Raw genomic sequence first — 115,343 nt, 5'->3', positions numbered from 1 at the left:
TAGCAAGTGGGGGCAAATTGGCGCAATTGTTGGTTTGGTGGTAGGATTTTTGGGATTATTGCCAACTTTACCTTTTGGGGGACCACTGTTAGGAATTTTACTAGGGCCGCTTTTGGGAGCAATTATTGGTGAGTACCTGTACCGACGTGAATTTGGGTTGGCAGTTAAAGCAGGTATAGGAATTGTAGTTGGATCTTTGGTTGGAAATTTGATTCAAGGGTTGTTAGCGATCGCCGCAGTTGTAGTTTTTGTTGTAACAACCTGGCCACAGGTATTTGGCTCATAGCATTTGAAAAATCCGACAGATTTGAGAACAGCATTAATAGCTAGCAATTAGCTATTTGTTACAAACAATTCAATTTGATCGCAAAGACTATCCATAGTAAACAAATACAGTGGTTCCTCCCATTTCTTCTATGAGAGGAACCGTTTTACTAAATATTAGACCTCTTGCAAAAATATATTTTTGCACTCTTAGGGGAAAGGGAAAAGGTTAAAGGGAAAGGATTTTGAGTTTTTTTACCCTTTTCCCCCGCCCCTTATCCCCAGAGGGGGCCTCACCTTCCCCTTTACCCCGACTTTTGCAAGAAGTCTATTGGCAACTAGAAAGATAGATACACTGCATACTCTATTGATATAAAAATATGGTTTGTCAATATTCAGTATAAAAAAATACTTTCGCTTGCTACTACGTAAATAGTTTTTATTAAAGTCAGAGCTATTGCCAATAATTTAAACCCTAGAGAGTAAGAGATATACGAAGCGCAGATATGTAAGAAATTAAAATTTTATGAAGACTCTTTATTAGTTGAAGATGTGATGAAGACCACTCAGTAAATATTGCAGGTTCTAAGTCTATGTGATTTTATGGAGATAAGAAATACATCACGCAAGTTTTGCTTTCACTGACAGTATTTTAAATAGATTACTGATAGTAAAAGTCAAGCAATCAATTTCTCTGTTCCAGATTATTATTAGGACTCTCAAAGGCTCATGATTAATTTTAAATCTAAATTACTAAACGCTACTCTGGCTGCTAGTTTTGCAATCCCCTTAGCAACTGCTGGGATGTTTACATCTGCTGGTTCGGCTCAAGCTGTAACCCTGAACGGAAGTATTGGTCTTACTGGTACATCTGTCGTTCCTAATGATGGAATCAATCCACCTACTACTAGTATTAAATTTGTCGATGTTGATGGTATTGATACTGATGGTGATTTTGCAGCCTTCTCACCCAGCTTATCAGGCACAGGTATTACCATTAACACTCTAAATTTAACCAAGATAGCTAATATATCAGGCACAACAGCTACATATTCTACAGGCGTTTACACTCCGTTCATTAATTTCGGATCGCAAACCTTGGGTAGTACTACTGCACTTCTCACCTTTGATCTAGATGATTCTGTAGTTACCAGAACTCGGAAATCAGCTACCAACATTAATGACGTAATATTGGATGGGATTACGGGTAAATTTAATTTCAATGGAAAAACTATTGGAATTGGCAATTTGGGTGCTTCTCTTAATGGAAAAACAAGCGAGTACCACTTAACTCTCGAAGCAGTTAGCGTTCCTGAGCCAACCACAATGCTAGGTTTAGGTTTAGTTGGTGCTGGCATGATTGTGTCTCGCCGTCGCAAAAGTATCCTTCAATAGTCCTATCCTAAATATAAAAAAGTTACTTTTAATTTCTAAAAGTAACTTTAATTGATCTATTCGATCTGGCTGGAATGCAAAATTTACCAACCAGGTCGAATTTTTTCTGCTGCCAGACAAATCTATATTAAAGGTGAATTTTCTTAACCTTAGATAGACTTAAACTGACTGTAAAGAATTTTTGGCTTCACTTGCGATCGCATCTACTTCATCATTCGCCAGAATTTCTAATATAGATTTGGCTTCTGGATTACCTAAACGAGCCAAGGCTTGTACAAGTCTGTAACGAATTTGCCAATCTGGATTGGTAGCATAGGGAGCCAACAGAGGAACTGCTTGTACATCTCCCAAGTCACCCAAAGAACTAATAGCAGCAGTTTGGACTAATTCGTTTTCTGATGAAAGTGCCTCTTTGAGTAGTTCAAAGGCTCGCGGATCGCCCAACTCTCCTAATGTAGCAATAATACTGAATTGTATTAGCCATTCCCCAGTTGTATGATAAAGCTGCTGTAAATCTTCAAAAGCTTCACTTAATTTTAGAGCGCCTAAACAGTCTGCTGCTGCTGCTTGTACATCTACTTCGGAGTCATGAAGTAAGCGATCGCGCAAGATATCCAAGGATAATTGTAAATCTTGGGTTCCGAGTGTATCCATTTGACTCACTGCTGAGTAACGGACACGGGAATTACGATCGCCAATAGCACTTTGAATTAATTCAAAGCCAACCGCAGGTTCCAATTCGCGGATTTGATTTACTGCACGTAAGCGATCGCCTAAATCCTCAGAACTGAGCAATTGCTTAACAGACTCCGGAGTAATACTCATTTAGTTATCCTTGATTTTCAAATGTATAAAAAACAGCCATTAGTTAATACTCAAGGGTCAAAAAACTCTTGAGTATTAACTAATGACAACTGACTAATCTTGACTAGCAGCCATTGCCCGAATAATATCACCACGAGTGAGAATACCAATTACTTGACCTGTACTCTCAAGTACTGGCAAGCGGTGAACGCTGCGATCGTGCATGATTGTAGCTGCTTCTCTTAAAGTTTTATCAGGGGAAATAGCGATCGGGTTTTTACTCATCACCTCCCCGACGGTTTGCCCTAGAGCTTTGTGCAAATCACGGTCATACGTAGCAGGATTTTTTAAATAGATAACACTATCAAGAAACATAATGTACGCAGGTGGAGTAACACCAGTTTCTTGCCACATCAAATCGGTTTCCGAGATAATGCCCACCAATTTACCGAGATCGTCCACAACAGGTAGTCCGCTGATATGGCGTTCTGCGAGAATTTGGATAGCTTCCTTGAGTGGAGTTTCCTCCCGGACAACAATAGGATCGCGGCTCATCACATCGGCAACGGTTTTAGGCATTTATTTGCTGACACCTTAAATCAAAGTCCCTGCGCCTATTGTAGAAAATTGCGGGACTCAACCTGATGCAATTAATAGATTGTTACGGGATTAGTCATTGGTCATTGGGCATGGTTATTCTCATTGTCCCCTTGTCTCTCCCAGCTCGCTCTGCTTCTTTGCTAGTCCTCAGTCACTTTTAATGCAGCAATAATTTGGGTATTTGCTTTCGGAAAAGTAAAATGCTCCAGTTCTTCCAAACTTACCCAGCGAATTTCATCGGATTCTAAAGGTTGGGGGACACCTGTAAGATGGCGGCAATGATGTACTGTGAGGGTAACGCGCAAGTTTGTATAACTGTGGTCAATAGTAATCAGATGCTTTCCCACTTCAATTACTATTCCCAGTTCTTCGGAGATTTCCCGTTGAATACATTCTTGGATGGTTTCACCAGGCTCTATTTTACCGCCAGGAAATTCCCACAAACCACCCATTGCTCCTTCTGGACGACGGCGGTCAATTAAAATTTGCTTTTGGTCATTCCAAATTACTGCAACACCAATGATTTTATGGGGCGGGAAAGAACTGGTTTCACTCATAGTTTAATAGGGAGTAGGGAAATAATTCCTGAATTTTGATTCTTGACTAATAATAAAACTCGGCAGATTAGTTGTAACTCTGCCGAGTTTATATCTATTGCAAAGGTAAGCTAGCACTGTTCGTTTCTTCACAAACGTGCATTAATCATTTATAAATACCCCTCTAATATCGTGTCAAGTTAAAGACCTATTATTCAGACCGCAGAAGCTTAGAGACGAGGAATTTTTATGCTTTCCGTATAGGAGGTTGAGGAGTTATAACTAACTAGCCTGACATCATCTAATTGATTGAATTAATTACAGGACTTGACAGAGAAGCGAAATCAAAGACTTCGCGTTTCTCTGCGTTTAAATTTCATCCTGAATTCGTCACTATTTGGATATTTTCAAAAAACTTACAAAAAACTTAGCTGAGGTATAATCGGGAATTAGCGCCAAAGATTTCGCAGAGACTTATTTTCAATTTGCATCGCCGTAACTATGACTAGCTATTAGCCCAACAATATTGATTGAATTTCCCAAATTTTACATTTCTAGTCAATTTCGCTGTTGTCGGTTTCAGAGCCTTGTAGGGCCATTTCAAAATTCATTCTCTGTTCAGCGTTACGCAAGAAATAACCACTAATCATCGCAGAAGCAAGAAGCCTACCTAAATTTTCCCGATTTGTGGTTACAGTAACACCAAAGTGTTCTGAAGGTAGATTACCTAATAGTCCTGTAATATTTCGTTCCATCACCTGAAAGACTTCGGCAGACGTGGGTTTGGATAGCTGGGTAACTGTCTCTGGACTCAAAGATTTAACGTACTGCCATAGTAAATCGTTAGTTTCTGCTTCGCTATTAAAAAATTCTGAGACGCGATTGGATGGGTTACTCATTTTTTAGCTCCTTAACTACCACTACTAGCTGCGGTGCTTGTGATTTGAATATTAAATGTCTGTTTTGGATTTGACTTAGTTCTTTTGTCTTCCTGTCAACTAATGTAACAGCCTAGCGTAAGAGTGGAAGTAGGTGTAACCGTACCAAAGTCAGCGTATTTTCTCACCCCAATAAATAGGTGAGGAGTGGGGAGTTAATTACAAACTCATCACTCCTAACTTCTAACTTGCCAAATATTCATCCATGTTGGCTTTAGACTTGCGAAGTTTGCTTAAGGCTTCCCGTTCAATTTGTCGGACTCGTTCTCTACTGATATTCAATATTTCACCAATTCTAGCCAGAGTCAGGGCTTGCCCATCAGTTAAGCCAAAGCGCAGTGTGATTACTTCCCTCTGTTGTGGCGTTAGATCGCCCATCAGGCGATCTAAGTCATAAGATAGGGAAGATTGCATAACAAACTCTTCAGGAGAAGCGCCTGGATCTTCCAGCATTTCTCCAAGTTCGGTGTCGTAGTTATCACCCAACCGCAAATCCAAGGAAAGAGGCAAACGCGCCTTTTCTAAATACTCTCGTACTTGTTTGGGGGTCAATTCTAATTCTTGAGCTAGCTCCCCAGCGGTAGGAGCGCGTCCCAACTTTTGAGACAATTGACGCTGTGCCTTTTTAATCTTATTTAATTTTTCAGTGATATGGATCGGCAGCCGGATAGTACGAGCTTTTTCGGCTATTGCACGAGTAATCGCTTGCCGAATCCACCAATAGGCATAAGTAGAAAATCTGTACCCTTTGGTGGGGTCAAACTTTTCTACGCCCCGTTGCATACCAATACTACCTTCTTGGATCAAGTCCAGTAAATCGACGTTACGCTTGATGTATTTTTTAGCAACGGAGACTACCAGCCGCAAATTGGCTTCTACCATCTTGCGCTTGGCTATTTCACCATCTGCGATCGCTTCGTTCAGCTCTGCTGGTTCTAGATTTGTTGCTTTGGCCCACTCTTCTAGAGTCGGTTGACGATCTAGCTGGGTGGCAAGAGATTCCCTTGATTCGTGCAAAGCACAGGAACGTTGCACCTGTTTACCATAGAAAATCTCTTCCTCGTGGGTTAATAGTGGCACACGGCCAATCTCACGCAGGTAAGTCCGCACGAGGTCTGTGGCTGTCTGAGCGGTCTTCATGGCGCTACTCTTTGGTAATGATGGGGTTGGCGGTAGGGTCATTAAGGGATAGATGCTTTCTTTATTTATTAGGGTGCTACCCAGTCAGACTGGGAACCTGTACTATGGTTTGCAACTTACACGCCTGAGAAACTCGGCTGCTCATAAATAATCAAATTTAGGCTTCTTAACTGCTAAAACTACAGTTATTTCCTACTTTTCACAAGTATCTACAGTTAGATAAAAGGTTGCTTTTTAAACATTTTTTATGAAAGTCCTATTAACAATTGTAACATTTATGAGAAGATTTTGGCTAGATGGTGACATGAAATTTCCTGGCTTTTCCAGTTCATGTAACGTTGCCCTTTATCTTAAGGCTGACTAAAAGTCAATTTAAGAAATTATCTGGTTCAAACAATTTTCCTCATATTTGTTAAAGTATCTCAATGAGAACTATATTCATTCTCTTCTAACAATTGTTTAATTTTTTCTGGGAATTAGGCATTGGACATGGGGCATTGGACATGGGGCATTGGACATTAGTTATTAATTATTCTCCTCTGCTCCCCTGCTCCCCTGCCCCTCTGCTTCCCTACACCCTCGCAATAGGGCAGTACTCTTGAATGGTTTTTACATCCAAAGTCGTATTTTGTAAGGAATGGATGGCGGCGACGGTCGCTTTTGCACCGGCGATGGTAGTAATGATGGGAATTTTGTAAGCTAAGGCTGTGCGGCGGATTAACCTAGCATCAGTCTGGGCTTCTTCCCCGGAAGGTGTGTTGATAATAAGTTGAATCTTCTTGTTTTTGATTGCATCAAGGACGTGGGGACGACCTTCATGGAGTTTTAAGACTAATTCAATCTTTAGCCCCTGTTCCAGAAGAACTCGGCGTGTACCAAGGGTAGCCATCACTGTAAAGCCCAAATCGATAAATTCCTTCACCACAGCACTTGCAGCAGCTTTATCGCGATCGCTCATTGATACAAATACAGTTCCACTTAGTGGTAAACGCTCCCCAGCACCCATTTCCGCTTTGGCAAAGGCACGGCCAAAGTCGCTGTCAATCCCCATCACCTCACCAGTGGATCTCATTTCTGGGCCCAATATTGTATCAGTTCCTGGGAATTTATTAAAGGGTAATACAGCTTCTTTTACAGCAATGTGAGTTGGGATGACTTCTTCGGTGAAATGTAGCTCCTCTAGGGTTTTACCCGACATAATTAAGGATGCTAATTTCGCTAACTGTATGCCCGTAGCTTTAGATACAAAGGGTACTGTGCGGGAAGCACGGGGGTTAGCTTCTAGAATGTAAACTTGGGGAGAATAGCTGCTTGCACCGACAACGGCAAACTGAATATTCATCAACCCCACGACTGACAGCGCTTGTGCTAGCTGCACCGTCCAAGTGCGAATTTGATTGAGAACTGCTGGTGATAGGGAAATGGAAGGTAAAGAACAAGCGGAATCTCCTGAGTGAATCCCTGCTTGTTCGATGTGTTCCATGATGCCACCAATCACCACCCGTCCGGTACAATCGGCGATCGCATCGACATCGACTTCAATCGCGTTTTCCAAAAACTTATCAATTAAAATTGGATGTTCTGGTTCCACTAGTACCGCAAAGGTCATGTAGCGTTCCAACTCAGCATCGGAATAAACGATTTCCATTGCCCGTCCCCCCAACACATAGCTAGGACGCACCACCACCGGATAGCCAATGCGTTTAGCAACAATCAGCGCATCTTCGTAACTCCGCGCAATACCATTAGGCGGCTGGGCGATATTCAACTGTTGGAGAATCTTTTCAAACCGTTCCCGGTTTTCTGCCATATCGATGGAATCGGGTGATGTACCCCAAATTTTAGTCAGCAGTCCTGATGTGTCATTGTTAAGAAACTCTTGTAATGGGATAGCCAACTTGAGCGGTGTTTGTCCGCCAAACTGGATAATCACCCCAACTGGATTTTCAGTCTCAATGATGTTAAGAACATCTTCTTTTGTTAAAGGCTCAAAGTAAAGGCGATCGCTGGTATCGTAATCTGTCGAAACTGTCTCTGGGTTGGAGTTGACCATAATCGTCTCATACCCCGCTTTCTTCAAAGCATAAGCGGCGTGACAACAACAATAATCAAACTCAATTCCCTGTCCGATGCGGTTGGGACCACCACCCAAAATCAACACTTTTGGCTTGCTTGCTGGCAAAACCTCTGTTTCTTCTTCGTAGGTAGAGTAGTAGTAGGGGGTAAAGGCTTCAAACTCAGCGGCGCAGGTATCTACGGTTTTATAAACTGGGATGATTCCTAATGATTTGCGGTAGGCGCGAACTTCATCTTCGGTGGTTTTGGTTGCATAGGCAATTTGGCGATCGCTATATCCGTCCCGCTTCACTTCATAAAGTTGCTCTTTTGTCAATTGCTGCAAAGGTGTCCGCTTGAGGAATTTTTCGATATCTAGCAGTTGCTGAAATTTATCTAGGAACCACGGGTCAATACCAGTCAGTTCGTAAATTTCCTCAGCACTAATTCCTAGTTGCAAGGCATGGCGCACGGAGAAAATGCGATCGGGGTTAGGTGTCCGCAGTTGGGCGCGAATTTGTTCGCCACTGGGTAATTTTTCGGCTCCATCACAACCCCAACCAGCGCGACCGGTTTCAAGCGATCGCAGTGCCTTTTGAAAGGATTCGTTGAACGTCCGCCCAATTGCCATTGCTTCCCCGACAGACTTCATTTGGGTTGTCAGCACTGGGTCAGAACCGGGGAACTTTTCAAAGGCGAAGCGGGGGATTTTTGTCACCACATAGTCAATTGTCGGCTCAAATGACGCCGGAGTTTTCTTGGTGATATCATTTTTAATTTCATCCAAGGTGTAGCCCACAGCCAATTTTGCAGCCATTTTGGCGATGGGGAAACCCGTGGCTTTGGAAGACAAAGCTGAACTGCGGGAAACGCGCGGGTTCATCTCAATTACAACCACATCCCCATTCAGCGGATTGACAGCGAATTGAATATTAGAACCGCCAGTTTCCACACCGATCTCGCGGATGATTTTAATTGCCATATCCCGCAGCCTTTGATATTCTTTATCAGTGAGGGTTTGCGCAGGAGCGACGGTAATAGAGTCCCCTGTGTGAATGCCCATCGGGTCAAGGTTTTCGATGGAGCAGATAATCACCACATTATCTGCCAAGTCACGCATCACTTCGAGTTCATATTCTTTCCAGCCGAGTAAAGACTGGTCAATGAGAATTTGCGAAACGGGGCTGGCATCTATACCTACCTGTGCCATTTCTTCAAATTCTTCTTGGTTGTAAGCAATGCCGCCGCCACTTCCACCCATTGTGAAAGCTGGACGAATAATTAGGGGATAAGTACCAATTTGGCGAGCAACAGCTTTGGCTTCTTCTAAAGATTCAGCTGTATCGCTGGGGCACACAGCTACCCCAATTCTTGCCATTGCTTCACCAAACAGTTTTCGATCTTCGGCTTTTTCGATCGCTGGTAGTTTAGCGCCGATTAACTCAACACCATACTTTTCCAACACACCATTTTTGGCTAAAGCAACGGCAAGATTGAGAGCGGTTTGTCCTCCCATTGTTGGTAGTAGAGCATCGGGGCGTTCTTTTTCGATGACTTTTTCGACCAATTCCGGCGTTAGCGGCTCAATGTAAGTGCGATCGGCCGTTTCCGGGTCGGTCATAATTGTTGCAGGGTTGGAGTTGACCAAAACCACTTCATAGCCTTCTTCTCGGAGCGCTTTGCAGGCTTGAGTGCCAGAGTAGTCAAACTCACAGGCTTGTCCGATCACAATTGGACCAGAACCTAACAGTAGAATCTTCTGGAGGTCGTCACGGCGGGGCATAGTCGTTGCCTTGGAATACGAGAATAGAAATCCTGATCATTTTAAGGGTCTTTACCCCCTCTGGTGCTTTTTATTATTAAGTTTTCTAAGTTTGATGACAGGACGGGAGCGGGGAACGAGGAGCAGGGGGGCACACTTCGACTGCGCTCAGTGACCAGGGGGCAGGGGAAAATAACCAATGTCTAACGATTATTTTGTATTTTTAATTTTATTTAATTATGATCCTCAAATTTCTAAAGCTTTTGCGAATCTTTATTATTTAATCTGATAACTCTTGCGATAAATGATGATTTATTTTGGTATTTATCTGTCTGCTTATTTATACATAAATAGATTACTTAGATAAAAATTTATCTTAACTAGCTAATTGCTAAATATTTTCAACGTTAAATATTATATAAATATGTTTACTTAGATTAAAAATGGCAGAGAAATAGGGATACCATTCTCTGCCATTTTTTATAATATTTTAATAGTTGGTGCTGCCAACTTTTTCTTTCAGTCTAAGTAGACAAATCTAGATTATGAGACTTTTAGCTTTGAGCTGCTTGGACAAACCCTAAAGTTAAGCTGTCTTTGGCGAGGAAGTGAGATAAATGATACGCACGTTCCTCAGTTTTCAACAAAATCTTTTCGTATAGATAGCGTGTGCCCCGATCGCCTAAACTCTCTGCTTGAGCGGCTTGGCGACGAATTACGCCAATGATTGCTTGTTCGGCAGCTAGGTCATTTTCCACCATTTGGCGAGAGGAATATACGCCTTCAGATTCTTGCTCAAAACAGGTTAATTCTGCTAATTTGCTGAAGGTAGCTACTGGCACACCACCTAGTCCATCCAAACGTTCTCCAATTTCATGAACGTGGTCTTGTACTTGGTTGTAGCTTTCGTTAAAAAACTCATGCAGAGAATAAAATTCTGAGCCTTCAACTACAAAATGATGCTTTTGGTACTGCAAGTACAGTGCCTGGAAACTAGCTAATATAACGTTAAATCCTTCTGTAACTGGAGCAGTTACACTGCGATCCAGCAACACAGGATTGTCATATACATGACCAAAATTCCGTAACAGAGTTTGCGTTTCAGACATTGTTCTCCTCGTTATTTAGCAATTATAGATTTTAACTGCTTATTCTTTACATATTAACATTTTCACAATAAGAGCAAGCCAATTTGCCATCACAAGATTTTGTATTTTTGTTTACTAAAATTCTTAAGTTTATTGTTTGCTGGATTATGGCAAGCTCATCGAGTTGTGTATCTTTCTCATTACTATTGACATGAAGAGTTAAGTGTGCATACCTACCGAAGGGAGTGAGAGGAGATGGAGGATTAAATACCTCCTTGCCCTAATATTCCTTGTCATTCCCCGGATCTCTCTCATGGGACGATCGCAAGAATTTTATTTTTTTTGCAAAATTAATGAGAATTGTTTGCACTTAAGGTATGCTGGTTTTAAGAGGCTAGACTACTAAGATTTTCAAAAAGCAGGAAGTTAAATGGCCGTAGTTACTACAAGTTTGTTGCACTTTGAGGGCAATTCTCTTGAAATCGTATAGTTCAGAAATAGAAATAAATCACCTTGTAGAGGTGAATTGGGTAGACCGCTGGCAAGTCTATCAACGCTTAGAGGAGTTAGACATTCCCTGTAGTTGTGCGGCTAACCAGCCATTAAAAGTTGAAATTAGCAATCCGACTGCGGCTGTTCAACTTTGGAGTGTAGTACGGCGATTTACAGCCTCTCGTCAAGACCAGATTTGGACTCTTGAGTGTTGCTGGAAAAGTCGCTATCAACAGTTCTAATTTTTAGCTACTGCTGAGAATATCTCGCTTGACAGCTTGTACTAGTTAAAAGGAGGTTAAAAAATGGGTGCATCTCAGAACATGGAAGTATCAGAATTTTGCCTTGAGGGCAGATTTATAGATTTTGTTATTAAAGACGGCTATAAGCTGAAAGGTTTACTGCTAGGTACTCATGAAGGTGAATGCTACGTTAAACTTGCTAAACACTTACGGGCTGCTTTTGATTTGCGGCTACCAGCAGGTACTTGGCTACAAGTTGTTGGTTATAAAGAATACGATATAAAAAAAGACAAAGTTACACTGAAAGCTGAACGTGTGATGGCGGCGCGTTCTGAAACAGCAACAATTCAAACGATCGCAGCACCACAAGAACCTCCATCTATTGATAATGTCAAGGTAAAACCAGCTAAGACTAAGGCCACGATCTTGGTATGTCAAAAGTCTGATTGTATGAAACGCGGTGGTAAAGCAGTTTGTCAGGCGTTAGAGGCGGCTTTAAGCGATCGCGGTTTAGAAGACCAAGTTACAATCAAGGGCACTGGTTGTATGAAGAACTGTAAAGCTGGGCCGAATTTAGTAATGCCAGATAAAACCCGCCATAGCCGAATTCAAGCTGCACAGGTTCCAGCCTTGATGAATCAGCATTTTGGCGACAAAAATTTGTCAGCACAGCCTGAGAATTTAAGGGAAGTAGCGACATCTAATGGCAAACTTTGGGGAAGTAGTTCATAAAATCTTGACATTTGAATGAGAAAGCTTAATAATATCTTCTCAAGTGTGTTCCGTTAATACTCGGCCGTAAAGTCCGCTAGAAGTTTGCAATAAAATCAAAAAACTGGCTTTAATTAAAGGCCAGTTTTTTGAATGAAGAGGATTTTTATTAAGCAATTTTTAACTGGGATGCTCCCATAATTTGGAAAAATTCAATTTATTGGAGCATTGTCATGAGCAACCTCAGAGTCCAACTTCCTGACTCTGTGTACAAAAGTTTGCAGGAACTTGCCAAACAAGACGGCATTTCTATCGATCAGTTTGTGGCGACAGCAGTTGCGGAAAAAATCGCTGCACTCACAACTGAAATTTGTCTAGGGGAGTTAGCCAAGCGAGGCAGTCGAGAAAAATACGACGCAGTGTTAGCGAAAGTACCAGATATTGAACCGGAATCTTACGATCGCTTACCCACACCCTAACAACGTAGTGCAGGTTCTTCACTTTCAGGGGTAATTTTTGCCAAGCTTTTGCAAAAGTTGGGAATGAAGCGATCGCAATACACTTTGTCATGAGTTGGGCAAAGTTGTAAAAGCGTAAGCGTAGCCCGCCGCAGGCATCGCTTCATATTTCGATTGGAAATTACATGACCCCAGCTAGAGAAGACTGCAACAACTGTCGCATAGACGTAGCCTGCACATGGTTAGGGAAGATGGTTAAAAAGTCATTTAGGTCTTGGATTTCTATACGGATATGCTCTAAGGAAGCCCTCTGAGATAAAACATAGCGGTATAACTGCTCTGCTGGTTGATTATATTGAGCAGCCAAATAGTAAAGAGCTAAGTTAAAGGCATTACGCCAGTTTTGAGGATCTTTTTTGTAATGCTCTTTAGCAAGGTTGATGGCAAGTGCTAAATCAGCCCGTGCTTTGTCTGGTTGGTTAAGAGCTAGGTAGGTTAAAGCGCGATCGTACAAATACCAATCATCATCAGAATGTAAGTCAATAGCGCGATTGAAATCTGCAAGAGCTTCATTGTACCGTTTAAGCTGGAGGTAAGTTACACCGCGATGTGCGATCGCCCACTGTTCATTGGGGTCAAGTTCTATGGCACGGTCTAAATCTTTGAGGGCTTCCGTGTAGCACTTCATTAAACGGTAAGTTTCACCTCGGTGTGCTAGCGCCCACTGTTCATTAGGGTCAAGTTCTATAGCGCGGTCTAAATCTTTGAGGGCTTCCGGGTAACGCTCTATTAAACGGTAAGTCTCACCTCGATGTGCCAGCGCCCATTGGTAATTCGGATCGAGTTCTATGGCACGGTCTAAGTTTTTCAGTGCTTCCGCGTAGCATTTCATCAAACAGTAAGTGTCACCTCGAACTGCCAGCGCCCAATGGTCATTAGAATCAAGTTCTATGGCACGGTCTAAGTCTTGAAGCGCTTCTGGGTAACGCTTCGTATAACGGTAAATATTACCTCGATGTGCCAGCGCCCACTGATCGTTGGGGTCAAGTTCTATGGTGCAATCTAAGTCTTGCAATGCTTCGGTGTAACGCTTCATTAAACGGTAGCTTTCACCTCGCCAACCTAAAGCAATTGGTTGCCATTTTACCTGAATGCTGGAATCCTGTAGGATTGAGGTAAACATATCAATAGTAATTTGATATAGCTTTTCATCATAGGCTTTTAACCCATTAGTTAATTGCTCACCCCAACGCTGAACTTCGGCAGAATCCGTGTCTTTACCAGCCTGTATCATTGTTTCTGCCCAACGCTGGGCAAAAGCGGGTTGATTTTTGAGTGCAGCAAGAAATTCATTGAGAGCTACAGATAAATTCCTTTGTGGTGACTGACATAAATTGTGGTACAACACATTTAAAGTGTGACTTTGCCAGCTAGGATCGCACTGTTTTTTCTTTTCCTTTAATTGCAGATCGTTCCGCAGGGTGTTGTAGTAATTTGCCAACTTACTATGTATGTCAGCCCAACCTTGCGGCGATGAAAGGCGTTTGTGGCGTAACATTTGGGTTTTGACGACATCATGATAAGCCCAGCCATCGGTACGTTCATTGACAAAGGATGTTTCTTTTAGCCAAGTAAATAGCTCATCTGCTTCCTCTTCTCCTCTCAACTTAGCTATAACATCCTGGTTCAAGCACCGAGGAATGGCAGCATCGAGAGCAACTTGTCGTCGCTTGGGGTCATCAATCCATTTTAAAAAGCGTTCTACAGCACTACTACTAGGCTCAACTACTTGGTTAGGGTCATTGGGATGAGCATCTGCTAGCATTCCCACCAGCAGGGGAAACTTTCCAGAAAGGCGCAAAATCATTTCAATAATACGAGTGTTGTTAATGCCTTTCCGATTTAGATATTCTTGGGCTTCTTCTTCTGTAAACGGTTCTAGAGGGAAACGAACAAGTAAACCCTCATAAGGTGCCCAATAATTTTTATCTAATTCCTGCCGACCGGCGATTGTTATCAATATATTGAGAGACACTTCACCGTGACGACCCTCCAAGATTTCTCGTAGCCAGTTATCTAGGAATTCTCCAGTGCGTTCATAAGTATCAAGAAACAGAACAACAGTAGTTTTTTCAGCAATTTTAAAAATATCTTGCAAAAATAGCGGTGTTAAAACTTCTTCAGGTTCTTGAACTAAGCGTACCTGGTCTTTATTTGTTATTTTCTTTGCAACATAAGATGACCATTTTCCGGCTTGGGTAGCCAAAGCATCTTCATCTACAAAGTCAAATACAGCACCGGCAACTGGAACTCGACGTGCTAGACGCACACCAGTTTTTAAGACAGTTTTTCCCATAAAAGTCGAAAAGCCTTGAGGAGCTTCTGAATCGGTTTCTAATTCTTGGCGCTTTTGGCGATAAACTTTGTAGTGTTCTGTAAACTGCGTCAGTTTATGCCCTTGCTGTTCTAAATCCTCAGCTAGACGACCCATAACTTCTGGGATACTTTTTTCAGCTTCATCGATATAAGCCGAGATAATTTTTGTTTCATCAGCAATTTTGCGAAACTGCCGTAACAGGGTACTTTTACCAACCCCACCTTGACCCCAAACATTGAATAGAAAACGACGGCAATTGTCTTCCAGAGGTAATGCTAGATTTTGACGAAATAGGTTTACTTGGTCTTCACGACCCACAAAACCTGATTGCTGGCGTTGCTTAAGAATATCTCGTAGACTCTTGGGCTTGTTTTGCTGGTTCATTACGGTATTCAATTTTGAGGTGCTAATGTTTACAGGATAGCTAGTAAATATCTAAGGCGTATTACGGAATTTACTAACTTTTTTTAGGTAATTTTTGCAAATAACCTTGTTTAAAATCAACGTTGACCTTCTGAGGCTCAACGTTGACCTTTTGAGGCTCGATGTTGACCTTCTGAGGCTCAACGTTGACCTTTTGAGGCTCGATGTTGACCTTCTGAGGCTCAACGTTGACCTTCTGAGGCTCGATGTTGACCTTCTGAGGCTCGACGTTGACCTTCTGAGGCTCGACGTTGACCTTCTGAGGCTCGATGTTGACCTTCTGAGGCTCAATGTTGACCTTCTGAGGCTCGACGTTGACCTTCTGAGGCTCAAAAATGCCCTGGCGACTAGAAGTCGCGACTACACAGACAAAACCCGCACTTCTCTACGAGACGCTGCGCGTAGCTTGCTTCCACGTTCGCGCAGCGTGCCGTAGGCAAGTGGTACGACAAGCTTAGTGACCACCTGCGCAGGTTTCAAAAATCTTTGAATACAAAACGCGAAAAGGGCATAACATTGTTATGCCCCTAAAAATGACGTGTATTTTACCAAGTTGACAACTGATATAATTGCCTATTGCAAGTTTTAGCTAACTGGGACTTCGGATTGCTTTTTCTTAGAACGGCGGTTAAACCTGCGTCCCATCTCATCAATTACTGCATCTAAACCTGCGACATCACCGCTAGCTTTGGCATAGCTATAAACTGCTAATGCTGCTGCATACGCTTCACTAGCAGCAGCTATACAGGTATCATCCACCAATTCTTGCAGTTGCGTTAGAGACAACAGCACCGGATACAAGTCCTCATATATTTCCAAGTCCCGGCGCATTTCTTCTAAATCAAAGTAACGAGGCAAAAAGTTAGGGTTTTGTGTTGCCACTTGTAAGGCTTTGCTGACAAAAGCCCGACTTTTATCTCCCATCTTCAGCATTGTTCGCCGATCTTCAGGGGTCAAATCAACCAAAAATGGTAACTTTTCTCTAATTGTAGCGATGGCCTGCATGACTGCTTCTTTATCTGCTGGGGCGAGACTGGCACTGATACGATTTTCTGCCATTTTTAATACTCCTTTAGGGTACTTAGTCTCAGTATTCCCAAAGTTGTAGAAGCGATCGCATTCATCAGAGGGGAACACTCAAAAATACTTACAATTGTTAATTGTCAATTCTGCCCTTGAATTTATAATTTTTTAAAATAGTGTCTAAAAATATTCGCTCACCCGTCATGTGTTAATTTCAGGCTGACGTTTTGGTGTGCCATAGAGGTAATGATCGTGTTGACTTGCCCAATCTTCGGGTGCATCAACTGTCCCTGTTAAATCTTCTAATACATCCCACACATCAGCCACTTAGTTTCAGATGAGTTAATATCCTCAGAAACAATGGTAATCACATAGCGTTTATTCGGTTCTGAATCAGGTGGAATATCTGGACGCAAAACAGAACCATCAAATGTAACCGTTAAAATTTTGCTTATTGTTCTATTTCTCCTAACCGCTAATCACCGCGATCGCATCAATCTCTACCAACACATCTTTAGGTAAGCGCGATACCTGCACACAAGCCCGCGCTGGGGCTGTATTTTCCGGGAAATATTTAGCATATACGGCATTCACCGCCGCAAAATCATTCATATCAGCCAAAAATACAGTGGTCTTCACCACATCTTCAAAAGTCGCACCAGCTGCTGTGAGAATAGCTTCAAGGTTAGCTAATACCTGCTCAGTTTGCTTTTTGACATCATCAGTGTAGACGACATCACCAAGGCGGGGATCGATGGCAATTTGTCCAGCGATGAATACAAATTGACCTGAAGCTGCGATCGCTTGATTATAAGGGCCCACTGGTGCGGGTGCGTTATCAGTATTAATTACTTTACGGGTCATAGATATTACTTTCTCTAACGATGTTTCCTGTTTACCGATTTTCGCTTCAGCTGCGATCGGTTTGTAGACTTCTCCATCTGGCATTATCGCACCAGTTAGGTCTGCATCTTGAAGATTAGCTCCGTAAATGTTAGCTCCAGTTAGGTCAGCTTTTCTAAGATTTGCTCCGTTCAGATTTGCGTTCATCAAATCTACTTTTTGCAGTTCTGCTTTTTCTAAATTTGTCTTTTTGAGACAAGCTTTTCTGAAATTTACATTTATGAGCTTTGCTGCACCTAGATCAGCCTCAGCCAGATTCATATCAGACAAATCCTTTTGAGATAAAATAACACCCCTAATCTTGGCTCCTTGGAAATTGGCATCTTTGAGTTTCACAGTAGATAAATCTACCTGACTAAAATCAGAGCCAACTAAATTAGCTCGACTTAAATCAGCACTCTTCAAGCTGGATCTAACGACTTTTGTTTCATTCAATGATGCATCAGTCAAGTTTGCGGAGTCGAGTATGGTATCACTCAAGTCAGCATTATTTAGGTTGGCGTTACTAAAGTTAGCACTACTCAAATTCGCTTTACTCAAATTGGCATTATCCAAATTAGCATTAGTAAAATTGGCACTATTCATGACTGCTTCACTAAAGTTTGTATTCTTTAAGTTAGCGTTACTTAAGTTTCCACTACTTATATTTGCCTTACTTAAGTCAGCACCGCTCAAATCTGCCCAAGTTAAATTTAAACGAGAATTTTCCGCTAAACCACTCAAATTTGCACCTGTCAAAGATGCCCTAGTGAGGTTAGTGTTTTGAAGTAATCCCTTACTTAGATTGGCATCATTCAAATCTGCTCCCGTCAAATCCGCACCTGTCAGGTCTATCCCCTTCAGATTTACACCTTTGAGGTCTAGTCCTCTAAGATTTTCGTTATGAAACTTTCGTTGACCTTGTGCGTATTGTTTTAAAAGTTCCTCAGCATCCATAATGCACCTTTAAATACCACTGACACAGTATAATCACAAAAGCTTTGTGTCACAGGTATTGCTCTCTTTTCTTCCTTCGCGCCTTCGCGGTTCGTTCCTCTTACCCCAACCTCGGACGTATCCCATAATGCCGATATCGCCAGTAATCCCGCAAAATGCGATCGTGGTCAAAACATAAATTACCAGGCACGCGCCAATACTCAAAAATGCCTACACCCTTAGCATCATCCCCAGCCTGTGGTTCACCCTTAGCTGTCGCCAAAAACACAATACTAATCGTATGCTGACGCGGATCGCGATTTGGGTCAGAATATACCAGTAATTGTTCAACTAATTCCACCTGTAAACCCGTCTCTTCCTCAGCTTCTCGCCGCGCCGCCACTTCCACAGCTTCGCCATAATCTACAAAACCACCAGGAATAGCCCAACCTAAAGGTAGATTATGTCTTTCAATTAACACTATTGGCCGATGAGGTCGATCTACTAGTTCAATGATGATATCAACTGTCGGTGTAGGATTTCGGTAAGTCATAGTTATTTAGTCATTAGTCATTAGTCATTGGTCATTGGTCACTTGTACTGAGCGTAGCCGAAGTATTAGTCATTGGTTATTCCCAAAGGACAAATGACAAAAGACAAATGACAAACAAAATGAGTTTACTTGATTTCCCCTGCAAATACCGTTCAGTGATAAATTCGATGCGATTGCATCGTGTCTCGATCAGATAACTGCTCCCTCTCATAATTCAGGTTACTTATGCCTTTTCCTAGATCCAGTGGCATTTTGCTGCATCCTACCTCCTTTCCCAGTCGATTTGGCATTGGGGATTTAGGCTTAGAAGCCTATCGCTTCATTGATTTTCTTAAAGAGAGCCATCAACAATATTGGCAAGTTTTACCACTAGGCCCCACTGGATACGGCAATTCTCCGTATATGTGCTACTCGGCAATGGCAGGAAATCCTCTGCTAATTAGCCCAGAAAAACTCTTAGAAGAAGGTTTACTATCTGAAGAAGACTTTGCTAATTTACCAGGATTTCCGGTAGAAAAGGTAGATTTCGATCGGGTTGTACCGATTAAGACTGGGCTACTCAAAAAAGCCTGTGACAACTTTAGAACCAATGCTACGCCTATCCAGCAGAAAGAGTTTGCAGGTTTTTGCGACAGTAAAGCCTATTGGCTGGATAATTACGCCTTATTTATGGCGCTGAAAGATGCCAATGAGAATGCAAACTGGCACGCATGGAAACCAGAATTTGTCAAGCGCGATCCCCAAGCATTGGAGCAAGCACAGCATCGGCTCAATGGAGAAATTTATTATTACAAATTCGTCCAATTTGAGTTTTTCCGCCAGTGGTCTGACCTCAAAAGTTACGCTAATATGCGCGGCATTGATATTATTGGCGATATCCCCATTTACGTATCTCATGACAGCGCTGACGTGTGGGCGCATCCCGACATCTTTTGCTTAGACGAAGAGACAGGAGCTGCTGCCCAAATGGCAGGAGTTCCACCAGATTACTTTAGCGCCACCGGTCAATTGTGGGGAAACCCGGTTTATAACTGGGAGGAATTGCAAAAACAAGATTTTAAATGGTGGGTACAGCGCTTTGAGGCAATGCTGGATTATGTAGATATAATTCGCATTGACCACTTCCGGGGCTTTGAGGCTTATTGGTCTGTGCCCCAAGGTGAAGAAACTGCCATGAATGGTAAATGGGTGGAAGCGCCTGGAGATGCTTTTTTTGCAGCGATTAGGGAGAAGTTGGGCAAGCTACCCGTTTTGGCAGAAGATTTGGGAGTAATTACACCAGAGGTAGAAGCGCTCCGAGACAAGTATGAGTTTCCTGGGATGAAAGTTTTGCAGTTTGCCTTTGGTTCCGATCCTGCTAATCCATTCTTACCATTCAATTACCCGCGAAATGCTGTAGTTTATACTGGCACTCACGATAATGACACAACTGTAGGCTGGTTCAATTCAGCTAATGACAACGAAAAGCATAACTTATGGCTTTATTTAGGTTGTATTAGTCCTGAAGGCATCCAATGGGATTTAATTCGCCTAGCTTTGAGTTCTATAGCCAACCAAGCGATTATTCCTTTGCAAGATGTTTTGGGATTAGGAAATGAAGCGCGGATGAATTTTCCTAGTGTTGCAGAGGGTAACTGGGAGTGGCGCTATCAAGCAGGAGCGTTAACAGACGAATTACGCGATCGCTTAAAAGTTCTTACCAAACTCAATGGACGCGCCCCAGAAGCACAATAAGCTAGTTGTTGAGCAGGGAAGCAGGGGGAGATGGGTAAAAGAAGGCAGACAAGGAAGACAAGGGAGAGGGAAGAGTAAATGCTTCCTTTTCCTCCTTTTCTCCTTGTCCCCCTTATCCTTCTCATCTCCCACAATCTTTTTGTTCTCTATGAGACGCTGCGCGTAGCTTGCTTCTCTGTAAGAGTACAATTTTGAATTTTGTTAGCGCAGCGTTAGCGAGTCCGCGTTCGCGCAGCGTCTCGTAGAGAGCGTCATTTTGAATTGATTTCTCCTTCATCTCAAAACTTAGGCTTGGCAGCAATCCTAACTTCTTCCTCTTTCCCTGGTTCTCCCATTTCCTTAGCTTTCTCTTGATTGACGCTCACCAACACACCACCAGCATTATCAGTTTTCACTGTCAGTTGCTCTTGGGCTTTCCAAACTCGGTGAGTTCCCTCTGGCAGGATACCCTCAAACTCGGTTTTGCCATCGGCTACTACACGAATCCAAGATGAGGCTTTCAAAGTCACACCAACCTGTACAACTTGTCCCTTTTGAACACCACTTAGGGTATCGCTGACAGGTTGTACCTGCGTTGACTCTTTTAGTTGAGCTAGTTCTGGTTTGACAACAGATTTTTGTTTTGGATATTGCTGGTTTGGGCTATTACTTGCTTGTAGTAACGCGTTATTTAATAACTGAGATAACCCATTTACAGAACATACTATTAGCAATATGTAAAGAAAGTAAAGATGAATTGGACGTAGTTGAGCCAAGGGTGAATTACTCCCCCTACTCAGAGGGCTAACTTGTGCAGAACTGATTGGAAAAGTGCCAGAAAATTCTACTCCATTCAAGCCTAGTGCATCGGCAAATTGTCTGATTAAACCCTGAATATAGACTGGTTCTGGTAGATCGTTTAAATTACCTTCTTCGATCGCCTGCAATAATCGTCGGGGAATCCGAGTCAATGCAACCACTTGCTCTAGAGATAAACCCTGTTCTTGACGTAATGCCCAAAGTTGAGCGCCTAACTCTGCCAACTTTTCGGCTCGTTGTTGCTCTAATGAAAGTGATGGCTGGTGCTTATTCTTCTTTCTTAGCCATTTCATGCCTACTGACACTCCTTAACTCCACTGAATCAATAATTAGGTTGCGTTATCTGATCTTGCAAAAAGTGAATCTCACGATCTTTGAGGGAACGATATTTACCCTCTGATAAAAAGGGTTCCTTTGGAGTTTGTAATTGAATTGGGCCGATAGCAGTCCGATGCAGCTTGATTACTGGGTATCCTAACTGTTGAGCTATACGGCGAATTTGGCGATTTCTTCCCTCCTGCAACACTATTTCTAAAACGCTTTCCTCGGTACGACGTTCGATTACGCGTACCTTAGCGACCCTGGTTTTTCTACCCTCCAACATCACACCTTGACGCCACGTCTGTAGTACTGTTTCTGGAGGATGTCCTTTGACCAAAACATGATATGTCTTGGAAATACTGTGACGTGGATGGGTTAGCCCAAATGTCAGTTCTCCGTCATTAGTCAGGATTAATGCTCCTGTCGAGTCTGCATCTAGACGGCCAACTGGGTGAATACCTGAACCCTCCCGTAATTCTTTCGGTAGTAGATCCAGGACTGTTGGTCTGCGATGAGGGTCGTAGCAAGTAGAAACCACTCCCGCTGGTTTGTGCAGCAATAGATATATTAAAGCCGGACGCTGCTTTTCGGATACAGGCTGACCATCTATTGCGATCGCATCTTTTTCGGGATCGACTTTTTGACCTAAATGTGCCAATACCCCATTAATCCGCACCCGTGACTGCCTAATCATTTCTTCGGCTTCACGACGTGAGGCGATACCCCATTGAGCAAGAATTTTTTGTAACCGTACCTCCATGTGGAAATTGCTTATTTACTGTTATCAATTAAATGATATTTGCATTTTGTAGCGAGTAGGCATAAATGTTACATTTAAAGCTTATTTAATTTCGGTTCGGTTGTTGAGCAAATACCCCTAAACAGATTGGTTAAATGCCAGAGCAAAATCCCCAAACAACAAGTGGAAATAAAATCCGCATAATTACGCAGGTACTCACAACAGCAGTCAAGCTCTGGTTGAGAGCGCAGGTCAGCCAAATATCGGAATTAGAAGTGGAGATTAAAGCTAGCGATCGCCAACTTTTCTCTGGACGCATTCCTTCGGTATCTGTTTTTGCAACTCATGCAGTTTATCAAGGTCTCCTAATTACACAAATTCAATTAATAGCAGAAAATATTCGGGTAAATATCGGTTCAGTACTCAAGGGAAAACCTCTAAGGCTGTTAGAAATAGTACCAGTGGTTGGTGATTTGATCGTAGACGAGAAGGATCTGAATGCTTCTCTCTCATCAGACTTATTATCGACTGCTTTGAGCGATCTCTTGGTTAAGGTTTTACCAAAAGATTATCCTCAGTCACAACCAATCAAGTGGCAAGAAATTCTCCTTGGGAACAACCAAATTATACTGCGAGGTTTGAGAGTAACCAATAGCGAAACAACGCCTTTAGAAATTTGTCTAGGTTTACAATTACTCAGTGGACATGAGTTGCAACTGGTACATATCCCAATCAAGCGCGATCGGGAAGATATATTAAAGGACAATTATGAGTACAATCTGGATCTTGGCTCAGATGTTGATATCGAAGAATTAACGCTGATCCCAGGAAAGCTAGTATGTCGTGGGCGGATTAACGTTAACCCTTGACGATCGCAAATTAAAAAATATTAATAGCCTATTTTAAATAATGTGGCGTCTATTGCGGAGCAGGGGAGCAGGGGAGCACAGGAGCAGGGGAGAATAACCAATGCCCAATGCCCAATGCCCCATGCCCAATGCCCAATGCCCAACTCACCTATTTAGCAAGTAGTGGCAAAAGTAATGTCACAAAATAGTAAACCAAAGGTGCAGTAAAAATATAACTATCGGTACGGTCTAAAATACCACCATGACCGGGGATTAACTGCCCAGAATCTTTAACTCCAGCATCTCGCTTGAGCATAGATTCTGTGAGATCCCCTAAAAGACTAGCAATACCAATCAGCAAACCTAATGCTAAACCTGTGAAGGGGGATTTGGGCAAGTGAAGATAATAGGCTCCTGCTATGGCTACGGCAACACTTGAAGTAATACCAAAGACAGCACCTTCAACAGTTTTTTTCGGGCTAATGTCAGACAAACGGGTTTTTCCAAAGAATTTGCCAATGGTGTAAGCACCGATATCAGCTGCCCAAATACACAAAAAAGTCAGTAGTGTGGCTGTAAAACCTTGTGCTAAAGAAGCGGAATTTGCCTTTTCCCAGAAATCTGTCCAGGTTGTGGGCCAGTAACCTCCGAAAGGGAGATTACTAAAAGCAGCGCTATCAATTGCTCGTAACCGCACCCAGTAACTTGGTAAATAACCGACGTAAAATAGCCCCATAATAGAAGCGGAAACATCAGCGATCGTGGCAAATTTGGGTTGAAACAGCAGGTAAAAACAAATAAGTGTGCCAGCTATTGGCATCACAGCATCAGCTAAACTGCCATCAAGGGTACAAATCACTAGCAATACTTGGCTGACAGCCATAGTGGTTTTAGCTGCTGGAGCGATGCCTCTGGCTCGCACCAAATTAAAATATTCCTGTTGACCCAAAAAGATGATGACCGCAAAGATGATGGTAAAGTACCAACCCCCCAAAAGGGTTGCGGAAAGAGCAAGAGCGATCGCAACAATTCCACTTATAATCCGAGACCAAGGCATAGAAGTATTTTGGATTTTGGATTTTGGATTTTGGATTAGAGATTAGGTATTCGAGATTAGGGATTGGTAATTGTGGCTTGGTTTCTGATGACATATCACCTAAATCCCCAATCTAAAATCTAAAATCGTTCGACTGAGCGACTTGCCTTGAGCGAAGTCGAAAGGAGCCGAAGTCTAAAATCTAAAATCTTTTTGATTTAGTCTAGTTTCTCACCACTGAGGATAAAAATGGGATCGACGGCGGTAAAGGTTTGAGAAAAGCCGCGTGTCTCTAGGCGGTTAACCGCAGATTGGACGACTTCGATATTTCTAGCCCTTAATAGGGAAAAGCTTTGGGAAATAGCATACAGACTTTCTAGATTAGCAGCTGTGGCTACAACCCGACCGGATGGAGGCAAATAATGCCAAGCTGCTTGCAGAATTTCTTGAATGGGGCGACCTCCCTCGATACAAACACGGTGAGGGGTAATTTTGAGGTCATGTAAACACTCTGGGGCGCTGCCTTCAACAACTTCGACATTTTTCACATCAAAGCGATCGCAGTTACGCTTGATCAGATTAGCTACTTCTTCATCCCTTTCGATAGCGATAATCTGTCCGCCTGGACACAATAGCCCCACCTCTACCGGAATTGTACCCGTTCCTGCACCAATATCCCACAACACGGAATCTGATTTGAGCCGCAGTTGGGCAATCAATAGCAGTCGAACTTCTCGCTGGCTCAGGGGAATTCCTGGCAAATGCTCAAATAAGTCATCGGGAATACCTGGGGTAATATAAGGCCAAAGTTGGGAGGGCATAGAATTACGCAATTATACTAAAGATATCGATTTGCCAAATTGAAAAGCTATCAGCTATAAAACTTTTCAACCGTAGCATTACAAGAAAACATAATGATTGGTGAAATATTAGGCGATCGCTACGAAGTTCAGCAGCTATTAGGAAAAAAAGCAGGGCGGCGGACGCTATTAGCTCGTGATTTGCAAACTCAAAAATTAGTTGTCATTAAATTACTCTCTTTTAGTAGTGACTTTGAGTGGGATTCACTCAAGTTGTTTGAGCGAGAAGCCGAAACTTTAAAAAACCTAGCACATCCCTCAATTCCTGGCTATTTAAACTATTTTGAGGTAAATTTACCAACCATCAAAGGATTTGCTCTAGTACAAAGTTATATCCCTGCACAAACTTTAGAGCAATGTTTACAAACTGGGCGGACTTTTACGGAAGCTGAAGTCAAACAGATAGCCAAAGCAATTTTAGAGATTCTCGTTTACCTACATGAACTACACCCGCCTGTAATTCACCGTGATATTAAGCCTAGCAATATTTTATTGGGGGAGCGCTCTGGCAATAGTGTCGGTCAAGTGTATTTGGTAGATTTTGGCTCAGTGCAGACAGTCCTGGCTAGCGAAATCGGCACAAGAACTGTGGTAGGAACCTATGGCTATATGCCACCAGAGCAATTTGGCGGACGCACTGTTGCAGCATCAGACCTTTACAGTTTAGGTGCAACTTTAATTTACTTGGTGACGGGTACTCACCCAGCCGATTTGCCCCAAAAGGATTTTCGTATTCAGTTTGAACAACTAGCTAATCTCAGTCCCAGCTTTAGCAATTGGTTAAAGTGGATGATTGAACCTAGTTTAGAACGGCGTTTGAGTTCTGCTGAACAAGCGATGTCTACGACGGGCTCCGCCTACGCAGCTTTAGAGAAACCACAACCGACAAACTTGCCTACTTTAGTTGTTGGCAAACCAGATGGGAGTAAGATTCAATTAACCAAAAATGGAGATTCTCTAGAAATTATCGTTCCACCATCTGGTTTCGATCCATCAATAATATTTACAGGTTTATTTGCGATCGTTTGGAATTCATTTATCTTATTTTGGACAATTGGCGCACTCTCAGCACCTTTTCCTATCAACATCCCCTTTGCGTTGTTTTCACTTCCATTTTGGGGTGCTGGCTTTATGATGGTGTATAAATTTTTCTTTCATTTATTTGGACGCATCTGCTTACGCCTGAATCCCGAACAAATTGCCCTAACCTGGGAGTTGTTTGCTTGGAAATTTTATCGTCCTCGTGCATCGCCAAGACAAAGTATTAATAAATTAGTTTACATTCCCAAACATTTTACGAAAGATTCTGAAGGCACGAGAATTGCCGTTCCCGCACAATTGGATATTTGGGTAGGAGTAAAAAAATATCAACTTGGTGGTAGTGATGGTGCAATTAAATCTGAAGCGGAACTGGAATGGCTAGCTCAGGAATTAAGCGATTGGTTGGGTTTGCCAATTACCAATCCAATGAGAAGTTAGTTGAGCTAGCGATCGCTTACATTGAAAAGCCATAAGAAAAGGGACAGTATTAGGAATCGCCAAGTAACCACTTAAGAAGTCCTTACAAGATATAACTTTTAAGCTATCCCCGGTTTTCTGTAACTGTCCCTAAGAATTTGTTTTCAGTAGCCAGTTCTACTTTAAATTTATCATTCAGCAGCATTCTCAATGTTTCCCAGGCTCCATCAGTTAGTTTCACCCTGAAACTATTGATAACTACTCTTATCATGAGAATTGCTGGTATATACATTTGAGGTTGTTTTCTGGCTACTTTTAGTCTAAATCTTACTAACTAATTTTTGTAGCAAGGGTGGGAGTGGATGATTCTCAAACTGGGAATACTGGGAATCAATTCGGCGAGCTTTTTGAACCATCCGTTCAAAAAACAGATTGACTAATTTTAATTCCCGAAAAATCTTTTGCGGATCTTCAAGATGAGTTGTCGGTAGTTGCTGTCCCATTTTTTTGAGGGCTAGACCCACAGGAATTTTAATTTCATCCTGGAGTTTAAGAAAACGGGTAAATATGGGTGCAAAAGCGGACAATACAGAACCAGCACCTCCTCTAGCTTGTCCCCAACCGATGTAGTAAATTCCTTTGTAATCTTCAAGAAATGACCCTCCATAACATTTCACTGTTGCTCCTTTCACCCGTTGCAGTTCTGGAGCTAAAAATGGATAGGCAAGATGAAAACCAGTTGCACAAACAATTAAATCAAAGTTTTCTCGGCTACCATCCGCAAATTCAACTTCTCCGCCATCTAAATGTCGTACCTCTGGTTTATAGGTAATGCGACCGTGTTTAATATAGTAAGGCACCTCATTATTTAAGGTTGGGTGCTTATCAAAAATTCGATATTTGGGTTTGGGTAGACCATAATCTTTGTGCTTACCGAAAGTCAGCAGAATGATTAAATAAGTCATCAACCGCTGAAACCATTGTGGCATCCACCATTCAGTTAAATCGGAAATTGGAACACCTACAAAGGTTTTGGGAATAAACCACACAGATTCACGCATACTCAACACAGATTTAGCTCCCACCCTAGCTGCTTCTGCGGCTATATCACAAGCTGAATTCCCTCCACCAATCACCAGAACTCTCTTACCACGTAGTTGCTGGGAATTTTTATAATCTTTGGAGTGAATTATTTCCCCATCAAATTCTCCTGAGAATTTGGGAAAACGTTTGCACCAGTGATGACCATTACAAATAATAATCCCTTTGTAAATTCGCTGTTCCCCATTATCAAAGGTAACTTCCCAGAGATTATCCTCAACAGGCCGCACGTAGCTAACTTGACGATTTAATTCAATATTTTTACGTAACTCAAAATGGTCAGCAAAGGAGTTTAAGTAATCCCGTATATTTTGAGCGCTGGGAAAATCCGGATAATTATCCGGCATAGGGAAATGGGTAAATTGGGTAATCTTCCGTGATGAAATAATGTGTGCAGTTTCATACACACCATGATGCCAATTTCCACCAATGTCATCGCTAGCATCAACTTGGTCGTAGGCAATACTCGCGCTCTTGAGCGCTTCAGCCATACTTAATCCGACAAAACCAGCCCCAAGAATTAAATGCTTGTGAGTAGTGTCCAACATCATTCTTAATTTTACTTGACTATTTTTTAAACTTTTGGAAGATACCGAGCTAACCCACTCCCCTGCTTAGGGAATATCTGGTGAGGATATAAAAAGCTTGTACAACATCAGGGAATACGTACAAATTTATTGACAGCAATACCTCTAATTGCTGCCGGCATTACCTGTGTATGGTCTGTTGTCATATATTTCGGAACACCCTGGCTTCTCTTGTCTAGAGATTCATATCGTTCCGATTGCAGAATTGGAACATGACTAAAAAATTGATAAACATCGGGAAGCTTGATGTTATATTCCTTAACTTCATTGTTGTGTTTATTTCTGCCAACTTATTATTAGCTTCAAATGTTAAGTGAACTGACGCTGCCTAACTGTAGCAGTGAATACGGTATTTTAATTTAGAAAAAAATGCTTAAAATATCTCTAGAAAATATCAATTAATACAAATAGAATCAATTATTTGAATGGATAATTTTGAGTAATTTAAGATAAGCTTTATTTAATGGATTACGCGCCTGACAAGTTTGGGAGCTGGTGACTACTACTGCAAAGCGGAATTAAAAATTAAAAAAAGTAAACAATATTTACGTTATATTAATTTTTAATAGGTGTTTTATTTATTCCGTACTGTACTGTAAGAATCATATTTGATTTTTGAAAAAACTCCGTACATCCCAAGAATGAAAAATCAAAGTAGTGTGTCGAATAAACCACTCAAACAGTAATGGCTAATGTGAAAATAAAAGAATTAAGTCAAAAAAATGCTGAACCCATGTTTTAGTTTGTAACCAAAATATAAAACTCCTATTTGATTTTTGAAAAACTTCCTATAACTCGAAAAGGCTGACTCCTTACTCCCTGCCTATCGCGCTTGCGCACCACGCAAAGAAGTTCAGAAATAATCGGATTGTTATAGTATGTTATCCTATGGGGTCGAGCGCTTATCAGTGGCGAACTCATCAGATTTGAGCCATCAATGTTTATATTTAATTACAGATGCCTTAGAGGAAATTTATATGTTTGGACTGGGATGGCCAGAAATAGCTGTAATTACCATAGTCGCTGTTCTAATTTTTGGGCCAAAAAAAATTCCTGAACTGGGAACCGCACTAGGCAAAACCTTACGAGGTTTTAAGGAGGAGATGAAAACTCCCAGTGACGAAACCAATCAGGAAGAAGAAAAACAATAATAAAAGTAGTCAGAATACAAGAGTCAGCGCACTGACTCCTCCTGACTACAGCAAGGTATTAACAACAGAAGAAGGTGCGATCCCATTTTGGGAATCGATGACAGTTGTGCCGGGATTTTGTTGGTGTGTTTCTTCCTTTGCTAAACCACGCAGCTTAATTAACTTAATAGCCCTAGTAACACTTTCTGGCAAAATTACCACCAGGCTGTTATCAGGAGCCATGTCTAAGCCTTTATTGATCGCTTGGGTTTCATCCAGAATTGATTCATAGCGGCTATCAGGCTTAACTTCAGTGATGCCTTGAATAATCAACTGGGCAGCTGATCCCCGTAGTCTTCCCCGTGTATCATCATCTTCTTTGATGATGATGTAATCAAAAATTTGTGCTGCTAATTTACCCAAAGTAACAAAGTCTTCGTCGCGGCGATCGCCTGGCCCGCCAATTACGCCAATCCGTTGTCCTGTAGTCCAGTTCCGCACAAAGGAACCTACAGCTTCATAACTGGCTGCGTTGTGGGCATAGTCCACCAAAGCGTGGTAGTTGCCTAAATTAAATAGATTCATTCGTCCTGGTGTTTGGCTAACTGAAGCCCGGAAGGTCTTCAAACCAGCACGAATCTGCTCAATTGTGACGTTTTGCACAAACGCTGCCAAACTTGCTGCTAAAGCGTTGGCAATCATAAACGGCGCACGTCCGCCCATTGTTAAAGGTATATTTTCGGCTCTTTCTATGCGGTGTGTCCAATCACCTTTAACAATTGACAAATAGCCATTTTCATATACTGCCGCTACTCCGCCTTTTTGGATGTGCTTCCGCACTAATTCCGAATCGGGGTTCATGGTGAAGTAAGCAATATTAGCTTTAGTTTTTTCTGACATGGCGGCGACGCGGCGATCGTCGGCGTTAAGCACCGCATAGCCATCAGGGAATACAGCTTCCGCTACTACGCTCTTGAGATTAGCTAACTGCTCAATGGTATCTATATCGCCTATTCCTAAGTGGTCGGACGCTACATTTAATACTACCCCTACATTTGCAGCTTCAAAGCCCAATCCAGAGCGGAGAATGCCACCACGAGCTGTTTCTAGTACTGCTACTTCTACTGTGGGATCTTGGAGGATGACGTGGGCACTTTGGGGGCCTGTATTATCGCCAGATTCTACTAAGTAATCACCGATGTATGTTCCATCAGTTGTAGTATAACCTACTACTTTTCCAGTCTGTTTATAAATATGCGCTAGTAGTCGAGTAGTGGTGGTTTTGCCATTAGTACCCGTGATGCTGAGGATGGGAATTTGGCTAGATTGCTCGTTAGGAAACAACATATCCATCACTGCACCAGCGACGTTGCGGGGAATACCCACGCTTGGGGCAACGTGCATCCGAAAACCGGGAGCGGCGTTAACTTCAACAATCACGCCATCCACTTCCCGCAGAGGACGGCTAATATCTGTGGTGACGATATCGAGTCCAGCGATATCCAAACCGATAATCTTAACTACTCGTTGTGCCAACCAAAGATTTTCTGGGTGAATTTCATCGGTACGGTCAACGGCACTACCACCTGTACTCAAGTTGGCTGTTGCCCTGAGATAACAAATAGTGCCCTTGGGTGGCACGCTATTTAGGGTGTAACCTTGCCTTTCTAGCAACTGGTAGCTAGTGCGGTCTAGTTCAATTTTGGTCAGGACGTTATCATGTCCTTCACCGCGATTCGGGTCAAGGTTTGTTTCCTCAATCAGTTCGGCAATCGTGGATCTACCGTTGCCAATGACATGAGCCGGGACACGTTCAGCTACTGCTACTACTTTGCCATTTACCACTAGTACCCTGTGGTCACGCCCAACGTAATATCTTTCGACAATAATTGACCGGGAAACTTGTCTGGCAGCTTCATATCCGGCTTCAGCTTCTTCCCAAGTTCTAATATCAATGGTGATCCCACGTCCATGATTGCCATCTAGGGGCTTGATGACGATGGGATAGCCGCCAACGAATTCAATTGCTTGTTCTAAATCGTCTAAAAAGTTGATTACTGTACCTCTGGGTACTGGCGCACCAGCAGCAGCGAGGATACGTTTAGTGGCTTCTTTATCGCAAGCTAGTTCTACGCCCAGAATGCTGGTGTTGTCTGTCATTGTCGCCTGCATCCGCTTCTGGTTCACGCCATAACCTAGCTGAATCAAAAAGCGGGCTTCCAGCGCCATCCAGGGAATACCTCTTTTTTCTGCTTCTTTGACGATCGCTTCGGTGGAAGGGCCTAAGGAAGCATCACGGGTGAAGTCTTTTAGGTCTTGGATATCTTGCTCTAGCTCTGCCTTGGGATAACGGCCTCGATCGACGATACTCTGGCACAGCCGTACTGCGGCTCGTCCAGCATAGCGTCCCGCTTCCTCATTCAGGTATTCAATTACTACTTGGTAAATTCCGGGTGTGGCAGTTTCGCGGGTGCGACCAAAGCCGACATGCATACCAGCTAATTCTTGGAGTTCTAAGGCTACGTGTTCCACTATGTGGCCAATCATAGTGCCTTCTTTGACTCGCATCAGAAAACCACCACGACAGCCAGGCGAACAATAGTGGCCTTCCAGACTTGGCAGCGCCTCAACTAATCCTTCATAAAAGCCAGGGATTTCATTCGAGGGCGTCTCGCCAAGGGTTTCTAAATCGAGGCGCATGACGATCAGTTTGTGGCGTCGAATGCTCCAATAGTTTGGGCCGCGTAATGTCTGGATCTTGAGGATTCTCATGGGAATAGGTAGATGGAGATTCGGAACCAAAATTCTAGTTTCTTACTGGAATTGACCGCTAAACTGTTCGTTACAAACAGTTTTTTCTTTTTACATGGTATTCTTATCATTTTTCTACGGTAAGAAATAATAAATGTGCGGTCAACTCAGTGTAACCTCAGATACTCTATCCCGTCAGCTGGAGATTCGGTGTACAGCAGGCAATACAGTCCGCTGGTACAAGTGGAAGCGATCGCCGTAGCTGAGGATATGGAGACGTAAATTATGTACGGTTAACGGTTCATTAGCACCGACATGAGGTTCGTTGGTATGGGTCAGCTCAGTGGGATCGACAATCGTGACACTGCCTTTGCCCATCACTTGTAGCCAACCATCACGTTCAAACACTGCACAAGTATCTTCGTCAATGCCAATACCTAAGCGATCGGGATGAGCTGAGATCGCACTAATCAGTCGCCCCATACGATTACGGTTGTGAAAGTGTTGGTCAACGATTACTTCCGGAATAAATCCCAAACCCGTTGCCATATCCACTAGGGAACGATTGGGCGTCTCTCCACTACCGCCGCCAGCAATCATGTGATGCCCCATCACCGCCGCTCCTGCACTGGTGCCTGCTAACGTAAGTTGCCCCGCCCTCACCCGCTGGCGAATAATTTCCATTGCTGGTGTATCTGCCAATACGCCACAAAGACGCAGCTGGTCTCCTCCTGTCAAAAATACCCCACTACAGGCTTCTAAGGATGCTTTGATCTGGGAGGCTTCACACTGTTCTCGTTCGCGGATGTCTAAAATCTCTACCTTCTGGGCACCCATTTCTTCAAAAATGCGAATATACCGACCACCAATGATGGCAGGTTCGCGAGAGGCAGATGGAATAATTGTAATATAAGCCTTACTAGCACCGGCGCGTCCAAAAAAAGTTCGTAGGATTTCGCGCCCATGAACTTTATCTTCTGCACCTCCGATAACCAGAACGGCGGTTTTAGTTGCTTGGGGTGTCCTCATTTCTAGCGATTTAGCTTGTAATTGCGGCATTTTGGTTCTCCTGTCAACAACTTCAGGTGAATTTAACAAGGTTCAGTTGCCTGATAATTTTTGCGCTTTGCAACTTTCGAGAGGACACTTTTTGGAAGTTTGGAACTGGGGAAAGCCACTCTCCAAATTTTCGCTTAACGCACACGAAACCTCAGTCTAAACGTGTTTGTTCACATTCCTCAAAGCCAGCGCCTTGTTTTTCACCTGTCCACTTGTAGCAGGGCAAAATAGTCTTTAAGTGGCTATATTCCCCCTTTAGGGTTGGGGAAGAGCAGTTAAGACTACGCTTTTTTCTGAGGCTGGCTCGATGCATCCTGGAAGTTGTTAACTTGATATGATTATTAATTTAAATGTAGTTGTGACAACATTTAAACATAAATTAAGTAATTAGAAAAACTTTTGATCCCATCTAAAATCCAGGAGGTCTGGTAGTTTTAGATACTATTGATAAAGTTTAACTGAAGTTTAACCCGACCTTGGCTTGCTGGTGTTTGCTAGACATTCAAATTTAAGATTAGTGTCCTCGAATACGAATAACTGTGCGCTTTGATATAGTTACGCTTTTTCCTGACTGTTTTAACTCTGTTCTCAATTCTGGGCTGCTAGGTAAAGCCTTAGCCAAACAGATTGCCGAAGTGCATCTGATTAATCCACGGGACTTTACCACTGACAAGCACCGAAAAGTAGATGATGAACCCTACGGCGGTGGTGTTGGGATGCTAATGAAGCCAGAACCTATTTTTACCGCTGTGGAGTCGCTGCCGATTCTACCCCGAAGAGAAGTAATTTTGATGAGTCCCCAAGGTCAAACAATTAATCAACCTCTTTTGAAAGAATTGGTGACAAATTATGACCAGTTAGTAGTTATTTGTGGACATTACGAAGGAGTTGATGAGAGGGTGCTACATTTGGTAACTCGTGAAGTATCTTTGGGTGATTTTATTCTGACTGGTGGGGAAATTCCAGCAATGGCTTTGATTAATGGCGTTGTGCGGCTGCTCCCAGGAACCGTGGCCAAAACTGAGTCCCTCATAGCAGAAAGTTTTGAGGAAGGGTTATTGGACTATCCCCAATATACTCGCCCTGCGAATTTTCGCGGCTTGAAAGTGCCTGATGTCTTGCTCAGTGGGAATCATGCAGCGATCGCCCGATGGCGTTACGAACAACAAATTCAAAAAACCCGCGATCGCCGCCCCGATCTCTTGGATAAATTGCAGCAGGGAGAGCAGGGGAAGCAGGGAAGTAAGGGAGCAGGGAGAGAATAATAATTTTTAACTCCTGACAAATGACAACTGAACAAATGACTAAAATTCGTATTGGTAACGGCTACGATATTCATCAACTGGTGAGCGATCGCGCTTTGATTTTAGGTGGAATTCAAATTCCCCATGAACTGGGTTTGTTGGGGCACAGTGACGCCGATGTACTGACCCACGCGATTATGGATGCCATGCTTGGGGCATTATCTTTGGGGGATATTGGTCATTATTTTCCACCTAGCGATCCTCAATGGGCAGGAGCAGATAGTTTAATACTATTAACCCAAGTAAATCAACTGATTCGCGATCGAGGCTGGCAGGTGGTAAATATTGACTCGGTGATAGTAGCAGAACGTCCAAAATTAAAACCGCATATTCACAAGATGCGCGACAAACTAGCGGCTGTTTTAGAATTAGAACCAAATCAAATTGGCATCAAAGCTACTACTAACGAAAAATTAGGTCCTGTTGGACGTGAAGAAGGTATATGTGCTTATGTTGTTGTCTTGCTAGGTGCTTCAGAATAACTTTTTTTTAGCTTCTAATAAAGATATTCAAGACAGATTAGGATGGAAATAGATTAGTAATTATGAAGTTTTTTAAACAAATATTTTTGGCAATTAAACATTGTTTGCTGCCAATAATTGTTACCTCGGCAATAGCACTTATAGTTACTGCTTGCAACCCAGCCAACTTTAAAAGTCCATCTGCTCAAGTACCGCAATTGGTAAGTAGCATTCTCAGCGATCCTAAAACTTTTAACTACCCTTTAAGTCAAGAGTTTCCCAATGTTTTTCCTCTAATTTACGAGGGGTTAATTACCCAAAACCCAATCACTGCTAAAGTCGAGCCAGCATTAGCGGAATCTTGGCAAATTTCCGATGATAAATTAAAGATTGTTTTTACCCTACGCGAAGGGTTGAAATGGTCTGATGGTCAGCCATTAACAGTAGATGATGTGGTGTTTACCTACAATGATATTTACTTAAATGAAGCAATTCCTACTGATGTTAGAGACGCACTGCGGATTGGTGAAAGTCGGAAACTGCCCACTGTGCGAAAAGTCGATGAACGCCGGGTTGAGTTTAGCGTACCTGAACCCTTTAGACCTTTCCTACTGAGTACAGGTTCACCAATTTTGCCCGCTCACATATTGCAAGAATCGGTAAAAACTAAAGACCAAAATGGGAGTCCAACCTTTCTGACAAAATGGGGTGTTGATACTCCTCCCAACGAAATTATTGTCAACGGACCTTACAAAATAGATCGCTACGACACGAGCCAGCGTGTGGTCTTCCGGCGCAATCCCTACTACTGGCGCAAGGATGCTCAAGGCAATTCTCAGCCTTATATTGAACGAGTAATTTGGCAAATTGTGGAATCAACAGATACCTCCTTGCTGCAATTTCGTTCTGGGGGATTAGATACTGTGGGAGTGTCACCAGATTATTTTTCTTTGCTAAAGGTGCAAGAAAAGCAGGGTAATTTCACAATTTATAATGGTGGACCAACATCCAGTACATCATTTGTTTGGTTCAATCTCAACAAAGGTAAAAGGGACGGGAAATCACTGGTCGATCCAGTTAAATCTCGGTGGTTCAATAATGTGCAATTTCGGCAAGCTATAGCTTATGCAATTGACCGCCAAACGATGATTAATAACACTTTTCGCGGCTTGGGCGTGCCACAAGATTCACCGATTTCTGTGCAAAGCCCTTATTATCTTTCCCCTAAAGAGGGGTTAAAAATTTACGATTACAATCAGCAAAAAGCGAAGGAATTACTGCTAAAAGCAGGATTTAAGTACAACAACAATCAGTTAGTAGATGCTCAAGGAAATCGTGTCCGTTTCTCTTTACTTACCAATGCTGGAAATAAAATCCGTGAGGCAATGGGATCGCAGATTAAACAAGACTTGAGCAAAATCGGTATTCAAGTTGATTTCACTCCGTTGGCATGGAATACTTTTACTGATAAAACTTCTAACTCCTTAGATTGGGAAGCTTCTTTGATGGGTTTGACTGGTGGATTAGAACCGAATGACGGTGCTAATGTCTGGGCACCTGAAGGCGGATTGCACATGTTTAATCAGAAACCCCAAGCAGGACAAAAGCCGATTCAGGGTTGGGAGGTTGCTCCTTGGGAAGCGAAAATAGGAAATCTTTACATTCAAGCTGCACGAGAATTGGACGAAGCTAAAGTTAAAGCGATTTATGCCGAAACACAGCGGATTACTCAGGAAAATTTACCTTTTATTTACTTGGTTAATCCTTATTCAATGTCAGCGGTACGTAATCGTTTTGAAGGAATTAAATTCTCTGCTCTTGGTGGCGCATTCTGGAATATCGAACAAATTAAAGTAACAGAAGATTAACCATTGGGCACTTGTACTGAGCGTAGTCGAAGTATTGGGTATTGGGCAAAACAGTTCCATTAGCGATAGCGGAGCGTTTAGCCCGTTCTGAGTAAAGACAGTAAGATTCATTACTCAGTACTTATGAAGAGCATAGGGAATTAGTTATTAGACGACTGATAAATAACAAAGGGCAAAAGACAAAGGGCTAATTACTGATGACCAATGAAAAAACTTTGCGATCGCTCTTAGAAGCGGTTGCCAATGGTAAAGTTACACCAGATACGGCATTAGACTCACTCAAAGACTTCACTTATGAATCTGTAGGTGAATTTGCCAAAATTGACCACCATCGCCAGCTAAGAACTGGTTTCCCAGAGGTGATTTGGGGTCCTGGAAAAACTCCCGATCAAATTGCTCAAATTATGGAAGTGATGCGTCTCCGTAATCCGGTAGTGATGGCAACTCGCATTGAACCAGCAGTTTATACCGCACTGCAATCAAAAGTTAGCGGTTTGCGATATTACGAATCGGCGCGAATTTGTGCGATCGCTCCCCCTACCATCGAACCACAATTTGCGGGTGAAATTGGCATTCTTTCTGCTGGTACTGCCGATTTACCCGTTGCTGAAGAAGCTGCTGTCACTGCTGAACTTTCTGGTTTTAAGGTACAGCGCCTCTGGGATGTTGGCGTTGCTGGGATTCACCGCTTATTAAGTAACCGTCACCTGATTGAGTCAGCATCAGTGTTGATTGTTGTAGCTGGGATGGAAGGCGCTTTACCCAGCGTTGTCGCTGGTTTAGCGAGTTGTCCCGTAATTGCCGTACCTACCAGCATTGGTTATGGTGCAAGCTTTGGCGGTTTAGCACCTTTATTGACAATGCTTAACTCTTGTGCTGCGGGAGTGGGTGTAGTAAACATCGATAATGGTTTTGGTGCAGCAGTTTTAGCAGGGCAGATTTTGCGGACTGCCGAGAAATTGCGGTTGGCATCAGCTGCATCTTGAGTTAAGACATTGAAGTTATATCCAATATTTCAGTAAATATCAGTAATTAATGTAAATAATAAACTGATGCTGAAATTTGCCACCCCTAACTTCTTAATCACCAAAGATGAGCAATTACAGCGATTTGACATCTCAGTTTCTTTGGCATTTGCCTGTAAATTGGACAGCCCTAGCACAAACAATCACCGATCCAAACGTTATGGGTCAGATCCAAAAAGCTTGGAGCCACTTTATACAAACAGGTCAAGTGTGGGCATTGTTGATTGGTTTAGTTATTGGCTATATGATTCGGAATCTAACTAGCTACGGTTAAATTTAAAAGTTAGGAGTTGAAAGTCAGGGGTGAGAAGTTAAGAGTCAAAAACTCATAACTCCTCACTCTTAACTCTTAACTATCGCCCACTCTTTTCAGAATTTATGACCAAAAAAGAAACTTGGAGCCAGCGGTTTGAATCAGCGTTGCATCCAGCGATCGCTCGTTTTAATGCCAGTATAAGTTTTGATATTGAATTAATCGAATATGACCTCACTGGTTCTCAAGCTCATGCCAAAATGCTTGCTCACACAGGCATTATCTCCCCAGAAGAAGGAGAGCAACTGGTTGCAGGTTTAGAACAAATTCGCCAAGAGTACCGCCAAGGGAAATTTCAGCCTGGTATCGATGCTGAAGATGTACATTTTGCAGTTGAACGCCGACTGACAGAAATTGTTGGCGATGTGGGTAAAAAGGTGCATACAGCGCGATCGCGTAATGACCAAGTTGGCACCGATACCAGACTCTACCTGCGCGACCAAATCCAACAAATCAAAAGCGAATTGCGAGAATTTCAAGGTGTTTTACTAGATATAGCCGAAAAGCACGTTGAAACCCTGATTCCTGGTTATACCCACCTCCAACGCGCCCAACCCGTGAGTTTAGCTCATCACCTCTTGGCATACTTTCAAATGGCGCAACGTGACTGGGAACGCTTAGGAGATGTTTCTCGCCGCGTGAATATTTCACCTTTGGGATGTGGTGCTTTAGCAGGAACTACTTTTCCTATCGATCGCCACTACACAGCCAAACTCTTGAATTTTGACGATATTTATGCTAATAGCCTCGATGGAGTGAGCGATCGCGATTTTGCGATCGAATTCTTGTGTGCTGCTAGCTTGATTATGGTTCACCTCAGCCGTCTTGCAGAAGAAGTGATTCTTTGGTCATCTGAAGAATTTCGTTTTGTCACCCTTAAAGATAGCTGTGCCACAGGTTCCAGTATCATGCCCCAAAAGAAAAACCCCGATGTACCAGAATTGGTGCGGGGAAAAACGGGACGTGTATTCGGTCATCTCCAAGCGATGTTAGTGATTATGAAGGGGCTACCCCTGGCATATAACAAAGACTTACAAGAAGATAAAGAAGGTCTATTTGATAGCGTTAACACAATCAAAGCGTCTCTAGAAGCGATGACAATTTTGCTCAGGGAAGGCTTAGAATTTCGTATCCAGCGGTTAGCATCAGCGGTGGCGGAAGATTTTTCTAATGCTACCGATGTAGCAGATTATCTGGCAGCACGGGGCGTTCCTTTTCGGGAAGCTTACAACCTTGTGGGTAAGGTGGTAAAAACTAGTATTGCCGCAGGTAAACTCCTAAAAGATTTGAAATTGGAAGAGTGGCAACAACTACATCCGGCATTTGCAGCAGATATTTATGAGGCCATATCCCCCCGTCAAGTTGTTGCTGCCCGCAACAGTTACGGAGGTACTGGTTTTGTACAGGTAAACAAAGCACTCATAGCCGCCCGTGCTCAAATTGCTCAATAGAGGAATTGAGGAAAAGGAGACAAGGGAGTTTTTGAATAAATTTCTCCCTTGTCTCCCTCATATTTTCTCTATGCCCAATGCCCCAATCCCCAAAAATAAATAAGGGCGTACAAATAAATGTGCGCCCCAAAAGGTAAATAACCCAAACAATAAGGATTTAGGCAAGCAGCTTAGTCAGTGTCAGCTGCTGTTGCTGCGCCTTCTTCTTCTTCACTCTTTGGTGGTCTTTGTTGGAACCTTCTCTGCATTCTTCCTGTCGTAGTCCGTTTACGAAACTTTCTGGCATACGCCTGGTTACGTAGCGCCTTTTCTTTTTTCGGGTTACGGCGCTTGGCCATGTTCACCTCTATTAATAAACAACAAAAAAGTAGTAACTAGGCATCACGTAGGCAATATTAGCTACCAATGTTATTGATATACTTTTAGCCTAGTGCAGCAATAAATACGCTTTAAACAGTGTACTAGTCTATCGCATTATACCTAACTTTGTCAATAAAAATTATGAATGATCCCTACCAGCAAGACGAAAAATATCTTTTCTGAGATTCCAATCTGTCAAATAGATTGTAAATTTGCTCATTAGTTGTTGTTCTTGAAACAAATCAATATTATCAAGAAATAATTCAGGAGGCAGAGGTGGGTTTAAGCATAGAGTTCAATATTTCATTTAATGGTCTTTAATTAATTGTAGATTTTAAACCCTACTTAATTGGCTCTTATAAATTCAAAACTCAGAATTTTATATTTTGACTTATTATTCATCTTATTTTTTTTAATGTGTTCTAAAAATCTATTAGTAACAGCTAGTTTCAGTAGCACTAATGCTAGCTAGAAACTGAAAATTTACTTGGCCCAATAAAATTTATGTATAGATAAATACAGTGCTTCTATTGAAACTTGATGTTAGAATTGATAATATTCTACGTAAATCGTGAGAATAAAATCTCAACCCACAAACATTTTTGTATAAAACAAAACTCAGCAAAGATTTTATTAGTTGAGCCTATGTTAAGTGGTAGGGAACTATAGAATACAACACATAAATTTTGAAGATTGAACGTTATTGCTTTTTTTCCGGCAGCTGTAGAGTCCACACGTAGCTTATGGCGTATTGGACAAACAGTATTGGGTATAATATTTCGTCATCCCATTACTGGCACTAGTATCATCCCAATTTTACCCGATGGTCGGATTGTACTGATCCGGCGGCGCGACAATGGTCTTTGGTCATTGCCTGGGGGAATTGTGGATTGGGGAGAAGATATTCCCAATACAGTCCGTCGGGAATTGATGGAGGAAACCGGGCTAGAATTGGTGAAAATTAACCGTTTGGTAGGAGTTTACTCTGCACCAGACCGCGATCCCAGAATCCATTCAATTTGTATTGTGGTTGAAGCCGAAGTGTATGGGACAATGGAGATTCAAGACACTTTAGAAGTCATGGAAATCCAAGCTTTCTCTGCCAGTTTACTACCTTCAGAAAAGATGTCTCACGACCATACTCGGCAGTTGCAAGACTACTTGAATGGCTTGACAACACTGGCATAATAATATTTTGTCATTTGTCATTGGTCATTGGTCATTTGCCACCAAAGTTATGATTTAAGGAATCTTCTCTACGAGAGTTTCCCCCAAGGAGACGCTAAACGAATCGCACCATATTTTTGCGTTTGTAATTTGACTAATGACTAATGACTAATGACTATTTATTATGGTGCTAAAAGTTAACTACTAAATAAAATGGATACACTATTCCGTAACTCCCGGAGAAAGCTCTCTCAAGGGTTACTATTCTGGCGTGAAGTCGGTGAAAAAACTCCTATAATTTTTTTACATGGTGCTTGGAATGAGAGCAGTCAATGGTTATCTGTGATGGAGTCCCTTGCACAAGATTTTCATTGTTTTGCACCTGATTTGTTAGGGTTTGGTGAATCAGAAAATCCTAATATCCACCATTCGATAGATTTACAAGTTGAGTGTTTAGCTGAATTTTTGCAAGCTGTGAAGCTAGAAAAAGTATATTTAGTGGGGCATTCTCTTGGGGGTTGGATTGCTGCTAGCTATGCTTTAAAGTATCCAGAGAAAGTTGATGGTGTGGTACTGCTAGCACCAGAGGGCGTAGAGATAGCAGGACAAGAAGAGTATTGCCAGAAGATGCGGCGATTATTGAATTATCCACCACTAGTAGTTAAATTGTTGCGATCGCTAACTCCTTTGACTAAAATCCTGGGTTGGCATGAAAAAATTGCACAAGACTTGCAGTTGCGTCAATCGCTACTGCCGTATCCCATAGGTTGCCAGTTACTTTTCAAACGGCGACAAGTGGAAATTGAGGCGGAATTACTGCAAAAGCAGCTTTACATGATAGATGTCCCAGTTTTCATTTTACAAGGTGGTCAAGATATCCCAGATGCTTTAGCCAGAAGCCGTGTTTATGCTCAACTAATACCGAAAGTCGAGTTGAAAATGATTGCCCATGCCGGAAACGATTTGCCAGAATCTTGTGCTGAGGTTGTGGCGACCGAAATTCAGGAGTTTATTAAAGGGAATTGGTAATTTTAAGAAACTTATATCTATAATAAAAAGTTTATTTTAATTAAATAAACATTGCAATTACTTGCCCCTACAATTCTAGTAAAGTAAGCTGCAACTTTGTCAAGAGATGATGTTCATCGATTAGTTTGAGGCAACTCCGTTCTAGCTTATATCCATAAATTTTGATTTTTTGGTATTGGGAAATACTTAATTAATTTGGTCATTTGCCTTATTTATCATTCATTACTATTTTCTGCATTCCCAAAAAAATTAAATTTGGTTCCACAATTAAACGTGCTGCAATTTCAGGATATAAAGCTTGCAAATTGTTAATTAATAAGGTGCGATCGCCCCCTTTAATTGCAATTTTACCATCAGCAAATAAATCCCACCATGCTTCCATAAAATCTTTGATTCCAGCTAATACTGTGTAAATTACTCCGCTTTGAATTGCTTCTTTAGTATTGAGAGCAAAACGTGCTGGTAGAGACGGAAAGTTTTGCATTTCTACTAATGGTAATTGTCCTGTTTGTTGACCAAGAGTTGCAAATTGCAAACCTAACCCTGGCAAAATTGCACCTCCAACTAGACACTGATTAACATCCGCAGCCGTGAAAGTTAGCGCTGTACCAGCATCAATTACCAACATCGGAAAACCCCAAGTTTTCGCCGCACCCCACAAAGCTAAAGCGCGGTCAATTCCTAGTGTGGGATATACGCCTTTTAGTGGTATTTGGTCTAAGGTAATAACGCGAACATTTGGGTAAGTTTGCCAAATAGCAGTTTGGCTGGGAACTACTGAGGCGAGGAGAAGAGGGCACGGAGGCAGAGAGACAAAAGCGCAAAGGGGTGGAGTATTTGTGAGAAAATTACTTTGTTGATGGCTTGGAGAAATTGCCAGCAATAAATCATCTAGGGTTTGAAATTCAGCTAGATGTTGTATGACAGACTCAGGAAAATAGTCGGTATCCCAAGCTGAGTAAAGTGTCTCGCCAACAAACAATGCCCAATGCAGCCGAGAATTCCCAATTTCCAAGGCTAGCCAAATTTCCTCTTTGTGGCTCTGCGGTTTCACACTTTTAACTTTTTTAAGTCAACTATAGGTTTTTTAATAAAAATTAACATTCAAGCCGTGTCACAATAAAAGAAGAGGAACAAATACTCATTGTGTCAAGGAGGGAGTTATGGTAGCGCTCACCGAAAAAACTGAAAAACGGCTCACCATACAGACTGTAGAGATTGCTCAAGAGACGACGGCTATTCGCTCTTTGGATTGGGATCGCGATCGCTTCGATATTGAGTTTGGCCTGCAAAACGGTACTACTTATAACTCGTTTCTCATTCGCGGGGAGCAGACTGCCTTAGTTGATACCTCCCATGAAAAGTTTCGTCAACTATACTTTGATACGCTTACTGGACTAATCAACCCAACAGAGATTGATTATTTAATTATCAGTCACACTGAACCAGACCATAGCGGTTTAGTTAAAGATTTGCTGCAAATGGCTCCAGAAATAACCGTTGTCGGTTCTAAAGTGGCGATTCAGTTTCTTGAGGATTTGGTACATCAGCCATTTAAACGGCGGATTGTGAAAAATGGCGATCGCTTAGATTTGGGCAATGGGCATGAATTTGAATTCGTGATTGCTCCAAATTTACACTGGCCGGATACCATCTTCAGCTTCGACCATAAAACCAAAGTTCTCTACACCTGCGATGCCTTTGGATTGCACTACTGCTCAGATAGCACCTTTGATGAAGACTTAGCAGCGATTGAAGAAGACTTTCATTACTACTACGATTGCTTGATGGGGCCAAATGCCCGCTCGGTTTTGTCTGCCCTGAAGCGGATGGGAGAACTAAAAACCATCGACATGATTGCCACAGGACACGGGCCATTATTATCTCACAATGTTGAGGAACTAGTTGGACGTTACCGCACTTGGAGCCAAAGCCAAACCAAGCCAGAAACGGCAGTTGGAATATTTTACGTTTCTGAATACGGATATAGCGATCGCCTCGCGCAAGCAATTGCCAATGGTATCGGTAAAACTGGTGTCGCAGTGGAAATTGTCGATTTGGGATCTGAAGTCGATTTACAAGAACTGCGGGAACTAGTTAGCCGCTGTGCTGGGCTAATCGTTGGATTACCTCCGGCTTCTGGCGCTGCGAATATCCAAGCTGCACTCAGCACAGTTTTAGGATCTGCCAAAGAAAAGCAAGCTATCGGCGTATTTGAAACCGGTGGTGGCGATGATGAGCCAATAGATCCTTTGCTGAGTAAATTCCGTAATTTGGGTTTGACAACAGTTTTTCCAGCGATTCGGATTAAACAAACGCCTACGGAAAATACCTACAAGTTGTGTGAAGAAGCGGGTACAGACTTAGCTCAATGGGTAACACGCGATCGCAACATCAAAGCCATGAAATCTCTTGGTGCTGACTTAGATAAAGCATTAGGTAGAATTAGCGGTGGGTTATATATTATTACTGCCAAAAAAGGCGATGTATCCAGTGCGATGCTAGCCTCTTGGGTTGCTCAAGCTAGCTTTAAACCATTGGGATTCTCCATTGCAGTCGCCAAAGATCGGGCAATTGAATCACTCATGCAAGTAGGCGATCGCTTTGTTCTCAACGTTTTAGAAGAAGGCAATTTTCAAGCATTAATGAAACACTTTTTGAAACGGTTCGCTCCTGGCGCAGATCGTTTTGAAGGTGTGAGAACTCAGCCAGCCGAAAATGGTGCGCCCATCCTCAACGATGCACTCGCCTACATGGAGTGCGAAGTCATCAGCAGAATGGATTGCGGCGACCATTGGGCAGTATACAGCACAGTCTATGCTGGACGGGTTTCTAAACCAGAAAGTTTGACTGCTGTACATCACCGCAAAGTCGGAAACCATTATTAACAAGGGGAGCAGAGGAGCAGAGGAGCAGAGAGAATAATTAATAACTAATGCCCCATGCCCCATGCCCAATGCCCAATGCCCAATAAAGCCATGTCAAAAAATAAACCCCGTGACGTTCAAGTTTTCCCCATTGCTACAGATACAAGAATACTGCGCTCGCGCAGTTGGTCAAGGCTGAGATTTGAAATTGAATATGCTCTTGCTAAGGGTACAACTGCTAATTCTTATTTAATTGAAAGCGAGAAAAGCGCCATTATCGATCCTCCAGGGGAAACGTTTACGCAAATTTATTTAGAAGCTTTGCAACAACGTTTCCATCTCGAAGATTTAGATTATGTAATTTTGGGACACGTAAATCCTAACCGCGCTGCAACTTTAAAAGCTTTGTTAGAAATTGCCCCGCAAATCACCTTTGTGTGTTCTAATCCAGGGGCGATAAATTTACGTGCGGCGCTGGAAAATCCAGATTTGCAAATTCTTGTGATGCGGGGCGAAGAAACTCTAGATTTGGGTAATGGGCATAATTTACAATTTATTCCCACCCCCAATCCCCGCTATGCAGATGAACTTTGTACCTACGATCCGCAAACAGAAATTCTGTACACAGATAAGTTATTTGGGGCGCATGTTTGTGGAGATCAGGTATTTGATGAAGGGTGGGAAGTATATAACGAAGATCGACGCTATTATTTTGATTGCCTCATGGCTCCCCACGCCCGTCAAGTTGAAACAGCGCTGGATAAACTTGCAGATTTTCCCGTGCGAATGTATGCCAATGGACACGGGCCTTTGGTACGCTATGGCTTAATCGACCTAACCAAAGCTTATCGAGAATGGAGTCAACAGCAAACTTCTGCTGATTTGACAGTAGCGTTGATTTATGCATCTGCTTATGGGAATACAGCCACATTAGCCCAAGCGATCGCTCGTGGTATCACAAAAGCTGGCGTTGCCGTAGAATCGATTAACTGCGAATTTACCGAACCAGAAGAAATCCGGGCGGCTGTGGAAAAAGCCGGTGGTTTCATCATCGGTTCTCCTACTCTTGGCGGTCATGCACCGACACCCGTACAAACAGCTTTAGGAATTGTGCTATCCACCGCTACTAATAATAAACTCGCCGGTGCTTTTGGTTCCTTTGGCTGGAGTGGAGAAGCGGTTGATTTAATTGAGAGTAAATTAAAAGATGCTGGCTATCGGTTTGGTTTTGATACCATCCGCGTCAAATTCAAACCCGACGATGCCACCTTACAATTATGTGAAGAAGCTGGAACTGACTTTGCCCAAGCACTGAAGAAAGCGAGAAAAGTGCGATCGCAAAGTCTTCCTGCAACAACTGTAGAACAAGCAGTTGGCCGGATTGTCGGTTCTCTTTGCGTTCTCACAGCCAAAGAAGGCGATCGCTCCAGTGCCATGTTAGCTTCTTGGGTATCTCAAGCCAGCTTTAATCCACCTGGTTTAACCATTGCCGTCGCCAAAGACCGCGCAGTAGAAACACTGACCCATACAGGAAACAAATTTGTCCTCAATATTCTTAAAGAAGGGAATCACTTGGGCTTGATGAAGCACTTCCTTAAACCTTTTGGCCCAGGACAAGACCGATTTGCTGATGTCGCCGCCGAAGAAACAGAAAGCGGTTCTCCCATACTTACGGATGCTCTAGCATATCTCGAATGTTCCGTACAAAATCGGATGGAATCTGGCGACCACTGGCTGGTTTATGCAACTGTCGAGAGCGGCAAATTGTTAGATAATGATGGCGTTACAGCCGTGCATCATCGCAAGTCGGCAACTCATTATTAATTAGCGTTTTGGATTTTGGATGAATTATTTAAAATCTAAAATCCAAAACAGTAATTTTAATCTCGCAAAATTACTGTTTGTAATAAATAAGAGATTGTTTTATTTGTTGCATCTTTTTGATAACTTTGGAATTGCCATTAGCCACGACTATAATCTCCCAATTTTGCTGAATTTGGAGTTTCTTTTTTAAAATTGTTGTTAGCTCTAAATCAGCATCACTAGACTCTAGTCGAAGGAAGCTTGAGTGGCGAACAATCCCCAGAACAAAAAAAGGTATATTCGAGAAGTGATTCATGACTTTTTGCACTAAGAAAGCTTTTTTAACTTGAGGACATTGGGATATCAAAGTGCGAATTTTGCGTGTTTCAGTTTTTTCTAATCCGTGCTGACAGAAAGTGTCTTGATGACTCACAACAGAACGTTCCTTCTTAGCTTTGCTCAATTGCTCATTAAAACCATCTAGCCGATCGCGATAATAGTTAGATTTTTCTACTTCACCGCGTTGCCAAAACAATTCATACAGAATTTGTAGACAACGATTTGTTAAACTAACATCTTGGCTTAAAGCCGTTTCTAGGTGTTGTACTCCATCCAAATTACCTTGTTTGAGCAAAATCTGTCCTAACAAGTAATGTACGCTCACATTATCCGAATCCATGATGAGTAACTGATGTAGCCTTTGCATAGCTAATTCTTCTTTGTTTACTTCTAGACTCAAATTAGCTAACTTCCAGATATCTTCTAAACTTAAATTATCCTGAGTTTCCTTTTCTTCCAAGATTTTTATTTCTTGCAGAACTTCTTGTACAACCGCATAACGTTGTCTCCAGGAACTCTCCACTTGCTGTTTCCAAACCTTATCTAAATCAAGGGTAAACTCTTGTAATGCCTGTTTACCCAATAGCACTTCTGCGGCATTTTCTTGAAGCACAAAACAGGGTGAAATAAGTTCCTGAGAAACTGAAGTAAAATCTAGTATTTTCAAACGTTCATTCAGACAAGGATGGGTATCTATATTATTGGTTTTGCGAACTAAAGCTTGTTTAAGAAACTTATAGCTTTCCTGTAAGTTTTTGGGTTGGAATAAAGCTGTTAGTAGTTTAGTGTATGCATCAGCAGGTGGTTGTGGTTTATGTTCTACCTGCTGGTATAGATTAGGCCAAAAAGTATGTAATGCAAATCCACCTGTTAACTGCATTTTAATAAGTGACACAGCACAAGTTTCAGATCCTGCTAACTTAAGAGCGCACTTGTCAGCATCATACTCATTAATTCGAGCAAGTACAAACGAATAAGCATTAAAAAATGGAATGTACCATTTAACAAAAGGTGTAATGAAGATAGAGGGATGTCCTTCATTGACTTGCTGCATGTGTTTAACGGTATCTGCTAAAGTTTGTCGCAACAGATAAATCCATCTATCAAATTGAGAATGATTTCCTGACAAATGCGCTAATTCATGAATCAAAACAGCCTTTAATTCATCACACGATAGAGATGCCACTAGAGGAAGCCCCAAAATAAGATAATTATCATACCAACCAAATATCCCTAGTCTAGGAACTTGTATAACAGAAGCATTAAATTCCGCCGTCAGTAAAACTTTTTTTAGGGAAGTAACTTTGACTTTGACTTGTAATTCATCAATCAAGCTAAATAGTTTTGGAAACTGGGAGCGACTTAGACATTTTCCATAAATTGGCGAACTATTTCTCAAGAGAGCTGGTAAAGTTCCTATAGCAAACTGAACTCCAGGAAAACTAATAATAATTACATAAAACCATGCCCAAATATTGAAAGGCTGCTTGAGTATCACCAATCCAAGTACTAAAATTGCTGGTGATAGTAAAAAGACAAGCATAAACAGTAGATATCCATAACCCAGAAGGGCGAACAGAGCTACTTGTAATCTATATAAATTGGGATGCTTTCGGGCAAATTTCTCTGTACGCTCAATCAAACTATCGAACTGAGGTGTATTCCAAAGCATTTTAGACGACTCCCTGTTAAACAAATCTCTTTGTTTAGAATTCCCTAAATCGCATACGATCCGGTCATGGAGTTCGAGTGGGATAAATCAAAAGCAGTCGCAAATTTGAAGAAGCACGGTATCAGCCTTGAAGAAGCCAAAACCGTATTGCGAAGAATGACACCCTGCCACCTACAGATGAAGAAGTAAAAGCCATGCTAGATGAGCAGTTGGTGCAAAAGTATCTGTAATGCCTGTAATGCGAGTTTTATAATTGAACTTCAGTTCCAAAGCCTCGCCTAATTTGCTACACATTTCTATTTTTTAGTCTTAACCGACGAGCAGTATTGCTTTCAGATTTGCTCATAAGCAGATAAAAAATCCTCTCTTGAGATACCCGCTTGAGTACAGATGGATCTCAACGTCGAACCTTTAATTTGAGAATGGTTAGGCATAGTCAGCGGAGTTTTTGTTCCATCTTCGTTTTCTCGCTCCATAACAATATGTTCCCGCTCCCTAATAACGGTGAATCCCAGAAATTCCAATGTCTTAATTACTCTAGCTTTAGGTACGTCTACTGGGAATTTAACCATTAAATAGGAACCTCAGCTTCCGCCACAAAAGCTTCTAGGACTGGTGATTCCTCTTCTAAAACCTCTTGGCCAAATATCTCTATATGGCAGTGGATAGCAGATTTAACATCAGCTAGTGCTTCTTCATAGCTTTCACCTTCGCCAACTACAACCCCCTTGATACCCAAAGGATATGCTACATAACCGTCATTATGTTTTTCAACAATAATTTTAATTGCTCTCATTGTCATATAAAAGAACGGCTGAAAAGTTTGGCAGGAATGTAGGACTTACACACAATAAATCCTCCAACCCATTAAAAAGTTGGCTTTTAGGGTTGTGGCTATTTGCTAAAGCTGTAAATTTGCTGCGTCTCCAAGCGATCGCTAATTGAAGAAGGCAGTGTACCATCCGCAAATGTCTGCCGATCTAGTTGGACTTGTAAATTACTTAAAGGATCGCAACCAGAGGAAATCAAAAATTCTAATTTCTGGATGTAAGGCACAGTTGCGAGATTGTCCAGAATTTGGAAGATCGCCTGTATATAAGGATGACCATCCTGGCGATACCAATCACAGCTAGCAACTTTTGCCTGATCGAAACCCAAGTGTACAGTTAAAGATGGCTCATCAAATATAGCGATCGCCAAGGGACGCGCTTCTTCCTGTAACAATAGCTCGTTACTTCTGGCTAAGTGTCGCAGTTTTTCTAAGCGTTCATAACGTTCCGTCACAGCTTCCGGGTCATCTTGCCAGTGGATTGCTACTGTCACCAGATAAGTCTGTAATAGCATGTGACCCAGCTTTTTCGCCTTTGTCGCTAGATAATAGGAATTGTAATCGTTTGCCTCAATTAACAATGGCACGCGATCGACTACTTCCAACCCATAGCCCTTAACTCCAGCAATTTTGCGGGGATTGTTGGTAATTAAACGAATCTTTTTGATGCCCAAATCCATGAGCATTTGTGCCCCCATCCCGTAGTCTCGCAAGTCAGCAGGAAATCCCAAACGCTCATTTGCTTCTACTGTATCCAGTCCCATATCTTGCAAAGAGTAGGCTTTCAGCTTGTTAATCAAGCCGATTCCCCGCCCTTCTTGACGCAAGTATACAACTACACCTTGACCAGCAGACTCAATCATTTTGAGTGCAGCTACAAGCTGCATCCGACAGTCGCAGCGTAAAGACCCCAAAGCGTCACCAGTTAAGCATTCTGAGTGCATCCGCACCATCACTGGCTCATCTTTAAAATTAGCTGGGTCGCCCTTGACAATTGCAACGTGTTCTGTATTATCCAGAGTATGGCGATAGGCGTAAATTTCAAACTGACCGAATTGACTAGGCAGCTTGGTAATAACCTCACGATACACTAAGCGATCGTGCTGTAGGCGATAACTGATTAAATCCGCAATACTAATAATTTTTAAATTGTGACGTTTAGCGTATTCAACTAACTGCTGCAACCGCGCCATTGAACCATCGGAGTTTTGAATTTCACAAATTACCCCGGCTGGGTATAGACCTGCTAATCTCGCTAAGTCCACAGCTGCTTCCGTATGTCCTGCGCGTTTGAGTACGCCTCCAACCTTAGCCCGAATGGGAAAAATATGACCAGGACGACGCAAATCGGTGGGTTTTGTGGCTGGGTTGAGAGTAACCTGGATAGTCCGGGCGCGGTCTTCTGCTGAGATGCCTGTGGTAACACCTAATTCTGGCCCAGCATCAATACTGACAGTGAAGGCAGTTTGGTTAGTATCTGTAATGTTGCTTACCATCAAGGGTAAGTCTAGCTCGTCTAGGCGATCGCCTGTCATTGCCAAACAAATTAGTCCTCTTGCTTCCACTGCCATGAAATTAATCATGTCGGGTGTGGCAAATTGGGCAGCACAAATTAAGTCGCCTTCATTTTCTCTATTTTCATCATCTACCACTACAATGACGCGACCAGCTTTTAGGTCTGCTAAAGCGGCATCAATCGAATCAAATTTAAAAGCTTGGGTAGGATTAGGCTGTGACACAGAAGATTTCCAGCTATAAACGTAAATTTTTTTAACAATTTCTTCTTTTAGATTGTAGCTCCTTTATAAGGCAGAGAAGTAGACTAGCAATGATTTGATAAAGGAGCAAAATTTTTTGCCATAAAAAGTGGGGATAAAGTGCAGCGACAGTAAAGGATGAAGGGGATGAGGAAGAATAATAATCGTTTCTTTGCTCGTCCATCTTCCCAGAACAAAGTAGAGGAGTTTAAGACGACCTTTTGTGCGCTGTGCGTCTGGTCGCTGATATTGTTGATAGCTGAGAACGAATTAACCATTCATGGGATAAGGATTTCAGATCATGGGCAAATTTAGACGCGTACCCGTTGGGATTGTTGGCGCGTCGGGCTATGGTGGAGTGCAGTTAGTACGACTACTGATGGATCACCCAGAAGTCGAAATCGTTTATTTAGGAGGTGAGAGTAGTATCGGGAAATCCTTTGGGGATCTCTACCCGCATCTGGCTCATGCAACTAACCTGCTAATAGAAGCGGTAGAACCAGAAATAATTGCTCACCGCTGTGAAGTAGTTTTCCTGTCTTTACCAAATGGTCTGGCTTGCCAAATCGCACCCAAACTGTTGGAAAAAGGATGTAAAGTACTAGATTTGAGTGCAGACTATCGGTTCAGTGATTTGACAACTTATACAAATTGGTATGGGATAGAGAGAAGCGATCGCACAATTGCAGCGACAGCAGTTTATGGATTACCAGAACTTTATCGCGATCGCATTGCCGAAGCTCAACTCATTGGCTGTCCTGGTTCCTATCCCACTGCCAGTCTCCTTGCACTTTCGCCACTTTTAAAGCAAGGTTTAATCGTACCAGAAACAGCTATTATCGATGCCAAGTCTGGTACATCTAGCAGTGGACGACAGCCTCAAACCAACTTATTACTAGCTGAAGCAGATAACTCAATCGCAGCTTTCAACGTGGGTCGTCACCGTCATACTCCAGAAATTGAGCAAATTTGCAGTGACTTAGCCGGTCACGAACTCATGATCCAATTTACACCGCACCTGATTCCAATGGTACGCGGGATTTTGGCAACGGTATATGCCAAGATGAGCGATCCTGGTCTAGTGCGAGATGACTTAATCACAATTTTCTCAGCCTTCTACCGCAACTCTCCTTGGGTAAGAGTCTGCGGTAGCGGCGTTTATCCCCAAACCAAGTGGGCTAACGGTAGCAATCTTTGTTATATCGGTGTAGAAGTTGACCCACGCACGGGTCGCGTAATTGTCATGTCAGCAATTGACAATCTAATTAAAGGACAGGCGGGCCAAGCTATTCAGTGTCTAAACCTAATGATGGGCTGGGATGAAACCTTGGGGTTGCCCAAGTTGGGATTTTATCCGTAAATCAGTTAGGAGTCAAAAGTGATGAATTATGGATTAAAAACTCTTAACTCCTAACTCCTAACTTCTAACTCCTAACTCTACTTCGGCCCTAACCCCACAGCACCAGCATAAACGGCGCGATCGCCTAGTTCATCTTCAATTCGCAGCAAGCGATTATATTTTGCTACGCGTTCGCTGCGACACAGAGAACCTGTTTTGATTTGACCGGCACGGGTTGCTACAGCTAAATCGGCGATCGTTGTGTCTTCTGTTTCACCAGAACGATGGCTAATTACTGAACGGATACTGTTGCGAGTTGCCAAATCAATCGTTTCCAAGGTTTCGGTAAGCGAACCAATTTGATTGAGTTTAATCAAAATGGCATTAGCGGCTTTTTCCTGGATGCCTCTTTGCAAGCGAGTAGCGTTAGTCACAAATAAGTCATCCCCTACCAATTGCACCCGCGCACCTAACTTCTGGGTCAACAATTGCCAACTTTCCCAATCTTCCTCGTGCAAGCCATCTTCAATTGACACAATTGGGTATTGGTCAACTAGTTGTCCTAAATAATCAATAAATTCAGCCGGGGCGTGAGGTTTACCATCGTAAACATACTGACCATTTTTGTAAAATTCGCTAGCCGCCACATCCAACGCCAAAGCTACTTGTTCCCCTGGCTTGTAACCAGCTTTCTTAATGGCAGCAACCAGCAATTCCAAAGCGACCTGATTTGACTCTAGGTTAGGGGCAAAACCGCCTTCATCACCCACACCAGTAAGCAAACCCTTCTCATCTAACACCTGACTGAGGGTAGCAAACACCTCTGCACCCCAGCGCAATGCTTCCCGGAAGGAAGTTGCGCCAATTGGGACAATCATAAACTCTTGAAAATCGACGTTATTTGAAGCGTGTGCGCCACCGTTAATCACATTCATCAACGGCACTGGGAGCAAATTCGCTAAAGGGCCACCCAAATAGCGATATAAAGGAATTTCTAGAGACTCAGCACCAGCTTTAGCAGCTGCTAAGGAAACCCCCAAAATTGCATTAGCCCCCAAATTGGATTTGTTAGCAGAACCATCGATCGCAATCATTGTGCGGTCTAGCAGTTCTTGATTGAGGACATCCAAGCCTAACAATTGTGGTGCAAGTGCTTCTCTGACGTTTTGTACTGCCTTGAGTACGCCTTTGCCCCCGTAACGGCTTTTATCGCCATCACGCAGTTCGTGGGCTTCAAAAGTGCCAGTAGAAGCACCACTGGGAACTTGCGCCAGTCCGACAACACCGTTAGCTAAATGCACTTCGGCTTCAATTGTCGGTCTACCGCGTGAATCAAGAATTTCACGGGCTGCGATCGCCTCAATGGCAGTATCTAGAAATTTACTCATCTGTACTTTATCCTTTATTCGAGTGTGTTACGCATCCAGTCCAGTTGCCTAACCCAATCGCTAGCATAGGCGGTTAAGAGACTTTCTCGGCTGAGATTAAAGAAGATTTCCATTATAGGGATAGGGAGCAATGCCCAGAATGGGTAATTGTTTATTCTGTCCTTTCGGCTTTTAATTCTTTCTGTGACAGCATTTTTACCTTAAGACTTTGAGCTAGGTAAAATGTTTGCAGAGAATAACACTAAATCAATTACAGAGAAAAGGTCAATATGCGATTACTACATACAATGCTGCGGGTGGGCAACCTTGAAGAGTCCTTAAAGTTCTACTGTGAAGTTCTAGGAATGAAACTGCTGCGGCGAAAAGATTTTCCAGGGGGAGAATTTACCCTGGCTTTTGTTGGCTATGGCGACGAAAGCGATAACTCAGTGATCGAACTAACCTACAACTGGGGTGTGGAAAAGTATGAATTAGGTAATGCTTACGGTCACATTGCCCTTGGCGTTGATGATATTTACGCTACGTGTGAAGAAATTCGCAATCAAGGCGGTAAAGTCGTGCGCGAACCAGGGGCGATGAAACATGGTTCGACGGTAATTGCCTTTGTGGAAGATCCTGATGGGTATAAAATTGAACTGATTCAACTGGGAACTCAAGGTTCAGGAGTCAAACAGGAATCACAAGAGCAACTTGTGAGTCAATAATTTTATCAGGGATCTCCAAAAAATTAATTATCCAGCAGGGTGGAATGTCATTTCATTTATTTAAGCTGGATTCAGATCCTCGACTTCTTCAAGAAGCTGGGAATTTTGGCAGCAACTTGTGCTTAAGAGCCATAGGAAAATCCACACAGATGTCTTAAAAAGTTGAGCTAGAGAGAGATTGATTCTTCTGGCACACTGTCATCTGATGTCAGTAAACACAGAAGACGCGCTAGACTTTTCCCTTTTTAGGCGGGTTAGGGGATCTCCTCTACGTAAATCCTATTAGTATTACCCCAATACTGCCCTTGATGAGCAACACTAATAGCGAAGTCGAATAGCGCGTCGTAGACATCGCTCCAATAACACTATTGGGGAAAGTCTGCTCATAACAGTGTTTTCGTTTTAAATTAGGAAATAGGCAATGGATTAAACTATCATCAATTGCCAATCCCAAATTGCCACCGGAGATACACGCGGATATACGCTGAGAATGTTTGGATAATTATCTGGGTATTAAGGAGTAGGGTTATAACTACTCCCCACTCCCTACTCCCTTTAATAATCCCCAATCCTTAAACTAAAAATCCAAATTCCAAAATTATAAAGATGCAACCTACAGATCCAAATAAATTTACTGATAAAGCCTGGGAAGCAATTGTTAAATCTCAGGATATAGTCCGTGCTTATCAACAACAGCAACTAGATGTTGAACATTTAATTATTGCCCTGTTAGAAGAACCAACTAGTCTAGCAATACGTATCCTAGCTCGATCTGAGGTCGATCCAATCCGCTTGCAACAGCAACTAGAAGCCTTTACCCAACGCCAGCCCAAAATTGGTAAAAGCGATCAGCTTTACCTTAGCCGCAATTTAGATATTTTACTAGACCGAGCCGAGGAAGCTAGAGCTAGGATGAAAGATTCCTACATTTCTGTGGAACACATACTTTTGGCCTTTGCTGAAGACGATCGCATTGGACGAAAGATACTCAAAGGCTTTAGCGCAGATGCACCTAAACTCGAAGCTACGATCAAAACTATTCGTGGTAGCCAAAAGGTGACAGATCAAACCCCAGAATCCCGCTATGATGCCTTACAAAAATTTGGCAGAGATTTGACAGAACAGGCAAAAGCTGGAAAACTTGACCCGGTAATTGGACGGGATGACGAAATTCGGCGGGTAATTCAAGTATTGTCTCGTCGTAGCAAAAATAATCCCGTACTCATTGGTGAACCTGGGGTAGGTAAAACCGCGATCGCAGAAGCATTAGCACAACGGATGGTAAACGGTGATGTTCCTGAATCTCTGAAAAACCGCAAGTTGATTTCGTTAGATATCGGCAGTTTAATTGCTGGAGCAAAATTACGAGGTGAATTTGAAGAACGCTTAAAAGCAGTTCTCAAGGAAGTTACTGAATCTAACGGTGATATTGTTCTGTTTATTGACGAACTGCACACCGTAGTCGGTGCAGGTTCCACCCAACAAGGGGCAATGGATGCGGGAAATCTGCTCAAACCAATGCTGGCGCGGGGAGAACTGCGTTGTATTGGTGCTAGTACCCTCGACGAATTCCGCAAACACATTGAGAAAGATGCTGCCCTAGAACGCCGTTTTCAGCAAGTATTTGTCGATCAGCCAAGTGTGGAAAATACTATTTCCATTCTGCGGGGGTTGAAAGAACGTTATGAAGTACATCACAACGTCAAAATCTCTGATTCGGCTTTGGTAGCAGCAGCAACACTGTCAGCACGTTACATTAGCGATCGCTTCTTGCCAGATAAAGCTATTGACTTAGTAGATGAAGCAGCAGCACAGTTGAAAATGGAGATTACCTCCAAACCAGCCGAATTGGAAACCATCGATCGCCGCCTCATGCAGTTAGAAATGGAAAAGCTGTCATTAGCTGGCGAAGAAAAGGGTACTCCCCAAACGAAAGAACGTTTGCAGCGCATTGAACAAGAAATCGCCAATTTAACGGAAAAACAGCAAATATTTAATGAGCAATGGCAAGGCGAAAAGCAGCTATTGGAGGCGATAAGCGCCTTAAAGAAAGAAGAAGATGCGCTGCGAGTGCAAATTGAACAGGCAGAACGCGCCTACGATCTAAATAAAGCTGCCCAACTAAAGTATGGCAAATTGGAGGGAGTGCAGCACGAGCGTGAAGCCAAAGAAGCGAGCCTTTTAGAAATTCAAAACCAAGGTTCCACGTTGCTGCGAGAACAAGTCACTGAAGCCGACATTGCCGAAATCGTCGCCAAGTGGACAGGAATCCCCGTCAATCGCCTATTGGAATCGGAACGACAAAAATTACTGCAATTAGAAAGTCATTTGCATCAACGAGTCATTGGGCAAGAAGAGGCTGTAGAAGCAGTAGCAGCCGCAATTCGCCGCGCCCGTGCGGGGATGAAAGATCCCTCTCGTCCTATTGGTTCATTTTTGTTCATGGGCCCTACAGGTGTGGGTAAAACCGAACTGGCCCGTGCTTTAGCTCAGTTTCTCTTTGATTCTGATGATGCATTGGTGCGCTTGGATATGTCTGAGTACATGGAAAAACACTCAGTTTCTCGCCTTGTAGGAGCGCCTCCAGGATATGTAGGCTATGAAGAAGGCGGTCAACTTTCCGAGGCAATTCGCCGCCGTCCTTACTCAGTGGTGCTTTTAGATGAAGTGGAAAAAGCGCACCCCGATGTGTTCAATATTTTATTGCAAGTGTTGGATGATGGGAGAATTACTGATTCTCAGGGAAGAACGGTAGATTTTCGTAACAGCGTTATTGTGATGACCAGTAACATTGGTAGCGAACATATTTTGGATATATCTGGTGATGATTCCCAGTATGAAACGATGCGGAAGCGGGTAATGGAAGGTTTGCGATCGCATTTCCGCCCAGAATTTCTCACCCGCCTTGATGATATTATTCTCTTCCATGCCCTCAGTCGCACTGAAATGCGGCATATCATTCGTATTCAACTCAAGCGGGTAGAAAATCTCTTGCGCGAGCAAAAAATCTTCTTTGAGATATCGCAAGCTGCTTGCGATCACCTTGTCGAATCAGGCTATGACCCAGTTTACGGTGCGCGTCCACTCAAACGTGCAATTCAGCGAGAAGTAGAAAACCCCCTCGCCACGAAATTATTGGAAAATACTTTTATCTCTGGAGACACGATTATCATCGACAAAAATGAAAATGGTCTGTCTTTTAGCAAAAAAGTACTGGTGAAGGTGTCAGTACCACAAATTGCTACATAGCACCTGGCGTCTCCCCTTCACTCAACGGGACGTACCCAAAGGGCTGTAGGGAGAAGACCAAACTGGCTTGGATACACAAACAAAATCTAAGAATAATTGAGGGTTTGAAACCCACGGATGTGAGTAAACCCCGTATAGTTGCGGTTTCTAACCATCGTTTTAACATTAATGTAACTGCGTGTTGCATCAATGATGCCTAGTAGCTTCTGCCACAGGGTACTAATTTTGCGTACCTTGTGGCAGAAGCTTGTTTGTCTTTAAAGGTGGTAGTGGGATTTACGCCAAGGTTTACTAATGAGTAATTAGTAATTAATCAAAGCAATGTGAAAAACAATATTCCCGACTTATTTAATTAAAAAGTCGGGAATCTAAGCCGCACATCTGATTATTTTGCGCCTAACTGATATCTTTCCTTCAACAGATGGGTATTATAAGCCTACTCTGCTGACAACATCTTCATAAATTTGTCTTCAAATAAAACACATTTACGCAATTCTACTGTGAACTAATGCTCTTATTATTTATCAGTCTTGAACTAAATAATTCTGAAAAAATCAGTGTTTACCGGATCAAATGAACAATTCATAAATGATATAACTTTAATAAATTATCTTTTTTTATAGCTACTTTAGTTTGGAAGTTAGTAAAGCAAAATGTAGTGATTAGATAAATATCGTCTCATAATAATACCTGTCAAAATACTTGATAGGCATGAGTAGAAACTTTGAAAAAATAGAAAATTCGCTATAATCCACTTGACTAGGAAGCAGATATGTCTAGAAAACGTCAGCTATTCAAGGTAATTCAAAAAAGCTTCAGACAAATTAGCAAGCAGCTTTTATCTGCAATTAATAAGCAAATTATTTGGCTTTTGCGAACTATTTCTGGTACTCAAAGAAGACGCGGTTCGGTTAATTCTGGCTTTGTATTGCCAACAGTAGCGATGGTAGTTTTAGTAGTCGTACTATTAACAACTGCCATTTTATTTCGGTCTTTTGAGCGTTCTAAAAATGCTAGTAATGTCCGCGTGAATGAAGCGACAATGCAAGCCGCCACCCCAGCTTTAGACAGGGCTAAAGCCAAAATAAGTGCACTGTTTGCCGACCCGACTTTACCACGCTCTGTCCCATCAAATCTAACCCTATACAATACCTTAATTAATAAACTTCCTGTCTATACATTTGGTGATGAAACTCCTATAACCCTAGCTTATAACCTTAATAAAAGTACTTCAAATCCGAAGATTGAAGCAGGTAGTAGTATGGCTTTAGAAAATCAAGAAAACATACAAACAGCCTGGAAATTTCCTGCCGATACAGATAATAACGGTAAATTTGATAGCTTTATTCTCTATGGTATCTACTTCCGTACTCCCCCCCAAACTGGTACAACCCAAACCAGAAGTAGAAGCCCACTAGATGCTAGAACCCCTCCTATGCTACCAGCTAAGGCAGGTGGAGCTTGTGACGTAGCTGGTGATACTAGCGCCAGCTTAGTAGGTAGTTCGGGTTGGTATAAGCTACCAACTGGCGAATTGAAAAAAAGCTTTTTCGTATATGCAGTCACAGTTCCCATTAGTGATATTGCCCAAGCGACTTCTCTTGATACAACCAAATATGAGAAGTATCGAGGTAATAAGGGCTTCTCGGCATTAGAAATGCAACAAGATCGTAGTCAAGTTTCTATTACTAATAATGCCGTTGTCTATGAAGATGACTTAGATATTACACCAGGACCTAGATTCCGTCTCAATGGACGTATTTTTACTAACAGTAACTTATTTACTGGTGAAACTAGTGAAGATATAACCTTCTATCAGGTCAGTAGTAGGTATTCATGTTATTACGAACGAGAAAATGGCAAGATAGTGGTTGGCGGTAATATTGCAACTAGTAACCCAATCAGTACAACTAATCTAGGTGGAACACGCATAGATTTATTTCGAGAAAATAACGCACCTGATACAAGTAAATCTTTAGCAGATACTAATAAAACTACCTCAAATAACTCGAATGACATTGCCTATAACACTCAGGCTTATGCTCAACGCATAGACTTATTAGTGAAGGCACAACTTAACAATGATGCTACTACTGATCCTCAAGAAATCAGAACTAATATAACCAATCGGCTTCTAAACGATCCAAGTTTAGACGCGACTAAAGTGCGTAAGGAAGAATTAGAAAGCTGGTTCCGTAAGCGTACTAGGCGTGTACCATTTAAAGAAGTTCCTTATGGTACTTCTGCTATTGAAAAATCTGCTGGTGTCGATTACACCACAGCAGATGCAGCAACTTTTATGAAAGGTTCTGTTAATACGCTACGTCCAATGGACGCCTGGATTTATCCCACAGATACCAATACAACACTAACACTAAATACAGCGCAACTACCTACTAGAGATCCAGACGTTGTAGATAATACTCCCGTAATAGAAACACAGTTAGGCGATCGCATCGTATTAGGCAACAATCTGCCTGAACTTATATGGGATAGCACAAAAGGAGACTTTGTAGGAGAGAATGATCCACAAGCCATTACTCCTGCGGTGAGGTGGACAAGTAGCACCACCAAAGATCGTACTCGTAGCACTCGCGTTAGACAGTTATCAGATTTAGGTGTAACAGGACGTGATGGTTTTTGGGAGATTTCAGCCGCTTCACCCCGAACTAATATCCTTGATGTGGTAGGTGGATTGAGGGTGATTACAGGTGCTGGAGTATATAGACCGACAGGTTCTGGACTACCTACTCGTCCAACAACAGTGCCTAACGATCCAAGTACGTCGGGTGTCAACGAAAATGCTGGCACAGTAGTCTGGCCTGATAGTATGCCTATGCTTGTACCCGATCCAACCGATCCTCTTGATGCGAGTAAACAAAAACGTGGTGATTTGGTAATGCGTGCCACAGCAGTGTATCACTACAATTTTGATTCCTACAATCCTCAGGCGGCTACACCAGACGATTATCAGACACCTATGGCTTGTGTAAGTAGTTACTACAACCCTACCAATCAGGCAACAGCAACTACAAACACCTACAATGCAAGTGATTTGACAACAGTAGCTGCATCTAACAATGGGATTGTTTACGCTGCTCCCGCGACTACAGCCGCTGGTATAACTAGAGGACAGGCAGTAGATGGCAATGGTTTTTTTGCAGCTGTCACTAACGATGATGATGTTACTAACACTAGCGTAACTTTGCTAAATCGCTTGAAACATCAAGCTAACTTGGTGTTTCCCAATGGCCGCCTTGTCAATCCATTACTGCGGCAAGCACTGGCCAAAGCAATAGACAGTAAACTCACTCTCTCTGAGCAATCAGCAATTGACTCTACCATTTGTGCAATCCAAATTGCTGATGGCACTCTGACTAGGAGTACTACCTACGTTCCTGATGGCGCAATCAAAGAAACTGCATTTCTTGATGCCCGACAAATTAAGGCTATAGATAAAGGTGCTGCATTAACTGGAAAATACAATCTGGAAGTTGAACAGCGTCAGCCATTAGAAATTCGTGCCACTACCATAGATTTAAGTCTGCTTCGCACAAAAGCAATCGGCCTTGTATCGGATAAGGAATATCTATTGCCCAATAGCGGCATTATCTATGCCTCTCGTGATGATGCTCAAAAAGATCGCAGTGACTCAACAAGTGATAATGTCAGCGCCAGTGACTACAAGCTCGATCCAGAACGCCGACCCAACGCCATCATGTTGATTAATGGCAGTGACTTGAGTCGTCTGAATGATTATAGACCGGAAGAAAAAGGCTTGATTTTAGCAACCGAGCTACCAGCGTATGTTAAAGGCAATTTTAATCTGCACGCTAAACAAGAATTTCTAGGTGGGGATCTTTTAGATCCCAGTGCTGCTAACTACGATACTAAATTTTATACTCGTACTACGACAAATCGCGATCCTAACTTTGCTTGTCGGCCTAATGACTCTAGACTACCTAATTGCGCAACAGGCGAAACTTGGCGGCCAGCATCAGTACTTGCCGATGCTGTCACCTTGCTGTCTGGTAACTTCCGCGAAGGTTTCCGCAATGAGGGTGATTATGACTTGCGAAATAACCACCAAGTGAGTGATGCTGACGCCGTATTGAATCGATTGAAGGCAGGTTTTTGGAATAACAACTTTGTTACTTCATCTAATTTCTTTACTTCATCTAATGATGATACGTACTACAAAGGGACTCCCACTAGTACTGACTCAGTAGACTTTAACAGTTCTTACTTGAACAATTTCGTCACACCCATTCAACGACGGGGAAGTTTCCCAGAGTATGTAATGGAAATGTGCTTCAAAATACCAGTTTCGGAATGTAGAGAAACTGATTGGTATATTGGTTACGACGGCGATAGATCAATACAATCTCATAATCTTCCAGCAAATGCAGAGCGTGTCAAACTCTTAGCTGGTACTACTGCCCAATCGGCACAGGCTGATTTTAGAAGATTTGCCCGCCGGGTTGCGTTCAAAAGAAATAGTTCTGGTAGGCTGCTTACTAGCACTAATGTTGTCATAACTAGTGCAAATATTGGTACCACTACTCCCGTTGCACTAGGCATAACAACAGTAGGGGGAGCTAAAGTAGTAGCTCAATTTAATGATGGCAGCCTACCCGAACCAGCAAATAATGCCCTCTGGTTTGCAACCACCAAAGATATTAATACTACTAAGCCACCAGGATTCAGCGGCAGCGATATAATTTACAAAAATAACATTCGTCTATTCTACAGGTATCCCCAAGTACCAGCTGCTTCGCTTTCTTCGCTTAGGGATTTTCCTGGAAGCACGACAACATACACAAGAGATGGATCTTTTCAACCACTATTAGAGCCTGTATTGCAATTACAGGTAACAACCACAGATGCTGACGATACTGAAAAGACTTACACCGACATAGCATCATCATCTAGTTTTGTTAAAAATACTAGATGGTTGTCTCAGGCAAGTGAAACAACTTTTAATCTAGTAATTGCTTCTGGTGACACTCCTGCTCGTGTGGGTTCAAGTACTTACGAAATCAATGGGGGTTTGCATAACTTTGTGCGCTTCTTAGAAAACTGGAATGGAATTAATGCCAATATCAACGGTTCATTCATCCAATTTAAACGCAGTATCTATGCTAGCGCACCATTCCAAGTTCTCGTCAGGCCAGGGCCAACAACTGTTGCTGCAACCTCTCCTAACCCTAGCATTCCTTCCTCTACTGCCAATATTGACAGTATATTTTTCAGAACTCTCTTTTCTACAAGACCTGGTTACACATCAGATAGTACTTTCACTACTAATGGTGCTGGGGAAGCGCCTTATTATATGCCTCCTAACCGGAACTGGGGTTTTGATGTGGCGTTATTGGCGCAAAACCCCGACTTGTTTGCCCAGCGCTTTGTAACTCCAGCAACAGATCCTCCGAATGAATACTTCAGAGAAGTAGGCCGCGATGACCTTTGGGTGAAAACTTTGTTGTGTGGTGTACAAACTCAAACATCGGATGGGTTTGATATGGATGCTACTGCGGACACTAATTATTATGGCAGTGGTTTCAAATTTGCACTACCTGCAACTGAACGTCCTACTAGCTGCCAACTCCAACCATCCTAAAGTGTTTGAATGAGAGTTTTTACATCACTTTTCGGGTGAATAGACCACGTTAACATACCTAACCCCCTAGCCCCCTTCCCTAATAGGGAAGGGGGAAAATTCAAAGCCTCTCCCCTTGTAGGGGAGAGGTTTGGAGAGAGGTTAACAGTGTATTACACCCGATCGCAAAGCAAATTACTTTAAAACATAGCCTTATTAAGAAATTGAGTATGAACCCACGCCAACTACAAGAATTATCTCCTCAGTCTAACGAGTCTGGTTTTACGATCATTGAGTCGCTTGTGGCGATCCTCGTAGTTGCCATTTTGCTGGTAGCGATCGCACCTGTCCTAGTAATGTCAACAGCAACTCGTGTGCAAGCTAAACGGGTAGAATTGGCAACAGGAGCGGCTAAAGCCTTTATTGACGCTCTTAAGTCTAAAACAATCTCAGATCCGACAATCACCGTTACACTGGCTGCTAGCACAACTAGAAATGTATCCAGTTCAAGTAGTGACTATTTATTGAGTAGTACGTCAGCTCCTACAGCTAGCACTGGTTTGTATTGCTTTAACAAAAATGGCAGCCTTGCTAATCCCAACTGTACTAGCGATCTATTTTACATTCAGGCTATTCGCGTTGCTGTCACAGATAGCGACGCTGATAAAGGTCAAGGCTATCGTTTGGGAGTTCGGGTATATCGTTCAGATGCGGAATTTGGTTCTTTAACTGCGGGTAGCAGTGGAAAAACAGCAGCAACATTCACAGGGGGACTAGGTAATCGCAAAGCACCACTAGTAGAAATGACAACTGAAGTTGTCAGGGGTCAAAGCTCATATAGCGCTTTGTGCGATCGCCTTGGTGGTTGTCAACCATAATTCACTTGGTAAACATAAATAATTTCATGACTCAGTATCGGTCATTAAGGAGAATCTGTAGCAAAATGAATATATTGAGGTGGCTGTTAAGTACTCAGCTAAAACCCTCTCACAAGCAAAATAAAAATAGTGGTTTTACCCTGATTGAATTATTGGTGGCTATGCTCATTGCATTTTTAGTAATTACGCCGTTACTAAGTTTTATGATCGGTATTTTAAACACTGATGGTCAGGAACAAGCCAAAGCTAACTCTGAGCAAGAAATTAAAGCTGCACTAGATTATATTACTCGCGATCTCCAACAAGCAATATATATATATGATGCAACTGGAATTGCTTGTCTAAGCGGTACTGTTGATGCTAGTACCGCTAATACTTGTCCAAATGCAGGTACAACTGGGAATCAACTACCTAACGGAACAGATAAAGTTCCTGTGCTTGTTTTTTGGAAACGAGAATTAATTAATCAAGCAATTACAATTACAGGCACTCAAAAAGATGATACTTTTGTTTACTCATTAGTTGCCTACTATTTAATTAAAGACACTAGCAGTACTTGGTCTAACGCTGCACGCATCGCCAGATGGGAAATTAAAGATGGCGTTCCAAATACTGCTGCTACAGTGACTTGTTCTGGATTTACTGCAACCGACAAATATCTTCCATGTCCAGATAAAGGTTTTAAACCATTTGACTTGTCACAAAAGGGCATAACATTACAAGCAAAAATGAATAGCTGGGCAGGAGGGGGGAGTTACGATCAAGTTCCCGTGGTGTTGGTTGATTTTATAGATCAAACAACAATAGCACAGGGAGCGCCAACAGCAACATGCTCTACTGGCTTTAGTCAAGTTCCAGTAGCAGCAACTAGTGTTAGAACAGGATTCTATGCTTGTATAACTTCAGTTAGCACAGATAATAGAAGTACTGCGGAAGTTTACTTAAGAGGTAATGCACAAGCTCGTCTCATACAAAATGATGAAACTAAAGTACGTTACGCGCAGAGTAAATCTAGTTATTTTCCGAGTGGAAACATTAAAGTTCAAGGAAGCAGCTTCATTTTTACCAAATAGCTTCTATCTTTGAAAAATTTTCATAAAAGCAGGATAATATGCCGAATATTCTTAGTTTAAAACTATTAGATTCTTTGCAGTCGCACAGCAAAAAAACAAAGCTAAAACAGCAATATTTAGCAAATAGATCCTCTACTAATGGCTACAATCAAGAAGATGCTGGATTTAGTCTTATAGAGTTAATAGTAGTACTGCTGTTAGTAGGAATTTTAGCAGCGATCGCAGCTCCTGGTTGGGCTGCCTTTGTAAATCGGCAACGGATAAATAAAGTTAACGACGCTGTTTTCGCAGCATTGCAAGAAGCACAACGCGAAGCTAAAATCAAAAAACTTAGCTACAGTGTCAGTTTTCGGAAAAATAGCACAACCCAAGAGGTTGCTATTTATCGTACCGATATTGGAATCAGCACATGGAAACCTTTAGGAACAGATGTAGGCGTTAGCTCTGATAAATTTTTGCTAGGTACAAATCTAAATAGCACTACTGAAAACACTGCCGATTCTAATGTATCCTATTCTTTAAATGCATCAGCAAAAATTACTTTTGACTATATGGGGACTTTACCCAATACAAGCCTTGGAACATCTGGGTTACAAATAGTGGTAGCTGTACCAAGCTCTGCAAATCCTACATCACCTAGTAGCGTAAAGCGATGTGTCATTGTGAACACTCTCTTAGGCTCAATGCTGACAGCAAAAGATAATAAATGCAGTTAAGTAATTTCAATACCAAGATTGGTTTAAAAATACGTAATATTGCTGAACATAAAACTGCACATTGATAGCAAAATTGAAACATAATGTGCAGTTTTAATATTTGATAGATTCATTTAAGAGCCATTGATAAATTAGCCATTGCCTGAACATAATAATAAGCGTCATCAAAATATACTTTTCGGAAAATGACTGAGAACCTTGACTTTACTGTAGCTATTCCAACTTATAACGGTGAAAGTCGTTTGCCTGAACTACTAGAACGACTACAAAACCAAGTTCACACCGAAAATTTATCTTGGGAAATTATAGTTGTAGACAATAACAGCACTGATAATACAGCTAAAGTTGTTCAAACCTATCAAAAACATTGGCGATGTCCTTACCCTTTAAAGTATTGCTTTGAAGCAAAACAAGGCGCAGCTTATGCTCGAAAAAGGGCAGTTGCAGAAGCTAAAGGTAGACTCATAGGTTTTCTAGATGATGACAACTACCCAGTATCAAATTGGGTAGTCGCAGCTTATACTTTTGGTGAAAAATATCCCAAAGCTGGAGCTTATGGCAGCCAAATTCACCCAGACTGGGAAGTGGAACCACCGGAAAACTTTAAGCGAATTGCTCCATTCTTGGCAATTACAGAGCGGGGAAATCTACCGCTATTATATGAAGCGTCTAAAAAACTACTACCCCCTTCTGCCGGACTTGTTGTCCGTAAACAAGCATGGTTAGAAAGTGTACCAAATAAGTCTATTTTAACTGGTAGAGTTAAAGGTAATATGCTTACCAGTGAAGATTTAGAAATGTTGTCTTACATCCAAAAAACAGGATGGGAAATCTGGTACAACCCAAAAATGGAAATATCACACAAAATACCAAAATTGCGTTTGCAAAAAGATTATTTGATCCCATTTTTCCGAGGGATTGGACTTAGCCGTTGTGTAACGAGAATGGTCAATATAAAACAAATATATAGACCATTTGCTCTTTTATCTTATATGATAAATGACTTGCGTAAAATCACGTTACACTTACTCAAATATCGAACTAATCTAAAAAATGATTTGGTAGCTGCTTGCGAGATGGAACTTTTTTTAAGTAGTTTCATTAGTCCTTTTTATCTTTGGAAAAATGGATACTTTAAAAAATAAATTATTAAAAAGTTAGGCATTATGACTGAATTAACAGCCGAAAATTTAGATATTAGCGTAGCCATTCCTGCATACAATGGAGCAACCCGTTTACCTAAAATTTTGGATAAGTTATTAACCCAGACAGGAGTAGAAAAACTAAGCTGGGAAATTATTGTTGTGGATAATAATAGTTCTGATAACACATTTGAAATAATCCAGAATTACCAAAAAATATTTGATGGAAACTGTCATTTAAGATATTTTTTAGAAACCGAACAGGGAGCAGCTTTTGCAAGATTGCGAGCAGTACGTGAAGCCAAGGGGCAGCTAATCGCATTTTTAGATGATGATAACTTACCTGCTCCTGATTGGTTATCAGAAGCATATATCTTTGGATTAGAGCATCCTCAAGCAGGTGCTTGGAGTGGACAGATTCATGGTGATTTTGAAGTAAAACCGCCAGAAAATTTTGAAAGAATTCAAGCTTTTTTAGCTATTAGAGAACATGGTTCAAATCCATATTTGTTTGACGCAGATAATTTAAGACTTCCTCCTGGTGCGGCGCTTGTTGTTCGGAAACAGGTATGGCGTGACAATGTACCACAGCGGCCTAATTTAAGTGGGAAACTGCCTGGTATTTTGGTACAGGGTGATGACTATGAACCATTGCTTTATATACATTATGCAGGCTGGCAAATTTGGTATAACCCTACCATGCACACTTATCATCAAATACCACGCTGGCGACTTGAGAAAGATTATCTCTTGACTCTGGCACGCGGTTGTGGCTTGTGTATTTTCCAGTTAAGCTTGATAAATACTAAAAATTGGCAAAAACCAATAGTGTTTATAAAAACTATTTTAGGAAATTTCCGCCGAGTATTAAAGCACCGTATTCACTATAGAGGGGAATTGAAAAGTAATTTAATTGCACTTTTTGAAATGGAATTTTATTTGGCTAGTATGATGAGTCCTTTTTACTACTTAAAATCTAATTTACGCAAAGGATTAAAAAATAAAGTAGCCCTATAAAATGATTAACTATAGTCAACATTTACCGAAAATTTCTGTAATTATCCCTGCTTATAATAGTGAGAATACTATTTATCATACAATTCAGTCTGTTCTAAATCAAACTTTGAGGGATCTAGAATTAATTGTAATTAATGATGGTTCAGAAGACTCAACTTTAGATGTTGTTACACAAATTCAAGATCCCCGAATAAAAATATTTTCCTATACCAATGCTGGCGGAAACGTTAGCCGTAACCGAGGGCTACAGCTTGCAGTTGGAGAATTTGTCAGTTTCTTAGATGCGGACGATCTTTGGACACCTGATAAGCTTCAGTCTCAGTTAAAGGCTTTGCAAGAAAATGCTACTGCGACAGTTGCTTACAGTTGGACTGATTATATCGATGAAAATGGTGAAATAGTACTCTCTGGTACACACGTTACAGCCAATGGAGACGTTTATGAAAAGTTATTGTTGACAAACTTTTTAGAGAATGGCTCCAATCCTTTGATTCGTAGAGAAGCTTTAATCAAATTAGGTGGATTTGATGAATCTCTAAGTGCTGCTCAAGATTGGGATATGTGGTTGCGATTAGCCTGCCAGTTTGATTTTGTATGCGTACCATCTGTACAAATATTATACAGAATAAGTGGTAATTCAGTTTCTTCTAATCTTGTCAGGCAAGAGCAAGCTTGCTTACAGGTGCTTGAGAGAGCATACAAGGAAAGACCTTTAGCACTTAAACATACTTGGAATATAAGCCTGACAAATTTATACAAATACCTGACATGCAAAGCCCTACAAAAGCCGTTTAATCGGCAAAAAGCTTTAACTGCGGCTAAATTTTTATGGAATTATGTTCTGAATAATTCTTCAAGGCTTCAGCGTATAAATTTCACTTTAAAATTATTATTAAAAATTTTCATAATCCTTTTAATGCCTACGTTGTTCGACAATATTATTAACCAGCGCGAAGTAAAAAGCTAAAAAAACTGAAACATTGTTTAACAGCGACGTAGCTGAAAAACTACCAGAATAAAAAATGTATAGCCTGGTGCATCTACCGTCTTCAGTTTATGCAAAAAATCTCTTGAGGAATAATCATTCTAACAGTGGTTTTACCTTACCAGAGATGTTAGTAGTTATTGTATTAATTGGTATATTAGCTACGATCGGAATATCCAATTGGCTGGCTTTTGTGGAGACTCGCCGTCTCAACACTACCCAAAATGAGGTTTATTATGCTATGCGCCAAGCGCAAAGCCAAGCTACTAGAGATAAATTAACTAGGCAAGCCAGTTTTCGCATACAAAATGGTGTCGTGCAATGGGCAGTTCATCAGGCAGAAGCAGGACAATTCATTCCTGATGCTGTTACAAATAATGGCAACCTATGGCATACCCTTGAGCCAAATATTCGCATTGATGAAGAGGAAAACGATAAAGGGAAAAAGGAGACAACTTTACGAAAACACACTTCACAGCCAATGTGGCGAGTTTTATTTAACTATCACGGTTGTCCTATCTCTGAAATTGGAAATCAGTGTACAGTAGGCGGATTAGGACAGATAACCTTCTACAGCTTGAATGGTGGTAAAGCTAGACGTTGTGTCTATGTTTCTACCATTTTGGGGGCTATGCGGACGGGAAAAGATCATGCTAGAGCTAACGAAAACGACAAGTATTGCTATTAAGATATTTTTAGTTCATTTAAACAAGGTATTTATTGTGTGCTGAATTTACCAGCAAACTCAAAACAGCACCTGATTATTTTTACCCGTTATCCAGAACCAGGTAGGACAAAAACCCGATTGATAACTGCTTTGGGAAATGTTGGCGCTGCCAATCTTCAACGGGAAATGACTGAGCATACAATATTTCAGGTTCAAGAATTGCAAAAAGCTATTGACATATCTGTGGAAGTGCGTTTTACAGGTGGCGATTCGCAACTTATGCAAGACTGGCTGGGGTTGGATTTGGTTTACCAGTCTCAAGGTGAAGGGGATCTAGGTTTGCGGATGGCGCGATCGCTTTTTGATGCTTTTCAATCTGGTGCAGAAAAAGTAATTATCATTGGTACAGATTGTCCTGGAGTGAATGCCCAGATTTTAGCAAGAGCCTTTGAGAAGTTATACGCCTTTGACCTCGTACTTGGACCCGCGATCGATGGTGGATATTACTTAATTGGTTTGCGCCAACCCATCCCGGAGCTATTCGTTAACATCGAGTGGGGAAGTGCTCAAGTATTCCAGAAAACCGTGGATATTGCCCAGAAACTTAATTTATCATACGTGGACTTGTTGCCCTTAGCTGATGTTGACCGACCGGAGGATCTGCCAATTTGGGAACAAGCCCTTGCAGGAAAGATGGAGCGATCGCTTTAAGGAGCAAAATCAAGGGGCGAATTGAAAAAGTGCGTAGGCATCACTTTTCCATAAAGATGTGAGCCGATGATCTTGGGGATGAGAATTAAGAGACAGAAGCAATAAAATCCTGTGAAATATCAGCACTGCTGAAATAGCTCCTTAAAGCTTTTTGAGGCTGCTTCAGGTTTGGCAATAATTTCGACAATTGTATTGCGTGCATCTGCTTCAAACAGCGCCTCAACTGCAACTTGGGCGACTTTCTGTCTAGGAATACTACCATCAAACAGCGTATCTGCATTCTGCATCACGATGCGGTCGGAGTTGTCTTCATTCTTCAACCCGCCAGGCCGCACAATCGTATAAATAAGACCGCTTTTCTGAATATACTCTTCAGCTTGTTTTTTCCACAACAAAATTAGCCAAAACAAGTTTAGCGGATGGAAAAGTCGGGAAGTACACAAAGAAGAAACTAAGATAAGATGTTCAATTCCCTTTGCTTTGGCAGCATCTACTAAATTTTTAGTCCCTTCAAAATCCACTTTATAGGGACCAGTGGGGTCAAAGCTAGGTTTTGCCCCAGTCGCAACCAACATAACTGTGCTATCTCCCAAGGCCGCAGTTAAACTTTCTGGTTGTAGTACATCACCTACAACTAATTCGGCTTCAGGAGACAGAATAGCCCTAGCTTTGTCTATATCCCGCACCAAAGCTCGGACGGGAATATTCCGCGCTATCAACTCTTGCACAATCCGGCGACCTGTTTCACCTGTTGCCCCTGCTACAAATGCTTTCATGATAAATGCTATCCTGGGAAACTATTGTGTGCTTCTTCAGTTCTTTATTTTAGTAATTCTATGGAGTCGATCGCAGATTCATGAGGTTTCGGTCAAAATGGGATCTGAATGCGAAATGACCCAGGTGTGTGGGGAATCATTAATATAGACTAACGCCAAAATATACAGTAATGCATTTATGCTTTCAAGAAAAGGCGAATATAAATCCTGGGAAATAACAGAAGCAGTTTTACCTGTAGCCTCCAGCCAAGAAGCCGAGGACACATTAACAGAAACAAATGTAGCGACGCTGACAAAATTTTACGGTCGTTATCAAGATTTTATGGAAATGGCTGCTCCAGTAGAGAAGGTTGCTGAGTATCTCAATGCTCACTCCTCATGGTTTTCGCGCTGTGCTGAACCCATGAAGGTACAATCACTTGGGGAAAATGGCTATGCTTTAACAATTGGTCGTTTTGGTTCTTTCGGTTATGAAGTAGAACCGAAAATAGGTTTGGAATTGTTGCCCCCAGAGGAGGGTATTTACCGCATCCGTACAATCCCCATTCCTGACTACCAACCGCCTGGTTATGACGTAGATTATCGGGCATCTCTACAGTTAATCGGAAACGATGCTTGCAGTAGTATTGGCGAAGTTACAAAAGTTGAATGGGAATTGGATTTGATAGTTTATCTTCACTTTCCCCGATTTATTCAGCGATTACCCAAATCTATAATTCAATCTACTGGCGATCGCTTACTTAATCAAATTGTCCGCCAAGTCTCCCGCCGCTTAACTCGCAAAGTTCAGGAAGATTTTCATAAATCTTTAGAAATACCATTTCCTGAGAATTCCAAACAAAAGCGTTGAGTCAAAAATCCTTTGTCATTTCTCATCTACTAATGACAAATGACAAAGGACAAATGACAAAGGACTATGCTTTAGTGAGAATTCTTTGGACAATTTGCACCCCAGTAACAGCCTGCCAAGCAAAAAGTCCTAAAAGGGTGAAATTTATTAAAATGTGAGTTGCACGCGCCCAATTTGCCCCTTTCTGCATATAAGGGGACAAAGCAGCAGAAAATGCTATTAGACTTGTCATACCTAGTCCTGCTAACAGGTGAGGACCGACAAACAACTTACCATTATTGATGTAAGTGACAGCCATTCCTCCAATTGCACCTGCCACCATCAAAGCTAGGAGTATAGACCCGATTTGGTAGTGTCTGACGTTATATCTACCTTTAATCAATTCTTTCTTTTCTTCCCCCTGAGCATTTCTGGTACGCTGTAATTGCAGTCCTAAATAGGCAGCATAAATTGAGAGTACTAATAGCGCCCACATGAACACCGGATGGAAGAAGTTCAGCCAATATTTCACCGACGTAGAAAGTTCTAGACTCATTGTGTTCTCGCTTAATTATTAAATCTTCATAAAAATTAGCATAACTCTATTTTCTGTGCTTAAAGTTGCACAAATTAAAAGAGATTCCCTCCATCTTCTCCGACTATTTTCCTTCGACCTCTTGCCAAAGTGGATAAACAATCTCAGACTAAATTTTGAGGGTAGACGAACAAAACCCCCTGTGTGGGATCTCATCCATGACTGAAAACAACGATACTTTGCTGCTCAAAGCTGCTAAAAGTGGTGATATTAATGGGCTGTGTGCGCTACTGGCTGCTGGTGCAAGGGTGGACGCGTGCGATCGCCAAGGCACCACGGCGTTAATGTTTGCTGCCAATTTAGGCTACACCGAAATTGTGCGATCGCTGCTGGATGCTGGGGCAAATATCAACTTGCCCAGAAAAGTTTATGGTTTGACGGCTTTGATGTTGGCGGCTAGTGCCAAAAAGCTTGACATTGTGCAACTTTTACTATCTAAAGGCGCGGATGTCAATGCCACCAATGAAGATGGCAGTACAGCTTTAATGGCAGCAGTACTCAAAGGTTATAGCGATGTGGTGCGAGTTTTATTGGCTGCTGGTGCCCAAGTTAATATCGCTGATAAAGATGATGATACGGCGTTGAAACTTGCCGTTAAGCAGGGAAAAATAGAAGTTTTACAAGCAATTCTCCAAACTGGTGTCGATGTCAATATCGCAGATGAGGAGGGTGAGACACTTTTAATGCTAGCGGCAGACTTGGGACATTTGGAGATTGTGGAAGCACTGCTAGCAGCAGGGGCTGATGTGAATGTGAAAAACGCTGATGGTGGAACTGCCCTATCGGCAGCAGCAGCGGCTGGACACAGTGCGATCGCAGCAGCTTTACTAGATCGAGGTGACCAGATTAATCTTCAAGATCAAGATGGTGAAACTGCCTTACACCTTGCCGTTGTGGAAGGCTACATTGATGTCGTACAAATATTACTTAACAGGGGTGCAGATGGCCAAATAAGGAACCATCTAGGCGATACACCACTGCTTGTAGCAGCATTGCAGGGACATAGCCAAATTGTCGAGGCACTAGTACGTTCTGGCGGAGATATAAATGGGAAAAATCTTGGTGAAGTTCCTTTGACGTTGGCTGCATCGCAAGGACACACCCAAACGGTGCAAGTGTTGTTAGACTATGGTGCTGATGTCAACATTCCAGGGAATGATGGCAAAACTGCTTTGATCAAGGCAACCGAACGCAAACACAAAGAGATTGTACATTTGCTGCTGACAAAGGGGGCAGATGTGAATTTTCAAGACTCGGCGAGGGCCACATCATTGATGTGGGCGGCTTCAGCAGGTTATGGCGAAATTGTGCAGTTATTACTCCAAGCTGGGGCAGATGTGAATTTGAAAAACCGGGGCGGTTATACTGCTTTGATGATTGCAGAATTTAATGGTTATAAAAATGTGGTGCGGAGTCTGCAAAAAGCTGGGGCGCAAGAATAGCAATCTAAATTCTTCATCTAAAATATTTTCTAGAAATATCTTGACAAATTATTAAATGAAGCTTATTTGCTGAAATACCAAGGAAGTTTAAAAAAGCAAATCTAGGACAAAGAAACAAAGAAAGCAAAACTCCGTCGTAGCTGTTGTTAACTTGCTACGGCGGAGAAAGAAAAATTAAAACGCCAAAAGGGAGCAGACTAAATGCTTGCGTCACAAGGATAGAAAGAAAGCAAAAATGAAGAAGTAAATTTACCTTTTACTTTTTACCTTGTACATTTTACCTTTTACCTGCTCTCCCCCTTGGCGTTTCCTACTGTGCTAGATGTGCAAAATATATAGTTTTTAATTGAACGGAAAAGTATTCTAACGATCATTTTTTATGTATTATCCTAAAGGCTAAATACAAACAAGTTCCCAAAAAAGGTTGATGTACAACGATTTGGACGATCGCTACGAAAATTCAAAGAAAAATAAATAAAAAATTAAATTTAGTGTAATCACTGTGGTGAATCCTCTATCACCATAAACTCAAGCATTGACTAATGGACTCGATCGAGTATAAATAGCCAATGATTATAAAATTTGCAGAACAACTAGTGTCATATCATCAGTGTTTTGTTTATCAGCACCGATGAATTGCTGAACTTGGTCAAATAGATAATCCACAATCTCCTCTGGCCCATTGCAGTATTTACAAGCTGTATTGAAGCCAGCAACAAAATTGTCTTCATCGAAGCGATCGCCACCAGCAGCAGCGGCATCGGTCAAGCCATCTGTATAGTAAATAATTGTATCTCCAGGCTCTAGCTGTGCCTGAGCATCTTCATATTGGCTGTTAGCATCCAAACCGATCAACATTCCCAAAGTATCTAAACGGGTGACAGTTTTTGTCGCTGCGTGCCACCACAAGGGAGGATTGTGTGCCGCATTGCTATAAGACAGAATTCGGCTGTGGGGATTATATTCTGAGTAAAATAGCGTTACAAAGCGGTGAGAATTTTCCAAATCCGCATACATAACTCTATTTAAGTTTTGTAGAATTCTGGCGGGGGAATTACCATGTAGCACTTCTCCCCGTAGCATTCCCCGCATCATCGTCATAATCAGCCCAGCGGGAACACCTTTGCCCATAACATCTCCAATAACTAAACCCCAGCGACTAGTTTCCGTGCCACCTTTGATCTTGGGCTGAATCTTATTATGATTAGTAGCAATAAAGTCGTAGTAGTCTCCGCCGACGCGATTGGCAGGTTTACACCGTGCCGCTAAGACTGCACCGGGAATTGTAGGGCATTGACGTGGTAGAAGTCGCCGTTGGATTTCTGCGCCAATTTCTAGTTCTTGGTCTAGGCGTTCTTTTTTTCTTAGTTCTACAGCTAGTTCATCGTTTTCGATTGCTACTGCTGTTTGGTCTGCCACTAACCTAACTAACTTTTGCCTGGTTTCTGTCCAACTATATTCTGGATCGCGGCTCAAGACGTATAGCCATCCCCGTTCTGTATGCTTTACCAGAATCGCCGTACCAAAGATTTGCACATCTGGCCCCAAATAGCGATGCATCTGGTCATCCAAAATCCCCGTGGCATTCGCTAGGGGGGCAGTATTGGGCAAAAGCGTGATTTGACTACTGGCTATTTCTAGCGCTTTGCGGATATTTTTGCGCTGGCCACTATCTTGCCAATGTAACTGTTCTAACCTGACTTGACCATTAGGTTTGTAGAGAAACAGGGCGCTACCGTCTGCATCTGTCACTCTTGTTGCCATCAGCGGAATCAGTTCCAAAAACTGATTCAAATTATTGAAACTTCTCAGGGCAAATCCTAAAGAACTTAGCAAATCTTGAATTTTGTTCTGTTCCCGGTGCAACCTTGCCACGAGTTCTTTGAGTGCCACGACTGGTGTGACATCCGTCGCGGCACTACTACTATTATCAGTGGGTTGAGAGGGCAGTTGAGACACAGGCACAGGTATTATTGCACTTTATATTGGCAGATTTTAGATTACTTATAAATCTTTTGGCTTTGGCATTGCTAAACCATATTTAGACAAGACTTGCAGTTTTAGCAAGAGTATAAAGACGTAACAGGCAAATTTTATAAGTATTTTATTTGCTTATTGTATTTCTGATGGAAGATTAGTAATTTCAAATCATGTATTTTTAGTCCAAATTCTACCCGTAAAAATCACTAGTTTTGCTGATATATCAGAAAGCTTTTCATTTTTTCATAACTTAATTACCAAAGCATATCTCTAAAGTCATAAAAATACTTTATTCAAAGAATAATTTATAACGCTTTTAGAGGGAGTGTTTGGGCGGAAGCAACTAGGAGACTAGAAGTCTTTTGAGTGAAAGCCTCTATAAGCAATCAAATCAAGCTTAATTTGCTAAAAAACAGAATTATACTCGTTCCCAAACCTGAGAATATGTAAATAAGTTTCCAAATACTTAATTTCTATACCATAATCGCTGGAATAATCGCCAAGATTGAGCTTTTCGATTTTTAATTTCTCGTTTTGTGAATTTTGAGTTGCTGAATACGCAAAATTTAAACCCATAAAAACGAGATAAAAGTGAAGTAACTCTGTCTTTTTAGCCAGCCAGATGTAACAGAGTTAAACCATTAGCCTGTAATTTATTCTAGGGGTGAGTCATTTGGTAAGTGTAAGATATGAGTATAAGAGATGACACTAAAAAGAGAAGAAATATCTTCCCAGAACTTTCAGTCAAAAGCCAGAAAGAGTATCTTCATTGAATCATCAGAATTCAAACCTATCGAGAGACGTTGCACGAACAAGTGGCCATACCCAAAACCATACACCTATGGAGGGAAAATCTCCCCTCCCGCAGCGCTGAAATCACCTGCGCTGGTTCCCCAACGCACTGCTCAACACTGAGACTACTGTCCATCCCACAATATAGTTGTATTTGTGGGGGTAAGCGTCTCGATTCCCTTTTCAATTGCTGCAAGATGAAAGTCTAGGGATTTTTGTATGTTGCAACTAAATATTGTGATGCTACATTTAAAAAGCGCATTTAAGACTTCAGAAAGGGCATTAGCTAGAAATTTTAGCAAAAGTCATCCATTTATTGTGATAAATTCATAATTTTAGGACTTGAGCTGTTTCTAGTTAGTTCAAGTGATAATACCAGATCAGTCATCCCTAAATTTATTAGTTTTAGGACTTACGCAAAAATAGCTAAAAAGCTTAATTTATCGAACCTCCTTCTCTATCAGAGGGTTATAGCAGTTCGTCGTTTATGTGAGGTACACCCGTGGGGGCATAGTATGCCGTGCCCCACACCTTGCGATATAACGTTGTACCGCATCTGAATGGAAACTGCTATAAGCCAATGCGTAGCGTTTGCCAGACAAGAATCATCTAGTATTGCGTAAGTCCTAAGTTTGTTAAGAAAAATTTTTAACTTGAAATTTTTCAACTAACCACTCAAGAGAGCTTCAACAAACTCATAACTCGAAAAGGGGCGTAGGTCTTCAATCCCTTCGCCAGCACCAATAAAGCGAATGGGTAAACCTAGCTGCTGCACAACGGCAAGGGCAACGCCGCCTTTGGCAGTGCCATCTAGCTTGGTTAAGACAACACCACTGAGTTGGGCAGCTTGGGAAAAAACTTCGGCTTGCCGCAGTCCATTTTGGCCTAAAGTCGCATCTAGAACCAAAAGAGATTCTACTTTGGCATCTGGGGCTTTTTTGTCGATAATTCGCCGGATTTTACCGAGTTCATCCATTAAATTTTTCTTGTTTTGCAGTCGCCCAGCTGTATCTACCAGAAGTAATTCGGTTTGACGCGCTTGGGCGGCTGCGATCGCATCAAATACAACTGCTGCCGGATCTGTATTCTTTCCCGGATTGGCAATTACATCCACGCCACTTCTACTACCCCAAACCTTCACCTGTTCCACGGCGGCGGCACGGAAGGTGTCTGCTGCGCCAATCAAGCATTTATAGCCAGATTTTTGTCCCAAATGGGCAATTTTGCCAATAGTGGTGGTTTTACCGGCACCATTTACCCCAGTGATTAACCAGATATTTAAGGTTTCTTTTTCTGGGGTAAAGGTAGTTTTGTGAGATGTTTTGCTCGGTGCATCCAGCATATCCCGAAGGATTTTTTTCAGGAAAGCGATCGCTTCTTCAGGTGCAGTAACTTCTTCTCGCAGTTTTGTCTGTAAGGCATTGATAATAAAGTCTGTCGCCTCTACACCAACATCAGCTTGTAAAAGCAATGCCTCAATTTCCGTCACCGCAGCTTGGTTAAGCGGTCCTTGACCAACGATCGCCTTCAGTTGATTGAGAATACTACGGCGAGTTTTGTCTAACCCTTGCCGGAGCTTTTTCAGCCAGGTAATTTCTTCAATAGAAACGTCTTCTGCACTCCTACCTTGAGCTGCTAGAACTTTCGCTGACCAGACAAACCCATCATCAAATAGCAGTCCGGGAATTTCCTCTCCTGTTTCTGAGGTTGTCGCTACTGGCTGTACTACCTCCGGTTCTGGGACTTCAATGGCAGTGGCTATTAGTTGATCCAGCTTGGCTTGCCGTTCTGCCGCCGCCCGTTCTAAAAAGGATAAGTTAGCTGGTGTTGTTGGCTGTGTTGCCTCTGGCGTAGCTAGTGGTTCAGTGGGTGTTGGTTCAACTTCACTTGCCTTGAGTTCTGGGTTGGAAACATCTGGCTGTTCAACAATTGCTGCCACTGAGGAATCTTCTATAATTTCTTCCTCACTAACAGCCTGGATAACTTCTGTCTGTGCTATTTCTACAGTTGTACTAGCAGGTTCTTCAGTTGCCTCTGGTTCAGCGATTTCCGCAATTACCGCTTCTGCGGTTTCAGGTTGTATTGATGGTGCTAAGGTATCTGCTGAATCAGGTGGGGTTTCTACTACCTCGACTTGCTGTTTTTGCTGAATATTTTTGTAGGCAGCTTTAGCAAATGCCAATAAGTCTGCCGTTGTGTCTGGTGCAGTTTCAGCAGTTGGTGTTGAGGTGTCGGCTGGCTGTGGTTGGGGTTCTTGTGCAGGAGGAGTTTCTTCCTGTTTCTGATCAGAGGGAGTGTTAGAGGAATCGTTATGTTGACGACGGAACCAATTAAAAACCATTGCAGCAGTATTGTTTATATGAATTATGAGTTATGAATTATGAGTTTAATTTAACTTTGTACTTTTTCTTGGGGTGAAAACTTCCTAGTTATCCTCACCTTTCAACGCCAGTTTAAACAGAATCGTGACAACAGAAAGTTTTTTGCGATCGCGCAGCGTCTCACTTTGAGTGAAGTTCCCCTTGGAGGAAGCCGCAGAAGCGGCTACAGACTTTTCTCCACAGCAGTATAAAAATTATGAATTCCGCAGCAGTACTATGCAGTTTTTTTCTGCTCAGTGACTCGGCGCAAAACACCGTTAATAAACCGATGACCATCGTCTCCACTGTAGCGTTTGGCTAGCTCCACAGCTTCGTTGATGGCGATACTGTCTGGTACTCCTAAGAACTTCATTTCTGCCACCGCGATTTGCAAGATATCGCGGTCAATTTGGGCGAGGCGAGTTACTTGCCAATCTACTAAGGCAGCAGAAATTAGTTCATCTATAATGTGTCGATTTTCGTTGACGGTAATCACAAGCTCTTTAGCGTAATTCCGAACTCCCTTGTCCTGATTGGCTAACTGAATCAATACTGGGAAATCGACTGCTGTACCCAGCTGATTGATTGCTGTCTGGGTGCAAGCGATCGCTTCTTGAAGCATTGTTCTGGCAGTATTCAGGTCGGAGGCCCGAGTTTGGCTACTTAAGAGGCGATCGTTACTGCGTTGCAGTTCACCTGCGGCATTATCGAGGGTATCTTGTACCTCTGAGGTCAGAGTGCGTACTGCACCTAGTACCAACTTGGATACTAGTTGGTCGTCTTCCAATTTATCTAATTTCTTTGGGTTGACTGGCAATTGGCTAAGGCTTAAAAGCGCCAATTCACGAGCAATTTGCTGGGGTTTACGAGGTTGCATAAAACTGAAGGGTGATTGTGCAAGAACTGAATTAACTAGGCAAGACAAACTTACAAGCCTATCAATTTTGGCACAGTTAAACAACATTACGCATTTGCTTGTGACTATGCCAGATTGATTCCAGAGAGGCAGAGGGTAGGAGAAATACACTCCTATATCTCTTGCCGCAACCAAAGCTTTTCTTGGAGTTTAAGTCAAGATCGCCAAAATCTCCGACGAGTTGGTGGCTTGGAATTAGATGGGGTGCGATCTACTATTGTTTATTCCAACCTCCTGCCTCCTGCCTTCTTCACGTTTCTTCGACGGGAATAATCTGCTGCTTGATTTCTTCGTGTTTCACTTCCAATGTGGACTCTTTGGAGAAAACCAAAGGCGTATTGGGGGCGACAATGCCACCTGATACAACTATTTTAAAGGCGTCTTCAATCGACATGGAGAGGTTCACTACTTCGTCTTCAGGAACGACTGCGTACCATCCGGTAGTCGGATTTGGAGTGGTGGGGATAAAAACACTTAGTACAGGGCGAGACATCTGGGCTTGGATATCACTGCTGATTGCACTAGTAACAAAAGCGATCGCCCAAATTCCTCGGCGAGGATACTCCACCAAAATTACCCGACGAAACTTGCCATTAGAATCTTTTAGTATTGTTTCTAAAAGCTGTTTGAGAGTTTTATATACCTGCCCTGCTAAAGGAATTGCCTGTAATAATCGCTCACCAAAATCTAATAACCACCGCCCAGCTATATTCCGAGCCATCAAGCCCATTAGCAATATACTTAGTAGTGGTACAGCTAATCCTACCAGTAAATTGAGTATATTTACTAAAAATGGGTTTAACCCATCAAAGGGATTCAATTGTTTGGGAATTTGGGTGAGGAAGTTGATTACCCAACTTGCAATGGTAATTGTCAGCCAGATAGTGGTTGCTAGGGGAATTATTACCAACAAACCAGCAATCAGGTCGTTTTTTAAGTCCTGTTTTAGGCGATCGATTACCAAGCCCCGATTCTCCTGTTTTAAGCTAGAGGAACTTTTGTTATTCGTATCCATACCAGCAGATTCGTCAAATTCCGAAGGCTTTAACTTTGGCAGATTCTGCCGCAAGTAACTGCCTAAAACGCTAGCAAGTTGCCTGCTGCCGGAAATCAGCTATTTTCCTATAAGCATACACATAGACATTAACCAATCCGATGGAGACTGGTTATTCTTAGAGGATGTTACTTTTATTTATAAGATTTATAAAAAATTGTTGCAAGCTTTTAGGTATTATTAATTTACGGCACTTAATCAAAAACCGCTGATGATTGTGAAAGTACTAGAGGATAAACTAATAAATTATTTTATCTGGTCAGTCACTCACTTTTGAGCAAGGGTGGCTTTTATGAAAATATTTTGTTACAAATATTTATTTATTAAGGATTCTTAAGAAATAAATTATCCATCTTGTGGGGTGAGTATTCTGCCCGCCCTGAATATAGAAGAGATGGGAACACCCGTCCAACAAGAGAATTTGGGACGTTTTTATTTAGAAGTCTCTTTTATCTAGTCTTGAATTATAAAAAACAAGATCCCTGACAACTTTTACGAAGTCAGGGATCTGTTTAGCACGTCTGTGCGCCCTATAATTTTGCGATCGCTATACAGGAAATCCTTCTAATCTCCAGCCCTCTTTATGCCGCATCAACCTGTGTAGTTTCAGAATCCGCGCCCTGCAACTGTTGCGTACTCTCTTGTACCAAAATCGTTGTTGCATCTAAATTAGGTTTTGGTAAATACTTCATTTCCCAGACTTTGAGCAAAATCAGGTATTCGTAAAATGCCTGCAATGTACACCAAGCGACTCCGGCACGTCCATCTAAACATCCGCCTAAGATAAAATACATATATATAAACCGCAGCAACGGTCTGGCGGGCAAACGCAAAGACAAATCTTTCAGGGCACGCCGTCTTTCGACTTCCGATTTGCCAAAGAATAAATCTTGCCAGTTAACTTTTCCCTGTTCTAGCTGATACAAGGTTTCTTGAGCTTCATCCGTAGAATAACGGTTGTGCTTGTCAATCCAGCGGCTCAAACCTTTGCTACAAGTGTAGTGTGGGTATGTTTCTTTTAAAAAGCTAGTTGCACCCTCACAAACTTCTCGCTCAGTATGACCGTAGTCTGTAAACCATACTTTACCGTGGCGGAAGAGTCGCATTTGGTAACGGGGATACTGCGTGCTGTAGCGAATCCAACGATTCATGAACATGACGCGTTCAGCCACGTAGTAACCAATGTAGTCTGGATTCTGACTTGCCTTTTCACATTCCGCAAATAGTTCTGGTGTCATCCGCTCGTCAGCTTCAAGGATATAAACCCATTGATGCTTTGGGGGGATAGACTCTAACATCCAGGTGCGTTGGCGTCCGTGGCTTTCAAAAGCGTGTTGGACAACGCGGATGGGATAGCGACTGGCGATTTCCACAGTGCGATCGCTACTGCATGAATCCACAACAATGATGTCATCTGATAACATCGCCGATTCGATACAAGCAGCAATATCTAGTTCTTCGTTATATGTCAGTATGTAAATTGAGAACATTACTCAAGTTTTATAGCGATTTTACTCAGTGATAATTGCTTTGTTATTGTTATTAGCTATTAGGCGCATGGCAGTGTCAGTCGTCAAGAATTTTTGGATACGTCCTACTGCCATGCCAATAGTGGATTAGCGTGCAGCAGTTCTAGGTTTACCACCTTGTACAGCACCACTACCTCTTAGGCTTGTCCAGCCGATGATAATGTACCCAATGGACAATAGCAAACTGCTAATACCAATCCGCAGCCCAGATTTCCAAGCAGTATCTTTAGCTTGTTGCAGTGCTTCGTCTCGGCGCTGGCGAACTTGGCTCAGTTGTTGAGTTTGCAGCGTTTGAACATCTGTTTGTTGTTCGATAGCTTTGTCAAGTACTTGGGGATTTGTTTTAGCCTTCTTCAGCAACTCTTTGATATTTGCGGGAATTTGAGGACTTTCAATTGCTTGCTTATATTTTTGGTCATCTTTGAGGATTTCACTAAACTGAGCTTTGGTTTGGTTTCGCAGTTGGTCTAGTTGCGCTTTTCCTTGCTCAGTATTCAGTTGTGCTTGCAATTGCGATAACCGAGTGTTTAGTTGAGTTTCTGCCTGATCTGCTTCTTGGGTAATTCGGTTGAGTGTTTGAGTCTTGGCTTGATTGACGTTATTCAGGTGCAGGGGAAAAATCAGCAAGAACATCAACCCTAAAATACTGGAGATAATCGCGGCGGGAAATCTTAAATCGATACCTTGGGGGCGATCGCTTGCAGCATCAGCATTCTCAATCCAATAGGCAGCAAACAGAAGCCCCAAACCTACTAGAGGGACAATTCCTCTATCGACAAGCGCTGTTGCCAAATTGATTTGCCATACCCGATCGGTAGGTTGAAAGGGTAACAACAGAATCAAAAAGTCAACGAAGAAGGACAAAATGCAGATTATTCCAACTACCTTAAGTGCGAGAGCAGTACTCACGGAAGTAAAACGGTTAACCATAGTTTTTCAAACTGGTGGAGAATACGAGTGATTTTCATATTTCAAGCTACTTGAATATTGTGCCCATGACTATGACTATTGTGTAAAAACACAAAGCAGATTCAATATTGGTAAAGGCTATCTGCCTCTTGGTTTTCAACTAGCCCACAGTAACATTTGTTATCTACAGTGTCTTCAGGAAAATCCTGGTATTTTAAGATACGAAGTTGATGCGGGGCTAAAGGAACAGACTCATTAATTAGCTAATCTCCCTGATTGCATTTCTCAATCGGTTGTAATACAGACCTTTTATAAGAGATCACAGATGCCCATTGGTGTCAATTTAAATCGAAATTTTTGTAATAAGGTTGTATCGACTTATCGCCCAATTTGAGCAAGGAAGCAATTCTTACTGAGAGCAGATGCTACTAGAAGCGATTGAGTTTATACTTTAGCGAGATTTTTGCAAGTATCTCGCTTGTTATACTTACAGTAGTTTTATTTTGGATGAAATACAAAGCTACGGGTTTTAAAGCAGGAGGTAGAAATTTTTTATATCTGATGCGTGAGTCCTGCATTTTGTACCTCAGTTACTTGCAAACTACTGTATTTATACTCTTTTTTGCTAATTCCTAAAAAAATGAGCAAATCGGAAATAATAACTAACAATCAGGTGTGAACTTTACTGGAATCAGTTCGTCGATGATTTTTGTTAGCAAAAAGAGTGAATTTGAAGGAGTCAGACACTGAAAGGCTTTGAATTCAAAGGTGTTGAAAAACTTATTGGCCCAATAGCCGCGCTTCTCGGCTTTGTATATTTGTTGCAATGGTATATTGGAGACTTGCGATCGCCTTCCGATCCCATCTTTGAAAATAAACAGCCGCCTTTAGTGATGAAAGAGGGCGACCCTTATATCCGCGCTTTAATGCGAACCATCTCGGCAAGTGAGGCTAGTGGAAACCGTCCCTATTCGCTGTTATACGGTGGACAGCAAGTTAACGACCTTAGCCGACATCCTGAGATATGCGTCACAATTGTCACAGGCCCCAATACAGGTAATTGTTCTACTGCTGCTGGCAGATATCAAATTATCAACATTACTTGGTATCGTTTAGCTCCTCGTTATCACCCAAAGCCGACGCAGATGATGTTTTGGACTGCTTATAGTTTTGAAGCAGAATATCAAGATGTAGTAGTTTACCGTTGGTTAAATGATTCTAAAGTTTGGGGAACTAATATTTCTCAACTGTTGCGTCAGGGAAAGTTAAATGATGTTTTGCGGCGACTCTCTCCTACCTGGACAAGTTTGGGATATGGCATAGAAACTAATTCTGTTAGTAACTCTTTGCCCAAGGTTTATCAAAAAATGTTGCAAGAGGAATTAACCGCAGCAAAACAACCAATAGCCCCGAATTTGCCACCATCTCCAACTCCTTCTAGCAAGGCAGTAAAAAAGTAGTAAGGTTATCCTAATTTTTAACTTGCTACGGACAAAAACTTTTTGATATTTTCCACAAATGCCAAGGTATTTTCAAAGTGGATATTGTGTCCAGCATTACTAATTATTTTTATCTGAGTAAATTCACAGATTTTAGCCATTTCTGTATTAATAGATATAAATTTTTGATCGTATTCACCGACTAGTAAAAGCATAGGAATTGTATTGCATTCTAGTTTTTCCCATAAAGAAGGTTGACATCCAGTACCCATAAAACGCAGTGATTTATCTAATTCCTGTGGATTGTTCTGCAATCGGCTTTCTACCATGCGATCGTATTCTGGATGATTTTTTATATAACCAAAAATTGGTTGATTGTACCAATTTGACAAAAAAGCAGCAAAATCAGTTTGAATAATGCTTCTGCTTAATTTTCTAGCTATTTGAGCATCACGCCTAACTCGTTCTAATCGTTCTACTTCTATTGCTAAACCTGGGGAGGCTGATTCTAATGCAACTTTAATAAAATGTTCGGGGAAATATAAAGTTAAGTATAAAGCTAATCTTCCGCCCATCGAATAACCAATTAAGTGGCATTTATCTATTTTTAATTTATCCAATAAATTGATTATTCCTTGAGCAACGGATTCCATTTTATAGTATTCATAATCTCCTAAAACTTCAGTTTTACCATGTCCTGGTAAGTCAAGTGTGAGATAAGAAAAATCCTCAGATAGCAACTTTATGGCTTCATCAAATTCATGAATATTTCCTATAAAGCCGTGCAAAAAAATAATTATAGGTTTGTTATCATTTCTATTTAGACAATAGTTAAAATTATACTTTTTTAGAGTCATTAATATATATAAATTCCAAAATGGTCTATTTGATAGTTACAAGTGGAGCCAAGCATAATTTTTTTATAAGATAAGATAAGATAAAACTAATTTATTTCAGATGTTTTTGCCTCGTTAGTGTAATAAGGAATAATTGCATCATTTTTAGGGAAAATTTTATAAATAAAGTATAAAAGAAAGGGAATAGAAATAGTTAGCAGAAAAACTCGTTGATTTAATAACGGTTGTATGTAAACTTGATACTCTTTCACCGAAATAAATGCACTTCTTTCAATTGCTGATGTGTTGAAATAATCTACGACATTTAAAATTGTAACAATAGTGTTATAGAAAAAATGAAAAAGCATTGATGTTATTAAAGATCGGGTTTTAAAATATAAAATTGAGGATAGAGTACCCATGATGAATAACGGAATAATATCAAATCTAAAATGTAAAATTGCGAATAGCAAAGATGAAGTTAAAATTCCCGATTTTACCGCCCATTTAACTGCCCATTTTTGCAAAATTATTCCCCTAAAAAAGAATTCTTCTATGATTGGAGCTAAGAGCATAGCTGAAAAGCTCCAGAGGATCATTTCTAAAATATTAGTAAAGTCTTTTTCATTAATATAACTTTCTACATATTTTGGAAAGACAAATGATAAGTTGTATAATATTAAGGTATTAGATCCTTTTGCAAAAGCAAACTCTATAGCAATAATAACTGTAACCAATTTTAAATTAACATAATTTTTATAACCAATAATTTTATTAAACTTTAACCCTGCTTTCTGCAAAGTTTTTAATAATATAAATACCCAAAAAAGGCTATAGGCTATAGTTAATAAATTAAGAATAGTTAGATTTTTTATTATATCGGCAAAATTCAAATTATTGAATGAATAAAATAGTCCTAATATAGACCAAAATAAAACGGGTAGGGCAATGAGCCAAGATAGGAATAACTCTGGAATATTAATTTTATTCCAGGGTTCATTTACCAAGCTTTCATCTTGTAAAGAAGCTATATTTCCCTTTGAAGGAATAAGTAATAAAATTGATAAGCCAAGCAAACTTAATAACCCTAGCCATCCCCATTTATACGAATACCCTTTACTTTTACTGTAGATATAACATCCTTTAATAAAAAATACATATCCTACTAGGAAAAACACTACGATTAAAACAGCTATCAATATACTCAAATTAGGAAATAAACTATTTAAATATCTCTTAAATAATCCAAGAATAATCAAGGGGAAAAATTTTAAAGCAAGTCCCAGCAAAATTTGATTGATAGCTTTTTCTTTGTTTTTATTTTCCATAAATTATTCTCAAGTAATAACTTCGCTTAAATAAAAGTTTGATAACTACGTGTATTTAGCTACTTGATAGATAGGTAACACCAAAATCTGCCTACCATAATACACTTTAAAGCGTATAATGTAACACTGTGCAATTGTTTTGGAACTGCCCAGACCATTAGCTATAAATATAAAACACTTGTATTAATTTTGGCATAAATAACCCTTTGCCTGAGTTAATACACCAAATATTGCTTCTCTACAAAATGTCTTGTAGTGTTAGTTAATTTATGATTTTTCTAATTCTTAAGGTAAAAATCGATCTAAAGCAGCCTTTAACTGTTTAATTTCAACGTCAATATTACCCTCTTGTGCGGCTCTACCAATACACTCAGTTAAATGTTCATCCAAAACAATTCGCGCTACCTTATCCAATGCGCCCCGCACTGCGGCAATTTGCAGTAAAACATCAGGACAAGGGCTATTTTGCTGCACCATTGTTTTAATACCACGAACATGTCCTTCTATACGCGATAATCTATTGGCAATTCGCCGTAATGACTCTTCGCTATGGACGTGAGGATGAGCCGACTCTCCAGTTCCATGAGTCCGATCTGTATGCTCGTGGTCTGTATCGTGATAGTCGGAATGTTCTGCTTGCTGGGATGTTGGCAAGGATTCCTTACCTAATCGGTTTGATCCATTCATGGGCTACCAAAAGGCTTGTATTACTAAGATCCTAGTTTAGTACTCGACCAACCCAAAATTTCTGGGTGAAGGTGGGTTCCATTCACCCTAACTTTACTACTGACGATTGGCTTTTTCTTGAGGAATAATCTCCGTTACTACCCTACCGCTAGAACTGCCACCTTTGACAACAATATTTTCTGTTTGCAGATTCCCAACTGCTGTTTCACCCACAAAATTTAATGGTGGGTCAACTTGCCGATAAATAACATTTCCCTGAGCTTCAACTAACTTATTATCTAAATACCAAGTTAGTGTATTGGATCTTAGAGACTGGCGACGCTGACCAACGGCGTTGACGTTACCTTTTAAGTAAACGGTTTTTTGCGGTATTTTCATTTCGCCTTGATTAGCTGTCACTGTGACATTTTCAGCACGCTGGAACATGCGCGTAGGTGAGTTTGTAGTGACAGTTTCTGCATTCATGTTCCAGGTCATAGAATTACTAGATATTTGCATTGGTGGGTCTAGTAAGTCTAGTTGAGCATTTTTTTGAACAGTGGCAATTTTTGTTTTTAAGTTGACTTCGGCAGAATTTCCCTTGCCGCGATCGCTAATTTTATTATCTTTGTAGCGGTCAATTTCTAGGGGGCGATCGCCAATCAGTTTTTCTTCTTTAATATTCCAGATTAAATGTTCAGTTCTCACTTGCATCTGGGGATCTATAGAATTTGCTACCACTCCTCCAGAAAATTCCATCCGCTGTTCGCGGGTTTTTACTCGCACTTCCTGCGCTACTGCTTGTAGTTTTTTATGAGTGCCGTTAATCTTGTTACGAACAATCAACAAATCTTCTTTAGGACGCCATTCTAATTCATTACCTTGCAACACAATTCCATTACTAGGATCTGTGGCAAATATCTTACCCTTTAGAAACAACTGCTTCCCATCTTGTTCAATGTCTGCTACATCTGCCTTGATTTGGTAAACAATTTTGCCATCTTGATATAGTTCACCATAAGGACTTTCAGCCTGACCAATTTGTTTTTCTTTGGTGTATTTTGCGGTTTTAGCCCTGACTTTCCAAATTGGTCTTCCCACTTCATCTGCTTGTTCTAGGGTGACATCAAAGAAAGTCAAATTGCTATCTTTGTTAGATGAATCCGCAGTATTTTGTTGCGAAGCTAGGGGGGATTTGCCTCCACAAGCGACTAAACCAAATACCAAGAAAAAAGTCAAAGGTAAAATAAGAAAGGAGGGAGTGGGGAAGAAATTTTGAATTTTTCTCTTTTCCCATCTCCCTCTTTTATGAAATTGATACGCCATTATTCTTGGATTTCTAGGTGTCCATCACTAGTTCTGGGGTCTTCCAAAAAACCGATACCAGATAACGGCCGGTATGGATAACTTTGGCGAGGGTTCTTTTGAATATCTTCTTTGATCGCTTCTAAATCAATGTAGCGATCGCTTACATTAATTAAGCTGTCGCTGGTCATCGAACGCAAGCTCACAACTTCTACCCGCACGCCACGATAGCTGACTGAATTGACCGCATAAGCTAAATCTCCATCACCGCTGACTAAAACTGCGGTATCATAAGAATCTACTAACGCCATCATGTCTACTGCTATTTCTACATCCAGGTTAGCTTTTTTAGACCCATCTGGTAGCTGGACTAAATCCTTAGCAATGACTCGATAGCCATTGCGACGCATCCACAGCAGAAACCCTTGTTGCTTCTCGTTTGTCCGATCTACGCCAGTATAGAAAAAAGAACGCAGTAATCTAGAACCTCCTGTTAATCGACATAATAGCTTCGTGTAATCTATTTCAATACCTAGTTGCAGTGCAGCGTAAAATAAATTTGAGCCATCAATAAATATGGCAACTCTACCTCGATTCTCCAAAACCTGTTCTGGCGTAAAGATTGAATCATTTTCCAAATTATTCAACATCATTGTGATACCTCAATTTTTATCCCTGTTATTTTTGATACAAATTACCAACTTTTAGATGCTAGTCACAGCGGCTTATGATAATGTTCCGCGGCTAATTTAAATTAAGCCACGATAAATTTTGTGAGAAAATAAAAAAATTGAACAAAATCAGAGTTTGATAAGGACTAATCGTTTTTCGGGAGTTCTATTCGCTGAAAAACAGGTTGGTGTTTACCTAACTGTTGTTTGCTCGATAGTAGTCCCCATGTAGCATGGGTGGCAAAAGGAGCATTAACTGAACTTTGTATTCGATCGTTAAAGTTTATTCCAAAGCCCAGTTGCTGATAAATATCGCTACTGATGTTCGGAATAATTGGGGATAGCAGATAAGCTGCCAGTCTAACCGATTCTAGAACTGCGTAGAGAACCTTTTCCACCGACTCCTGCTGTCCTTGTTTATATAATGACCAAGGAGCCTGTTCATCAATAAACTTATTACTGGCTTGCGCCAATGAAAGTATGGCCACGCAGGCTTGACTGAAAGCTAGCTCTTGGTATGCTTGTTTTACTTGTTCCCCTAGACGTAAACCAATTGCTTTCAAAGGATTTTCGTCAGGAATCCCTTCATTGCCGATTGATGGGACATTATTCTCAGCACAGTACTTTTTCACCATGCTCAAAGTGCGATTGAGCAAATTACCTAAATCATTTGCCAAATCTGCATTCAGAACATTAATGAACCTAACTTCATTAAAATCTCCATCCTTACCAAATTCGATTTCCTTAAGGAAGTAATAACGAACGGCATCACTACCATAGCTCTTAACTAATGCCACAGGATCGAGGGTGTTACCCAGACTTTTGCCCATCTTCTGCCCGTCTTTTGTCAAAAAGCCATGCCCAAAGACTTTCTCTGGCAAGGGTAAGCCTGCTGACAACAGCATTGCTGGCCAGTAAACTGCATGAAAGCGCAGAATATCTTTACCAATTAGGTGCAGGTTGATTGGCCACCATGTTTCTAACGCATTTGCTAAAGTCGGTTCTGCATCTGGTTCTAGTAATGCTGTGACATAACCTAGCAGCGCATCAAACCAGACATAGAGAGTGTGCTTGGGATCGACTGGTACGGGAAAACCCCAATCTAAATTCACTCGTGAAATGGAAAAGTCTTGCAGTCCTTGATTGACAAAGCTGAGGACTTCGTTGCGCCGACTTTCTGGTTGAATAAAATCCGGTTTAGATTGATAAAATTCTGTCAGCTTAGTTTGATATTTGGATAAGCGGAAAAAATAGTTTTGTTCGTCTCGCCACTCCACTTCTTTGTTAGTATGAATTGGGCAACGGTGTCCTTCTAGCAGATCCCGTTCTTCTTTGAATTCTTCGCAGGATACGCAGTACCAGCCTTGTTGTTGTCCTTGGTAAATATCACCAGATTCCCAGACTCGCTCAAAGAATTCTTTCACGATCGCTTGATGATGAGGCGCAGTAGTCCGACTAAAGCGATCGTATTGAATATCTAATAATTGCCATAAACTCACGAAACTAGGGACAATTTCATCACAAAACTCTTGTGGTGCTTTGCCTAAACTTTCTGCCGATCGCTGAATTTTTTGCCCATGTTCATCTGTACCTGTAATTAGTAATACTTGATATCCCAGTAATCTCTGAAATCGCGCCAATACATCGGCTGCGATCGTCGTGTAAGCACTGCCTATATGGGGGACATCGTTTACATAATATAGGGGTGTGGTAAGTGCAAATGTCTTTTTTGTTTTATTCACTAGATTCATGCAAAATAAAAATTAACTTATTAAAACGTTTTATCTCTTAGCTTTTGGCGGCAAAACCACGCAATTATACAATATTATTCCTATTTTTTCCAATGACATCTTCATACTAGCAAATTTATCAAGTCCACAATTGTTTTGTAATATGCATCAATCAAACTCATTTTTACCTAAAAAATGGAAATTAACTAATCATAATTTTTTCGAATAGTTTATATTAGATATTATTGTGATCGAGAATACATAATCGAGAATACAGAAAATCTAATTACTTTTGTAGATTAGATATTTCTATCTTAAGACGGTCATGGCAATAGTAAAGAAATGTAAAAATAAAATTAAGACGAATTGCCATATTTACCGGAAAATATATTGATTAGGTATGAGTGGAAATAGCCCCCTAGAGATTTCTCGCGCTTTGGTGGCGGCATTCTCAACGCAAATGTTCCGCTATTACGAAGACCGCATTCCGCAGGATGCGAGCGTCTTGGTAGTCAGCAATCACCGCAGCTTTATGGATGCACTGATTTTAATGGCAGCGTTATCGAGTCCGATTCGCTTTGCCTGCCATCACTACATGGGACAAGTTCCAGTCATGCGGGAGATTGTCACCGGTCAATTGGGGTGTTTTCCTTTAGAAGAAACTCAAAACCGCCAGCAAAGCTTTTTTTCGCAATCACAGGTGCTATTGCAGTCCAAGCAGATGGTGGGAGTATTTCCAGAAGGGACTGCACCAATGGTGAAATTTACTCAGCCAAACCAGGTGGGTGAGTTTCAGCGGGGATTTGCCCATTTGGCATTACGAGCGAATGTGCAGGATTTAGCTATTTTGCCGATCGCGATCGCTTCCTTAGAAGAAGTAAACACCAATGGCTTTCCATTAAGACTTTTAAGTGTATTTGACCCTTCAGAACCTTTATTTAATCAAAATGGTTGGCATCCCTTGGTAATTTATCGTCGAGTTGCGGTGTTAATCGGTCGTCCTTATTGGATTACGCCCCAACATCATAAAAAATATCATGGCAAACACGCCAGAACTGTTGTGGCTGAACTGACAGAACACTGTCAGGGCGAAATTAGCAATTTACTGCGTCAAGGTTGCTATTAGAGTTATTCGATTTTGGACTTCGGCTCCTTTCGACTTCTCTACGAGACGCTACGCGTTAGCGGAGCTTTCGCTTTAGCGATACGCTCAAGGCAAGCCGCTCAGTCGAACAATTTTGGATTGTCTGCACAACCTTGAGTAGCTTGTTCCGAGACTTTTTTGTTTTTGCTCAAAAGTACCGAAGCTCACAAAAGCAACAATTCGCAGTCCAAAAGTTTTATACCATTGACCAATGACCAATGACTAATGACTAATGACCAATGACTATCACAGAAGTTGAGCTAAACCCTTGTTTTCTGACTCCTAAACGAGTACAGCCAGAGTATCCGCTATTGGTATATTTGCCAGGAATGGATGGAACTGGTCAACTATTGCGATCGCAAACCGCAGGATTAGAAACTGGCTTTGATGTGCGCTCTTTGGCACTCCCCCGGAAAGACCTTAACACTTGGGATGCCCTCACTAAAAGTGTATTGGACTTGATCGACGCCGAATTGGAAAAAAGCTCTCAGAGGTCAGTTTACTTGTGTGGTGAGTCCTTTGGTGGTTGCTTGGCAATGAAAGTGGCAATCCAAGCACCCCATTTATTTAAGAGAATCATCCTAATTAACCCAGCTTCGTCCTTTCATCTTCGCCCTTGGTTAAGTTGGGCATCCCAGTTAACTTACTTAGTGCCAACAGGATTATATGATATTGGCGCACTAGGCTTGTTGCCATTTTTAGCATCTTTGTCACGCATTTCTCGGAGCGATCGCCACGATTTACTAAAAACGATGCGTTCTGTCCCAGCAGAAACCGTTCTTTGGCGGTTGTCTTTACTGCGAGAGTTTGATATTGATGAGGAAAAGTTAAGGCGTTTAACTCAACCAGTTTTGTTGATTGCCGGTGCTAGCGATCGCCTTTTGCCTTCTGTAAGCGAAGTCAACCGGATAGGGAAAATCTTACCAAATAACAAGATTGTAGTGTTGCCCAATTGCGGACACGCTTGCTTACTAGAGCAAGATACTAATCTCTATGAAATTCTTAAAGATAACGACTTTTTAGAAAGTAAAGCTGATAAAGGTACGGGACTAGAGGTGAGAGGATAAGGTGAGGGGCGATCGCTGTTTTTCCAAAATGAGTAAGTTTGCTCTCAAAAGCGCACTTGTTAGGTAGCCTTACATCTTGAGGCTAAGTAATACACTTTGCTAAATAGTTATTTCCTCTTCTATCATCTTATGAAAACGAGCAACAAAGTCGAAAGCTGCTTCGTTGTCAACTTCTATCCAATAGTCACGCTGTTTAAGCGGTAATTCAAGAAATACCTTCAAGGTATAATATTCGTCTTCTTCAGGATTCAAGACAAGGTAATGCGTAGCAGCTAAACTGTGAAATTTTTGATGAGAGATTTCTTTTATAGTGAACTGCTCTGAGTGTGATGAAAAAATGTGCTGGAGTGTTTCCTTGGCTTCCTCTGTTGTATCGGAAGATGGGACGATAAATGTATATTTTATTCCACGCCCTATATTTTTCTGCACCACTTGTTTGACACAGGTATTCTGTAAATCTTGGTAGGGGGAAGGAGTAACGACCCAAATTGACTTGCAATCAGTATTTACCTCAATTTTATTAAGTTCGCCTGGAGTGTATAACCATTTATACCCAGTTTCAGTTTCACCCTCTTCACTATCCTCAACTTTATCTAATGCTTCCTTAAGTTCGTGCCACCAAACATCAAATGTTTTTCTGAGAATTTCATGCTCCAACCTTCTCTCAATACCCAACTTCTTGTTGATGCTGGATAGTAAATTGAATACATCTTCTTTTTCGTAAACTGTGGATTGAAACTGTGACAGAGGCCCTTGTAGTTCAGAAGGATCGACACGAAAGAGAAATGGTGACAAAAATGAGCGATCGATAGACTTTGATAATGCTCCTGCTTCAAAGTTTAGCCAAGGTGCTCTAATGTTATAGGGTGTTAAACAGATAATGCCAAATTCTGTATCTTCAAGCTCTTTAGCAAGCACATCACCCCAACGTTCACCTTTGTTAATATCTCCAGAAGAGACAAAAGGGTTAACAGCCTGTATTACATAAGGCAGCCAGTCACGTAACACACTAGCAACCTTGTGGCTCATTTTACCAGACCAACTTATAAACACTTTCATACGAAGACTCGAACGGATAATAGCTAAAATTCAACTAGTTTGTTTTATTAAGCTTTCTGAACTTATTACAAATACAAAACCGATTTAAGATTTTTCGTATCTGTTATACAAATTTGTTTCGTAGGGCTAATAGGCACGTAACATTCATACGGAGCAATATAGATAATAATATAGGAATCCGGTTTGATTGCTGAAATAACTTGCGTAGGTAGGCAATAGGCAATAGGCAATAGGCAATAGGCAAGAGAATTTCAGAAGATTAAGGTGTACCGAATTTTTTTCAAAAATAAAATATGAGTCCTATATTGCCTTACGAGCTTCCCTAAAAGCATAACCAGAATTATTGATCTAGTTTATCTAGAAATTGTACTTGTCGGGAGATGTCAAGCTCCTCATACTTTCGCTACAAGTTTAAAGAGAGAGGCTTTACAAGATGGTGTCAAGCAATGGCAGACAAATCGCAAGAAATACAGGTGAATAAATTAGTTAATTCATCCACACAAACTTCAGAAGTAAAAATTCAGGCTCAATCATCAGTAGAAAATGAACCGTCTGTATTAGAGTCTTTTGTTAAAACTGTTATTCAGACTGGCCAAGCAGTTTTAGATACAGCAGTAGGGGCGGGAGAAGCGACGGCAAAAGAAACACACAAGTTAATTGAGCAAACAACTCAAACCAGCGGTCAGGTTGTGAATCGCCTCAGCGAAAATTGGCTGATTAGAAAACTATCTGGAGTGTTAAATCTTAATTGGCTCATTAATGATACTAACCTTGTTGACTTAGAACAAGCAGAAGCGGCGGTAAACAAGCTCAAAAAACAGTATCCAAATGAATCATCTAGCCAGATTGCTCACCGAATCATGGTGGAAAAAGCAACTCAAGCAGCCACAGTTGGACTAGCCACTAGTTTTTTGCCAGGAATAGCAGTGGCATTGTTGGCAATTGATTTAACAGCCACAACAAAATTGCAGTCAGAAATGCTTTATCAAATTGCATCTGTCTACGGACTAGATTTAAAAGATCCTGCCCGTAAAGGTGAAATTTTAGCAATTTTTGGGTTGGCTTTGGGTGGAGGGCGTTTGTTGAAAGCTGCGGGGTTAGGCTTGCTGCGAAATGTGCCCTTGGCGGGTGCAGTTATTGGAGCTAGTTCCAATGCGACGATGATCTATTCTTTGGGGTATGCTGCTTGTAGATTTTACGAAACCAAGCTGGATGAATCTACTTCTCTGGCATCGCCACAGACATTGGCAACATTAAAAGCCGAAAGTGAAAAGTATCTAGAAAGTGCGATCGCTCAAGAAGCCGTCATGGATCAAATCTTAGTTCACATGATTTTGGCTAGCCATCCAGATAAGACTTTGGAAGAAATTTTGCCAGAATTACAAGCTGTAAAACTCAGTCCTACCTCGTTGGATGCCATTGCCCAAAATATTAAATCACCTAAGTCTTTAGATATACTGCTCAATCAGCTGAATCGTGATTTTGCTATACCCTTGCTTGTTCAGTGTAAAAAAATTGCCCAGCTTGACAATAAGACTACACCACTTGAGCAAGAAATAATAGCAGCGATCGCCAGAAAATTTAACATTGATACAACAATAGGGGCATAGGGAATGTGACTTTTCACGGCATCTGGAAAACCTCTCTCTAAATCTCTCTCCTAAAAGGAGAGAGACTTTGAATTTTCCCCCTTCCCGACACGGGAAGGAGGTTAGGGGGTTAGGTTTTTAGTGGACTTTTCCACGTAACACGAAAAGTCAGGTAAAAGAATGGAGATTACAGCTTCATTAACGAGGATCAAAGACTCGTTAACGGAGTTCTGAGGTAGATTAATGAGTATCAAAGACTCGTTAACGGAGTTCTGAGGTGGATTAATGAGTATCAAAGACTCGTTAACGGAGTTCTGAGGTGGATTAATGAGTATCAAAGACTCGTTAACGGAGTTCTGATGTGGATTAACGAGGATCAAAGACTCATTAACGGAGTTCTGAGGTGGATTAACGAGTATCAAAGACTCGTTAACGGAGTTCTGAGGTGGATTAACGAGGATCAAAGACTCGTTAATGAGTGCGATTTATACTAATTCGTTAACTTATACTTACCGCTCCCTACTCCCCCATGCCCAATACTTCTCTACGAGAGGCTGCATTTCGACTACGCTCAGTGACCACGCCAACGACTACGCTCAGTACAAGTGCCTAATGCCCCATACCCAATACCCACTCCCCTCACCATGAAACCATAATTTTGAGCAATACTGGTACAAGAAGGAATATTTACACAAAATCCCAAAATGACAATTCAACCTAGTGATAAGCCTTTACTAGAGTGGGCAGGCGATAGTTTGGCAATTGGATTATTTGAAGATGCAGTAGAGTTAACCGGAGAACTAGCTACTTTAGATCAAAAGTTTTCTGGGGTATTAAAAGAACTGATTGCCGAAGAAGAATTTAAAGGTAAAGCCAATAGCACTATTTTCACCCGTGTAAATGCTGGTAGCCCAGTGCGGAAATTGATTTTGGTAGGTTTAGGTAAACCAGATGCACTAAAACTAGATACTCTGCGCCGTGCTGCTGCGGCTGTAGCCAGGGTAGGAAAAAAGCAAAAAAGCAAAATTTTGGGTTTTAGTTTTCCATTGTGGAACAACGATCCAGCAGCGAGTGCCCAAGCGATCGCAGAAGGTGTGGAATTAGCACTTTACCAAGATATTCGCTTTAAATCAGAACCAGAAGATAAAGGTTCACAAATAGAAAGTATAGATTTACTGGGTTTCGGTGGACAAGAAGCTGCCATTACCCGCGCCAATCAAATTGTTTCTGGGGTAAATTTGGCACGGCAATTAGTCGCAGCACCAGCCAACGCAGTCACGCCAATTACTTTAGCGGAAACTGCTCAAGCGATCGCCAAGGAATACGGTTTACAACTAGAAATTCTGGAACGAGAAGATTGTGAAAAGTTGGGTATGGGCGCATTTTTGGGAGTAGCCCTAGCTTCCGATTTGCCACCGAAATTCATTCACCTAACTTACAAGCCAGAAGGTACACCCAAAAAGAAATTAGCAATTATTGGTAAAGGGTTAACCTTCGACTCCGGCGGACTCAACATTAAAGGTGCTGGTAGCGGCATCGAAACCATGAAAATTGATATGGGCGGTGCAGCTGCCACCTTGGGTGCAGCCAAAGCAATTGCTCAAATTAAGCCAGATTCGGAAGTTCACTTCATCTCAGCAGCGACCGAAAACATGATTAGCGGTCACGCCATGCACCCTGGAGACATTCTCACAGCATCAAATGGCAAAACAATCGAAGTCAACAACACTGACGCAGAAGGACGTTTGACCTTAGCAGATGCCTTGGTGTATGCCGACAAACTGGGCTTAGATGCGATCGTTGATTTAGCCACCCTGACTGGTGCTAATGTGATTGCCTTGGGTGAGGATATTGCTGGTTTGTACACTCCCGATGAAGGTGTTGCTTCCCAAATCGAAAAAGCTGCGGAAAGTTCAGGGGAAAAGATTTGGCGGATGCCAATGGAAGAAAAATATTTTGAAGGGTTAAAGTCTGGGATAGCGGACATGAAAAATACAGGGCCGCGTCCAGGTGGTGCAATTACCGCTGCCCTTTTCCTCAAGCAATTTGTCAAACAAACCCCTTGGGCGCACATAGATATTGCTGGCCCAGTGTGGACAGATAAAGAAAATGGCTACAACAGCGCAGGGGCAACTGGCTACGGCGTTCGGACACTAGTTGATTGGGTGCTGGGAAGCGGGGAATAAGGAGTAGGACAGGGGAGCAGGGGGGCAGGGGAGTAGGGAGCAAGAAAGAGGTTGCAGTCAGTTTCGCCCCTTTGCACTTCTGTCCCTCTACCCAATGCCCTACTCCCTACTCCAGAACAATTCGTGCTATCTTGAGCTTGCCAGTAAAAATTGTTGCAATAGTAACAGAATTAATTTGGCGGTCAGAAAATTAAGCTTTTTCGGGCATTGCCATCTGGTAAAATTTGTAAGGTTTCTAGAAGCTGTGAGCAATGGGATCGACTCGCGTACGGATCGCAATTGACGCAATGGGAGGGGATCATGCACCCGGTGAAATCGTTGCTGGCGCATTGCGAGCAAGAGAAGAATTGGGTGTAGATATATTGTTGGTTGGCGATCCCCAACAAATAGAAGCTGCCTTGCCATCAAAAACAAGTTTAGGGCAGGTGGAGATCGTAACTGCGGAGGAAGCGATCGCAATGGATGAGGAGCCTTTAAATGCAGTTAGACGCAAACGCAAGGCTTCTATTAATGTGGCGATGGATTTAGTCAAGCAGGAAAAGGCAGATGCCGTATTTTCTGCCGGCCACTCTGGGGCAGCTATGGCATCAGCTTTGCTCCGCTTAGGACGATTGCCAGGAATCGATCGCCCAGCGATCGGGACAGTTTTCCCCACAATTATTGCTGGTAAGCCAGTGCTGGTACTTGATGTTGGCGCAAATGTAGATTGTCGCCCCAAGTTTTTAGAGCAGTTTGGCGTTATGGGATCGGCTTACAGTAAGTATGTCTTGGGTACAGCTGAACCGAAGGTGGGTTTGTTGAATATCGGTGAAGAAGACTCGAAAGGCAATGATGCAGCTGTCCGCGCCCACCAACTGCTACGCGAAAATTCCCAAATTAATTTTATTGGTAATGCTGAAGGGCGTGATGTGCTTTCTGGTCGCTTTGATGTGATTGTCTGCGATGGCTTTGTAGGTAATGTATTGTTAAAATTTGCCGAAGCCGTCGGAGAAGTGATTCTGCAAATTTTGCGGGAAGAATTACCCCAAGGATTGCACGGTCAAATCGGTTCCGCACTCTTAAAACCTAACTTGAAGCGGATTAAGCAGCGAATGGATCACGCAGAACATGGTGGTGCTTTACTGCTAGGCGTGGCAGGAGTCTGTTTTATCGGTCACGGTAGCTCCCAAGCACCTTCAATTTTTAATGCAATTCGCATGGCAAAAGAAGCTGTTGACAACCAAGTAATACAACGAATTCAGTCCCAATATATCCTAGAGCGCGAGAGCGGTTAGTCATTCGTCATTCGTCATTAGTCATTAGTCATTGGTCATTAGTCATTCGTCATTTGTAAAGGACAACTGACAACTGACATAGACGCGCCAGCGGCTTCCCGTATGGTAGGACAACTGACAAAGGACAAAGGACAAAAGACAAAGGACAAAAGACAAAAAGCTGATAGCTTGGGAGATTAAGAGTGCAAAACTTAGGCGTAGGAATCACCGGAAGCGGCTCGGCAGTACCAGCAACTTCCCTACACAACGAAACATTGAGCGAACTAGTTGAAACATCAGATGAGTGGATTGCCACAAGAACGGGAATTCGTCAACGGCGATTAGCTCTGCCATCTGAATCCTTGAGTGTACTCGCTACTGCCGCCAGCAGCCAGGCGATCGCAGCTGCGGGTATTAAACCAGAAGACCTAGACCTGATTCTGCTAGCGACTTCCACCCCTGATGATTTGTTTGGTAGTGCTTGTCAAGTACAGGCTAAATTGGGAGCTACCAACGCAGTCGCCTTTGACTTAACCGCTGCCTGCTCCGGCTTTGTGTTTGGTTTGGTTACAGCAGCCCAATACATTAGAACTGGTGTTTACAGAAATGTACTGTTGATCGGAGCAGATATCCTCTCTCGCTGGGTAGATTGGGAAGATCGGCGGACTTGTGTATTGTTTGGTGACGGTGCTGGAGCAGTGGTGTTACAAGCTGCCAAAAGCGATCGCTTATTAGGATTTGCCCTTAAAAGTGATGGTACTCAAAATCATTACCTCAACCTTGCTTATGCAGGAACTTCTCAAGAACTGCTGACTGATATAAATATCACCAAAGGCACTTACCAACCGATTACGATGAACGGCAAAGAAGTCTATCGTTTTGCTGTGCAAAAAGTGCCAGAAATAATTGATAAAGCCTTGTTTCAAGCCAATATTAGCGTCGATCAAATAGATTGGCTGATATTGCATCAAGCCAATCAGCGGATTATCGATGCCGTTGCCCAACGGCTAAACATCCCAGAACATAAAGTTATAAGTAATCTCGCCCAGTACGGCAATACCTCCGCTGCTTCCATTCCCTTAGCTTTAGATGAAGCAGTACGACAAGGTAAAATTAAACCCAATGACATCGTTGCGACATCCGGCTTTGGTGCCGGTCTTACCTGGGGCGCGGCAATCTTTCAATGGGGAAGATAAATATTTTGTCATTAGTCATTAGTCATTTGTCCTTTGTGAATGACAAATGACCAATGACAAATGACCAATGACCACTGACTATTGACAAATGACAAAAACTGCATGGGTGTTTCCCGGACAAGGTTCCCAAACGCTGGGAATGGGAATGGATTTACTAGATATACCGTCCGCTAAAGACAAGCTTGCCAAAGCTGAGGATATTTTGGGTTGGTCTGTGACTGAAATTTGTCAAACTCAAGAAGAGAAGTTATCACAGACGCTCTATACTCAGCCAAGTCTTTATGTGGTTGAAAGCATTCTTGCTGACCTGCTTCGAGAACGAGGACACCAGCCAGATTTAGTTGCTGGCCACAGCTTGGGAGAATATACTGCCCTTTATATAGCGGGTGTCTTTGAGTGGTCGGCTGGTTTATATCTGGTGAAGCGTCGTGCAGAACTCATGGATAGCGCCATCGGTGGGATGATGGCAGCTTTGATAAACTTTGACCGCGAACAGCTAGAAAAAGTCATTTCTCTAACACCTGATGTGGTGATAGCAAATGATAATAGTTCGGCTCAGGTGGTAATTTCAGGTACGACTGAGGCTGTACAAGCGGTGATGACTCAAGTTAAAGCAAAGCGTGCGCTTCCCTTAAAAGTTTCTGGAGCATTTCATTCACATTTAATAGCACCAGCAGCTGCAGAATTCCAAGACATTTTAGAATCTGTGGAATTTCAACCCGCGATTGTGCCAGTGCTGTCTAATGTCGAACCAATTCTGTCTATTGATGCTGAGATTTTGAAACAACGCCTGAACAAACAAATGACTGGTTCTGTAAGATGGCGAGAAATTTGTCTGCAATTACCAGCTAACGGTATCGAGCGAGTAATGGAAGTTGGTCCTGGTAAAGTCCTAACTGGCTTGATTAAACGTAATAGCCCTGATTTGATTTTACAAAACATCCAGAATGCTAGTGATTTACCTGTTTAACTTTTTTTAGCTTCTATTAGGTAGGGTAAAGACACGAGAATCATTATTTGCAGTGCTATCTATAACTTTGCAAGGGTACTCCTACCAACCTGTAGTGTAGCGGGATAAGGCATTGTAGGACTATTGAGGAGTTGTCACAAGGATATAATATAAGCCATCTCTCAAAAGGTCTAGCACCCTACCAACTCGTTCGCGGTTACTTACGGACATAGATTTTTTATACTAGTTTTTCTTTTAACTCAGGGCTGCTGCCTCACGATCGCTACCCACAGACAGTCCCCAGTACTTGCATCCCAAATACGGATGGTTTCATTATCACTGCCACTGACAATCCGCTGACCGTCGGGGGAAAATGCCACTAGCGCAGTTAATTTTCCAACACTGATGCAGTCTATACCACTATTACTCAGGTTTTACCCCTTACATAAATAAACTGAAAGGTCGTTTAAGATTAAGATTTACTAGACTTCTGTTCAATGATAATCATACATAAATACTTATCTTAAAATTTAGCTGACACTGCTAAAAATACATACGGTGATTGTAGAAATTAAGGCACGTCAAGCTGAATTAGACATACTATCTGGTATATAACTTAATATAGTTGTCTTGACTTAACTTGCATAAACTTGCATAATATTTAAGTTAATGCAGTTCATAGTAACTAATTAGTAAGCTTTAAAAGCTTACCTATTAAAGGTTGTGGGGTTATAGCGCAGTTGGTAGCGCACCTCAATGGCATTGAGGGGGTCAGCGGTTCGAATCCGCTTAGCTCCATTATTCAAATCTAACTACTCAAAACCGTTGTGTTGCGACAACAAGCACTAGTTGTCCAAAATGGTCATTTTATGCTTGTTGTTCTCAAAGGACAACTAATGCTTGTCAATTGTCGCACAACGGAGAGGGAAAGCAAGGGAAGGAAAAGCATAGAAGAAATGATTGCTCGATGGATCGAAGCAAATTTAAGTTAGCATTTGCCAAATTGGCATTGTATCTCTTGCAATACTGTACGGACTTCTCTGTATCTTAAGTATCCTGGCATACTCATCTGTTCTGAAACGCGGGCTTCAGACGGATATGCTTCCTGATTGTGTAAACTTAGGGCAATTTGTCGAACTTCATCGCAAGACTGCTGTACGTTTCTCAGAAGAATCGCCTTTCTATCGCTGAGGTATTTGGCAGAGATGGCATGACATAAACTTGGAAAATGCCTAAAAATAGTTCTTCTGTCGCATTCCAAACGCCTAGCAACCTCTTCCATTGATGGTGATGGGGAATCATTACTCTCAAGCACTGCTTCTAGATTTTGTTGTACTTTGTTAGCATCAAAAGACTTTGCACTTGCCCTGGTCTGAGGTTTTGATTGAAGTGGTAGTAGTCGCACTGCTTGAAAAGAATTTGCAGATTTTACTCCTTGTATTAAGAAATCCAGTAGGGAGATTTTCAGACAGTAACAAATTTGTAAAAGAGCCTTGATTGAAGGTTGATTCTCACCTTTACACCAAACCCATACCGTATTTCTGGGTATCTGAAGCTGGCGAGCAAATGCAGCTACATTTCCCTCAGCAACTTGAGATACGTAACTGCACAATGCCTTAGTAATGCTGTCTTTTAATGGCAAAGGTGTCAAATATGGGGCTTTAGCAAGCAACTCACCTACACTTTGTGCGATCCATATTTCAAACTGTAAATCATGCTCTTCTAAATTTTGGCGATCGCTTATTTGATTGTCCAATGGTATTCCAAGCCAATTCAAGTCAAGCATTTATAGCAGTATCCTGGCCGCAATCGCCAAGCCAAAACGTAATTTGTCTGACAGCAATGAGGACACTTTTGACTCAACTTTTGCTGGTGATGTGGGCAAACTTTAACTACATCCAGCGACCAAAGTAAATGCTCGAAAACTAATTGACTAGTTGCGCGTCGTTCAGCCAGCAAATTTCGGTGCATAAATGTGACATCAGGCTTTTTGAAAAAGTTTATCCGCTCCTGAATTGACTGGTCAAGTAATTCACGTGGAAATCCATATTGAATAACCATTACCATTCCTCTAAAGGTTCAAAAGTTTCATCCAAATCTACATCATCAACTTCTGGTTTAAAAGTTTCTGTTGGTTGCACTGTTAATGTTTCAGTCGCAATAGCAATAGGAGTGTCAATAGTGAGCAAACCATCTTTATCAGGCTCAATTAATTGCCCTTTAATCTGTGCATGAACTTGCTTAAGTTCTCTATCCTTCTGCCGCTGAACTTGTATAGCTTTTTTTGCTTGACGCCACGCTGGAGTAAGAGCAGCCTCTTCCATCTCGATGAACCATCATGTCGGATCGATAGCTTGGTGGATCAAAGGTCATATAGATCGCTAATACTCTTCGACTGTAAGCGTCTATTAGCAGTGTTACCCAAGCTTTTCCCATATTGGGGATCTCATTTATCTTGCTGTAATCAACGCCAAGGTTCAACATAATTGAACTGAGGAGTTCAACATCCGCCTCTGTATGGTCTATATGACCAATTTCAAAGGGACGCCGTGGGGAGGTGTTTCTTCTCGATACAGATACCAGTAAAAAGGCTCCTCTTTATAGGCAGCGCGATCGCCCATGCGCTTTTTAATTTGTTCGTGAAGAGGACGATTTCTTACTGCTTGGCGATAGGATTCATTGCTGGGAGGTTTGTATCCCTTTTGATCGCATATTTCTTTGAAAGATTCGTAGGCGTGACGGATACAAGGCTGCTTGATATTCTCGTAATTTTCTCCAATATGCTCCTCCATCAGCAATCGCACTTCTTCTGAAAGACCTTTTCTATACCAGCCCTTATTCTTATGTCTGGGAAATAGTCCAATAAAACCTTTTGTGTATATTTTTTCAGCTTTTCGGTAGCTAGCAATCCAACGTCTTTGAGTGCGATCGCATTGACGAAAGAATAAGGATTTCAGAGTGCCTCTTGGACAACTATTGCTTGTTGTCGCATAATATGGTCCCTTTTCAAGGATAAAGTGGCCGCTCTTAAAACCTGGAATCCTTATTTTTAGGTTGACAAAATTTGTACGCGATAACTTCCTTAAGCTCCGCTAACACATTTAATGGTCAGCTATTGGTTGTCAAAAGCGACAACTAATGCTTGTTGTCGTATCAAGCTTAGTTGAACAGCGATCGCTTCTGGCTGGTTGATTTCGATACGGAGATAATTTCTTTAAATTTAGGTTAATAAAAAGTTATTTATCCTTAACCACTGTTTTATAATGCCCCTTAACAACAGTATCTAGATCAAGTTACCGCAGATTTAAGGGAAAAATTTGATGAACCAGGGGCAACGTACTTTTAAATCAAGGAGATATTTGACTGAATTAGTTCAGACTTATATTGTTAAAGCTTTACACGCTGCAAGACAGTGGCGCATACAACTAATACGAAATTGGTTGTATAAGTATTCTTCGTTGGGTGTTACGTCCCTATTCTTAGTGGGAGTTAGCTTGAGTGTCGTGATGGCTGCCTGCTCTCCACGTTATATCAATAATACTGGTAATACTGGCGCAGTTTCCCAGAATGATGTAACACTAACGTTTGTTTCTTACTCAGTTACTAGCGCAGCATACCAACAGATCATTCCCAAATTTATCGAACAGTGGAAGAAAGAACATAACCAAAACGTCACTTTTAATCAAAGTTATGATGGATCGGGTTCCCAGACTCTTGCTGTGATTGACGGTAAAGAAGCTGATGTGGTACACCTGTCACTTGCCCTTGATATTAATAAACTTGTTCAGGCAGGGTTTATTCAACCTGGGTGGGAAAAAGAAGCGCCTAATGATGCAATTGTTACCAAATCTCTAGACGCGATCGCTATTCGTGAGGGTAATCCCAAAAACATCAAAACTTGGGCAGATTTGGCACGAGATGGCGTAAATGTGGTTACACCTGACCCTAGAACCTCTGGCGGTGCTCGCTGGAATTTCCTTAGTCTTTGGGGTTCTGTAACAAAAACTGGCAAAAATGAAAATCAAGCAATGGACTTTACCTCTAAAGTCTATAACAATGCACCTTTGTTACCTAAAACGGCTCGAAATGCCAGTGAACTATTCTTTAACGATAATCAAGGAGATGTTCTGCTCAACTACGAAAACGAGATGATTTTGCTAGCAAAAAATGGTAAAAAAATCTCATATATTGTACCTGATATTAATATCTCCATCGACAATCCTGTTGCTGTTGTAGATAAAAATGTTGATAAACATGGTACTCGTCCGATTGCCGAAGCATTTATCAAATTTCTTTACACTCCAGAGTCGCAAAGAGAGTTTACCAAATTAGGATTTCGTCCTGTTGACTTGACTGTTACAAAAGAAACGGAAGGCAAATTTCCTAAAATTAAAACGATCTTCAAAGCTCAAGATTTAGGAGGATGGGACGAAATTCAAAAGAAATTTTTTGATGAAGGTGCAATATTTGACAAAATTCGAGCGAAAAAGTCTTAGAATTTCTGTTATCTAATCATCTTCTCTAAAGCGATTTGCAAATCTTTTGTCAAATCGCTCACAGCTTGTTTTGACGCTTGGCGATCGCCCTGACAATTTCTGAAGCGTTCTGTAACTGAAATTGGCTCCCCCACAGTGATTTGTGCCTGTCGCAAACCTAACCGAGGTCGCCCAGGAAGTGTTGTATCTTGAATTCTAGAAAGCATATCGAATACAAGCAAAGCTGTTTCCGCAAATCGTTCCGCCGTCGGTTGTTCCTGAATATAAGTAGCTGTGATTGCAACAAAACTTTCCACTATCCGCATGTGCCGCATTCGCAAGTCGGCTTCTTCTGCAATCCAGTCTGCCAAACCGCGTTTGAAAGGTGCTAAAGCATTGATATCTGGCAAATCGTCTCGGTAAATGTAACTCCAGCCAGCCTCTTCTAAACGGCGACAACGGTCAATAAAATTACCCTGCACTTGAACTCCAAAATATTGCTCGGCAACTTGTAAAGCCTTATCTAGTAGGCGATGGAGTCGGGCAATTAATACCTGATTAGCACTAGCAGATTCATCAGTTGAGATGGTTTTTGGAATGTCTTGATGATAGAAGCGACGATAAAACTCTTCCATCTCGGTAATCAGATATTCAGCCAACCTACAGAGGCGTTGATAGTAAATCTCTTCGCTATTGCCCGAATCAGTTTCCAAAACTTTCAAGCCACTATCAGCTTCTAACTTACTCAACAGCCAATCCAGTTTAGACCAAGGTGGCTCAACGTAGCGATACTGGATGGCGATCGGTACAACGATCGCAGTCTCAGAACGGTTAGCTTTTTCTAAGTCTTCTACACACCAGAACGCCATTTGAGCAACACCAGGTTCTAAGGGGCTAACAATGCCACTATGACCATTAGTACCGCCTTCCGGTGCCACTGCGATCGGTAGTGCGCCATTAACAAACAACTCCCGTGCATTTTGGATAGCTTGCCGATCTAGTCGCCTACCACGACGAACCGGCACACCCCCCAGCAGAGAGAACAGCCAACCTAGCCACTTTCCAGCCCAAACTGTCATACCTCGGTCATAAAGAAAATAGCTGTGAACCAGGGATTTTAATGTAATACCTTTTTGACGAGCAACTTGTGGCACAATCCGAGAAAGCAAATACAGCATACAGAGGGGATCTTCTACCTCTGGGTGGCGAAATGCCAACAAAAAGCGAATTTTTCCAGCCTGAAATTGTTGATAGAGTTCAGCTAATACTTCAACATTCGTGGCTTCAATCTTGACAATCCCAGCCGGGAGCCAAGGGCGAGTGCGAAACCGTAGTGCGATCGGCAGTAACCACCGAACAATCTGGAGTACCAAAGGATTCAACCGTTGGGGAATAAATTTTAGTGGTGGTTGTGTAGACTGAATCGATCTAGGCAAGTTGCTCTCCAGATTGTATTTCTAGCGATTGTACAACGTGGGGTCTTGGTTTTGCATAAACCCGTAACCTCTTGTCGTCAAACCTTTCAATCACCACGTTTCACCTCTCGGTTACTCAGCACTTCTAAACTTTTCAACGATAGATCGTTGGATTAAAAATTAGTTTGCATGTTTAGGAAAATTCCGGAATAGATAGCCAAACACTGCTAAGTTCAACAAAAAAACGAATATTTTTATCAGAGATATTCCCTGAATCAATTCATAAATTTCTGGTGGAATACTGATACTGACAAGTCCCAACACCAAGACATGCGCCCAACGCTTTTCGTACCATAAACCAACAGCTTCAATAGTAGTAACAATAGCATAGATTCCGGTTCCGATACCGCTAAATGCCAGAGTTCTAGGATTTAAGTTGACAACTTTTTTTAAAAGCCAATCAATAATTATCGATTTACCTTCTAAAACATAATTTTCTGAAAACGCCTGTAGAATTTGATAATTTTTTAATGTCAATAATAAAGCGATCGAAGTAACCATAAGCAGCAAGGCGGCAAATGATTTGTAAATAACAATTGCCACTAACCCCAATGGACGCTTTTCCAAACAACCCCCTAAGTATAGATAAGTCAAATTTTGAATGAGCAAGATTACCTGAGTGCTGTCAAGTGAGAGTTTACCTCCTTATCCAGAGATTCTTTTAACTAAGTACGGTTTTGAATCAGTGCAATGGATGCATACCATAAATTCCTCTCCCCGAAGCCCTTGCCTAGCAAGGGAAACAACCCCATGTTTTGATAATGAATGGGGTTTTAATTAATTTGAATCTGCGTAGGCGAGCAGAAATCGCAAGCATCGCACACTTTAATCAAACATTCCCAATGGAGGTTAGCGGACTCGAACCGCTGACATCCTGCTTGCAAAGCAGGCGCTCTACCAACTGAGCTAAACCCCCATAAACTTAAAATAGTAGATAACTTTGATTACCGTTGTTATTGTAACTTATATTGTTCTATTACCAAAGGGATGAAGCCAGAAAATATCCAAGTTGTTGCAGCACTGTATAAATTTGTGAAGCTGCCAGATTTTGCCGAAAAACGAGATTCTCTGCTGTCTTACTGCCAAGCACAAGGTGTCAAGGGGACGATTTTGCTGGCACTTGAAGGGATTAACGGTACAATTGCTGGTTCGCGTCAGGCCATTGACTCAGTTCTCTGGTTTCTGCGTTCTGACCCCCGTCTAGCAGACTTAGAATCCAAAGAGTCCTATACCGAAACTCCACCTTTTGAGCGGATGAAGGTGCGGTTGAAGCAAGAAATTGTTACTTTGGGGTTGCCAGAAATTGACCCAAACGAGCAAGTTGGCATCTATGTCAATCCCCAAGAATGGAATGATTTAATTTCCAATCCAGAAGTAACCGTGATTGACACCCGCAATGATTATGAGGTGAATATCGGTACTTTCCAAGGGGCAGAAAATCCCCAAACTGAATCATTCCGCGAATTTCCTGATTATGTGCGCCACCATCTCGACCCAACCAAACACAAAAAGGTTGCTCTCTTTTGTACAGGCGGCATTCGCTGCGAAAAAGCTTCATCCTTTATGCTTGCCCAAGGCTTTGCAGAAGTCTATCATCTCAAGGGGGGCATTCTTAAGTATTTGCAAGAAGTTCCAGCACAAGAAAGTTTATGGGAAGGAGAATGTTTTGTTTTTGATGAGCGGATAGCCGTTAGTCATGGGTTGGAGAAAGGAAGTTATGAGTTGTGCCTCTGTTGTGGGCGTCCGATTTCTGAGGAAGATAAAGTGTCTTCTAAATATGAGCAAGGTATTTCCTGTCCTTATTGTTTTGATAGCCTCACCGAGGAGAAAAGAGCGCGTCAGCAGGAAAAATGGCGCCATTACCAAACCCAAGTTGGCAACAAAAATCAGGATGTGAGTTGAAGAAGAATTTATAAATCATGATTCAGAATTTAAGGGCAAAATTACTGTAAATGTAGTACCAATTCCAACTTCACTTGTGACACTGATTTGGCCCTGATGAGCATCAACGCATCTTTTAACGATTACTAACCCCAATCCAGTACCCTGAATTGATTTGACATTTGAAGCTCGGTAGAATGATTCAAACAGTCGAGCTTGGTCTGCTTCGGGAATACCCATACCCCGATCTTGAATGTAAAAAGTTGCTACTTTCTCAATTGGGTCACATATTAAATCAAACTGAATCTTGCCACCTTGGGGAGAATATTTAACCGCATTTGAGAGAAGATTTCCAAATAGGTAATGTAAGAGTCCTTCATCCATGACAGCCGATGTATTCTCACTATGACAGGTAAAAACAATTTCACACATACTGCTTTTAACCATCAAAAAATCTTCGAGTAACTCTCGACAAAATTGCTCTAAGTTAAGGGGAGCAGGGTTGAATATGAGTTTTTCTGCTTCTGCTCTACCCATAAATAGCACTTCTTCCATGAGTTGTTCCATAGATTGGACAGCACCTTGAATTCGTTTTAAATATATGCCTCTTTTTGTATCTGTCAAATTTGCTCCTTGCATTTCCATGAGTTCTACTGCGGTTTGAACAACAGTTAGAGGATTACGGAACTCATGAGATACGGTAGAGATAAATAGAGACTTGAGACGGTTAAGTTCTTGCTCCTTCTGTAATGCTTGCTCTAGCAATTTTGTTTGATATCGTTCGCTAAGATCCCAAAAAACAACTACTACACCATTTATCTGGTCAGTTCCTCGCTTCAGTGGTGAAGCGCTATCGCCAATGGGGACTCTTTTACCGTTTTTTGTAATCAGAGATGTGAATTCCCCTAAATAAACAACCTGTTGCTCGCGCAGCACTTTTGTCACAGGATTTTCTAATGTAGCCTCTGTAACTTCATTGACAATATGAAAAATCTTCGCCGCCTCATTTCCTAAAGCATCTTTTTGCTGCCAACCAGTCAGCGTCTCAGCCGCAGGATTCATAAATGTTATTTTTCCCTGCTCATTTGCGGCAATTACAGCATCACTCATTGAGTTTAAAAGGGTTGCTAACTGATCTCGATTTTCCCGCAGTTCGCGTTCTAACCGATGTTTTAACAGACCAATCTCGATCGCAATTTTTAAATCTTTTGTAGTAAATGGTTTAACGATGTATCCGAAAGGTTGGGTAATTTTGGCTCTTTCTAAAGTATGATCGTCGCCATAAGCGGTTAAATAAATTATAGGTACATCTAACTGCTCGCGAATCTGAGTGGCGGTAGCAATACCGTCCATATCACCTTTGAGAATAATATCCATTAATACTAGTTCTGGTTGAGTTTCCGATGCCTTGGCAATGGCAACTTTTCCAGATGAAGCTGTACCCGTAACAATGTATCCTAGCTGACTGAGTTGATTAGCAATAGTTCTAGCTACAATCACTTCATCTTCAACGACTAAAATCCTAGCTTGACCCATTTGATATTTACTGATGCAAAGTTAACTGCGTGAATTTAATTTTGAATACTGTTCCACGATCGCGTTCTAGAGTAATATCGCCTTCTAGTTGTTCTGTAACCAAGTCATGTACTAACGACAGACCCAAAGAATCAGTATTTCTCCAATCTAAATTATCTGGTAAACCAATCCCATTATCTCGGATAGTCATCTCGATACTATTGCCAATATTGTGTAAAGCAATACTGATTGTGCCTACTTGTTGATTGGGAAAAGCGTGTTTGAGGGCATTGGAGATTAATTCGTTAATCACCAATCCACAGGCAATAGCTTGATCGACATTCAAGCTTACTGAATCTATATCAGTTTCTAGACCAATTTTACCAGGGCATATTTGATAGGAAATTAGCAAGCTAGCTGCTAAATTACTGATATAGTCAGCGACATCAATTTGCCCGATATTAGCGGAAGTATATAAATTTTTGTGAATTAAAGATATTGACTCAATTCGATTTTGACTTTCTCGAAGAACTTTGATTATTTCTGGATCTTTGAGTGTTTGAGACTGAAGTTGTAATAAACTGGAGACAATTTGCAAATTATTTTTAACTCGATGATGAACTTCTTTTAAAAGAACTTCTTTTTCAGCTAAGGCTGTTTTTAACTTTATTTGCGCTTTTTGTCTTTGAACAAGTTCCGTTTGAGCTTGCGCTAAGATGCTGGATTGTTGAATTGCGATCGCTAATTGGACTGTCACTTGATCGAGCAAATCTAATTGATTTTCTTCCCACTCCCGAAAACCAGAGCATTGGTGAGCAATCAGTAAACCCCAAATGTGAGAGCCAGAGTTTTGAGAGCTTACTTCTAGTAAAATCGGCACAACTAAATTTGCTTTCACCTCAAATTGTTCTAATAGGCGAATATGGCAATCAGTTAGTCCAGCTTCATAAATATTAGCGATCGCTCGTTTGCGTCCCTGATAATATTCAAATCCTGCACCTGTTTGAAAACACGTATCAGGAATCTCTACACCTAAAGAAACCGTCCATCCGGGTTCCACTGATTCTGCCATAATTGTGCCGATCATCTCGGAGTTAAATTGATAAACTACTACTCGAGCAACCCCAAGTAAATCTCGTACTTCTTGAACTGTTGCATTCAAAATATCTTGAAGATTCAATGATTGACGAATCCGTTGAGCAACAGTTCGCATCAATTGCTCCCGTTCGGCTTGGGCTTTTAGAGCTAGTTCAGTTTGCTTACGTTCTGTGATATCTTGCCCAATACCGATAATTTGACCATTTGAAAGGCAAACATTAGTCCAAGACGTATCCAATAAACGACCATCACGCATCTGAGTTATAAAGTCGCCCCAAATGCGTTGTGCAGACTGCATATAACTAATTACATACTGCCGATATTCAGGATTAGGGTATAGTGCTTCCAATACATCACGAGTTTGGAAATCTTGAAATTTCCAACCAAGAATATTTTCCCATTCTTGGTTTACCCACTGGAGTTCACCATTAGCATTGATCAAAGCAATCATCAATGGTATACTTTCAAAAATGATTCGCAAAAACTCATTTTGTTCTTGGAGTTTGGTTTCGGCATTTTTGCGGTCATTAATATCATTAAATACTGTTAAAATGGCTGATTCATTGTTAAAAACTAAATATTGTAAAGAAGCGATCGCCCAAAAATAAGTTCCATCTGCTTTTTTTAATTGCAGTTCATAATTATGAATAAAACCTTGTTGATTAAGAACTATTAACAGTGCTTCTAAATCTGTAAAATTATGATACAAATCTACAATTTTTTTGCGATTAACTAAATACTCTGGAGAAAACTGAAATGTTTGAAACAACTCTGTATTAGCGTATAAAATCAACCCATCAGACACACGCGAAATAATGAATGGAACAGGAATAGCTTCAGAAATAACTCGAAATCTAGCTTCACTTTGTTGAAGAGTTCTTTCTATTTGTTTGTGTTCTGTGATATCTCGTATATGAACTAATCGAGCCTTATAACTGCCATAGTCTATTGTCTGTGTGAAAATTTCAACATCAATAATCTGTCTATCTTTTCGCTGATGTCGCCATCGTCCAGTAAAGTCCAAGCTAGAATGCTTTTGTCGTAAATATTCAAGCAAGAGAGGCACATCTTCTGAAGGGCGAATGTCAGTTATTCGCATTTGTAAGAACTCTTCTCGTGAGTAGCCGTAGTGAAAAATAGCAGCTTCATTTACATCTAAAAATTGCAGATTATTCTGGTTATATACCCACATAGGATTGGGATTTTTAGAGAAAAGTAAATTAAAACTTCTTTGGCTTTCATTCATTTTCAGAAAATAGCATTAGTGGCGTTGTGATAAAAGTTTTTATTACCTACTAAAATTTAATGAGTTTAAATCTAAAATAATAATAATAATTTTTTAGCAAATTTTTTTTTTACGATCCAATGTTTTGCTGATTCAGAATTTCATCTATAAGCTCTTTGATATTTAGTTAGGGATAAAAAATTGGTCTGTACTCAAAGAGACTTCCTACAGAGGTACATATCGGTTCAATATTTATGTAAATCTCGCAGTGTAAAATATGTCTGATAGTTTACACTAAGAAAATATCACTTGCACAGCGAGGGGGAAGATAAAATAGCCTGAAATGCCTACATACTAAAGAATGTGGCAATTTATGATAAAACAACAAAGAGTCTTCATTCGCAATAAGTATTATTTAATGATAAAATTGTCTGGATTTTACGAAAAACACCTGAAATAGGAACTTGGACTTGCCGAATATTTAATACTAAAAATCCTGATTAATTTATTACAATCTATAAAAACTGTCAGCATAGAAGCATTGGCTAGGGCTTTACCATAGCAATACTTGATGAAATTAGAAGCAAGAAAATTCAACGGTTTTGATCTTCAAATTATATAAATATTGAAGAAATATGGTTCCTTATAGTGAAAAATTGGCTAGAAATATATATATTTTTGCTTAACTCAAGTCGTTTACGTAGTAATTGACAGAACTAATTAGGGATGCGTCAATTTATTATTGTTGAAGAAGAATTCAGAAGTCAGAAGTCAGAATCAAGACGCCCGTTCGCTCTTAGCGTCTCCCCTTCTCTACGAGACGCTACGCGAAGGGAGAAGAGTCGCTAACGCAACGCTTACAGTCGGGCATTCAGACCCGCAACTTTCTTGTTGACCACCAAATTTTCTTGTTTTGTGGGGGTCTTAAACGCTGATTATTCAGACGCTCACAGACTCGCTAACGCTGCACTATCCGCCAGCGATGCACTGAGTCGGTTGTTGTGTCATACAGAATACCCAACTGAATTCTGACTCCTGAATTCTGTTCGATAAGTGATGTCTATTCCTATATATTTTAAATTGTTAGGAAAAGTGGGTTAAAGCAACTTGTAATTCCTATACATTAAAACAAAAAGCGCTCTCCATAAAAGGAGAGCGCTTTTTGATTTAGCTAAACTTCAGAATTAACCGTTGATAGCAGGAGCAGTTAGAGCTACAGGAGCAGAATCGCCAGCAGCCAAATCGAGAGGGAAGTTGTGA

Annotated in this window: 95 protein-coding genes, 2 tRNA genes and 1 pseudogene (1 of these 98 running past the window's edge); 45 read left to right on the top strand and 53 right to left on the bottom strand. The window is 41.5% G+C overall.

Annotated elements, in window-relative coordinates:
• Together V7K53_RS11150 and V7K53_RS11145 are read left to right on the top strand one after the other, a co-directional pair.
• On the top strand, positions 1-286 hold the 3' portion of the coding sequence (locus V7K53_RS11150) for a DUF456 domain-containing protein (protein WP_194042414.1). It extends 233 nt beyond the left edge of the window; the window shows 286 of its 519 coding nt (coding positions 234-519); its start codon lies off the left edge, out of view; the stop codon is at positions 284-286.
• Between the two features lie 707 nt (positions 287-993).
• Complete coding sequence (locus tag V7K53_RS11145; RefSeq protein WP_335197569.1) at positions 994-1,659, top strand: PEP-CTERM sorting domain-containing protein; 666 nt, start codon at positions 994-996, stop codon at positions 1,657-1,659.
• A gap of 159 nt (positions 1,660-1,818) precedes the next feature.
• Here V7K53_RS11145 and nblB read toward each other — a convergent pair whose 3' ends face one another.
• The 7 genes from nblB to V7K53_RS11110 all read right to left on the bottom strand — a co-directional run bounded on the left by nblB (position 1,819) and on the right by V7K53_RS11110 (position 10,603).
• Positions 1,819-2,484 carry a phycobilisome degradation protein NblB gene (nblB, locus tag V7K53_RS11140; RefSeq protein WP_335197568.1) on the bottom strand — a complete coding sequence of 222 codons (666 nt, stop codon included), beginning with the start codon at positions 2,482-2,484 and terminating at the stop codon, positions 1,819-1,821.
• A gap of 93 nt (positions 2,485-2,577) precedes the next feature.
• Entirely contained in the window at positions 2,578-3,042 is a 465-nt protein-coding gene (locus tag V7K53_RS11135; protein WP_190938738.1) for a CBS domain-containing protein, read from the bottom strand.
• Positions 3,043-3,203: 161 nt separating this feature from the next.
• Positions 3,204-3,620, bottom strand: coding sequence for an 8-oxo-dGTP diphosphatase MutT (mutT, locus tag V7K53_RS11130; protein WP_335197567.1), 417 nt, complete (start codon positions 3,618-3,620; stop codon positions 3,204-3,206).
• Positions 3,621-4,153: 533 nt separating this feature from the next.
• Entirely contained in the window at positions 4,154-4,498 is a 345-nt protein-coding gene (locus V7K53_RS11125) for a DUF760 domain-containing protein (RefSeq protein ID WP_322698271.1), read from the bottom strand.
• A 222-nt stretch (positions 4,499-4,720) separates the two neighbouring features.
• Complete coding sequence (locus V7K53_RS11120; protein ID WP_292734295.1) at positions 4,721-5,677, bottom strand: RNA polymerase sigma factor, RpoD/SigA family; 957 nt, start codon at positions 5,675-5,677, stop codon at positions 4,721-4,723.
• A gap of 571 nt (positions 5,678-6,248) precedes the next feature.
• Positions 6,249-9,515: a carbamoyl-phosphate synthase large subunit gene (gene carB, locus V7K53_RS11115; protein WP_335197566.1), complete on the bottom strand. Its 3,267-nt coding sequence runs from the start codon at positions 9,513-9,515 to the stop codon at positions 6,249-6,251.
• Positions 9,516-10,048: 533 nt separating this feature from the next.
• Positions 10,049-10,603 (bottom strand): Dps family protein, encoded by a 555-nt coding sequence (locus tag V7K53_RS11110; protein WP_094331591.1) that lies wholly within the window; start codon positions 10,601-10,603, stop codon positions 10,049-10,051.
• Between the two features lie 455 nt (positions 10,604-11,058).
• Between V7K53_RS11110 and V7K53_RS11105 the strand changes: the two genes are divergently transcribed.
• The 3 genes from V7K53_RS11105 to V7K53_RS11095 all read left to right on the top strand — a co-directional run bounded on the left by V7K53_RS11105 (position 11,059) and on the right by V7K53_RS11095 (position 12,506).
• Entirely contained in the window at positions 11,059-11,316 is a 258-nt protein-coding gene (locus tag V7K53_RS11105) for an Asr1405/Asl0597 family protein (protein ID WP_099102114.1), read from the top strand.
• 63 nt (positions 11,317-11,379) lie between these two features.
• Positions 11,380-12,048 (top strand): (2Fe-2S) ferredoxin domain-containing protein, encoded by a 669-nt coding sequence (locus V7K53_RS11100; protein ID WP_335197564.1) that lies wholly within the window; start codon positions 11,380-11,382, stop codon positions 12,046-12,048.
• A 212-nt stretch (positions 12,049-12,260) separates the two neighbouring features.
• Positions 12,261-12,506 carry a toxin-antitoxin system HicB family antitoxin gene (locus V7K53_RS11095; protein ID WP_335197562.1) on the top strand — a complete coding sequence of 82 codons (246 nt, stop codon included), beginning with the start codon at positions 12,261-12,263 and terminating at the stop codon, positions 12,504-12,506.
• 160 nt (positions 12,507-12,666) lie between these two features.
• Here the strand turns inward: V7K53_RS11095 and V7K53_RS11090 are convergent, their stop codons facing one another.
• Entirely contained in the window at positions 12,667-15,246 is a 2,580-nt protein-coding gene (locus tag V7K53_RS11090; RefSeq protein ID WP_335197560.1) for a tetratricopeptide repeat protein, read from the bottom strand.
• A gap of 106 nt (positions 15,247-15,352) precedes the next feature.
• On the opposite strand from V7K53_RS11090, the gene V7K53_RS11085 reads away from it, so the two are divergent.
• Positions 15,353-15,721 (top strand): hypothetical protein, encoded by a 369-nt coding sequence (locus tag V7K53_RS11085; protein WP_335197559.1) that lies wholly within the window; start codon positions 15,353-15,355, stop codon positions 15,719-15,721.
• Between the two features lie 149 nt (positions 15,722-15,870).
• On the opposite strand, the gene V7K53_RS11080 is transcribed toward V7K53_RS11085, so the two are convergent.
• From V7K53_RS11080 to V7K53_RS11065, 4 genes are all read right to left on the bottom strand, one after another.
• Positions 15,871-16,344: a hypothetical protein gene (locus V7K53_RS11080; RefSeq protein WP_099100284.1), complete on the bottom strand. Its 474-nt coding sequence runs from the start codon at positions 16,342-16,344 to the stop codon at positions 15,871-15,873.
• Between the two features lie 165 nt (positions 16,345-16,509).
• Complete coding sequence (locus tag V7K53_RS11075) at positions 16,510-16,635, bottom strand: hypothetical protein (RefSeq protein WP_335191087.1); 126 nt, start codon at positions 16,633-16,635, stop codon at positions 16,510-16,512.
• A 141-nt stretch (positions 16,636-16,776) separates the two neighbouring features.
• Positions 16,777-18,147: a Rid family detoxifying hydrolase gene (locus V7K53_RS11070; protein WP_335197558.1), complete on the bottom strand. Its 1,371-nt coding sequence runs from the start codon at positions 18,145-18,147 to the stop codon at positions 16,777-16,779.
• A gap of 100 nt (positions 18,148-18,247) precedes the next feature.
• Complete coding sequence (locus V7K53_RS11065) at positions 18,248-18,679, bottom strand: NUDIX hydrolase (protein WP_335197557.1); 432 nt, start codon at positions 18,677-18,679, stop codon at positions 18,248-18,250.
• Positions 18,680-18,904: 225 nt separating this feature from the next.
• Between V7K53_RS11065 and malQ the strand changes: the two genes are divergently transcribed.
• Positions 18,905-20,413, top strand: coding sequence for a 4-alpha-glucanotransferase (gene malQ / locus V7K53_RS11060; RefSeq protein WP_335197556.1), 1,509 nt, complete (start codon positions 18,905-18,907; stop codon positions 20,411-20,413).
• 278 nt (positions 20,414-20,691) lie between these two features.
• Here malQ and V7K53_RS11055 read toward each other — a convergent pair whose 3' ends face one another.
• Both V7K53_RS11055 and V7K53_RS11050 read right to left on the bottom strand, forming a co-directional pair.
• Positions 20,692-21,504, bottom strand: a complete 813-nt coding sequence (locus V7K53_RS11055; RefSeq protein ID WP_335197555.1) for a helix-turn-helix domain-containing protein — start codon at positions 21,502-21,504, stop codon at positions 20,692-20,694.
• Between the two features lie 29 nt (positions 21,505-21,533).
• On the bottom strand, positions 21,534-22,292 hold the full coding sequence (locus V7K53_RS11050) for a pseudouridine synthase (protein ID WP_335197554.1): 759 nt from the start codon (positions 22,290-22,292) through the stop codon (positions 21,534-21,536).
• Between the two features lie 134 nt (positions 22,293-22,426).
• On the opposite strand from V7K53_RS11050, the gene V7K53_RS11045 reads away from it, so the two are divergent.
• Positions 22,427-23,140: an LmeA family phospholipid-binding protein gene (locus V7K53_RS11045; protein ID WP_335197552.1), complete on the top strand. Its 714-nt coding sequence runs from the start codon at positions 22,427-22,429 to the stop codon at positions 23,138-23,140.
• A gap of 148 nt (positions 23,141-23,288) precedes the next feature.
• Here V7K53_RS11045 and V7K53_RS11040 read toward each other — a convergent pair whose 3' ends face one another.
• Together V7K53_RS11040 and cbiT are read right to left on the bottom strand one after the other, a co-directional pair.
• Positions 23,289-24,176: a phosphatidate cytidylyltransferase gene (locus V7K53_RS11040; RefSeq protein ID WP_335197551.1), complete on the bottom strand. Its 888-nt coding sequence runs from the start codon at positions 24,174-24,176 to the stop codon at positions 23,289-23,291.
• 197 nt (positions 24,177-24,373) lie between these two features.
• Positions 24,374-24,976, bottom strand: a complete 603-nt coding sequence (gene cbiT, locus V7K53_RS11035; protein WP_335197550.1) for a precorrin-6Y C5,15-methyltransferase subunit CbiT — start codon at positions 24,974-24,976, stop codon at positions 24,374-24,376.
• A 93-nt stretch (positions 24,977-25,069) separates the two neighbouring features.
• Here cbiT and V7K53_RS11030 point away from each other — a divergent pair, with 93 nt between their 5' ends.
• Complete coding sequence (locus tag V7K53_RS11030; RefSeq protein ID WP_335197549.1) at positions 25,070-26,494, top strand: serine/threonine protein kinase; 1,425 nt, start codon at positions 25,070-25,072, stop codon at positions 26,492-26,494.
• Between the two features lie 299 nt (positions 26,495-26,793).
• Here V7K53_RS11030 and V7K53_RS11025 read toward each other — a convergent pair whose 3' ends face one another.
• Positions 26,794-28,125, bottom strand: coding sequence for a flavin-containing monooxygenase (locus V7K53_RS11025; RefSeq protein WP_335197548.1), 1,332 nt, complete (start codon positions 28,123-28,125; stop codon positions 26,794-26,796).
• Positions 28,126-29,138: 1,013 nt separating this feature from the next.
• Here V7K53_RS11025 and tatA point away from each other — a divergent pair.
• The gene (tatA, locus tag V7K53_RS11020; RefSeq protein WP_100902930.1) at positions 29,139-29,312 is read left to right on the top strand and encodes a twin-arginine translocase TatA/TatE family subunit; all 174 of its coding nucleotides are present in this window, start codon (positions 29,139-29,141) and stop codon (positions 29,310-29,312) included.
• 45 nt (positions 29,313-29,357) lie between these two features.
• Here the strand turns inward: tatA and cphA are convergent, their stop codons facing one another.
• Both cphA and V7K53_RS11010 read right to left on the bottom strand, forming a co-directional pair.
• Positions 29,358-32,063, bottom strand: a complete 2,706-nt coding sequence (gene cphA / locus V7K53_RS11015; protein WP_335197593.1) for a cyanophycin synthetase — start codon at positions 32,061-32,063, stop codon at positions 29,358-29,360.
• Between the two features lie 174 nt (positions 32,064-32,237).
• On the bottom strand, positions 32,238-33,101 hold the full coding sequence (locus V7K53_RS11010) for a cyanophycinase (protein WP_179068376.1): 864 nt from the start codon (positions 33,099-33,101) through the stop codon (positions 32,238-32,240).
• Between the two features lie 539 nt (positions 33,102-33,640).
• On the opposite strand from V7K53_RS11010, the gene trmD reads away from it, so the two are divergent.
• The 6 genes from trmD to argH all read left to right on the top strand — a co-directional run bounded on the left by trmD (position 33,641) and on the right by argH (position 39,523).
• Positions 33,641-34,366 carry a tRNA (guanosine(37)-N1)-methyltransferase TrmD gene (trmD, locus tag V7K53_RS11005; RefSeq protein ID WP_335197547.1) on the top strand — a complete coding sequence of 242 codons (726 nt, stop codon included), beginning with the start codon at positions 33,641-33,643 and terminating at the stop codon, positions 34,364-34,366.
• Positions 34,367-34,401: 35 nt separating this feature from the next.
• Positions 34,402-34,887: a 2-C-methyl-D-erythritol 2,4-cyclodiphosphate synthase gene (gene ispF / locus V7K53_RS11000; protein ID WP_335197591.1), complete on the top strand. Its 486-nt coding sequence runs from the start codon at positions 34,402-34,404 to the stop codon at positions 34,885-34,887.
• A gap of 62 nt (positions 34,888-34,949) precedes the next feature.
• Positions 34,950-36,734, top strand: a complete 1,785-nt coding sequence (locus tag V7K53_RS10995) for an ABC transporter substrate-binding protein (protein ID WP_335197546.1) — start codon at positions 34,950-34,952, stop codon at positions 36,732-36,734.
• Positions 36,735-36,931: 197 nt separating this feature from the next.
• Positions 36,932-37,720, top strand: coding sequence for a nickel pincer cofactor biosynthesis protein LarB (gene larB / locus V7K53_RS10990; protein WP_335197545.1), 789 nt, complete (start codon positions 36,932-36,934; stop codon positions 37,718-37,720).
• 106 nt (positions 37,721-37,826) lie between these two features.
• A complete protein-coding gene (locus tag V7K53_RS10985; protein WP_292814745.1) occupies positions 37,827-38,033 on the top strand; it encodes a hypothetical protein in 207 nt (68 codons plus the stop codon).
• Between the two features lie 104 nt (positions 38,034-38,137).
• On the top strand, positions 38,138-39,523 hold the full coding sequence (gene argH / locus V7K53_RS10980; protein WP_335197544.1) for an argininosuccinate lyase: 1,386 nt from the start codon (positions 38,138-38,140) through the stop codon (positions 39,521-39,523).
• Positions 39,524-39,693: 170 nt separating this feature from the next.
• Here the strand turns inward: argH and V7K53_RS10975 are convergent, their stop codons facing one another.
• Positions 39,694-39,861: a hypothetical protein gene (locus V7K53_RS10975; RefSeq protein WP_012412073.1), complete on the bottom strand. Its 168-nt coding sequence runs from the start codon at positions 39,859-39,861 to the stop codon at positions 39,694-39,696.
• A gap of 715 nt (positions 39,862-40,576) precedes the next feature.
• Between V7K53_RS10975 and V7K53_RS10970 the strand changes: the two genes are divergently transcribed.
• Positions 40,577-41,071 carry an NUDIX hydrolase gene (locus V7K53_RS10970; protein ID WP_335197543.1) on the top strand — a complete coding sequence of 165 codons (495 nt, stop codon included), beginning with the start codon at positions 40,577-40,579 and terminating at the stop codon, positions 41,069-41,071.
• Between the two features lie 192 nt (positions 41,072-41,263).
• Positions 41,264-42,079, top strand: a complete 816-nt coding sequence (locus V7K53_RS10965; protein ID WP_335197542.1) for an alpha/beta fold hydrolase — start codon at positions 41,264-41,266, stop codon at positions 42,077-42,079.
• A 208-nt stretch (positions 42,080-42,287) separates the two neighbouring features.
• Here V7K53_RS10965 and V7K53_RS10960 read toward each other — a convergent pair whose 3' ends face one another.
• The gene (locus V7K53_RS10960) at positions 42,288-43,133 is read right to left on the bottom strand and encodes a pantothenate kinase (RefSeq protein WP_335197541.1); all 846 of its coding nucleotides are present in this window, start codon (positions 43,131-43,133) and stop codon (positions 42,288-42,290) included.
• A gap of 109 nt (positions 43,134-43,242) precedes the next feature.
• On the opposite strand from V7K53_RS10960, the gene V7K53_RS10955 reads away from it, so the two are divergent.
• Both V7K53_RS10955 and V7K53_RS10950 read left to right on the top strand, forming a co-directional pair.
• The gene (locus tag V7K53_RS10955; RefSeq protein WP_335197540.1) at positions 43,243-44,967 is read left to right on the top strand and encodes a diflavin flavoprotein; all 1,725 of its coding nucleotides are present in this window, start codon (positions 43,243-43,245) and stop codon (positions 44,965-44,967) included.
• A gap of 90 nt (positions 44,968-45,057) precedes the next feature.
• Positions 45,058-46,770, top strand: a complete 1,713-nt coding sequence (locus V7K53_RS10950) for a diflavin flavoprotein (protein WP_335197539.1) — start codon at positions 45,058-45,060, stop codon at positions 46,768-46,770.
• A 70-nt stretch (positions 46,771-46,840) separates the two neighbouring features.
• On the opposite strand, the gene V7K53_RS10945 is transcribed toward V7K53_RS10950, so the two are convergent.
• From V7K53_RS10945 to ribBA, 5 genes are all read right to left on the bottom strand, one after another.
• A complete protein-coding gene (locus V7K53_RS10945; RefSeq protein ID WP_335197538.1) occupies positions 46,841-48,760 on the bottom strand; it encodes a M48 family metallopeptidase in 1,920 nt (639 codons plus the stop codon).
• Between the two features lie 171 nt (positions 48,761-48,931).
• On the bottom strand, positions 48,932-49,054 hold the full coding sequence (locus tag V7K53_RS10940) for a hypothetical protein (protein ID WP_335197537.1): 123 nt from the start codon (positions 49,052-49,054) through the stop codon (positions 48,932-48,934).
• Between the two features lie 38 nt (positions 49,055-49,092).
• Positions 49,093-49,332: a type II toxin-antitoxin system HicA family toxin gene (locus V7K53_RS10935; protein ID WP_335197536.1), complete on the bottom strand. Its 240-nt coding sequence runs from the start codon at positions 49,330-49,332 to the stop codon at positions 49,093-49,095.
• A complete protein-coding gene (locus V7K53_RS10930) occupies positions 49,332-49,562 on the bottom strand; it encodes a type II toxin-antitoxin system HicB family antitoxin (protein ID WP_335197535.1) in 231 nt (76 codons plus the stop codon). The genes V7K53_RS10935 and V7K53_RS10930 overlap by 1 nt, the downstream gene beginning before the upstream one ends.
• Before the next feature lie 92 nt (positions 49,563-49,654).
• Positions 49,655-51,328, bottom strand: coding sequence for a bifunctional 3,4-dihydroxy-2-butanone-4-phosphate synthase/GTP cyclohydrolase II (gene ribBA, locus V7K53_RS10925; protein WP_335197534.1), 1,674 nt, complete (start codon positions 51,326-51,328; stop codon positions 49,655-49,657).
• Between the two features lie 319 nt (positions 51,329-51,647).
• On the opposite strand from ribBA, the gene argC reads away from it, so the two are divergent.
• The gene (gene argC, locus V7K53_RS10920; RefSeq protein WP_335197533.1) at positions 51,648-52,706 is read left to right on the top strand and encodes an N-acetyl-gamma-glutamyl-phosphate reductase; all 1,059 of its coding nucleotides are present in this window, start codon (positions 51,648-51,650) and stop codon (positions 52,704-52,706) included.
• A gap of 77 nt (positions 52,707-52,783) precedes the next feature.
• Here argC and eno read toward each other — a convergent pair whose 3' ends face one another.
• Complete coding sequence (gene eno, locus V7K53_RS10915) at positions 52,784-54,073, bottom strand: phosphopyruvate hydratase (RefSeq protein WP_335197532.1); 1,290 nt, start codon at positions 54,071-54,073, stop codon at positions 52,784-52,786.
• 269 nt (positions 54,074-54,342) lie between these two features.
• Here eno and gloA point away from each other — a divergent pair, with 269 nt between their 5' ends.
• The 11 genes from gloA to V7K53_RS10860 all read left to right on the top strand — a co-directional run bounded on the left by gloA (position 54,343) and on the right by V7K53_RS10860 (position 70,814).
• Positions 54,343-54,777, top strand: a complete 435-nt coding sequence (gloA, locus tag V7K53_RS10910) for a lactoylglutathione lyase (RefSeq protein ID WP_334875605.1) — start codon at positions 54,343-54,345, stop codon at positions 54,775-54,777.
• Between the two features lie 606 nt (positions 54,778-55,383).
• Positions 55,384-58,026: an ATP-dependent chaperone ClpB gene (clpB, locus tag V7K53_RS10905; protein ID WP_335197531.1), complete on the top strand. Its 2,643-nt coding sequence runs from the start codon at positions 55,384-55,386 to the stop codon at positions 58,024-58,026.
• 772 nt (positions 58,027-58,798) lie between these two features.
• Positions 58,799-63,646, top strand: coding sequence for a hormogonium polysaccharide biosynthesis protein HpsA (gene hpsA, locus V7K53_RS10900; protein ID WP_335197530.1), 4,848 nt, complete (start codon positions 58,799-58,801; stop codon positions 63,644-63,646).
• A gap of 209 nt (positions 63,647-63,855) precedes the next feature.
• Positions 63,856-64,503 (top strand): hormogonium polysaccharide secretion pseudopilin HpsB, encoded by a 648-nt coding sequence (hpsB, locus tag V7K53_RS10895; RefSeq protein ID WP_335197529.1) that lies wholly within the window; start codon positions 63,856-63,858, stop codon positions 64,501-64,503.
• A 65-nt stretch (positions 64,504-64,568) separates the two neighbouring features.
• Positions 64,569-65,576, top strand: coding sequence for a hormogonium polysaccharide secretion pseudopilin HpsC (gene hpsC, locus V7K53_RS10890; protein ID WP_335197528.1), 1,008 nt, complete (start codon positions 64,569-64,571; stop codon positions 65,574-65,576).
• A 38-nt stretch (positions 65,577-65,614) separates the two neighbouring features.
• Positions 65,615-66,292, top strand: a complete 678-nt coding sequence (locus V7K53_RS10885) for a prepilin-type N-terminal cleavage/methylation domain-containing protein (RefSeq protein ID WP_335197527.1) — start codon at positions 65,615-65,617, stop codon at positions 66,290-66,292.
• A gap of 185 nt (positions 66,293-66,477) precedes the next feature.
• Complete coding sequence (hpsE, locus tag V7K53_RS10880; RefSeq protein WP_335197526.1) at positions 66,478-67,437, top strand: hormogonium polysaccharide biosynthesis glycosyltransferase HpsE; 960 nt, start codon at positions 66,478-66,480, stop codon at positions 67,435-67,437.
• A 21-nt stretch (positions 67,438-67,458) separates the two neighbouring features.
• Complete coding sequence (gene hpsE / locus V7K53_RS10875; protein ID WP_335197524.1) at positions 67,459-68,451, top strand: hormogonium polysaccharide biosynthesis glycosyltransferase HpsE; 993 nt, start codon at positions 67,459-67,461, stop codon at positions 68,449-68,451.
• A 1-nt stretch (position 68,452) separates the two neighbouring features.
• Entirely contained in the window at positions 68,453-69,418 is a 966-nt protein-coding gene (locus V7K53_RS10870) for a glycosyltransferase (protein WP_335197523.1), read from the top strand.
• 55 nt (positions 69,419-69,473) lie between these two features.
• The gene (locus tag V7K53_RS10865; protein WP_335197522.1) at positions 69,474-70,124 is read left to right on the top strand and encodes a pilus assembly FimT family protein; all 651 of its coding nucleotides are present in this window, start codon (positions 69,474-69,476) and stop codon (positions 70,122-70,124) included.
• A 36-nt stretch (positions 70,125-70,160) separates the two neighbouring features.
• Positions 70,161-70,814 (top strand): TIGR04282 family arsenosugar biosynthesis glycosyltransferase, encoded by a 654-nt coding sequence (locus V7K53_RS10860; protein ID WP_335197520.1) that lies wholly within the window; start codon positions 70,161-70,163, stop codon positions 70,812-70,814.
• A 119-nt stretch (positions 70,815-70,933) separates the two neighbouring features.
• Here V7K53_RS10860 and V7K53_RS10855 read toward each other — a convergent pair whose 3' ends face one another.
• Positions 70,934-71,590 carry an NAD(P)H-binding protein gene (locus tag V7K53_RS10855; RefSeq protein WP_335197519.1) on the bottom strand — a complete coding sequence of 219 codons (657 nt, stop codon included), beginning with the start codon at positions 71,588-71,590 and terminating at the stop codon, positions 70,934-70,936.
• 178 nt (positions 71,591-71,768) lie between these two features.
• Here V7K53_RS10855 and V7K53_RS10850 point away from each other — a divergent pair, with 178 nt between their 5' ends.
• Positions 71,769-72,440, top strand: a complete 672-nt coding sequence (locus V7K53_RS10850; RefSeq protein ID WP_335197518.1) for a DUF1997 domain-containing protein — start codon at positions 71,769-71,771, stop codon at positions 72,438-72,440.
• 64 nt (positions 72,441-72,504) lie between these two features.
• On the opposite strand, the gene V7K53_RS10845 is transcribed toward V7K53_RS10850, so the two are convergent.
• Positions 72,505-72,975: a DUF4079 domain-containing protein gene (locus V7K53_RS10845; RefSeq protein WP_335197517.1), complete on the bottom strand. Its 471-nt coding sequence runs from the start codon at positions 72,973-72,975 to the stop codon at positions 72,505-72,507.
• A 197-nt stretch (positions 72,976-73,172) separates the two neighbouring features.
• Between V7K53_RS10845 and V7K53_RS10840 the strand changes: the two genes are divergently transcribed.
• Positions 73,173-74,456, top strand: a complete 1,284-nt coding sequence (locus tag V7K53_RS10840) for an ankyrin repeat domain-containing protein (protein ID WP_335197516.1) — start codon at positions 73,173-73,175, stop codon at positions 74,454-74,456.
• Between the two features lie 573 nt (positions 74,457-75,029).
• Here the strand turns inward: V7K53_RS10840 and V7K53_RS10835 are convergent.
• The 6 genes from V7K53_RS10835 to hpsJ-B all read right to left on the bottom strand — a co-directional run bounded on the left by V7K53_RS10835 (position 75,030) and on the right by hpsJ-B (position 84,017).
• Positions 75,030-76,421 (bottom strand): PP2C family protein-serine/threonine phosphatase, encoded by a 1,392-nt coding sequence (locus V7K53_RS10835; RefSeq protein WP_335197515.1) that lies wholly within the window; start codon positions 76,419-76,421, stop codon positions 75,030-75,032.
• Between the two features lie 1,474 nt (positions 76,422-77,895).
• Complete coding sequence (gene ftsY / locus V7K53_RS10830; RefSeq protein WP_335197514.1) at positions 77,896-79,569, bottom strand: signal recognition particle-docking protein FtsY; 1,674 nt, start codon at positions 79,567-79,569, stop codon at positions 77,896-77,898.
• A 254-nt stretch (positions 79,570-79,823) separates the two neighbouring features.
• A complete protein-coding gene (gene nusB / locus V7K53_RS10825; RefSeq protein ID WP_292787087.1) occupies positions 79,824-80,465 on the bottom strand; it encodes a transcription antitermination factor NusB in 642 nt (213 codons plus the stop codon).
• A gap of 289 nt (positions 80,466-80,754) precedes the next feature.
• A complete protein-coding gene (locus V7K53_RS10820) occupies positions 80,755-81,519 on the bottom strand; it encodes a DUF502 domain-containing protein (RefSeq protein WP_335197513.1) in 765 nt (254 codons plus the stop codon).
• 620 nt (positions 81,520-82,139) lie between these two features.
• Positions 82,140-83,048: a glycosyltransferase family 2 protein gene (locus V7K53_RS10815; RefSeq protein WP_335197512.1), complete on the bottom strand. Its 909-nt coding sequence runs from the start codon at positions 83,046-83,048 to the stop codon at positions 82,140-82,142.
• 126 nt (positions 83,049-83,174) lie between these two features.
• Positions 83,175-84,017: a hormogonium polysaccharide biosynthesis protein HpsJ gene (gene hpsJ-B / locus V7K53_RS10810; protein WP_335197511.1), complete on the bottom strand. Its 843-nt coding sequence runs from the start codon at positions 84,015-84,017 to the stop codon at positions 83,175-83,177.
• An 800-nt stretch (positions 84,018-84,817) separates the two neighbouring features.
• Here hpsJ-B and V7K53_RS10805 point away from each other — a divergent pair.
• Positions 84,818-85,456, top strand: coding sequence for a glycoside hydrolase family 24 protein (locus tag V7K53_RS10805; RefSeq protein ID WP_335197510.1), 639 nt, complete (start codon positions 84,818-84,820; stop codon positions 85,454-85,456).
• 17 nt (positions 85,457-85,473) lie between these two features.
• Here V7K53_RS10805 and menH read toward each other — a convergent pair whose 3' ends face one another.
• The 6 genes from menH to metG all read right to left on the bottom strand — a co-directional run bounded on the left by menH (position 85,474) and on the right by metG (position 91,992).
• The gene (gene menH / locus V7K53_RS10800) at positions 85,474-86,292 is read right to left on the bottom strand and encodes a 2-succinyl-6-hydroxy-2,4-cyclohexadiene-1-carboxylate synthase (protein ID WP_335197509.1); all 819 of its coding nucleotides are present in this window, start codon (positions 86,290-86,292) and stop codon (positions 85,474-85,476) included.
• A gap of 86 nt (positions 86,293-86,378) precedes the next feature.
• Positions 86,379-87,599 carry a CPBP family intramembrane glutamic endopeptidase gene (locus tag V7K53_RS10795; RefSeq protein ID WP_335197508.1) on the bottom strand — a complete coding sequence of 407 codons (1,221 nt, stop codon included), beginning with the start codon at positions 87,597-87,599 and terminating at the stop codon, positions 86,379-86,381.
• 285 nt (positions 87,600-87,884) lie between these two features.
• Entirely contained in the window at positions 87,885-88,286 is a 402-nt protein-coding gene (locus V7K53_RS10790; protein WP_335197507.1) for a metal-sensitive transcriptional regulator, read from the bottom strand.
• A gap of 96 nt (positions 88,287-88,382) precedes the next feature.
• Positions 88,383-89,591, bottom strand: a complete 1,209-nt coding sequence (gene lptC, locus V7K53_RS10785) for an LPS export ABC transporter periplasmic protein LptC (RefSeq protein WP_335197506.1) — start codon at positions 89,589-89,591, stop codon at positions 88,383-88,385.
• Positions 89,591-90,220, bottom strand: a complete 630-nt coding sequence (locus tag V7K53_RS10780; RefSeq protein ID WP_229548002.1) for a LabA-like NYN domain-containing protein — start codon at positions 90,218-90,220, stop codon at positions 89,591-89,593. The genes lptC and V7K53_RS10780 overlap by 1 nt, the downstream gene beginning before the upstream one ends.
• Positions 90,221-90,387: 167 nt before the next feature.
• Positions 90,388-91,992 (bottom strand): methionine--tRNA ligase, encoded by a 1,605-nt coding sequence (gene metG / locus V7K53_RS10775; RefSeq protein ID WP_335197505.1) that lies wholly within the window; start codon positions 91,990-91,992, stop codon positions 90,388-90,390.
• A 379-nt stretch (positions 91,993-92,371) separates the two neighbouring features.
• On the opposite strand from metG, the gene V7K53_RS10770 reads away from it, so the two are divergent.
• Together V7K53_RS10770 and V7K53_RS10765 are read left to right on the top strand one after the other, a co-directional pair.
• Positions 92,372-93,097 (top strand): lysophospholipid acyltransferase family protein, encoded by a 726-nt coding sequence (locus V7K53_RS10770; RefSeq protein ID WP_335197503.1) that lies wholly within the window; start codon positions 92,372-92,374, stop codon positions 93,095-93,097.
• Positions 93,098-93,354: 257 nt separating this feature from the next.
• Positions 93,355-94,182 carry an alpha/beta fold hydrolase gene (locus tag V7K53_RS10765; protein WP_335197502.1) on the top strand — a complete coding sequence of 276 codons (828 nt, stop codon included), beginning with the start codon at positions 93,355-93,357 and terminating at the stop codon, positions 94,180-94,182.
• Between the two features lie 99 nt (positions 94,183-94,281).
• Here V7K53_RS10765 and V7K53_RS10760 read toward each other — a convergent pair whose 3' ends face one another.
• On the bottom strand, positions 94,282-95,241 hold the full coding sequence (locus V7K53_RS10760; protein WP_335197501.1) for a hypothetical protein: 960 nt from the start codon (positions 95,239-95,241) through the stop codon (positions 94,282-94,284).
• A 446-nt stretch (positions 95,242-95,687) separates the two neighbouring features.
• On the opposite strand from V7K53_RS10760, the gene V7K53_RS10755 reads away from it, so the two are divergent.
• From V7K53_RS10755 to fabD, 5 genes are all read left to right on the top strand, one after another.
• Positions 95,688-96,851 (top strand): EcsC family protein, encoded by a 1,164-nt coding sequence (locus tag V7K53_RS10755; RefSeq protein WP_335197500.1) that lies wholly within the window; start codon positions 95,688-95,690, stop codon positions 96,849-96,851.
• 683 nt (positions 96,852-97,534) lie between these two features.
• The gene (locus V7K53_RS10750) at positions 97,535-99,016 is read left to right on the top strand and encodes a leucyl aminopeptidase (RefSeq protein WP_335197499.1); all 1,482 of its coding nucleotides are present in this window, start codon (positions 97,535-97,537) and stop codon (positions 99,014-99,016) included.
• A gap of 251 nt (positions 99,017-99,267) precedes the next feature.
• Positions 99,268-100,290 carry a phosphate acyltransferase PlsX gene (gene plsX, locus V7K53_RS10745; RefSeq protein WP_289796733.1) on the top strand — a complete coding sequence of 341 codons (1,023 nt, stop codon included), beginning with the start codon at positions 99,268-99,270 and terminating at the stop codon, positions 100,288-100,290.
• Positions 100,291-100,472: 182 nt separating this feature from the next.
• The gene (locus V7K53_RS10740) at positions 100,473-101,465 is read left to right on the top strand and encodes a beta-ketoacyl-ACP synthase 3 (protein ID WP_335197498.1); all 993 of its coding nucleotides are present in this window, start codon (positions 100,473-100,475) and stop codon (positions 101,463-101,465) included.
• 88 nt (positions 101,466-101,553) lie between these two features.
• Entirely contained in the window at positions 101,554-102,435 is an 882-nt protein-coding gene (gene fabD, locus V7K53_RS10735; protein WP_335197497.1) for an ACP S-malonyltransferase, read from the top strand.
• A 239-nt stretch (positions 102,436-102,674) separates the two neighbouring features.
• Here fabD and V7K53_RS10730 read toward each other — a convergent pair whose 3' ends face one another.
• Positions 102,675-102,794, bottom strand: coding sequence for a hypothetical protein (locus V7K53_RS10730; protein WP_335197495.1), 120 nt, complete (start codon positions 102,792-102,794; stop codon positions 102,675-102,677).
• 345 nt (positions 102,795-103,139) lie between these two features.
• Here V7K53_RS10730 and V7K53_RS10725 point away from each other — a divergent pair.
• Positions 103,140-103,212 (top strand) — tRNA-Ala (locus V7K53_RS10725).
• Between the two features lie 190 nt (positions 103,213-103,402).
• Here the strand turns inward: V7K53_RS10725 and V7K53_RS10720 are convergent.
• From V7K53_RS10720 to V7K53_RS10705, 4 genes are all read right to left on the bottom strand, one after another.
• Complete coding sequence (locus tag V7K53_RS10720) at positions 103,403-104,170, bottom strand: hypothetical protein (RefSeq protein ID WP_335197494.1); 768 nt, start codon at positions 104,168-104,170, stop codon at positions 103,403-103,405.
• Between the two features lie 17 nt (positions 104,171-104,187).
• Entirely contained in the window at positions 104,188-104,475 is a 288-nt protein-coding gene (locus tag V7K53_RS10715) for a hypothetical protein (protein ID WP_335197493.1), read from the bottom strand.
• A complete protein-coding gene (locus V7K53_RS10710; protein ID WP_335197491.1) occupies positions 104,475-104,738 on the bottom strand; it encodes a hypothetical protein in 264 nt (87 codons plus the stop codon). The genes V7K53_RS10715 and V7K53_RS10710 overlap by 1 nt, the downstream gene beginning before the upstream one ends.
• A gap of 198 nt (positions 104,739-104,936) precedes the next feature.
• A complete protein-coding gene (locus V7K53_RS10705; protein WP_335197490.1) occupies positions 104,937-105,206 on the bottom strand; it encodes a DNA-binding domain-containing protein in 270 nt (89 codons plus the stop codon).
• Between the two features lie 528 nt (positions 105,207-105,734).
• Between V7K53_RS10705 and V7K53_RS10700 the strand changes: the two genes are divergently transcribed.
• Positions 105,735-106,910, top strand: a complete 1,176-nt coding sequence (locus tag V7K53_RS10700; RefSeq protein ID WP_442940480.1) for a sulfate ABC transporter substrate-binding protein — start codon at positions 105,735-105,737, stop codon at positions 106,908-106,910.
• Between the two features lie 8 nt (positions 106,911-106,918).
• Here the strand turns inward: V7K53_RS10700 and V7K53_RS10695 are convergent, their stop codons facing one another.
• The 3 genes from V7K53_RS10695 to V7K53_RS10685 form a co-directional block, all read right to left on the bottom strand.
• Positions 106,919-108,325 (bottom strand): lysophospholipid acyltransferase family protein, encoded by a 1,407-nt coding sequence (locus V7K53_RS10695; protein ID WP_335197488.1) that lies wholly within the window; start codon positions 108,323-108,325, stop codon positions 106,919-106,921.
• Between the two features lie 159 nt (positions 108,326-108,484).
• Positions 108,485-108,931, bottom strand: a complete 447-nt coding sequence (locus tag V7K53_RS10690) for a DUF2127 domain-containing protein (protein WP_335197487.1) — start codon at positions 108,929-108,931, stop codon at positions 108,485-108,487.
• A gap of 276 nt (positions 108,932-109,207) precedes the next feature.
• Positions 109,208-109,280: transfer RNA gene (locus V7K53_RS10685), tRNA-Ala, on the bottom strand.
• Positions 109,281-109,351: 71 nt separating this feature from the next.
• Between V7K53_RS10685 and trhO the strand changes: the two genes are divergently transcribed.
• Positions 109,352-110,266 (top strand): oxygen-dependent tRNA uridine(34) hydroxylase TrhO, encoded by a 915-nt coding sequence (gene trhO / locus V7K53_RS10680; RefSeq protein WP_335197485.1) that lies wholly within the window; start codon positions 109,352-109,354, stop codon positions 110,264-110,266.
• Between the two features lie 15 nt (positions 110,267-110,281).
• On the opposite strand, the gene V7K53_RS10675 is transcribed toward trhO, so the two are convergent.
• The 3 genes and pseudogenes from V7K53_RS10675 to V7K53_RS10665 all read right to left on the bottom strand — a co-directional run.
• Positions 110,282-111,781, bottom strand: a complete 1,500-nt coding sequence (locus V7K53_RS10675; protein ID WP_335197484.1) for a hybrid sensor histidine kinase/response regulator — start codon at positions 111,779-111,781, stop codon at positions 110,282-110,284.
• A 7-nt stretch (positions 111,782-111,788) separates the two neighbouring features.
• Positions 111,789-114,104, bottom strand: a complete 2,316-nt coding sequence (locus tag V7K53_RS10670; protein ID WP_335197483.1) for a PAS domain S-box protein — start codon at positions 114,102-114,104, stop codon at positions 111,789-111,791.
• Positions 114,105-115,267: 1,163 nt separating this feature from the next.
• Positions 115,268-115,343, bottom strand: a pseudogene (locus V7K53_RS10665) (photosystem II protein D1); the annotation flags it as partial.

Source organism: Nostoc sp. (assembly GCF_036917355.1).
Taxonomy (GTDB): domain Bacteria; phylum Cyanobacteriota; class Cyanobacteriia; order Cyanobacteriales; family Nostocaceae; genus Nostoc.
The sequence above is the reverse complement of the archived record's forward strand: the minus strand, read 5'-3'. Positions and strand labels throughout refer to the sequence as shown.

Coding starts and splice junctions, on each gene's coding strand:
- V7K53_RS11055 (WP_335197555.1), bottom strand. CDS start 21,504: ATGAAATGGCTAAGAAAGAAGAATAAGCACCAGCCATCACTTTCATTA.
- V7K53_RS10705 (WP_335197490.1), bottom strand. CDS start 105,206: ATGGAGGAGCATATTGGAGAAAATTACGAGAATATCAAGCAGCCTTGT.
- V7K53_RS10955 (WP_335197540.1), top strand. CDS start 43,243: ATGGTAGCGCTCACCGAAAAAACTGAAAAACGGCTCACCATACAGACT.
- V7K53_RS10770 (WP_335197503.1), top strand. CDS start 92,372: ATGAGTGGAAATAGCCCCCTAGAGATTTCTCGCGCTTTGGTGGCGGCA.
- V7K53_RS10985 (WP_292814745.1), top strand. CDS start 37,827: ATGAGCAATTACAGCGATTTGACATCTCAGTTTCTTTGGCATTTGCCT.
- V7K53_RS10855 (WP_335197519.1), bottom strand. CDS start 71,590: ATGAAAGCATTTGTAGCAGGGGCAACAGGTGAAACAGGTCGCCGGATT.
- V7K53_RS10780 (WP_229548002.1), bottom strand. CDS start 90,220: ATGTTGAATAATTTGGAAAATGATTCAATCTTTACGCCAGAACAGGTT.
- V7K53_RS11030 (WP_335197549.1), top strand. CDS start 25,070: ATGATTGGTGAAATATTAGGCGATCGCTACGAAGTTCAGCAGCTATTA.
- V7K53_RS10815 (WP_335197512.1), bottom strand. CDS start 83,048: ATGTTCTCAATTTACATACTGACATATAACGAAGAACTAGATATTGCT.
- gloA (WP_334875605.1), top strand. CDS start 54,343: ATGCGATTACTACATACAATGCTGCGGGTGGGCAACCTTGAAGAGTCC.
- cphA (WP_335197593.1), bottom strand. CDS start 32,063: ATGAGAATCCTCAAGATCCAGACATTACGCGGCCCAAACTATTGGAGC.
- V7K53_RS11050 (WP_335197554.1), bottom strand. CDS start 22,292: ATGGAGGTACGGTTACAAAAAATTCTTGCTCAATGGGGTATCGCCTCA.
- ftsY (WP_335197514.1), bottom strand. CDS start 79,569: ATGGTTTTTAATTGGTTCCGTCGTCAACATAACGATTCCTCTAACACT.
- eno (WP_335197532.1), bottom strand. CDS start 54,073: ATGAGTAAATTTCTAGATACTGCCATTGAGGCGATCGCAGCCCGTGAA.
- V7K53_RS11010 (WP_179068376.1), bottom strand. CDS start 33,101: ATGCCGCAATTACAAGCTAAATCGCTAGAAATGAGGACACCCCAAGCA.
- nusB (WP_292787087.1), bottom strand. CDS start 80,465: ATGCAACCTCGTAAACCCCAGCAAATTGCTCGTGAATTGGCGCTTTTA.
- larB (WP_335197545.1), top strand. CDS start 36,932: ATGACCAATGAAAAAACTTTGCGATCGCTCTTAGAAGCGGTTGCCAAT.
- V7K53_RS10850 (WP_335197518.1), top strand. CDS start 71,769: ATGCTTTCAAGAAAAGGCGAATATAAATCCTGGGAAATAACAGAAGCA.
- nblB (WP_335197568.1), bottom strand. CDS start 2,484: ATGAGTATTACTCCGGAGTCTGTTAAGCAATTGCTCAGTTCTGAGGAT.
- V7K53_RS10865 (WP_335197522.1), top strand. CDS start 69,474: ATGTATAGCCTGGTGCATCTACCGTCTTCAGTTTATGCAAAAAATCTC.
- V7K53_RS11065 (WP_335197557.1), bottom strand. CDS start 18,679: ATGACTTACCGAAATCCTACACCGACAGTTGATATCATCATTGAACTA.
- V7K53_RS10715 (WP_335197493.1), bottom strand. CDS start 104,475: ATGGTTATTCAATATGGATTTCCACGTGAATTACTTGACCAGTCAATT.
- hpsJ-B (WP_335197511.1), bottom strand. CDS start 84,017: ATGGTTAACCGTTTTACTTCCGTGAGTACTGCTCTCGCACTTAAGGTA.
- V7K53_RS10975 (WP_012412073.1), bottom strand. CDS start 39,861: ATGGCCAAGCGCCGTAACCCGAAAAAAGAAAAGGCGCTACGTAACCAG.
- V7K53_RS10885 (WP_335197527.1), top strand. CDS start 65,615: ATGCCGAATATTCTTAGTTTAAAACTATTAGATTCTTTGCAGTCGCAC.
- V7K53_RS11080 (WP_099100284.1), bottom strand. CDS start 16,344: ATGGCAGAAAATCGTATCAGTGCCAGTCTCGCCCCAGCAGATAAAGAA.
- V7K53_RS10750 (WP_335197499.1), top strand. CDS start 97,535: ATGACAATTCAACCTAGTGATAAGCCTTTACTAGAGTGGGCAGGCGAT.
- trhO (WP_335197485.1), top strand. CDS start 109,352: ATGAAGCCAGAAAATATCCAAGTTGTTGCAGCACTGTATAAATTTGTG.
- mutT (WP_335197567.1), bottom strand. CDS start 3,620: ATGAGTGAAACCAGTTCTTTCCCGCCCCATAAAATCATTGGTGTTGCA.
- ispF (WP_335197591.1), top strand. CDS start 34,402: ATGACTAAAATTCGTATTGGTAACGGCTACGATATTCATCAACTGGTG.
- V7K53_RS10950 (WP_335197539.1), top strand. CDS start 45,058: ATGTCAAAAAATAAACCCCGTGACGTTCAAGTTTTCCCCATTGCTACA.
- V7K53_RS10675 (WP_335197484.1), bottom strand. CDS start 111,781: ATGGGTCAAGCTAGGATTTTAGTCGTTGAAGATGAAGTGATTGTAGCT.
- V7K53_RS10755 (WP_335197500.1), top strand. CDS start 95,688: ATGGCAGACAAATCGCAAGAAATACAGGTGAATAAATTAGTTAATTCA.
- V7K53_RS10820 (WP_335197513.1), bottom strand. CDS start 81,519: ATGGATACGAATAACAAAAGTTCCTCTAGCTTAAAACAGGAGAATCGG.
- V7K53_RS10840 (WP_335197516.1), top strand. CDS start 73,173: ATGACTGAAAACAACGATACTTTGCTGCTCAAAGCTGCTAAAAGTGGT.
- V7K53_RS10670 (WP_335197483.1), bottom strand. CDS start 114,104: ATGAATGAAAGCCAAAGAAGTTTTAATTTACTTTTCTCTAAAAATCCC.
- V7K53_RS11070 (WP_335197558.1), bottom strand. CDS start 18,147: ATGGATGCTGAGGAACTTTTAAAACAATACGCACAAGGTCAACGAAAG.
- V7K53_RS10760 (WP_335197501.1), bottom strand. CDS start 95,241: ATGAAAGTGTTTATAAGTTGGTCTGGTAAAATGAGCCACAAGGTTGCT.
- V7K53_RS11145 (WP_335197569.1), top strand. CDS start 994: ATGATTAATTTTAAATCTAAATTACTAAACGCTACTCTGGCTGCTAGT.
- argC (WP_335197533.1), top strand. CDS start 51,648: ATGGGCAAATTTAGACGCGTACCCGTTGGGATTGTTGGCGCGTCGGGC.
- hpsA (WP_335197530.1), top strand. CDS start 58,799: ATGTCTAGAAAACGTCAGCTATTCAAGGTAATTCAAAAAAGCTTCAGA.
- argH (WP_335197544.1), top strand. CDS start 38,138: ATGACCAAAAAAGAAACTTGGAGCCAGCGGTTTGAATCAGCGTTGCAT.
- carB (WP_335197566.1), bottom strand. CDS start 9,515: ATGCCCCGCCGTGACGACCTCCAGAAGATTCTACTGTTAGGTTCTGGT.
- hpsB (WP_335197529.1), top strand. CDS start 63,856: ATGAACCCACGCCAACTACAAGAATTATCTCCTCAGTCTAACGAGTCT.
- V7K53_RS11025 (WP_335197548.1), bottom strand. CDS start 28,125: ATGATGTTGGACACTACTCACAAGCATTTAATTCTTGGGGCTGGTTTT.
- plsX (WP_289796733.1), top strand. CDS start 99,268: ATGGGATCGACTCGCGTACGGATCGCAATTGACGCAATGGGAGGGGAT.
- lptC (WP_335197506.1), bottom strand. CDS start 89,591: ATGGCGTATCAATTTCATAAAAGAGGGAGATGGGAAAAGAGAAAAATT.
- V7K53_RS11040 (WP_335197551.1), bottom strand. CDS start 24,176: ATGCCTTGGTCTCGGATTATAAGTGGAATTGTTGCGATCGCTCTTGCT.
- V7K53_RS11090 (WP_335197560.1), bottom strand. CDS start 15,246: ATGAACCAGCAAAACAAGCCCAAGAGTCTACGAGATATTCTTAAGCAA.
- V7K53_RS10930 (WP_335197535.1), bottom strand. CDS start 49,562: ATGACAATGAGAGCAATTAAAATTATTGTTGAAAAACATAATGACGGT.
- V7K53_RS11045 (WP_335197552.1), top strand. CDS start 22,427: ATGCCAGAGCAAAATCCCCAAACAACAAGTGGAAATAAAATCCGCATA.
- V7K53_RS10935 (WP_335197536.1), bottom strand. CDS start 49,332: ATGGTTAAATTCCCAGTAGACGTACCTAAAGCTAGAGTAATTAAGACA.
- menH (WP_335197509.1), bottom strand. CDS start 86,292: ATGACTCTAAAAAAGTATAATTTTAACTATTGTCTAAATAGAAATGAT.
- V7K53_RS10790 (WP_335197507.1), bottom strand. CDS start 88,286: ATGAATGGATCAAACCGATTAGGTAAGGAATCCTTGCCAACATCCCAG.
- tatA (WP_100902930.1), top strand. CDS start 29,139: ATGTTTGGACTGGGATGGCCAGAAATAGCTGTAATTACCATAGTCGCT.
- V7K53_RS11095 (WP_335197562.1), top strand. CDS start 12,261: ATGAGCAACCTCAGAGTCCAACTTCCTGACTCTGTGTACAAAAGTTTG.
- V7K53_RS10710 (WP_335197491.1), bottom strand. CDS start 104,738: ATGGAAGAGGCTGCTCTTACTCCAGCGTGGCGTCAAGCAAAAAAAGCT.
- malQ (WP_335197556.1), top strand. CDS start 18,905: ATGCCTTTTCCTAGATCCAGTGGCATTTTGCTGCATCCTACCTCCTTT.
- V7K53_RS11100 (WP_335197564.1), top strand. CDS start 11,380: ATGGGTGCATCTCAGAACATGGAAGTATCAGAATTTTGCCTTGAGGGC.
- fabD (WP_335197497.1), top strand. CDS start 101,554: ATGACAAAAACTGCATGGGTGTTTCCCGGACAAGGTTCCCAAACGCTG.
- V7K53_RS10995 (WP_335197546.1), top strand. CDS start 34,950: ATGAAGTTTTTTAAACAAATATTTTTGGCAATTAAACATTGTTTGCTG.
- V7K53_RS11135 (WP_190938738.1), bottom strand. CDS start 3,042: ATGCCTAAAACCGTTGCCGATGTGATGAGCCGCGATCCTATTGTTGTC.
- hpsC (WP_335197528.1), top strand. CDS start 64,569: ATGAATATATTGAGGTGGCTGTTAAGTACTCAGCTAAAACCCTCTCAC.
- V7K53_RS10845 (WP_335197517.1), bottom strand. CDS start 72,975: ATGAGTCTAGAACTTTCTACGTCGGTGAAATATTGGCTGAACTTCTTC.
- V7K53_RS10765 (WP_335197502.1), top strand. CDS start 93,355: ATGACTATCACAGAAGTTGAGCTAAACCCTTGTTTTCTGACTCCTAAA.
- V7K53_RS10700 (WP_442940480.1), top strand. CDS start 105,735: ATGAACCAGGGGCAACGTACTTTTAAATCAAGGAGATATTTGACTGAA.
- V7K53_RS10945 (WP_335197538.1), bottom strand. CDS start 48,760: ATGCTTTGGAATACACCTCAGTTCGATAGTTTGATTGAGCGTACAGAG.
- V7K53_RS11110 (WP_094331591.1), bottom strand. CDS start 10,603: ATGTCTGAAACGCAAACTCTGTTACGGAATTTTGGTCATGTATATGAC.
- V7K53_RS10940 (WP_335197537.1), bottom strand. CDS start 49,054: ATGTGTAGCAAATTAGGCGAGGCTTTGGAACTGAAGTTCAATTATAAA.
- hpsE (WP_335197526.1), top strand. CDS start 66,478: ATGACTGAGAACCTTGACTTTACTGTAGCTATTCCAACTTATAACGGT.
- V7K53_RS10795 (WP_335197508.1), bottom strand. CDS start 87,599: ATGGAAAATAAAAACAAAGAAAAAGCTATCAATCAAATTTTGCTGGGA.
- metG (WP_335197505.1), bottom strand. CDS start 91,992: ATGAATCTAGTGAATAAAACAAAAAAGACATTTGCACTTACCACACCC.
- clpB (WP_335197531.1), top strand. CDS start 55,384: ATGCAACCTACAGATCCAAATAAATTTACTGATAAAGCCTGGGAAGCA.
- V7K53_RS10870 (WP_335197523.1), top strand. CDS start 68,453: ATGATTAACTATAGTCAACATTTACCGAAAATTTCTGTAATTATCCCT.
- V7K53_RS11120 (WP_292734295.1), bottom strand. CDS start 5,677: ATGAAGACCGCTCAGACAGCCACAGACCTCGTGCGGACTTACCTGCGT.
- cbiT (WP_335197550.1), bottom strand. CDS start 24,976: ATGCCCTCCCAACTTTGGCCTTATATTACCCCAGGTATTCCCGATGAC.
- V7K53_RS11125 (WP_322698271.1), bottom strand. CDS start 4,498: ATGAGTAACCCATCCAATCGCGTCTCAGAATTTTTTAATAGCGAAGCA.
- V7K53_RS10965 (WP_335197542.1), top strand. CDS start 41,264: ATGGATACACTATTCCGTAACTCCCGGAGAAAGCTCTCTCAAGGGTTA.
- hpsE (WP_335197524.1), top strand. CDS start 67,459: ATGACTGAATTAACAGCCGAAAATTTAGATATTAGCGTAGCCATTCCT.